General features: G+C 59.8%; 86 protein-coding genes, 1 tRNA gene, 9 pseudogenes and 1 riboswitch. Of the genes and pseudogenes, 26 read left to right on the forward strand and 70 right to left on the reverse strand.

Features of this window, described 5'->3' with window-relative positions:
* Positions 1 to 504: 504 nt before the first annotated feature.
* On the forward strand, positions 505 to 735 hold the full coding sequence (locus IVB50_RS30435; protein WP_247299003.1) for a hypothetical protein: 231 nt from the start codon (positions 505 to 507) through the stop codon (positions 733 to 735).
* Between the two features lie 142 nt (positions 736 to 877).
* On the opposite strand, the gene IVB50_RS30440 is transcribed toward IVB50_RS30435, so the two are convergent.
* The 4 genes from IVB50_RS30440 to IVB50_RS30455 form a co-directional block, all read right to left on the reverse strand.
* On the reverse strand, positions 878 to 1,234 hold the full coding sequence (locus IVB50_RS30440) for a hypothetical protein (protein WP_247299005.1): 357 nt from the start codon (positions 1,232 to 1,234) through the stop codon (positions 878 to 880).
* 1,075 nt (positions 1,235 to 2,309) lie between these two features.
* The gene (locus IVB50_RS30445) at positions 2,310 to 3,731 is read right to left on the reverse strand and encodes a hypothetical protein (protein ID WP_247299007.1); all 1,422 of its coding nucleotides are present in this window, start codon (positions 3,729 to 3,731) and stop codon (positions 2,310 to 2,312) included.
* 3 nt (positions 3,732 to 3,734) lie between these two features.
* Complete coding sequence (locus IVB50_RS30450) at positions 3,735 to 5,360, reverse strand: tyrosine-type recombinase/integrase (protein WP_247299009.1); 1,626 nt, start codon at positions 5,358 to 5,360, stop codon at positions 3,735 to 3,737.
* Between the two features lie 84 nt (positions 5,361 to 5,444).
* Positions 5,445 to 5,512, reverse strand: a tRNA-OTHER gene (locus IVB50_RS30455).
* Positions 5,513 to 7,242: 1,730 nt separating this feature from the next.
* Between IVB50_RS30455 and IVB50_RS30460 the strand changes: the two genes are divergently transcribed.
* Together IVB50_RS30460 and sugE are read left to right on the forward strand one after the other, a co-directional pair.
* Positions 7,243 to 7,950: an SPASM domain-containing protein gene (locus tag IVB50_RS30460; protein ID WP_247299012.1), complete on the forward strand. Its 708-nt coding sequence runs from the start codon at positions 7,243 to 7,245 to the stop codon at positions 7,948 to 7,950.
* Between the two features lie 115 nt (positions 7,951 to 8,065).
* The gene (sugE, locus tag IVB50_RS30465) at positions 8,066 to 8,380 is read left to right on the forward strand and encodes a quaternary ammonium compound efflux SMR transporter SugE (protein ID WP_018458212.1); all 315 of its coding nucleotides are present in this window, start codon (positions 8,066 to 8,068) and stop codon (positions 8,378 to 8,380) included.
* Positions 8,381 to 10,280: 1,900 nt separating this feature from the next.
* Here sugE and IVB50_RS30470 read toward each other — a convergent pair.
* Both IVB50_RS30470 and IVB50_RS30475 read right to left on the reverse strand, forming a co-directional pair.
* Positions 10,281 to 10,802 (reverse strand): thermonuclease family protein, encoded by a 522-nt coding sequence (locus IVB50_RS30470; protein WP_247299015.1) that lies wholly within the window; start codon positions 10,800 to 10,802, stop codon positions 10,281 to 10,283.
* Between the two features lie 447 nt (positions 10,803 to 11,249).
* Entirely contained in the window at positions 11,250 to 11,996 is a 747-nt protein-coding gene (locus IVB50_RS30475) for an energy-coupling factor ABC transporter permease (RefSeq protein ID WP_247299017.1), read from the reverse strand.
* A gap of 720 nt (positions 11,997 to 12,716) precedes the next feature.
* On the opposite strand from IVB50_RS30475, the gene IVB50_RS30480 reads away from it, so the two are divergent.
* Positions 12,717 to 13,550, forward strand: coding sequence for an RMD1 family protein (locus IVB50_RS30480; RefSeq protein WP_247299143.1), 834 nt, complete (start codon positions 12,717 to 12,719; stop codon positions 13,548 to 13,550).
* A gap of 101 nt (positions 13,551 to 13,651) precedes the next feature.
* On the opposite strand, the gene IVB50_RS30485 is transcribed toward IVB50_RS30480, so the two are convergent.
* The 9 genes and pseudogenes from IVB50_RS30485 to nifH form a co-directional block, all read right to left on the reverse strand.
* On the reverse strand, positions 13,652 to 14,326 hold the full coding sequence (locus IVB50_RS30485; RefSeq protein WP_247299019.1) for a hypothetical protein: 675 nt from the start codon (positions 14,324 to 14,326) through the stop codon (positions 13,652 to 13,654).
* Positions 14,327 to 14,469: 143 nt separating this feature from the next.
* Positions 14,470 to 14,769 carry a hypothetical protein gene (locus IVB50_RS30490; RefSeq protein WP_247299021.1) on the reverse strand — a complete coding sequence of 100 codons (300 nt, stop codon included), beginning with the start codon at positions 14,767 to 14,769 and terminating at the stop codon, positions 14,470 to 14,472.
* A 387-nt stretch (positions 14,770 to 15,156) separates the two neighbouring features.
* Complete coding sequence (locus IVB50_RS30495; protein WP_083926516.1) at positions 15,157 to 15,453, reverse strand: ferredoxin family protein; 297 nt, start codon at positions 15,451 to 15,453, stop codon at positions 15,157 to 15,159.
* 41 nt (positions 15,454 to 15,494) lie between these two features.
* Positions 15,495 to 16,802, reverse strand: coding sequence for an FAD-binding protein (locus tag IVB50_RS30500; protein WP_247299024.1), 1,308 nt, complete (start codon positions 16,800 to 16,802; stop codon positions 15,495 to 15,497).
* A gap of 11 nt (positions 16,803 to 16,813) precedes the next feature.
* The gene (locus tag IVB50_RS30505; protein ID WP_247299025.1) at positions 16,814 to 17,926 is read right to left on the reverse strand and encodes an electron transfer flavoprotein subunit alpha/FixB family protein; all 1,113 of its coding nucleotides are present in this window, start codon (positions 17,924 to 17,926) and stop codon (positions 16,814 to 16,816) included.
* Between the two features lie 1,173 nt (positions 17,927 to 19,099).
* Positions 19,100 to 19,432 carry a nitrogenase stabilizing/protective protein NifW gene (nifW, locus tag IVB50_RS30510; RefSeq protein WP_018458226.1) on the reverse strand — a complete coding sequence of 111 codons (333 nt, stop codon included), beginning with the start codon at positions 19,430 to 19,432 and terminating at the stop codon, positions 19,100 to 19,102.
* Between the two features lie 119 nt (positions 19,433 to 19,551).
* Positions 19,552 to 20,167 (reverse strand): annotated as a pseudogene (locus IVB50_RS30515) (hypothetical protein); the annotation flags it as partial.
* A gap of 637 nt (positions 20,168 to 20,804) precedes the next feature.
* Positions 20,805 to 21,533, reverse strand: a complete 729-nt coding sequence (locus IVB50_RS30520) for a nitrogen fixation protein NifQ (RefSeq protein WP_247299027.1) — start codon at positions 21,531 to 21,533, stop codon at positions 20,805 to 20,807.
* 58 nt (positions 21,534 to 21,591) lie between these two features.
* Complete coding sequence (gene nifH, locus IVB50_RS30525) at positions 21,592 to 22,482, reverse strand: nitrogenase iron protein (RefSeq protein WP_026233535.1); 891 nt, start codon at positions 22,480 to 22,482, stop codon at positions 21,592 to 21,594.
* A gap of 522 nt (positions 22,483 to 23,004) precedes the next feature.
* Here nifH and IVB50_RS30530 point away from each other — a divergent pair.
* Complete coding sequence (locus tag IVB50_RS30530) at positions 23,005 to 23,559, forward strand: peroxiredoxin (protein ID WP_247299029.1); 555 nt, start codon at positions 23,005 to 23,007, stop codon at positions 23,557 to 23,559.
* 322 nt (positions 23,560 to 23,881) lie between these two features.
* Here IVB50_RS30530 and IVB50_RS30535 read toward each other — a convergent pair whose 3' ends face one another.
* The 12 genes from IVB50_RS30535 to IVB50_RS30590 form a co-directional block, all read right to left on the reverse strand.
* Positions 23,882 to 24,031 carry a hypothetical protein gene (locus IVB50_RS30535; protein ID WP_247299031.1) on the reverse strand — a complete coding sequence of 50 codons (150 nt, stop codon included), beginning with the start codon at positions 24,029 to 24,031 and terminating at the stop codon, positions 23,882 to 23,884.
* A gap of 420 nt (positions 24,032 to 24,451) precedes the next feature.
* Positions 24,452 to 24,787 carry a hypothetical protein gene (locus tag IVB50_RS30540; RefSeq protein ID WP_247299032.1) on the reverse strand — a complete coding sequence of 112 codons (336 nt, stop codon included), beginning with the start codon at positions 24,785 to 24,787 and terminating at the stop codon, positions 24,452 to 24,454.
* Between the two features lie 865 nt (positions 24,788 to 25,652).
* Positions 25,653 to 26,012 (reverse strand): hypothetical protein, encoded by a 360-nt coding sequence (locus tag IVB50_RS30545; RefSeq protein WP_247299034.1) that lies wholly within the window; start codon positions 26,010 to 26,012, stop codon positions 25,653 to 25,655.
* Positions 26,013 to 26,023: 11 nt separating this feature from the next.
* Complete coding sequence (locus IVB50_RS30550) at positions 26,024 to 26,263, reverse strand: nitrogen fixation protein NifZ (protein WP_018457702.1); 240 nt, start codon at positions 26,261 to 26,263, stop codon at positions 26,024 to 26,026.
* Positions 26,260 to 26,580 carry a nitrogen fixation protein NifZ gene (locus tag IVB50_RS30555; RefSeq protein WP_247299036.1) on the reverse strand — a complete coding sequence of 107 codons (321 nt, stop codon included), beginning with the start codon at positions 26,578 to 26,580 and terminating at the stop codon, positions 26,260 to 26,262. The genes IVB50_RS30550 and IVB50_RS30555 overlap by 4 nt, the downstream gene beginning before the upstream one ends.
* Before the next feature lie 1,108 nt (positions 26,581 to 27,688).
* Positions 27,689 to 27,910, reverse strand: coding sequence for a 4Fe-4S binding protein (locus IVB50_RS30560; protein ID WP_247299039.1), 222 nt, complete (start codon positions 27,908 to 27,910; stop codon positions 27,689 to 27,691).
* 15 nt (positions 27,911 to 27,925) lie between these two features.
* Complete coding sequence (gene nifB / locus IVB50_RS30565; RefSeq protein ID WP_247299144.1) at positions 27,926 to 29,482, reverse strand: nitrogenase cofactor biosynthesis protein NifB; 1,557 nt, start codon at positions 29,480 to 29,482, stop codon at positions 27,926 to 27,928.
* Between the two features lie 627 nt (positions 29,483 to 30,109).
* Positions 30,110 to 32,227, reverse strand: coding sequence for a prolyl oligopeptidase family serine peptidase (locus IVB50_RS30570; RefSeq protein ID WP_247299041.1), 2,118 nt, complete (start codon positions 32,225 to 32,227; stop codon positions 30,110 to 30,112).
* A gap of 473 nt (positions 32,228 to 32,700) precedes the next feature.
* Positions 32,701 to 32,922 (reverse strand): putative nitrogen fixation protein NifT, encoded by a 222-nt coding sequence (gene nifT, locus IVB50_RS30575; protein WP_247299043.1) that lies wholly within the window; start codon positions 32,920 to 32,922, stop codon positions 32,701 to 32,703.
* Positions 32,919 to 34,112: a cysteine desulfurase NifS gene (nifS, locus tag IVB50_RS30580; RefSeq protein WP_247299045.1), complete on the reverse strand. Its 1,194-nt coding sequence runs from the start codon at positions 34,110 to 34,112 to the stop codon at positions 32,919 to 32,921. Before nifS ends, nifT begins: the two co-directional genes overlap by 4 nt.
* Positions 34,113 to 34,130: 18 nt before the next feature.
* The gene (locus IVB50_RS30585) at positions 34,131 to 34,424 is read right to left on the reverse strand and encodes a NifU family protein (RefSeq protein WP_247299047.1); all 294 of its coding nucleotides are present in this window, start codon (positions 34,422 to 34,424) and stop codon (positions 34,131 to 34,133) included.
* Positions 34,425 to 34,463: 39 nt separating this feature from the next.
* A complete protein-coding gene (locus IVB50_RS30590; RefSeq protein ID WP_247299146.1) occupies positions 34,464 to 34,784 on the reverse strand; it encodes an iron-sulfur cluster assembly accessory protein in 321 nt (106 codons plus the stop codon).
* Between the two features lie 328 nt (positions 34,785 to 35,112).
* On the opposite strand from IVB50_RS30590, the gene IVB50_RS30595 reads away from it, so the two are divergent.
* A complete protein-coding gene (locus IVB50_RS30595; protein ID WP_247299049.1) occupies positions 35,113 to 35,703 on the forward strand; it encodes a hypothetical protein in 591 nt (196 codons plus the stop codon).
* Between the two features lie 723 nt (positions 35,704 to 36,426).
* Here IVB50_RS30595 and IVB50_RS30600 read toward each other — a convergent pair.
* From IVB50_RS30600 to IVB50_RS30690, 19 genes and pseudogenes are all read right to left on the reverse strand, one after another.
* Positions 36,427 to 36,636, reverse strand: coding sequence for a hypothetical protein (locus IVB50_RS30600; protein ID WP_247299051.1), 210 nt, complete (start codon positions 36,634 to 36,636; stop codon positions 36,427 to 36,429).
* Between the two features lie 1,146 nt (positions 36,637 to 37,782).
* Positions 37,783 to 38,832, reverse strand: coding sequence for a type 2 isopentenyl-diphosphate Delta-isomerase (fni, locus tag IVB50_RS30605; protein ID WP_247299054.1), 1,050 nt, complete (start codon positions 38,830 to 38,832; stop codon positions 37,783 to 37,785).
* Positions 38,833 to 38,917: 85 nt separating this feature from the next.
* A pseudogene (locus IVB50_RS30610) lies at positions 38,918 to 39,819 on the reverse strand (hypothetical protein).
* A complete protein-coding gene (locus tag IVB50_RS30615) occupies positions 39,816 to 41,366 on the reverse strand; it encodes a hypothetical protein (protein ID WP_247299056.1) in 1,551 nt (516 codons plus the stop codon). Before IVB50_RS30615 ends, IVB50_RS30610 begins: the two are co-directional and overlap by 4 nt.
* Positions 41,367 to 41,647: 281 nt before the next feature.
* The gene (locus IVB50_RS30620; protein WP_247299148.1) at positions 41,648 to 42,646 is read right to left on the reverse strand and encodes a polyprenyl synthetase family protein; all 999 of its coding nucleotides are present in this window, start codon (positions 42,644 to 42,646) and stop codon (positions 41,648 to 41,650) included.
* 148 nt (positions 42,647 to 42,794) lie between these two features.
* Positions 42,795 to 44,132: a cytochrome P450 gene (locus IVB50_RS30625; protein ID WP_247299058.1), complete on the reverse strand. Its 1,338-nt coding sequence runs from the start codon at positions 44,130 to 44,132 to the stop codon at positions 42,795 to 42,797.
* A gap of 5 nt (positions 44,133 to 44,137) precedes the next feature.
* A pseudogene (locus tag IVB50_RS30630) lies at positions 44,138 to 44,973 on the reverse strand (SDR family oxidoreductase).
* Entirely contained in the window at positions 44,960 to 45,268 is a 309-nt protein-coding gene (locus IVB50_RS30635; RefSeq protein WP_247299060.1) for a ferredoxin, read from the reverse strand. The pseudogene IVB50_RS30630 and the gene IVB50_RS30635 overlap by 14 nt, the downstream one beginning before the upstream one ends.
* Before the next feature lies 1 nt (position 45,269).
* Positions 45,270 to 46,559 carry a cytochrome P450 gene (locus IVB50_RS30640; RefSeq protein ID WP_247299150.1) on the reverse strand — a complete coding sequence of 430 codons (1,290 nt, stop codon included), beginning with the start codon at positions 46,557 to 46,559 and terminating at the stop codon, positions 45,270 to 45,272.
* Positions 46,560 to 47,391: 832 nt separating this feature from the next.
* Positions 47,392 to 47,655, reverse strand: coding sequence for a hypothetical protein (locus tag IVB50_RS30645; RefSeq protein WP_247299061.1), 264 nt, complete (start codon positions 47,653 to 47,655; stop codon positions 47,392 to 47,394).
* A gap of 81 nt (positions 47,656 to 47,736) precedes the next feature.
* Positions 47,737 to 48,021 (reverse strand): ferredoxin III, nif-specific, encoded by a 285-nt coding sequence (gene fdxB / locus IVB50_RS30650; RefSeq protein ID WP_018457679.1) that lies wholly within the window; start codon positions 48,019 to 48,021, stop codon positions 47,737 to 47,739.
* 13 nt (positions 48,022 to 48,034) lie between these two features.
* A complete protein-coding gene (locus IVB50_RS30655) occupies positions 48,035 to 48,235 on the reverse strand; it encodes a CCE_0567 family metalloprotein (RefSeq protein ID WP_018457678.1) in 201 nt (66 codons plus the stop codon).
* A 7-nt stretch (positions 48,236 to 48,242) separates the two neighbouring features.
* Positions 48,243 to 48,713 (reverse strand): NifX-associated nitrogen fixation protein, encoded by a 471-nt coding sequence (locus IVB50_RS30660; protein ID WP_247299062.1) that lies wholly within the window; start codon positions 48,711 to 48,713, stop codon positions 48,243 to 48,245.
* Positions 48,714 to 48,723: 10 nt separating this feature from the next.
* Positions 48,724 to 49,119, reverse strand: coding sequence for a nitrogen fixation protein NifX (gene nifX, locus IVB50_RS30665; RefSeq protein ID WP_247299065.1), 396 nt, complete (start codon positions 49,117 to 49,119; stop codon positions 48,724 to 48,726).
* A 22-nt stretch (positions 49,120 to 49,141) separates the two neighbouring features.
* Complete coding sequence (gene nifN, locus IVB50_RS30670) at positions 49,142 to 50,524, reverse strand: nitrogenase iron-molybdenum cofactor biosynthesis protein NifN (protein ID WP_247299067.1); 1,383 nt, start codon at positions 50,522 to 50,524, stop codon at positions 49,142 to 49,144.
* Positions 50,525 to 50,533: 9 nt separating this feature from the next.
* Positions 50,534 to 52,168, reverse strand: coding sequence for a nitrogenase iron-molybdenum cofactor biosynthesis protein NifE (gene nifE / locus IVB50_RS30675; protein WP_247299151.1), 1,635 nt, complete (start codon positions 52,166 to 52,168; stop codon positions 50,534 to 50,536).
* Positions 52,169 to 52,287: 119 nt separating this feature from the next.
* Positions 52,288 to 53,847 (reverse strand): nitrogenase molybdenum-iron protein subunit beta, encoded by a 1,560-nt coding sequence (gene nifK, locus IVB50_RS30680; protein WP_247299153.1) that lies wholly within the window; start codon positions 53,845 to 53,847, stop codon positions 52,288 to 52,290.
* Between the two features lie 80 nt (positions 53,848 to 53,927).
* Entirely contained in the window at positions 53,928 to 55,430 is a 1,503-nt protein-coding gene (gene nifD, locus IVB50_RS30685; protein ID WP_247299069.1) for a nitrogenase molybdenum-iron protein alpha chain, read from the reverse strand.
* 2,072 nt (positions 55,431 to 57,502) lie between these two features.
* Positions 57,503 to 57,796 (reverse strand): hypothetical protein, encoded by a 294-nt coding sequence (locus tag IVB50_RS30690; protein ID WP_247299071.1) that lies wholly within the window; start codon positions 57,794 to 57,796, stop codon positions 57,503 to 57,505.
* Positions 57,797 to 59,810: 2,014 nt separating this feature from the next.
* Between IVB50_RS30690 and IVB50_RS30695 the strand changes: the two genes are divergently transcribed.
* The 6 genes and pseudogenes from IVB50_RS30695 (at position 59,811) to IVB50_RS30720 (ending at position 77,851) form a co-directional block, all read left to right on the forward strand.
* Positions 59,811 to 60,878: a cytochrome-c peroxidase gene (locus tag IVB50_RS30695; protein WP_247299073.1), complete on the forward strand. Its 1,068-nt coding sequence runs from the start codon at positions 59,811 to 59,813 to the stop codon at positions 60,876 to 60,878.
* A 682-nt stretch (positions 60,879 to 61,560) separates the two neighbouring features.
* Entirely contained in the window at positions 61,561 to 61,881 is a 321-nt protein-coding gene (locus IVB50_RS30700; RefSeq protein ID WP_247299075.1) for a hypothetical protein, read from the forward strand.
* A gap of 794 nt (positions 61,882 to 62,675) precedes the next feature.
* On the forward strand, positions 62,676 to 63,812 hold the full coding sequence (locus IVB50_RS30705) for a hypothetical protein (protein WP_247299077.1): 1,137 nt from the start codon (positions 62,676 to 62,678) through the stop codon (positions 63,810 to 63,812).
* A gap of 362 nt (positions 63,813 to 64,174) precedes the next feature.
* The gene (locus IVB50_RS30710; RefSeq protein WP_247299079.1) at positions 64,175 to 71,485 is read left to right on the forward strand and encodes a hypothetical protein; all 7,311 of its coding nucleotides are present in this window, start codon (positions 64,175 to 64,177) and stop codon (positions 71,483 to 71,485) included.
* A gap of 705 nt (positions 71,486 to 72,190) precedes the next feature.
* Complete coding sequence (locus IVB50_RS30715) at positions 72,191 to 76,735, forward strand: hypothetical protein (protein WP_247299081.1); 4,545 nt, start codon at positions 72,191 to 72,193, stop codon at positions 76,733 to 76,735.
* A gap of 100 nt (positions 76,736 to 76,835) precedes the next feature.
* A pseudogene (locus tag IVB50_RS30720) lies at positions 76,836 to 77,851 on the forward strand (IS110 family transposase).
* 422 nt (positions 77,852 to 78,273) lie between these two features.
* On the opposite strand, the gene IVB50_RS30725 reads toward IVB50_RS30720, so the two are convergent.
* The 4 genes and pseudogenes from IVB50_RS30725 to IVB50_RS30740 form a co-directional block, all read right to left on the reverse strand.
* Positions 78,274 to 79,188, reverse strand: a complete 915-nt coding sequence (locus IVB50_RS30725) for an MBL fold metallo-hydrolase (RefSeq protein WP_247299083.1) — start codon at positions 79,186 to 79,188, stop codon at positions 78,274 to 78,276.
* Positions 79,189 to 79,309: 121 nt separating this feature from the next.
* Positions 79,310 to 80,384: pseudogene (gene dinB, locus IVB50_RS30730) on the reverse strand (DNA polymerase IV); the annotation flags it as partial.
* 38 nt (positions 80,385 to 80,422) lie between these two features.
* Positions 80,423 to 80,696: pseudogene (locus IVB50_RS30735) on the reverse strand (hypothetical protein).
* Positions 80,697 to 80,866: 170 nt separating this feature from the next.
* Complete coding sequence (locus IVB50_RS30740; RefSeq protein WP_247299085.1) at positions 80,867 to 81,505, reverse strand: SOS response-associated peptidase family protein; 639 nt, start codon at positions 81,503 to 81,505, stop codon at positions 80,867 to 80,869.
* A gap of 17 nt (positions 81,506 to 81,522) precedes the next feature.
* Between IVB50_RS30740 and IVB50_RS30745 the strand changes: the two genes are divergently transcribed.
* Both IVB50_RS30745 and IVB50_RS30750 read left to right on the forward strand, forming a co-directional pair.
* The gene (locus IVB50_RS30745) at positions 81,523 to 82,152 is read left to right on the forward strand and encodes a hypothetical protein (RefSeq protein WP_247299087.1); all 630 of its coding nucleotides are present in this window, start codon (positions 81,523 to 81,525) and stop codon (positions 82,150 to 82,152) included.
* 69 nt (positions 82,153 to 82,221) lie between these two features.
* Entirely contained in the window at positions 82,222 to 82,608 is a 387-nt protein-coding gene (locus IVB50_RS30750; protein ID WP_247299089.1) for a hypothetical protein, read from the forward strand.
* 315 nt (positions 82,609 to 82,923) lie between these two features.
* Here IVB50_RS30750 and IVB50_RS30755 read toward each other — a convergent pair whose 3' ends face one another.
* From IVB50_RS30755 to IVB50_RS30780, 6 genes are all read right to left on the reverse strand, one after another.
* Entirely contained in the window at positions 82,924 to 83,748 is an 825-nt protein-coding gene (locus IVB50_RS30755) for a ThiF family adenylyltransferase (RefSeq protein ID WP_247299091.1), read from the reverse strand.
* Positions 83,745 to 84,350 (reverse strand): hypothetical protein, encoded by a 606-nt coding sequence (locus tag IVB50_RS30760; protein ID WP_247299093.1) that lies wholly within the window; start codon positions 84,348 to 84,350, stop codon positions 83,745 to 83,747. Before IVB50_RS30760 ends, IVB50_RS30755 begins: the two co-directional genes overlap by 4 nt.
* 1 nt (position 84,351) lies before the next feature.
* Positions 84,352 to 84,726 carry a hypothetical protein gene (locus tag IVB50_RS30765; protein ID WP_247299095.1) on the reverse strand — a complete coding sequence of 125 codons (375 nt, stop codon included), beginning with the start codon at positions 84,724 to 84,726 and terminating at the stop codon, positions 84,352 to 84,354.
* On the reverse strand, positions 84,723 to 85,007 hold the full coding sequence (locus tag IVB50_RS30770) for a hypothetical protein (RefSeq protein WP_247299097.1): 285 nt from the start codon (positions 85,005 to 85,007) through the stop codon (positions 84,723 to 84,725). The genes IVB50_RS30765 and IVB50_RS30770 overlap by 4 nt, the downstream gene beginning before the upstream one ends.
* A gap of 119 nt (positions 85,008 to 85,126) precedes the next feature.
* Positions 85,127 to 85,759 (reverse strand): ImmA/IrrE family metallo-endopeptidase, encoded by a 633-nt coding sequence (locus tag IVB50_RS30775; RefSeq protein ID WP_247299099.1) that lies wholly within the window; start codon positions 85,757 to 85,759, stop codon positions 85,127 to 85,129.
* A gap of 68 nt (positions 85,760 to 85,827) precedes the next feature.
* Positions 85,828 to 86,163: a helix-turn-helix transcriptional regulator gene (locus IVB50_RS30780; protein WP_247299101.1), complete on the reverse strand. Its 336-nt coding sequence runs from the start codon at positions 86,161 to 86,163 to the stop codon at positions 85,828 to 85,830.
* Positions 86,164 to 87,141: 978 nt separating this feature from the next.
* Here IVB50_RS30780 and IVB50_RS30785 point away from each other — a divergent pair.
* The 4 genes and pseudogenes from IVB50_RS30785 to IVB50_RS30800 form a co-directional block, all read left to right on the forward strand.
* A complete protein-coding gene (locus tag IVB50_RS30785) occupies positions 87,142 to 87,723 on the forward strand; it encodes a recombinase family protein (RefSeq protein WP_247299103.1) in 582 nt (193 codons plus the stop codon).
* A 148-nt stretch (positions 87,724 to 87,871) separates the two neighbouring features.
* Complete coding sequence (locus IVB50_RS30790) at positions 87,872 to 88,324, forward strand: transposase (protein WP_247299106.1); 453 nt, start codon at positions 87,872 to 87,874, stop codon at positions 88,322 to 88,324.
* Between the two features lie 26 nt (positions 88,325 to 88,350).
* Positions 88,351 to 88,554 carry an IS66 family insertion sequence element accessory protein TnpB gene (gene tnpB / locus IVB50_RS30795; protein ID WP_247299155.1) on the forward strand — a complete coding sequence of 68 codons (204 nt, stop codon included), beginning with the start codon at positions 88,351 to 88,353 and terminating at the stop codon, positions 88,552 to 88,554.
* Positions 88,548 to 88,646: pseudogene (locus tag IVB50_RS30800) on the forward strand (transposase); the annotation flags it as partial. The gene tnpB and the pseudogene IVB50_RS30800, both read left to right, overlap by 7 nt.
* 923 nt (positions 88,647 to 89,569) lie before the next feature.
* Here IVB50_RS30800 and IVB50_RS30805 read toward each other — a convergent pair.
* The 4 genes from IVB50_RS30805 to IVB50_RS30820 all read right to left on the reverse strand — a co-directional run bounded on the left by IVB50_RS30805 (position 89,570) and on the right by IVB50_RS30820 (position 92,845).
* Positions 89,570 to 89,818, reverse strand: a complete 249-nt coding sequence (locus IVB50_RS30805) for a hypothetical protein (RefSeq protein ID WP_247299108.1) — start codon at positions 89,816 to 89,818, stop codon at positions 89,570 to 89,572.
* A gap of 103 nt (positions 89,819 to 89,921) precedes the next feature.
* Entirely contained in the window at positions 89,922 to 90,386 is a 465-nt protein-coding gene (locus IVB50_RS30810) for a hypothetical protein (protein WP_247299110.1), read from the reverse strand.
* 38 nt (positions 90,387 to 90,424) lie between these two features.
* Positions 90,425 to 91,534 carry a hypothetical protein gene (locus IVB50_RS30815; RefSeq protein WP_247299112.1) on the reverse strand — a complete coding sequence of 370 codons (1,110 nt, stop codon included), beginning with the start codon at positions 91,532 to 91,534 and terminating at the stop codon, positions 90,425 to 90,427.
* 228 nt (positions 91,535 to 91,762) lie between these two features.
* The gene (locus IVB50_RS30820) at positions 91,763 to 92,845 is read right to left on the reverse strand and encodes a M12 family metallopeptidase (RefSeq protein ID WP_247299114.1); all 1,083 of its coding nucleotides are present in this window, start codon (positions 92,843 to 92,845) and stop codon (positions 91,763 to 91,765) included.
* Here IVB50_RS30820 and IVB50_RS30825 point away from each other — a divergent pair.
* Both IVB50_RS30825 and IVB50_RS30830 read left to right on the forward strand, forming a co-directional pair.
* The gene (locus tag IVB50_RS30825; RefSeq protein ID WP_247299116.1) at positions 92,844 to 95,150 is read left to right on the forward strand and encodes a caspase family protein; all 2,307 of its coding nucleotides are present in this window, start codon (positions 92,844 to 92,846) and stop codon (positions 95,148 to 95,150) included. The two genes, IVB50_RS30820 and IVB50_RS30825, sit on opposite strands and share 2 nt — an antisense overlap.
* Positions 95,151 to 95,189: 39 nt before the next feature.
* Positions 95,190 to 96,191, forward strand: a complete 1,002-nt coding sequence (locus tag IVB50_RS30830; RefSeq protein WP_247299118.1) for a GH25 family lysozyme — start codon at positions 95,190 to 95,192, stop codon at positions 96,189 to 96,191.
* A gap of 104 nt (positions 96,192 to 96,295) precedes the next feature.
* On the opposite strand, the pseudogene IVB50_RS30835 reads toward IVB50_RS30830, so the two are convergent.
* Both IVB50_RS30835 and metE read right to left on the reverse strand, forming a co-directional pair.
* Positions 96,296 to 97,261 (reverse strand): annotated as a pseudogene (locus IVB50_RS30835) (IS481 family transposase).
* Positions 97,262 to 97,655: 394 nt separating this feature from the next.
* Positions 97,656 to 99,971 (reverse strand): 5-methyltetrahydropteroyltriglutamate--homocysteine S-methyltransferase, encoded by a 2,316-nt coding sequence (metE, locus tag IVB50_RS30840; RefSeq protein WP_247299119.1) that lies wholly within the window; start codon positions 99,969 to 99,971, stop codon positions 97,656 to 97,658.
* A gap of 99 nt (positions 99,972 to 100,070) precedes the next feature.
* Positions 100,071 to 100,270: riboswitch (cobalamin riboswitch) on the reverse strand.
* 372 nt (positions 100,271 to 100,642) lie between these two features.
* On the opposite strand from metE, the gene IVB50_RS30845 reads away from it, so the two are divergent.
* A complete protein-coding gene (locus tag IVB50_RS30845; RefSeq protein WP_247299121.1) occupies positions 100,643 to 100,804 on the forward strand; it encodes a hypothetical protein in 162 nt (53 codons plus the stop codon).
* A 272-nt stretch (positions 100,805 to 101,076) separates the two neighbouring features.
* Complete coding sequence (locus IVB50_RS30850) at positions 101,077 to 101,343, forward strand: hypothetical protein (protein ID WP_247299124.1); 267 nt, start codon at positions 101,077 to 101,079, stop codon at positions 101,341 to 101,343.
* A 21-nt stretch (positions 101,344 to 101,364) separates the two neighbouring features.
* Here the strand turns inward: IVB50_RS30850 and IVB50_RS30855 are convergent, their stop codons facing one another.
* Positions 101,365 to 101,568, reverse strand: coding sequence for a 4Fe-4S binding protein (locus IVB50_RS30855; protein WP_083926370.1), 204 nt, complete (start codon positions 101,566 to 101,568; stop codon positions 101,365 to 101,367).
* A 620-nt stretch (positions 101,569 to 102,188) separates the two neighbouring features.
* Complete coding sequence (locus tag IVB50_RS30860; protein ID WP_247284010.1) at positions 102,189 to 103,403, reverse strand: EAL domain-containing response regulator; 1,215 nt, start codon at positions 103,401 to 103,403, stop codon at positions 102,189 to 102,191.
* 669 nt (positions 103,404 to 104,072) lie between these two features.
* On the opposite strand from IVB50_RS30860, the gene IVB50_RS42815 reads away from it, so the two are divergent.
* Entirely contained in the window at positions 104,073 to 104,813 is a 741-nt protein-coding gene (locus IVB50_RS42815; RefSeq protein ID WP_346771314.1) for a GNAT family N-acetyltransferase, read from the forward strand.
* A 283-nt stretch (positions 104,814 to 105,096) separates the two neighbouring features.
* Here IVB50_RS42815 and IVB50_RS30865 read toward each other — a convergent pair.
* The 6 genes and pseudogenes from IVB50_RS30865 to IVB50_RS30890 form a co-directional block, all read right to left on the reverse strand.
* A pseudogene (locus tag IVB50_RS30865) lies at positions 105,097 to 105,977 on the reverse strand (SMP-30/gluconolactonase/LRE family protein); the annotation flags it as partial.
* Complete coding sequence (locus tag IVB50_RS30870; RefSeq protein ID WP_247299125.1) at positions 105,943 to 106,800, reverse strand: citryl-CoA lyase; 858 nt, start codon at positions 106,798 to 106,800, stop codon at positions 105,943 to 105,945. The pseudogene IVB50_RS30865 and the gene IVB50_RS30870, both read right to left, overlap by 35 nt.
* A gap of 55 nt (positions 106,801 to 106,855) precedes the next feature.
* On the reverse strand, positions 106,856 to 108,121 hold the full coding sequence (locus tag IVB50_RS30875; protein ID WP_247299127.1) for a CoA transferase: 1,266 nt from the start codon (positions 108,119 to 108,121) through the stop codon (positions 106,856 to 106,858).
* Between the two features lie 54 nt (positions 108,122 to 108,175).
* Positions 108,176 to 109,198: an ABC transporter substrate-binding protein gene (locus IVB50_RS30880; protein ID WP_247299129.1), complete on the reverse strand. Its 1,023-nt coding sequence runs from the start codon at positions 109,196 to 109,198 to the stop codon at positions 108,176 to 108,178.
* A 33-nt stretch (positions 109,199 to 109,231) separates the two neighbouring features.
* A complete protein-coding gene (locus tag IVB50_RS30885; RefSeq protein WP_247299131.1) occupies positions 109,232 to 110,005 on the reverse strand; it encodes an ABC transporter permease in 774 nt (257 codons plus the stop codon).
* Complete coding sequence (locus IVB50_RS30890; protein ID WP_247299133.1) at positions 109,989 to 110,777, reverse strand: ABC transporter ATP-binding protein; 789 nt, start codon at positions 110,775 to 110,777, stop codon at positions 109,989 to 109,991. Before IVB50_RS30890 ends, IVB50_RS30885 begins: the two co-directional genes overlap by 17 nt.
* 106 nt (positions 110,778 to 110,883) lie before the next feature.
* Here IVB50_RS30890 and IVB50_RS30895 point away from each other — a divergent pair, with 106 nt between their 5' ends.
* The 3 genes from IVB50_RS30895 (at position 110,884) to IVB50_RS30905 (ending at position 115,080) form a co-directional block, all read left to right on the forward strand.
* Positions 110,884 to 111,630 (forward strand): IclR family transcriptional regulator, encoded by a 747-nt coding sequence (locus tag IVB50_RS30895; protein ID WP_247299157.1) that lies wholly within the window; start codon positions 110,884 to 110,886, stop codon positions 111,628 to 111,630.
* Positions 111,631 to 112,550: 920 nt separating this feature from the next.
* Complete coding sequence (locus IVB50_RS30900; protein WP_247299135.1) at positions 112,551 to 112,763, forward strand: hypothetical protein; 213 nt, start codon at positions 112,551 to 112,553, stop codon at positions 112,761 to 112,763.
* 610 nt (positions 112,764 to 113,373) lie between these two features.
* Positions 113,374 to 115,080 carry an outer membrane beta-barrel protein gene (locus IVB50_RS30905; protein ID WP_247299137.1) on the forward strand — a complete coding sequence of 569 codons (1,707 nt, stop codon included), beginning with the start codon at positions 113,374 to 113,376 and terminating at the stop codon, positions 115,078 to 115,080.
* The last annotated feature ends 263 nt before the right edge of the window (positions 115,081 to 115,343 follow it).

Consider the following 115,343-nt stretch of genomic DNA (forward strand, 5'->3'; position numbering starts at 1 on the left):
ATCGACCGCGCCAATCAGCGCCATCAGGATCGACACCTCATGACCGCGCATCGGCCATTCCGCAAAGCTGTTCGTCATGCCCGCCGCTCATCGACCGGCCACGGCGCAGCGCACCCGAACGCTCATCGGTCGTCGCCCATCCGTCGATCATTGATCGCGTTCGACAACGTCCACCGCCCATTCCATGATAGCGACAGCGTCGTGCCGCGCGCTGCACCGGTTCGAACTCCATCACCAAACTCGCCTGCAGCGCTCAAATCCCCATAGAGCCTGCCGCATCAGTCCTGCCCACCATGCGCGGTTTCCTCCCTTGGAGGCTTTCGGACGCCGGCCGCCCGAATGTGCCGCGCCGTCAATCATGCGGCCGGCATCCGAAACCCTTCACATCAACTGACCCTCGGTCCCCTCTGAGCCATTTCCGTTCAGCCCTCAATAACGGACATTCGCCACCTTGGTCATTGGGGCGTCACCACTTAGCTTAGTCCACATAGTGGGGAGGACACGATGACCAGAAGACTCTCGCCTGAAGGTGAAGTTATCGCAGCATACGGTGCCGCTATGGTCGCGGCGTTCCAGGTGCTTATCAACTGCCTCGAAGAGAGCGACGCGCTCCTCCCGGGACAGTTTCCTGAGGCGCTCGGCGTCTACATGGAAATGGTGAAGAGCCGAAAGGGTGACGTAAGCGACATGACCCTTTCGGTGCTCCACGACATTCGGACGGCTACACAGGATTAGGCATTCCCGAGCGCGAGAAGAGCTAACGGGGCCCCTTTCGCCACTGGGGTCCAAACAGAACGAGTTGGCGGGCTGACTTCAAGTTCCTTGAGATAAAGCCGCCGCCGCGCCCGACTGACAGCAGCAGTAACTCGCACGGGAGTCAGGGGGCCTCATCGGGCGGCGGAAAAAGCACGATAGCTGGTACCCCAAACTTCTCGGGACAGTTCGCGCCCTGTATGGAAATATAGGGACTGCGCCCCTTGAGCAACCTATCGACCTCCACCTCACCGTAATTCAGTCGGGCCATGTAGGTGTTGAGGCTCTTCCCAGAGGCATCCGCACGGGCCAACAGTTGTTCGATGATGTCTCTATCGGGGTGGCGCTGCTCCCAATCCACAGCCAAGTCGATGTCACCCACTTCGGGGGCTTCACTCGCATATGAGCCAAACGCACGCACCCGCTTGACCCGGAAGACAAGCTCGTCTCGCGCGTTGATTTCAGCAACACGCTCCAGCATCTGTGTGACTAGGTCGTCCGCCCTTGCCCGCGTAATCCTCTTTACGAAGCGGGCCACGCATAGCCGGGAGCCGAGTTTCGTAACCGAGTAGCCTGACTTCGATGCTGATCATCTTGTTCTGCTCTTGGCTCGGCAAATCCCGCGTCGACCATGGCTCGTGTGACCAACTCGGCTTGAGTTCTAGGGACACCAAGCTCAGTCTCCACCTCGGCAACGGTGAAGCTTGCGCCGTTCCGATAGTGGCGAAGGAAATTGCGGATTCCGATCAGCGGAATTCCCGCTACCGTATCAAGTTTGTTGACTCCACAGCCTTAGTTACCCCTTTCAACTCCACCGCCAGGATCAGCAGCGGGTTCGGTTTTTAGAGTCGTAGCCATGCATGGTCAAAAGAGCCAAGAGGTTCGGACCGTCCATCAAGGTTAGCAGCTTGTTTGCCGCTTATTCATATGCAAGCCGCTGCCGCCAACCGCCCAATCCCCGCGAAAACCGAAGGTCCTTAACGAGACCGAGTTGCGACCACAGGCCGCCTCCCGATGCTCGCAAGAGACTTTACGAGAGTCACTCGTGCGATTGCTCGCACGCGGGTGGACCTGCTCGGGCTGGGTCAAACAAGTCCCTCGGGCTTCCTATGGGCCGCCACGGGGTAAGAGAGACGCACGCCGGCTGAATACCCCCATCGCTTTGTTACGCTCGCCCCAGTCACATTAATGCCACATCGGGAACCTGTGTCGCCGTTTCCGCGAAATCTGCGGTGTCGTGGCTCTACAGGACTCTGAGGAGTCCGCTGGTGGCCGTTTGGGGCGCCGCCACCCAAGTCGCCGCATGCCTCCACAAGCGATTCCTTAGTCACCGTTGGGCCCTACAGGTCGATCCAGCACAAGGCCGGACGACCTCGACTGCTCAAGGGGCCGTGCGGAGGCCTCTCTGAGCCGAGAGCCCGCCAGCCTCAACATTTGTTCTACGTTATGGTCTGGTGTCCCTTGGATAGACCCTCATTATAAACCTCCACTGACATACACCCCTCCTCTCCTCCCACCCTCCTGTCTTCTGACGGGTACTTTAGGGACACAGGACGTCACCAGTCCTCTGGATCCTCCTCAGGGTCCAGTCTTGGCACTGCTCCGGTCTGCTTGCGGAAGTGATGGATGAGAGCTTCCTTGGCCACTTTGAACTTCGATGCCGGGATGATGAGGCTGTCGTGTACAGGCAAGCTTGGCACCTCATAATCTCGCATCAACGTCAGCATGGTGCCGATAATTACCTCGCTCTCAACGAACATGAGGTCGCCATAGTCCCGCTGCCGGCCGCTGATCTCGCCGCCCCATCGCGCGAGGAGAGGATGGCGTTCAAGAACCTTCTCTTTGATGGTCTTCATCGGATAGCGCTTTTGGTCGAAACCTGAGAGCCCTTTCTTGATGAGCTGCTTTTCCAGGCTTTTAACCAAGTCGTTGCTCCACTTCCCAAGCAGCTTGCTGTTGCCGAAGGAGGCGTTAATCCAGAACTTCGCGACATGTCTATCGAGTGCGGTCGGCCCAAGGATGCCCGCGAAAGCATCTTCAGTGCTGTCGAGCTGTTGATCACAGAGCGCGTAGAAGATGGTGAGGTTCGAAGATGAAATGTCGATTTCGACAACACGCTCGCCATTGATGCGCATCTGCAGCCGTGTCAGTTCACCGGAATCAGACGAAGTCTCTGGCAGGTTCTGGTAGGCCTGTCCCTGAGGCTGGGAATAGAGGCGACCGCCCTTATTCCATTGGTAACCCTTGGTGTACCCGTGAAACATTCGTATCCACCCGAGGTGCTTAATCGTCGGAGGTGTAAGCGTCTGCTTAGCGAAGAACGCGTTCAGTTCGGCGACATCACTCCGCAGCTTTGCGACTCTCGGTGTGTTCGGTGTCGGCATGGAAGGCTGGGTCAGCCTGATCAGCTCGGAAGGCATCACGAACTCGAACTTGAAGTTTTCGAGCACATTGGCTGGAGTGATGCCGTGCCCCGCAGCAATCTCCAAGAGCTTCGTCGTGGCCCGATAGCGCGTCAGCTTGCCCGCGGTTGGACCCGGGTTGCCGAACGCCAGCCTGCCCGGATAACCCGGCTTATGCTCAATCAGGTCCGCCTCAAGCCACACCGTCCGAACACCATCGAACATGCGCCATGTGACGTATTGGCCGCTGTAGTCCCCCTTGTTGTGTGAGCACATGAGCCAGCCCTCGCTCCGATCACGTTCGACTGCAGCAAGCAGATCGGCGATGAATGCGCCTACGGCGTTCGCATAGTCGACCAGCGTCTTGCGACGCGCGTACGCCTTGCCTTTCGCCGCTTGGGGCCTCGGATAGCGCTCGGCCAAATCGCCCATGAGCATGAAGGCCTCTCGCGTTCCCGGCGTTGCACGCAGGGTCGCTAAGGGCGCGTTGTCGAGCGCTTCGCGTTCCTCCCGTGGCGTCTTCGGTTGCCAAGGCAGGCGTTCATGCGGCTCCCAGTCGTCGGAATTATCAGTCACTTTTCAAGCCAGCTCGTAGCGCGGAAAGTTCTTGAGCGCCTTAGCCATGGCCTCCACGCTCGGCGCGCCGTACTTCCTGCCCTCGGTAGCTTGCGTGTGCCCCGTTATGGCGTCGTTCATCTTTTCTGGCATTCCAATGTCGTCCGCAATGCGCTTGAACGTGTGTCGCCAAGAATGGTTTGGGCTGAGTTCGGGATCATCAACACCCAACCCGCGAACCCACTCACCAAGGTGAGCCCGGGCTGTATTCGCTCTACTACGCGCTGGTCTGAGCGGATCGGTGCTTACCCGTTGCGGAGCGGTGTCATTGTAAAACAGAGCGCCCTTCCCAACCCGCCGTACCATCTCGATGAAGCCTTGGGCAATAATATGCTCGTGAAGGGGCACAACGCGTGTCTTACGGCTCTTCATGGTGCCCGCCTCGGGCGTCAGCTTCATTACGTACAAGCCGTTTCGGTCTTCAACATCGATGCCACGCAACTGCGTAATCTCCCCCGGTCTCGCCCCTGAGTAGGCGCAGAGCCACGGCACCCATCGACGCGCCCTCTCGGTCGGTGTGGCAGGATTCGCAAACGAAAGGCTGGCCTTTAAAATCATGCTGGCCTCAGCGCTGGTGAAGTTGCGTCCATCTTCTCTCGTCTGCATCTTGCGAGGCACGTCCACCTTCACTTCCCTGAAGGGGTTCTGTCGGATGCGTTTGTGCTCGCGCGCCCAGCCAAACACGCGCCGTGAAGCCGAGAGCCAAATCTCCCGAACGGTGATTGCCGTTCGCTTTTCAGTGATCAATCCATGTACCCACTTGCGGGCAGCGTCGTCAGTAATTCCATCAGCTCCTACCTCGGCGAACTCGCGCTGCATTTCGAGAAATACAGCTCGCCAGCGGCCCACCGTCTGGGGCGCCGGTTTGGTCACAATGACGAAGGCCTCAAACAAGTCCCAGCAGCTTACACCCGACGCCCGTACGTATCCGTCTGTAAACGGTGGGAAGGCGTCCGGGTTGTCATCGCGTGAATAGTCACCGTTCGCGCGCCTCTCCAGCAGCCGGATAACAAGCAAGAGATTGTCGCTCACTGCATCGACAAAAAGCGCGTATGCAGCGGGGTTCAAAGCTTTACCTTCGCCGGCGAGGAAGGTTGCCACGCGTGCCAACTCAGCGACTTGCGGCCTTACCGCTTCACGCGCGTCCGGCTCCTTGGCCCAGTCCCAATTTGGATCGGCCTTGGGGTTCTCATGATAGCTCTCGGGCGCCTCGGGATAGATCACGTTCCAAACGAGGTGATCGCCGAACTCCCGCCAGTATTTCGCAGGCCCGGGGTTGGCCTCGTGCTGTTTCACGAACCAGACGTACCAGCGACCAGCAAGAGCGATGGCATTAAGTCGAGTGAGCGGCTGACCTTCGCCGTTCCGTTGGGCTCGAAGCGCGGCGATGCGCGTTTCAATCTCAGCCAACCACTCGCCTTGCTGCGACTTTGCAAAGGGGACTGGCGTCCCGCTCGGTATGCGAAGCTGAGATTCCCACCGGACGCCGTACAAGCGCTCGTAGTCGTCGCGCACATCGGCCGGGATGCCTTTTCGAGCAATGAAACCGCCACCCTTCGCTCGAACTAACTCAACCATCCGCAATGCCATTTGTAGCGCCTTTTGTATTTTAGGCGGCGCAAATACATCAGGTCTATCAGTAAGTTGCTGGGAAAGCGGAGTTATCCGCAACGGTGGTACAGTTGGGTGGGCTCGAACCACCGACCTCCTGTTCCACAGACTAAAGGTCGAAATTCAACCGCACCAATATCGCACCAGAAACGGCGTGAACGCACCGCAAAGAAAGCGATCGAGCTCGAACGAAACTGCAGCAAAATCAACCAATCCGATCGATAGTCTGCCGCTCATAATGGTCTGGTGAGGTTCGAGTTACTCGCTCCACTAGGAATCAGAAACCTATATAGCGCAAGCCAAAGAGCGCCGCCACAGTGATCGCGTCGAGGCGATAGCTGCTGTCGAGCGGATCATCCGAGCAGCATTTGTTGTAGAGAGCCCCTCCTCCCGTGCGATTTACGTTCGGGCCGCTATCGCTGAACAATGCCGCGGAGATCGCCGTGCAACAGCCTGGAAAGAAAAACCCGACGGACTCGGAACTTGTGCATAGGTTGTGGTCAGGCTGTATGAGGAGATTGTCATCGCGATCACGATATTACCGCGGCCTGAGGGCAAACATATACCAGGCAGGTGCCGATGATGAATCGAAGAGTTGTTCCCGGCTCGTGTAAACTCTCGATCGCAAGACTCGACGGGTGGCTCGCGACGTGCGGAGCTCACATCTGTGAGCTTGCTGAAGAGAGGACTTCCCGGTCATATCGGCGCTCGTCGGCAGATAGGCCCAATCCGTTGTGGTGCTTTCTGTGTGCGACTTTGTACCGTGCCGCCACCGCCCTGTTTTGCCGTGCTCGTCTTGATATAGATTTCAAGGCGATGTTTGTCAGCAAGAAGTCAGCACCTGCCGTCGCTGCGATCGATCGACCAGCCTCACGCGACGTCCTCTCGAGTGTTGGCTTGCGCGTCATAGATTCTCACTCGCAGCATGAGAAACCGCTTCTTCAGCTCGCGTGCGCCTGTTTTGGCCCCGTCTCTCGTCGCAAATTCAGTGTTGTGTCGCCCATCGATTTCGAGTGCGTAATCTGAACCGGCATTCACAGGCGTGAGGGACCATTTTTTTCCTTGACAGTAAGAAGACGCGGTCGACCACTTAGCGGAGCCGCGCAAATCGCGCCAGCTCACTCCTATGTTGAGTAACGTTTTTAACCGCTGAAGTTCGCGATTTGCTGCACGAAGGTGAACCTTTGCAATCTCGACCGGAGCCAAGGGCATTCGCAATCGGAACTTCGCGGGTCGATGCCAACCATCATGATGACGTGGTGCTCGGGGCAGGCTACACCGTCAAGATTCATAAGAAAGCTGTCATTCAGCTCATTTTCGAGAGAGCTTGAATCGTACGTAGCGTCATATTGTACTCTATCGATTGCGTAGAGTTTCACCTCGGTCGCGCATTTGGGAGGACATTCATCGCGGACGTGTCGAGTTAAGGACAGTACCGCCAATGGCATGAGAGATGCTTCTTGAAATAAGCGAGACGTTAGACGAGCCCCATCGACGGATGTGCATTCGGCAGCCGTCCAATCCTGCTGGACTGGGGTGTTATGGGAGAGAGCCGTGGCGCATTCTTCATCTGCCGCGATCGCGCTTGCGACCATGCCGAGTCGCGCTGGTGGACGACAAATCGAGAACTGAAGCATGAGCGAACCGGCATGAGATGCAAATCGACGGTCCCCTCAATATCTCTTTGTTCCAAACGCGGAGCGCGGAAGTGGACAATATAGAATCGATGACTCCACAGGAGCTGCGCTCTGCAATCAGTGGCGGCAGGGTCTTGGAGATAACTACGACAACTGGCTGTGTCGTCGGATGTTCTTATTGTCCGCAAGACAAGTTTGCCGAACGGCAAAGAGCGATATCCGACGTGAAGCATCTTTCTCTCCAAGATTTCAAGCGATGTCTGGCGCGCGTACCAGCAGCCGTCGACATTAGCTTTTCCGGATATTCGGAGCCTTGGCTCAATCCAGCTTGCACCGAAATGGTTGAGCATGCCTATGCGTGTGGCCATGGAATCCGAATTTTCACAACCCTGGTAGGAATGAACGGGCGGGATCTAAGACGTTTGCGTGCGCTGCAGTTCCGCGTTTTCCTAGTGCATGTTTTGGATGACGGCACGCACATGGATAATGGTCTCGTCAAGCGCAACTATGTCGATTTGATGCGCCAACTTGTCGATGCCGACTTTTCATCGTTGCTCTTCATAGTCATGGGCGAGGTGCATCCCGACCTTGTCGGCATAATTCCTGACGAAGCGCTGGTTCGTTCGCGTCCGCCGCGCAGCAGGGCTGGCAACGGCGAGAAGATGGTTGGAGCGCGGCAGCCAATCGTTGGAGCACTGACATGTCCTGACGAACGGCAATATCGTAATGTTCTTCTCCCAAACGGCGACGTTACTTTCTGCTGCATGGATTTTGAGCGACGACACGTTTTGGGCAACCTCCTCCGCGACAGGTACAAGGATCTCTTTGAGGGGGCAGCATTTTGCAACATTGCCGATCGCATGAACGGAACGGATGGCTTTCTGCTTTGTCGATCGTGTGAATTCGCCGAACCAATAACGTCGGAATGCTGATCTTTGAGAGAAGTTGACCTCTGCTCGAAGCGAATCGCGAGCCCTGGCAAGGATGGCGCTGCGCTCATCACCACATCAGCCGCGGGGACGACCCTGCCATGAACGGAGGGCCGCCATGGCCTGGAGCATTTTGTTGGCCGCCGGCCTGCTGGAGGTCGCCTGGGCAATCGGCCTCAAATACACGGAGGGCTTTACCAAGCCCGTTCCGTCCGTGCTCACGCTCGCGGCCATGGCCGGCAGCGTGATCCTGCTCGGCCTTGCTCTAAAGACGCTGCCCATTGGAACTGCTTATGCGGTCTGGACCGGCATCGGTGCGGTTGGCACCGCAGCGCTCGGGATCATCCTGTTCGGAGAACCGGCCGCCGCGTTTCGCCTTGCCAGCATCGGGTTGATCGTCGCCGGCATTGTCGGGCTGAAGCTCGTGTCCTAACGAAAACACCGAAAGCATTGACCCCACCAGGTCAGCGCCGCAACGATCGCCGAGGCCGGCACGCTAATTCTCCTGGCATGGACGATCGAGCTGGCCACGTTCCAGCGCACCGCCGAGCGGCGCGGCGCCGACAGTGGCACGGAAGTCGCCAAGAACAACGAGCGGATGCAAGGCCTCTGGGCCGAGACCATCTGGCCGCGACTTGGTCGTCACGCGAAAGCCCTAGTGCGGACGATACGCCAGCTGCCCATCAGGGTCCCACCTGCATCGGTCTGGCACAATAGCACCACCTAGAACGGCACGAACAATTTCGCTTCCGAGATCGCCGTGCGAATAGAACAGCAATGAAACCCAGCTATGGGGCTGATCTCGGGGAGACGGTCAAGAAAGGTCGCTTGCCGGAGTTATACGATGCCTGATCTCCGGAGCAGCAGGGGAGAAGATGCAGATCGGCAGATCGTGTTCGTTTGTTTCGGACCGCTTCCGGCCATGCCGCGTCGGCATCATCAGGAACTGCCGACCCAGTTCAATTCCTAGACCGCAGAGGTGAGCTTGCGGTCTTTGACTGAGCTCAGCACTGCGCCTCGAATTAAGGTGCGACTTCATTGTGTGGTTGCAAAGAAGGTCGATCACCTAATCTCTTTCGCAGGAGCGTTCACTGAAATCAGCGAGCCGGCGGTGCCGGCGCCCGGCATTCGATTCGTGTTCGACCTCAAACCCGGGGCTTGTTTGAGCAATGACTGCTATTGTCGGGTTGGCGACATCGCGATCGAAAAAGGCCAGGCGCTTGCATCGTGCCCGTCGGCACAGAGTCTGCACACCACTAGGTTATGGGAGCGACGCTGCGAGTTCAGTGGCTCACGTTTCGTTCTGGAAGGCGCGCACTTCGTGTTCGGTAGGTGATATGCGATCTGACGTTCTTGTTGGGGCTGCCGCAGCAGTTGCGCTCCTCGCATGCGGTTTTGCTCATTCAGCGGATCTCCGGCCAGTCGTCAGCGAGCCGTGCTGTTTCCAACCGAACGAGCAGCTGCATTGTCTTCTGAGGCATTCTTGTGATCGGCGCCTGCAAGGCAGGTCCACACGTCTTTGTCGCCGAAACCGCACGTGTGGTGTTCAGCTTGTTACGCGCCCGGCCAAATTCTGGCGTGAATCGGAGCAGCCGTGGCTTGAAAAGGCAATCGCCGCCGATACCGCCAACAGCAGCGAAAGTCCGGGAAGGGACCTATGCGGCGTTCCCGCGCGGCAAAGGGCCCAATTCGATTATCGTCCTTTCGATAAGCCCCGCGGAGCCGGGCGTTGAGCAAGCGCTCACACCGGCTTGCTGCATCAGATTTGAGTGCGAGTGTACGAGTTTTGGTGGGACGGCATCTGGCGACCTCTGGGAATCAGGCTGCGAGCCCTGGGAATCAGGCTGCGAGCCCTGGGCTTGTCAAACCTGAAAGTTTGGGTCGAATGGAGTGGAGGTAGGCTGCATCCAAGCCTCAATCGCGTTGCCTACCTCGCCCAATGGTGCCTTGAACGCCACTGGCCTTCTTTCTTTCGCTCAACCCGTACCCGGCGGAACTGATTGTTGTTCCGTGCCACGCCTTTGTTTTGGGAGAGCCCCCCATTCTTCCGAGTAAATGCGGCTCTCTCTCGAACTCAAAAGGCGCCGCCTTGGCATGACCGCGAGTCCATGATTCCGAAGAGTTAGGGCGAGAACCATGGCGTTCCTGTGGAGCTCGCGATTTTCTGTCTTGCGACTTTCGCGCTTACGAGAGCTTGAGACCATCTTACCCCTTTTGAGCATGGTGGCGCGGCAGTGGTAAGCTTGCTCACTCGCGGCCCGACGCCAGCTCGCCCGTGACGGTCACTTTGTGCGGAACGACTCTGGCATATATTCTGGTGTGAGGAATACCGGTCAAGGGTGAGCATTCGCGTCGTCAGAACAGCTGGCTGGTCCACCACCTAACCGAATGCACGCTCGATATAGCCAAGGTACGGCAAAGCTGCCCGCCCACAAGCCCAGTCCGGCACGATCGGCCGCGCGTTGCGCAGCGCGGTATCGGCCCCTGGAGTATCGCTCCCAATCGAGCACGAGACCGTTGCGCACCAACCATTCTCCGAGATCGATGCCATCAGCTGAACAGATCGCCAATGTCCGTCCACACTCATCCTCCAGGACTGACAGACAACTGACTTCGCGCTCTGCAATGAAGGCTTCAAGATCGCTCGCGGCCATGAGGCCACATCGATAAGGATTGAGGTTGATATCTCGGCACATTTGGGACTTGTCCGGCGCGTCGATGCCTAAGAGCCTAACGCGTGTCCCGTGAATTTCAAGGGTGTCGGTGCTGATGACCTTTGCCGGCCCGGTCAATTCGCCGGCACACACGATGCTGCACAGTGCGAGCGTGGTCAACACCACGATCAATCCATACATGGCGATCTTCTTTGTCGAACTGCGAACATTCCGGCCGAGTGCAGCAGAGCATGGGAAGCCGCCGAACGGCGGTCCATCGCGGCTGTGCTGAGGAGGCTGCCAATGTTGCATGGATAAGCTCGTTCGACGGATGACTCCCAGTGTATCAGCAGCGCAAGACGCCCTCGTGTCCAACCTCGTCCCAGATGCTCTGCGACCAGGCTGCTGCCCTGAGCGCTTCCCGCCATTCCTCCACGTCATGGCGGCAGTTCGCCTTCGCCACATCACGCACCGGCAGGTCGAAATCGGTAGTGCGCGTCCGATCACCAGCGACCGGGCCGGCGCAGACGGCCGGCCGCAATTCGGCGAGAAATGATTTCCTGGTCGCCTTGTGCGGAATGAGCCTAAAGTCGGCCCCCTCGCGGATAACAGCGAGTGCGCGTCGCCCGGGATCGCTGCAGCCGGCTGCTATCGGGGAAAGCGTACGTATCGCTTGAGCAAAGCGGCCGAGATGGCGGCCATCGTTGCTTTCGACCGCAACATGCCTTCTGCGAGCGGTAGGCGACAGATCCCCTCACACTCACGCCGCCCAATTTGTTTCCCGAGCGCCAGCGCAGCCAGATCAGCCAGCGGCTCGACCAAGGCCACAACTGCATAGTAAACCGCGAGCGATGCGACTTTGCCGAGGTTGGCGGCGCCGAAGCCCGCGCGATAGAGCGCCAAAGACGCGATCCAGACAGCGATACCGGATTGATACGCAGTCGAGAGCGAAAGCGCCTTGCTGTACTGCAGATCGCGATAGGCAGCCTTGGATGGAATGAGGCGCTTGGCGAGCGCCTTGATCGCAAACAGCGGTATTAGAGGCGTCGTGACATTCATCCGATATTGCGGCAGGTCGGTCGGAACAAAGAGGACGCTTTGCAGCAAGAGGCCGAGCGCAAGACCTAAGGCCGCCGGCGCCGCGCCAAACAAGAGGAACAGCGTGGAGCCCAGGACGAGGTGCACTTCCGAGGCCCAAACCGCAAAGTGCGGCAGGAATTCGAATAACGTGAACACAAGGCCCGTCGCCGCGATGGCTTGCACAGCAAATGACAGAGCGCGCCGCTCGTGTATGGCCTCGACAACAAGCTTGGCCACGACGCAGCCCATCGCAATGCCTGTCGCGCAGCTCAATACGAACTTGGCGCCTGTTACTATTCCCGGTTCGATATGCACGGTCTCTAGTCCTTTCTGCCGTTGTACTCGGGCCTTGGCTCAAGAATTTGCCGCGACGTTCGTGTGGCTGACGGTTGGAAACGGCACTTCACCTTCCCCATCCTCGGTCCACGGGCAACGTGCTGTTTTCGCCCGATCGGACCAGGTCTGCACTCAGCCTTCGCTCGGTCTTTGCGACATTTCATAGCAACAGCTATGCCAGCGCCGCTGCCGCGGTTAAGGCTCTGATTGCGCTTTGAACGCTTGTGCGGCGCCCAATATTCGCCGTGTTCTGTAGCCGACATGCTCTGGAGGAAATTGAACACACATCGCGACCAGCTTTTTGATCAACCTGCGCCGTTCCAATCGATCATTTTCGCTCGCCCATTGAAGCGGAAATCCTGACGCCGCTGGCGCGAAGACACCGGTTCGGCATCAATCTTGCTCGACGTTGTTCGAGGAAGGCGCCTGCGGCGCAGCCAAATGTTTGGCGGCCGGGGATCGTCGAATTCCTCGAAGAGCTTTGCTGGGCGTTCGATTGAGCTTGCGGGCAAGCATGCACGAACATGAAGTAGAGACCACCCATCCAAACTCTGGAGCCGGCATTTGCTGGATCTCAGCGTCATCTCTCAGCAACGCGCCCGGCAAATTCCGCTGCACCATCTGCGACGAAGTTCTGGACGTGTTTCTGGGGGAACGCTATCGCGTCGCAGTGGCGCCAAACCGGATGCTAAAGTGAACATGGATCAACTTACGCCCGGTAAGCCTGTGGTCTCCGGACAGACGGCGGCCGCCTCGGTGCTGCGCATTCGGGCAGTCATGCTCGGGGATCGTATCAACCCGTCGGCTCTGGAAATCGGAACGCTGGTGTCCTCGACGCCGGTCGCTTTCCGCATTCATGCGGGCCTTGTCGTGGTCTTCCGCTATGGCGTTGTAGTGCTCATCGGGCTGTCGCCCTCCGAAGAAACCGCTCTGATCGAAACCCTGATACCGCGCGTCATCGGTGAACTCACCTCCTGTGAGGAGGACAGCGCGCAGGCGCAGCTCTGCAACGAGCAGAGCGCTGAGGTCATCCTGCCGGGCGGGCGGATTTGTCTTAGAAATTTTAGTGACGATCGGCTGCTGCTGATCGCCGATACGCTAGCCAAGAGCACGGCGCTGGAGCGAGATGAGCGCCGTGTCGCCGCGGTGTTCGACGTGATCGAACCCTTTGCACGCGAACTGGCCGAGCGCGGCCGGACGCCGCGGGGCCGCAAGGGCATTCTCCAACTGATCGGCAATGCGCTCCTGGTCGAGCAGCGCGTCGCGGGCCGCATCGCGATTGCCGAAAAGCCCGACGCACTCTGGGAGAAGCCGGAACTCGAGCGGCTCTATGCGCGTCTGAAAGACGAATACGAACTGAAGGAGCGTCTTGAGATGCTTGAGCGCAAGCTGTCGGCCATCTCCGGAACGGCTAACGCACTGACGGACATTATCGACACACGGCGCTCGCTGCGTCTTGAGTGGGTTATAGTCGTGCTGATCGTGATGGAAGTTGCGATCGGATGCTTTCAGATTATTGCAGCAGGTCACTGACGTGCGGCTGGCCGCAGCGCGTGAGGCGCTTTCGTGGGGTTTGAGCAGGCCTGCTGACCGACCTGGCCGGCATTGATGTGGGACGCGCCGTTCGGCCGTACTCAGCTGCGGATTTCGGCTGAGTCTTCGGCGTGCTCGTGGACACGACGTTCGGCGAAAGCCGGTGCGGCTCGCGAAGACAGCGAATAGCCGACGCGAGTTCGGCGTATTTCCCGGCCTCGAGCAAGGATAGGGGGTTTATGGCAGACGCTCGGCGGAGCGTTCATGTCGACGATGCAGCGCCACCCAAGAAGGCCCTTTCGCCCAATTTGCAGCGGGCCGCCACTCAGCTTTTCTGCTATTCTCGACTTGCTCGCGGAATACTTGCCAGGGCCGCGGCCCCCAGGGCACAGCCAGCGACTACCGAAACAAGGGCTGTCGATTTCACCAGGACGCCTCAACGAGTTGAGCGACCGCCTTTCGCCGCTTTGGCACATCGCCGCGGCTCGGTCGACGTGTCCTGCCGTGATTTCCCTTGCATGGCTGTTAGCGAACGGTTCCATGATCCGCCAGCGGGCAAACGCGCGCTGCAACTGAACATGAAAGCTCAGAATGCGGATCTCGTCCTCGCTAACGCGAAGGTCGCCGATCTTGACGCAGCCGGGGACTGCGACCGGACGTGCATAGCGGCTCCGCGCCAGCGATAAACGGGAAACGGATGACAAAGGAGCTACGCCGCGAATTTCGAGGCGCTTTTGACCTCGCAAGCAGGCGCCGAGATTTTCTGACGTCCCCATCCGCTCTGGACATTCCATCTTGCAGGACTGTCCCTCAAAGCGCCCTGGACACTCACGCACGCTCGGCAGCTCCTCTGAAATCCGCTTCCGAACCGACCCCGGCATGGCGATCCTTCGCTGGCTGGTTCAGGAGCCCGGCGAGCCTAGAGGCCTTCAAGGACTCCTTCGAGCCGCTGTTCGCGAATGATTGCGGCTAGCAGCGAAACGGCCTCCTTCCGATCGACGGTGAAGCAGACGTCAGGCGCTCGCTCAACCAACAGGTCCAGCAAGGCCGGAAGGTCAGCAACGTGGTGGCGTAAGGTCGAGACCACATCATTTGCGAGATAGGTCGCGAAATCAGCGTTCGGCGGCGGATCAAAGTCCAAGTTGACCTCGGCACGCCTCTCGATCGCATGTCGTATCAACTCGCCCTGCCGTCTTGCATTCATCGGGAGCATGAACACCGCACAGCGAGCTTCTCGCGCGGCAAGCTTCTCAGTTCGGCTATGCGAGCCTGGATGTCGGAGGTGATAGGCAGCGTTGCGAGGCAGTGGCGGCAGGCGGATCGCCGCGAACTCCAAGAAGGACGAAACCGGGCAGATTTTGGGGAAGAGAACCAGGATCGGTCGGATCCGAGATGGACGACCTATTCCCGCCAATGCGTTGCGCCCTGTTTCGGATCCGGCTCGCTTTGGGTATCTCCGGGCATATTGTAGCGGAACCTGGGAAGGGCCTGCCCGGTAGATGGAAAGATCGGGACTCGATTGAATCAGGCGAAATCTCAAACTCGCGCGTGATCTCGTTGTACCGCCACAACGCCGCAGCCTGCCAATCAGCCCTACCCCGAAGCTTTAACCAAATTTGAATAGCACACCGTAACCGCCACGTGGGTAGCTCCACTCGATATCACCACTTTCTTCGCAGATCACCCGGCAGGTGCCGCACTCGACACACCCGTCGACTGTCACCTCAACATGACCTTTATCGCTGAGCTCGTAGCACCGTGCAGGGCAGGCCTTCAGCATCGATAAGAGCCGCGACGAAGGTGTGGTGTGCGGCCGCACCTTGATATGGGCGCGGCCGGAATCAACGAGATAGCGGTTGTAGAATAGTTTGTCTTCGACACGTCGGGATGGCTCGCTCGGCATTGTTTCTGGCTCCGTCGTTCGTCGTTGTCTTTGGTTTATGATCACCGCCAGGCCCGGGCAATGCGCAGGGCATCGCTGAACAATCCACTCCACGACCGCGCCTTGATGAACGAGCTCAGCATCAGCTTCTCTTTCTCAAGCTTTGGTGTGCCGTCGACGCGCACGTAATCCTGCATCGCCTTGGAGAAGAGCTGCGGATATGTGAGAAAGAAGTTCTGCGAGTGGGTGTGCATCAGTGCCGGCATATCCTTGTACTTCTTCAGATCCTTGATCACGAAGGATTCATTCAGGAGTTTTTTGTAAAGCGAAAGATTTTTGGCCGTCATCGGATCATTTCGCGATTTGATAAGACAGATCGCTTCCGCGGCGATACGGCCCGACGTCATCGCCAGATTGGACCCCTCGCGATGGATGGCGTTGTTGAGCTGGGCGGCGTCTCCGACAACGACCCAGCCCTCACCACAAAGCTGCGGGATCGCTCTGTATCCACCTTCGGGGATCAAATGCGCGGAATATTCCTTTACTTCCGAACCCTCGATCAACGGCGCGACGGACGGGTGACGCTTGAAGCCCTCGATGAGGCCGTAAGGCGTCTCGCCAGTACGCTGGAAATCGGCAACAAGACAGCCGATACCGAGCGATATGCATTCCTTGTTGGAATAGATGAAGCCCATACCGGTCATGCCGCGGGAGATGGTTCCGGCGGCTTCGATGACGAGCCCCTCGTCGCCTTTGAGATTGAAGCGAGCATCGATTGTCTCGCGCGACAGGAAATGCATCTCCTTGACCGCGAGTGCGACCTTGTCCGGTTTCGGCCGCCCTCTTAAGCCCGCACCCGTCCCGAGCACTCCGTTTACCCCCTCGGCCAGCACGACGACATCTGCATGGATTTCACCCCCATCTCGGTCTGTGCGCACCCCGACGACCCTCCCATGGGAATCCTGGAGGAGCTCGGTCACCGTGGTCTCGCACAGCACCGTGGCGCCGGCCTCGCGGACCTTCTGCGAGAACCATTTGTCGAACTGCGCGCGGATGATGGTGTAGCGATTCGGCTTCTCCTCGTTGAAATCATCGGAGCGATAGTGAATCCCCGTGTGCGAACGCTCGTCCACGATCCAGAAGCGTTGCTCGACGAGATGCCGCTCAAGCGGTGCATCTTCTCGGAAATTCGGGATCAGCTTCTCCAGCATGTCGGCATAGAGGATGGCGCCTTGCACGTTCTTCGACCCCGAATACTCGCCGCGCTCCAGTTGCAGCACTTTTAGGCCCCGCTCGGCCATGGTAAGCGCTGCCGCATTCCCGCCCATCCCAGCACCGACGACGATCGCGTCGAATCTTTCCTCGATCATAACAAGCTCCCCTAGCCAGCGATGCGGTCGTGCGAGTGCGGCGACAGCTGCGCGCGGAATGCAGAGGTCAACGCGGGCAACAGTCGAATGGCGTCGGTGACGATGCCGATATGGGCGAAGTCGAAGATCGGAGCGTGCTTGTCGGTGTTGATGGCAACGATGAGGTCGCCCCCCTCCACGCCAACGCGATGCTGGATCGCGCCGGAAATACCGGCCGCGATATAAAGCTTTGGCCGAATGGTTTTCCCGGTCTGGCCGATTTGTCGGTCCGCGGTGACCCAGCCCTTCTGGACCAGCGGCCGCGAGCAGCCATATTCGGCGCCAAGCACGTCCGCGAGCTGCTGTACCAGTTGGAAGTTCTCAGGCGATCCCAGACCGAGCCCTCCAGCGACGACCACGTCGGCATAGGCAAGGTTGGACTTTGTAGAATCGCGGTCCGGGAGGAACGACAGCACTTTTGTGACGATATCTTCCTCTACAAGCCCGAGCGGATGCGAGATGACGCGCCAGACGGCACCGGTCACGCGCTCGGGCATCGGCATCACGCGCGGACGGACGGTTGCCATCTGTGGACGATAGTTCAGTGTGTAGATCGTGCACAATAGTGAGCCGCCAAACGTCGGCCGGGTCGCTGCAAGCGAGCCGTCGGCATCGACATCGAGCTCGGTGCAGTCGGCAGTTAGACCGGTGAGCAGTGTGGTGGCCACTGAGCCGGCGAGGTCGCGGCCCAGTGTAGTTGCCCCTAGGAGTAGGATTTCCGGCTTGTACGTATTGACCAGCTCTGACAGGGCCTTGGTGTAGGATTCATTGCGATAATCGGCCAAGAGATCATCCGCGACGATATAGGCAAGATCGGCGCCGTAGCAGAAGGATTCGGCGACCGCCTGCTGCGTTGTCTCCCCGACCGGGCCGATGACAACCGCGGCGAGGTCAACGTTGAGCTTGTCGGCGAGCCGGCGGCCGGCACCCATCAGCTCCCAGGAGACGGGGTGCACTATCCCGCGTTCCTGCTCGATGAAGACCCAGACGTGCCTATAAGCCTTGAATCGTTCGGGCAGCTCCCTCTTGGTCGCCGCGCGACCACCACCCGGGGCCGGAGCTGCGCTTTTGGGTGCGGTGCTCATCATCTGTACTCCCATCCGTGTTCAGTAGCGGCTCGCCAGCGAAGCGTGCTCCGCCTCCAGCTTTGAATTCGCGGGTGAAGATTGCTTCAGTTAAAGTTCGGCCGCGTGCCCGCCGCCATTTTTTCAACACTGCCTGGCAGCAGCGCGGGGCCCAGACACCCGTTGCTGGACCTTGATCGACGAGCCAGGAAGCACGCGCTTGGGCGTTCTTTCCCGGTTCGGCATTCTGGGTCACCGTTTGGCAATGGAACTAGTGAGGCACGCAACCGCGCGGTCACTCGATCCGATCGATTGGTCCCCCTCATCTTCGAGATGCAACCGAGCTTGAACAGACCGAGGACCTGCCAGAGGCTCGGCTGGTCCCCTTGCCGGCCGCGAGCTTGCCGGTGAAAACGCGATCCATTACTCCGAATGCCCTCGCAATATTCCCGATTGCAGCGACACGCCCGCAACTCTTGGCGAGGGCACGAGGGCCGGCGGTGAAGCCGCCCGTCAACGGCGCCGCGCGACCAGCGCCGGAGAGCAAGGGCGCCGCCCGGAAAACCTCGGCCATAGATCGGCCAGCGGGAGTGATTTCGTCGACGAATCTTTGGCGCGGATCACGCGCAGCTTTCAGCTCAGCCGGGTCGGAATATGCAACCATCGCTTTGGCGTCGCGACGTATCATGGTGTCGACAGGCAGCGCGCGCGAAACTGCGCGGCGTCAAAAACAAACTCGATGCGGACCAAGATGTGCATTCGTTTCTCCAGACTAGCTGAGTAAATGTCAGCAATTGTCGTACCAATTGGGCAGACGATGAAAATTGACCGCCAATACAGAATCTTACTGAAGGAAATCGGATTGGCAGCCTCTCATGAGGATCGGAACATTCGACACGGTGCTGGACCTATGTCCAGAATGCGACAGAAGACAGTCATCCGCATCTTGGTGCTCTTACCTCGCCAAATATGTGCTCCCCGCTGCCGGCGTACAATTGCAGGAGATAGGTGCACCATGGGCACCAGCTTGAAACGACGGAAATATCAGCGCTGAGCCGTGATTGGCTCTTAGGGAGCCGAGTGTCCAAGCTGCGGACCCGCGGCCGTAACTGCAACTTGCGTTTGAATTCGGCGCCCTGGGTGGTTGGCAGGTTCTCTGAACCTTCACGCTCCAGAGCACGATATAAACTGAATTCACTCCAAAGAACCGAGCTGCACCAATTCTGGATGCTTGTTCGATTGTGGTGCGGCCGCATCCTTCAAGACCTTGAACACGCGCTGTTCGATCGGGGAGGACGTGACGAAATCGGCATAGGCGCGCTCGAGCGTGGCCTTGCAACGCAAGGCGATGTCGGGATCGGATGCACCGGTAAACTCCTCGCCCGCGAGATATTCACCCATGCGACGCAGAATATGAAGCCGCGCCACGTCGATGATTTTCGCATCGTACTCGACGCCGAGCAGTGCAAAAAACTCCTCTGCCGCGGAGGCCTTGTTCAATTGCGAAAGGATCCCGTCCGTCGTCATTCTCAACCTCCATCTAGATCCGCGACCAGAAGCCGTCCTGGCCCGAATGTTCCAACCTGATCGCGCGAAGCGCATGGCTGACCACCTGATCGCCCTCCGTTGAGGAGCGATCTCTCATGAATGTCGCGCCACATCGCCACCACCGTTTCCTCGGAAACCGGGCCTTTGTGCTCGACGGCATGCTTGCGAACGCGCGCGAGAATGGTTTGGGTTTCGTCGGCGGTGACCGAAAGCTGCAAGTCGGACAACAGCGAAGTGATAGCGGCAAGCTCTGAATGCTCGCCGATCACAATGCGGTGGGTCGATCAGGAAGTTGACATCGGCACGCGAGGAGTCTTCGCCACCTAGCGCGACACCCAGTCCCTTGTCGCGAGCGTGGGCCACGACGCGCTTCACCCGCTCCAGCACGGCCAAACGGCGCCACCGAGTTTCGCCGCAATCTGCGCGTCCGACGATGGAATCGATAGGATTACCACCGAAACACCGGCCTCGATCTCCGCATCGACATCCGCGGGTTTTATCTGGCACCAGCCGATGATCGTGGCCGCGAGGCCAGCTTCGGCGACCGCTCGGATCGCGGCAATCTCTTCCTGACCCATCGCCGGCGTGCCGGCCTCGATCTCCGTGACTCCGGCCGCGGCCAGCGACACGCGCCATCGAGACATTTTCCGGTGTCGCGAAGGCCACGCCCGGTGTCTGTTCGCCGTCGCGCAAGGTGGTGTCATTAAGGACTATGACCTCGACTGATCTTTGTCGGGCGCGGTGATTGCGGCAGCTAACGCCATCAGCGGCTCCGTAGGTTTATGCCGGAAGCTGTACAGCAACTGCTGTGCCAAACCGCTCGAATTCCCGAGAACTTGTGAATGACGTCGAATTTCAGATTAGTCCGGTGTGTCGCAAATCCGCCAGGGTGGAAACGGCGGAGCGCCAGGTCCGGTGCGCTTGCGACCGAGCTGAAGGCAGGCGCCGAGCTTGGAAGCTTGGCAGCCGGGCAACGGTTCGGGCCTGACCTCAAGCTGCAACACTTCAGGGAAAGGCGCGTGCATCCCGGCGCTGATCGAAGAGGATTCTTGAGCCATCCGGTCGTCCAACCACAAGTCGTCGTTCGTAAAAAGTCAGCGGGCGCGATCGAGAGGGCGGATGTTGGCCTCGATCGCGCGTCAACATAGAACATTTGGGCGGTAAATGTGACGGTCGCATCCACCAGTTATCAAGCCCGATGATCAGGCGCCGCCGCGTCCTGCTTAGGCTGCCTGCGCGAAGTTGTTTACCCGGTGTCTTTTCAAACCCTCAGTCCGGTCATGTGACCGTTGGCCGAAAGCTGGTCCGATACACCGGGACTCGCGCCGAGGAGCGGGCATCCAATATGAGCTCAGCCCTGCGAACTTCGGATGGCTTGGACGGAGTCATCGAGACGACGCAGATGATCCCGCCGGCGTCCGGCCATCCGGCTCTCCCCGCTCTCCTCGCCGAAGCAAAGATCAAAATCATTGCATTCCGTGCAGAACGGCGTGGTACACATCACCAGACCGTCATCTTCGCATAGCGTGCGATAGAAGAAGCGCTTCCACCGCATGTTCTTGGTGTTGCGAGCCGCCAGCGGCCCGAAATGGCGCATCAGGAGGCGGGACAATTCGTCCCGCTCCCGCAGACCGAGATCTTCCCACAGGTGATTAGGCTCCATGGCGCGCCGCGCGATCATCGTCGCGAGCCAGCCGCCGACCTCTCCATGAGTGGAACGTTGCGCAAGCAGGAGGTCTCGCACCATAATCGTCTCGTCAGGAGCCGGTAACGCGGACTGTTCGCGCCAGGTACAACTCCTGATCGGCGTCGATGGAAAGTATTGCACCAACAGCGCATCGAGCTCCTGGTTAGTCAAGCCGGCCCGTTCGGGAAGTTGGCCGCCATCCATAGCGGATGCGGCGAGAACGCAAGCGAGCACATGGCGATCGAAATCGTTATCGTCGCTGATGTCGACTTCTGTTGGATGGCGCCCGGTCAGAAGCCCGTAGAGCTCACTCGCATCGCGCTGCTCGGCGACGTGAGCTGCTGATACAGGAGATGACACTGTATTGGCAAATTCGCTTTGTGTGCCAATCATAAAGGTCCCGCAGTGGACGATGTCGGCCTTCCCCGGTCGAGAAGGCCGACAAGATGAACTACGCCGAAACAGCGGCGAGCTCGGCGGCGGTCTTGCCGACCAGGCTCTCGTCGACAGGCTTGATGATGCCGTGCTCCATGAGCATATCCTCGAGCTCGTCCATGCTGATTGGCGTCGGGATGGCGCCTTGTCCCGCATTATTGTGGATCTTGGTCGCGAGATTGCGATAGTGATCCGCCTGCTTGGACTCTGGCGCGTATTCCAGCACAGTCATGCGGCGCAGCTCCGCGTGCTGCACGACATTGTCGCGTGGCACGAAGTAGATCAGCCGGCTGCCGAGCTTCTTGGCAAGAGCATCTGCCAGCTCCAGCTCCTTGTCGGTCTGGCGCTCGTTGCAGATCAGGCCGCCGAGGCGCACGCCGCCGGAATTCGCATACTTCAGAATACCCTTGGAGATGTTGTTGGCGGCATACATGGCCATCATCTCGCCGGACATCACGATGTAGATTTCCTGTGCCTTATTCTCGCGGATAGGCATCGCGAAGCCGCCGCAGACGACGTCGCCCAGCACGTCGTAAGAGACGTAGTCGATGTCCTCATAGGCGCCATTCTCCTCCAGAAAGTTGATCGAAGTGATCACGCCTCTTCCGGCGCACCCGACCCCCGGCTCTGGACCGCCGGACTCGACACATCGAATGTCCTTGTAGCCGAGCTTGATGACGTCCTCAATTTCGAGGTCCTCAACGCTGCCGGCATTCGCCGCCAGACTCAGAATGGTGTCCTGCGCTTTGGCGTGCAGGATGAGGCGAGTCGAGTCCGCTTTGGGATCACAGCCGACGATGAGAATCCTTTGGCCCAGCTCAGCAAGAGCCGCCAGCGTATTTTGCGACGTTGTCGATTTGCCGATGCCACCCTTGCCATAAAACGCGATTTGTCTCAGCGAAGACATGTTGCTCTCCATCAACCGATTGCCAATTTTGCGCGCCGAACGCGCGAGGCTGTTTCTCTCTCAGAAACGTGGGCACACGGGTTTCGGGAAGGAGGCCATCGCTCGCCATCGGCGTCGGCGTGCCCTCAGCCCTCACTCCTTGTTGCTGCATTCAGTTAGCAACTGGCGTGCCATTCGTTCGCACGCGCGTTAAGCATCTGATTAGGCTTGACTAATAGCGCAGCGCCCGAGACCGGAAGCTGTGGTGGACCCGACAGCGGCAAGGGCTCTGACAGAAAACCGACAAAGCGGGGCGCGTGGATTCCCCTGCGAGAGGCGGGCGAAGGAGCGCGCAACGGGAATGCCGGGCCCAGTCAATTGAGGAGACCACACGGTGCAGATAGGGTCCGAGGACACCGCCATCATCAAAGGCGAATGTTCCACGACCGGCATGATGGGACTTGCCATCAGCGGGGTGGCATATCGCTTGCTTTGCCAGTCGCGGAACGCTGTTTCCGTGTGACGCGATGCTGTGAGGACAATATGCCTGGAATTGGAAGTAAGTTGCCGCCGTTCGACATCACAGGCGTGAAGCCCGGGTTTCACCTGCCAGAGGAGAACGGGCAGAGCGCCTTCGAGACGCTGACTGAGAGGAGTTTCCCCGGAAAATGGAAAGTCATCTTCTTTTACCCGAAGGATTTCACATTCGTCTGCCCAACCGAAATCGCTGAGTTTGCTCGCCTGTCCAAGCATTTCGCCGATCGCGATGCAATCGTGCTTGGTGGCTCGACCGATAACGAGTTTTGCAAGCTCGCTTGGCGGCGTGAGCACAAGGATCTGCACCGTCTATCGATCTGGCAGTTTGCGGACACCAAGGGCGCACTGGTCGATGGCCTTGGAGTGCGATCGCGTGATGGCATCGCGCATCGCTACACGTTCATCGTCGATCCTGAGAACACGGTCCAGCATGTCTATGCGACAAGCCTCAATGTCGGCCGCAGCCCGACGGACACGTTACGCGTTCTGGATGCGATACAGACGGATGAGCTCTGCCCTTGCAACCGCGAAATCGGCGGCGACACGCTTAAAATTGCCTGAGGCAATATATCGAAAGTGCAGCAAGGAGCAGCTCCCGAATTAAGGACGTCGGATTCAATCGTTTCTGGATACGGACGATCTTACCGCAAATGCGGCCTGCTGCTAGCGAGTGCGGCACGCAATTCAAATCTCATTGCCACCATCGAGTCTACCGCGGCCGCCGCGCTGTCCGTGCGCGGCAGTCGTGGCGGCCAATCGACGGTCTCGATGATGACGATGAACAAGGTTCACCGCTCTTGCCCACCTCATAACAAATCCCGCATACAAGAGGATGCCGAGGCGGCTACGCATGAACATACAAAATACTTGTACGCTTCTGCGCCTACTCGACGCACATCTCCTGCCGGAGTTCCTTTATGTTGTCGCCATAGGCCGGACCGCGGCTATTCCCTTCTTTCTGCGCCTTGCCGGCCCGCAGCATCATCGGAGCGATCTGCGTCAGCCGCAGGCCGCTAATGCTGTAGGCCGACATGCCGGCACCCACGGACTCGGGCCAAGCTCCCTCTTCGGGGCAACTAGGGTTCCAGTAGTCGCGCCTCGATAAGGATGGAGGGAGAGGGAGATAGCTCAGCGCCGAATGACGTCTACCGGCCGGGATGATGATCCGCCGGCACGCTCGCGGACCGTATTTCCGGGCTCGATAAATCTATATTGACCGATGTAAGCCGCACTATGAGACGAACGAGTCGGGCTTATCAGTCCCTGATTAAAACCATGACTCGACGAGTTTTAGGCCAAGTGAGCCGGTCTATCAGGAAATCGGTCAGCTCGTTCATGGCGCGAGCTGACCCTTGGGCGCAGGCACCTGAAGCGATCGGGTGGCCTGGCGGTCGTAAGCCGCCTTGCCGTCTCGATCATTACGCCGGTCAATTTCCGAACATTAAGGCGGATATCAGCGCTGGTGACCCAAGCCAATCCCCAAGGTACGTGCTTTCTGTCTTAGAGAGCCCTCGGATCGCTTCATAAGCTTTGAAACCCTAGCTACAGGGGTGCGGGCCTTTGAGTGCGCCTTGAGCAGCTTGACGTCATCCTTACTATACTCTTTGCGCTTGGTGCTTTTTGCCACGTGTTCTCCGATTTCGCTTTGCACATCTGCCTGGAGCGTCTTGTTTTTGGCGAAGACGCAACTGCTTCCCATTACCATATCAATGGTCATCGACAACCATTCAAGCGGATTTTTCTCTTTGAGATAAGAACCGGAACTACACGCGAATTTGTCCTCTGTCATCTGGATCTTTATTCGCGTGACAAACCTGATTTTCCACGTGCACGTCAGCGCCTTCAACATGGAAGCAAGCGATAGAGATGGGACACTCGATGCGTCTTCGAAACAACAACTCGAAAAGCGCTTCTGCTTGAACGCGCCGACTTCACTCAGTAGTTTGTAGTATGATATTTCCAAGCCCGAATACTAATGATGGAGTAGAGCGGATAGGCCGGGACAGTCGCACTGCCTCACTTGCGCGCGCATCACCAGCCGGCGTTCACGGCGAGTGCACGGCGGTGGACCTAAGGGCGAGTACTCACAAAGGCACATCTTACAAAGCCTGAGCGTTATTCCTCGTCAGCAGATCGAGCACGGCTCGCTGATCCAAACTTCATCTACCGCAGTATCCTTGGTTTAATAAGCCACGTTGACGTTCCCAGGCGATTCCGTCCTCAGCGAACAGTTCTGGGAGACCATCGCCTGTCCCCGTCTTATGGACCCGATGGACGAGCGAGCGACCTGATCCTGATATTCCCGGGCCGGGCACTACGGCATGGCAAGCAACCCGCGGGCCTAGCCGTCCTGTGTGAGCTTGGCACCGGCAGGCGATTGCTTGATCGATTTGCCAGAGCGCTTGGCCAGCACAATGCCGGCGCGCTGCGGATCATTCGTGATCTGTAACAGTGACCTTCGCTGTCGAGTAGATGCAGGTCGAACCTCCAACCCGGCGGAACGGATTCTGCGTCATCTCGGACGCCTCGCAACAAATCCAGGCAAGATGTGGAGCTTTCTGCCGGAGCGTCAGGCAGGGCTCAGAGGCTGTATGAATAGCGGCGAGCGTCTACTCGATCTCCGTCAAGGCGCCTTCGAGCACCATCTCCACGATCTATTGCCAGAACAAACGTTCAGGGTCGGCGTTCAGAACCGCTGTCGCCAGGCCAAGCCGTTGATGGGTTGAATGCCACTCCCAAAGGCCCCTGCGGTGATCTTTGCGGAGCAGCTGCCATGCCGCCGCAGTCCTATCGTGGTGCAGCAGCGCGACGTCGACGAGGCCGCCCTCCGCATTGATATTGCCTGAGCAGCACGGGCTCTCGACCAGATAGCCACCAGCAACCGCTGTCACCTTTGGCGAGACATATCGGTAGTGCTCGCGCTTCTTCAGCGCGCGCACGATCCGCCACCGGTCGAGCTCGTTGGGATGCGCAGGCAATCCGGAATGATGTCGTCTGATGATTGCTGCGTTCATTGCGCGATATCCTAGACTGCAGAGATTTCTGCCTCGAGGCAGCCAACCACCAACTGCTTGCCGAAGTCGACCATATAAATGGGTAGGTTCGCTCCCGTATGGCGACCGACCTGGACGATCTGACCAATATACCCGACGCTGACCAGACACTCTTCGGCCGACGCGCCGGGAAAGGAACCGTCGTTGAGCAGATCGATTGCCGCCTTGACACGTTGGCCTGACCGGTATTTTGGCGATCTTGGTTCGATCATCGGGGTGCCGCTCCTGGCAAGAACGGCTCCTCGGCTTCGTGGCTTGGCGAGACTAGATCGAGCTCCTTGCATTTCATGCCGACGCGATTGCCGGAGCCGAGGAATTCGACTCCATAAATATAAAATTGTTGCAGGAACGTGCCGATCGAGACGACATAGCCAAGCTCGCCTTTCTTGACCAGAACCTCACCGATCTCCTTGCCCACATAGGTGCCGTCGTTGCGGATGGTGCGGTTGGCCCGCACGTTGTCACCATAATCAAAGAAGGGGGCGTCCGTCAGCTCGACGATGTCACTATCACGGGCGATGTTGCTCATGCTGCCGTCCCCGCTCCATGGTTCAACTGTACCGCGCCTCGCGAGCGCCCGGGCTTACGAACCGCCCTATCATGATGCTCGATGGACCCCCTCCATTCCCGCACGGCGGCGCTTGGGGTCGCGGATTGCATGAGCCTGTCGGGATCCCGGTGCAGCAACATCAATGCCCGCAGCCTAAAATCGAGACGATCGAGACAACTATCCGTGAGCCCATCGTTGATGTTGAAGAAGCCATCGACGCGGCACGCGCGTCTGTCATCGAGCCGGGCGTGCTTGAGCCGGCCGCGAGCCGCGTGCTTCAGCGCGGGATGCGCACAGCTGACAGAGTCGACCTGATTACCCCGCCAACCGAGGGCATTGTGGACGTGATCACTCACGGTCCCGCCCATACGCTCGCCCAACAACACCTTGGCGCTAGCATCGTCCGCCGGACAAAGCCCCAGCAGCCTCCGACAGTTGCCGTCCTTCGCCGGGTTGCCCGAGACGCACCTGCAAGTCGGCAATAGGCGTTGAGCGAGAACAGGAAGACCCGCACGAGGTGCTCTCATAGCAGCCGAATTCCAACTTGGTGGCGCCGACCGCACCGGTGGCAGGAAATTCGTTTCCGCATCACGTGATCGGGTCCGAACGCCATCCCGCGGCGCAGGTGTATTTCTGCACCTTCATCGAGGTGATAGGATAGCCCTGTCGCCCTGTGATGATGCTTAGCCGGCTCGATACCGTGCGACCAAGACACGGCTCGGTGAGGACGCCCTCTCTCGGATGACCAACTGAAGAAGGCCTCGGGCATGAATATCGCCTGTTCAATGATGGCCGCACGTGACTGGATTGATATCGTGGAAGACGGGTCAGCCCTTTGTGGGTCCATCGGCGAAATTGATCCTTGACACCCAAGACAGCGGCCTCGGGTCGACAGGAATAGCTCGAGCGCTCCCGCCCACGTGCGCGTTGCCAGAATATGGGTCGACAACTGGCGAAAAGGTTAGCGACCAGCGAGAGCCGTCCACCCGGTCTGAGAAGGGGAAAGTCGTGGCCGGCACCTCGTGAAGGCGGAGCATCATCCGCCCGAGTTTCTGAACGAGTGTCGTAGTGACATCCATCGTGGCCCTCAAGCAGCCTGGTGACGCGGCAGCGCCGTATCAAGCACGCATGTATTGTCAACCGGGCAAACTGCCACGCATTGGGGCTCATCAAAGTAGGCGGCGCACTCGGTGCATTTCTCAGGATCGATCAGGAAAACGCCGGCTCGCTCGGAAATAGCGAAGTTCGGGCACTGCGTTTCGCACGCCGAACAGCCCGTGCATTGCGAGGCGATGATCTTGAACGGCATTGTCTGAACCCATCCTCAGGCGGCGGAAATCAGCGCATTGCGGCGGGCCGCCGGATCGACCCGCTCAATGTGCTTGATCTTCCCCTCATTGACTTTATGGAGATAGAGTTTGAACCAGGCGATCGCCGAGCCATCAATGAACTCCCAGGCGTACTGATCGACCGGTTCGATTCCGGCCTTGATCAATTCGGCCTTCGGGCAGCCGCCGATTTTTGACACGAGCACGGCATGGCAGTCATTGATGGCATCGATGGCGATTTCGAGCTTGCTGTCCTCGCCATCGCCGCCCTGGCAATAGGAATGAATAGGACGATGGCCAACGAATTTTGCGCCCGAAGTTGAGAGCTCGTAGATCTGGAACTCCTTGGCATGACCGAAGTGCTGGTTGATCAATCCCGAGCCCTTGGTTGCAACCGCCACCAGCACCTTGATTTCGCTGGACGCGCTGGCAAGCCCAGCAAGCTGCTCCTGCTTGGCCGCAAGCTTTGCAATGCGCGCCTTCTCGACTTTGGCCTGATACTCCTTTCGGGCCTGTTCATCATATTTGATGTCCATGGCCATGATCTTTTCCATGGTGAACTCGGCGCCGCGGTCCTCCCCGAGCAGTCCGACGGCGTCGGCGCGGCACTGGCGACAGTGACGCATCATGTTCATCTCGCTTTCGCAGCTATCCTGCAATGCTGTCACTTCCTGTGCGGTCGGGCCGCGTTGCCCGCTGAGACCGAACACGGTGCCGTGCTCGGGTGACGAAATCAGCGGCATCACGTTATGCAGGAAGGCGCCGCGCGACTTCACGGCCTTGTTAACCTCAACCAGATGCTGATCGTTAATCCCGGGAATCATCACCGAGTTGACTTTGCACAGGATGCCGCGCGCGGTGAGCATCTCCAGGCCCTGGAGCTGCCGATTGCTGAGGATGCTTGCAGCTTCAATGCCGGTGTAGCGCTTGTGGCGGTAAAAGATCCAGGGATAGATTTTTGCGCCAATATCGGGATCGATCATGTTGATCGTGATCGTCACGTGATCGACCTTAAGTCTTGCAATCGTGTCGACATGATCAGCTAGCGCCAGACCGTTGGTCGAGAGGCACAGCTTGATATCTGGCGCGAGTTTATTGACGAGCTCGAAGGTCTTGAATGTCTTGTCCGGATTCGCCAGGGGGTCGCCAGGGCCAGCAACGCCGACCACGCTCATCTGAGGGATGGCGGAAGCGACCGCCAGCACCTTCTTGGCGGCCTGCTCCGGCGTCAACTTCTCGCTGACAATGCCGGGGCGCGATTCGTTTGCGCAATCGTATTTACGATTGCAGTAATTGCACTGGATATTGCAGGCGGGTGCGACGGCGACATGCATCCGGGCATAATGATGGTGCGCCTCCTCGCTGTAGCAGGGATGGTTCTTCACCTTTTCCCAGACCTCATTTGGCACATTGCCGATGCCGGCCTGAGATCGGCACCTGGCCTTGCCGCTCCCACCGACCGTACCGCAGCTGTTGTGCTTAGCCATGACTTGCATGGTCTCGCTGATCTCGCCGCCGCCGCAGGCTACCTGGTGTTGCGCTGAAGTACTCATTTTTCCAATTCTCTTCGCAAGCCGAATCCTTCCAGCAAGCATCCCCAGAGTCGTTTCTGAAAAGCCAAGAGCAACTGGCGTGCCATACCTGCCACAAACGTGTTTTGTGTTTCGCTCCAAGCAGTTAGGCACCGTCCGTTCGAATGTCCGTTATATCAACTCATGTTCGAAAGCTGACAGAATTGCGATCACAAGAGCGCCCGGCAGCGCTATTACGAGGGCGGTACGCTGGTTCATCTAAGCCCTTGGGCAAAGAGCAGGGCGGCTGGTGTCGTTGAAAGTTGATCTTGTCGCCGAAATGTGACGCGTATGCAAAGCACAATCCGCAAAAGACGTTCCGGACGCGCTTTGAAGGGCAACTTGAACCGGCGATGCTTCCTAGATGCAGACAAGAAACCCGTTACCGACCTATGTCGTGAAGATCACGCGGGCCCCTTCCTGACACTCCGGACGCATTGTCGGGCAGGTGAAGAGAAACGCCTGGTGCCCAGGGTCCCGACGGCCACGAATTGGACCGTGCGTCCAAACGTTGGTAGGCATCTCGAATAGGTGGTGCGGGTGTGGACACCTCAGATTCGTAAAGCTGCAGCCGCCTCGGTCGACATCGCACGAACTGCCGTCCAACAACTACACTACGTCGCTGACGTCCTCGGTATCCAGCCAGCCGATCCTGCTCTTCAGGAAACGCAGACCCAGCACCAACAAGCCGGCGTGCTCCCTGTTGTCCTTGCCATAGCCGTGGCCGCCGGCGGCATGCTCGTAGAAATAAGCCTCATAGCCCATCGCCTGCAGCTTCGCTGCCATTTTGCGCGCATGTCCGGGATGGACGCGATCGTCCCGCCGGCTGGTGGCCATCAGGATCGGTGGATAGGACTGCCCGGGTCTTGCAGCATGATAGGCAGAATAGGTCTTCAGCCACTCCCACTCCTCAGCGTTGTCGGGATCGCCATATTCGGCGAGCCAGTTCGCCCCGGCGAGCAGTTTGGTGTAGCGGCGCATGTCGATCAGCGGGACGGTGCAGAACAGTGCGCCAAAGAGCCCAGGATATCGCGTTAGCATGTTGGTAATGAGGATGCCGCCGTTCGATCCACTCTCGGCCCCGATCCGCTTGGCCTGTGTCACGCCGCGCTTAACGAGATCGGCGGCGACGGCTGCGAAATCGTCATGCGACAATCTCTTGCCGGCCAGCCGGCCGGCGTCGTGCCAGCGCGTGCCGAACTCACCGCCGCCGCGCAAATTTGCCTGAACCGTGGTGCCGCCGCAGTCAAGCCAAAGCTTACCGAGCGCGGAATTGTAATACGGTTTCACGGAGATTCCAAACCCGCCATATCCGCTCAGATGGACCGGCGCGTTGCCGGTCTGTCTGACCGGGCCGGTCTGTAGGTAGGGAATTCGCTCACCGTCGATCGAGACGGCCTCGTGCCGCGTGACCACGCAGTGCTCCGCGGCAAACGTCTTCGGCGCCTGCTTCAGCACGCCGGGACTGCCCACGCCCCGCTCCAGCAGGATGAGAGACGGCGGGGTGAGCGGATCCTCGACGTGAGCCAGCAAGTCGCCATTGCTCTCGGACGGATTGCGATCGAGAGACCAGATGTCAACGACGCCAAGATCAGGAAGCCCGCCCAATTGCTCGCGGTTCCAGCGATGATCGGATGGAGTGCAGATCTCGAACACTGGGCGGAGTTCGTCGAGAATACAAAGCGCAAGCTTGCCCGCACTCCAAAAGAAGCTCTGCAGCGCGCGGCGCGGGCCCGGCTCGAAGAGAATCTCGAACTGGCGGCTGCCCGCCAGGAATGCCGGCAGCGCGATGACGAGCACCGTATCCGCGGCATAGGTGTGCCCTGCCACAGACCAGGATTCGCGCGGCTTCAGGGCAAGCCAGTTGCGATGCGACCGCATCCAGATGTTACTTGGCAAATCGAGCCTCGTCTTGGCTCCCGTTTCATCGCCCAGCCAGACCACGCAATTGGAGACGTCTGTCGCATCGAGGAACCAGATCCTGGGCGGCACGACAGTGTCGTCAACACTGCAACCGACTGACACATGAGCGGCCTTGGTCTCAAAGATCACTGCCGCGTTGTCAACATGCGTACCACGCCGCCACAGCCTCACCGTGCGCGCATAGCCGGTGGTCGCGGCCATGCCGTCACCATGAGAGCTTAACAACACCAGTGTATCAAAATCGAGCCATACGCCGCTGCCTTTGGCTTCCGGCAAGACAAAGCCATCGTGGATGAAGAGCTTCGTGTCTGAGTCGAATTCACGCAAGGTGACGGCATCGCTTCCGCCGCGCGATAGACTCAAGATCCATCGCGAGTGATCTCCAGGCGGTGCGGCCGTGGCGTTCAGAAGCCAGTCTTTGCCTTCGCTGACCGCAAGTTGATCGAGGTCGAGCAGGATGTCCCATGATGGCTTCAGCCTGCGATACTCTTCCAGAGTGGTTCGCCGCCAGAGGCCGCGTGGATTATTGGCGTCCCTCCAGAGATTGTAGAGATACTCGCCGCGCCGGCTGACATAGGGGATATTGTCAGGTCGGTCGTAAATCGCTGTCAGCGCATCTCTGTCTCGTTCGGCTGCGGGTCCGCCAAACACCTCCAGGGTTCTGCTATTCTGCCGTTCGACGAAGTTCAGCGCCCGCGCGCCTTCTATTTGTTCCAACCACAGATAGGGATCATCGTCAGGAGCGGAGGGCGTTGGCCTTCCAGTTCGCGAGTCGTCGACGCTCCTTGTATGACGATGCGTCATTTACAACCTTAGTCTTCGCGCAATTCGACTGATTCAAGGATTTGCATCGCGAACGTTGCATCACGATTGCAAGCTACGAATTGGCCCGGTGCGAGATCCAATCCTCTCGAAACTGTATCTTGCGGAGTTGCAGCGATTGGCCTGACGCTGTGAAGATGTGCGGAATGTAACGACCGGGCTGGCGATGTCAGCACAATGGGCCCTCGCGAGGCCTCCCCGGCAACGCCATCTCGCTGGCCCAACAGTGCAGGCCTAGGCCGAGTATTGCGTTTGACACCATGCGTCGGCGCCATCTTGGGTCCCAAGGACGGTTCGACCGCTTCCGGAGTCATCGGCAGGTTCGGCTGGAACCTTCGACCACGCCAAGCCAAAGCCAGGGATTGATGGCTTTCCTCGCAAAGGCCGGACCGCTGCGCCAAGAACAGCTTCCGCATCCGCTGGTTTGGCGAGGTTCTGTGGAGTCGCAGCATTCATCATTCGGTTGCTTCGCCGCCGCGCTTCCTGGCATTGATCGTAATTGGAAGGATGGTGTCACTCGCCATCGCGGGTAGGTCGAGCACCCACCCGTTCGCGATTCTAATCCAACCACCCCACAGCGTCTCGTGCTCACATTCGACAATCGACTCCTCAAGATCCTTCTTGGGCACATAAATCGAAAGCCCCGCCTCGGGCGAACGGCGAATCATGACCTTCATAGGAGCTCCGCAACTTGTGAGCTCTCGCCCGCGCGCTCCTGACACGCACGCCACAAGGCTCTCTGTTTGGCATTGATGTCCGCCAGGACTTGCAGGACACGATCGATCTCATCCGGCGCCGTCTCGCGCGACAGCGAGAAGCGAACCGCACCGCGCAAAAAGGCCGGTGGTACTCTCATCGCGCGCAGGACATGGGACGGCTCCATCGAGCCGGACGCGCAGGCTGAACCGAGCGAAGCGGCAATTCCGTTGCGGTTCAGGTGGTCGACGATGGCCTCTGCTTCGAGATGCTCGAATGCGATGTTGGACGTATTTGGCAAGCGGTTCTTGATATCACCAAGCACGATGCAACAGCCGAGAGCGAGTATGCCTTGCTCCAGCCGGTCGCGAAGCATGCCAATCTGCGTCTGCTCTTGTATGAGGTGTGCCGCAGCGAGTTCCGCCGCCTTGCCCAGCCCAATAATGCCCGGAACGTTTTGGGTGCCAGCGCGGCGATGCCGCTCCTGTGCGCCGCCGAAGATCAGCGGTCGGAACCTGGTGTCCTTGCGCACATACAGCGCGCCGATCCCCTTCGGACCATGGAGCTTATGGCCGGAGAGCGACAGCATGTCGACGTCCGTAGTCTTCAGGTCAATCGGAATCCGCCCGACCGCCTGGACCGCATCGGTGTGAAAGAGCGCGCCGACTGAGCGCGCCATCTTGGCGAGGGATTTCACCGGAAAGATCGTACCGGTCTCATTATTGGCCCACATGACCGAGGCGATTGACGTCCGCCTCGACAATGCGTTGCGATAAGCCTCGATGTTCAATCGGCCTCTTGCATCGACCGGAATGACATGGGTCTTGATTCCGCGTCGGCCCAGCTCCTCGGCAAGGGACAGCACGGCTGGATGCTCAACGGCCGTAGTGACGATCTCGTCGCGTCCCTCCTGCACGGCGAGCGCGGACAGGATCGCGGTGTTGTCGGATTCAGTCGCGCCCGAGGTGAAGACGATCTCGTGATCGAATGCCGCGCCAACGAGGGCCTGCACCTTCCGGCGCGCTTGTTTCAATGCGGGCGCAACCTCAATGCCGAATGCATGCCCGGACGACGCATTGCCGAATTGCCCAGAGAAGAACGGCAGCATTGACGCGACTACCGATGGATGTGCACGGGTCGTCGCGTTGTTATCCAGGTAGATCGGCTGCACGGACTGTCCGCTCTGCACTTAAGGCCCCTCTTTGGCAGCTGCGGGGAGCGGGATCAGGCGGACGAACTCGCCGAGCCGCTCGATCAGGCGCGCCTGAATGGCCGCGAGCGTCGTTCCCGCAAGCTTGCATAACATGCAGGCGCCGGTGAGCCTGACCATGATCTTGTTGCCTTCGATTTCGACGAGCTCACAATCCCCACGATCACGCCTGAGGCTTGGCCGAATCTCATCGAGCACGGCACGGACAATCCGCTCGCGATCGGAAGCCTCTGCACTCGAAGACTGCTTCGTTCGTTCAGCCTTCAGGCCCATGTTCGATGCTCCTTCCATTGCGAATGGTCCGAAGGCGACTCAGCTGAACGATTTGCCGCAGGAGCAGCTCGATTTGGCATTTGGGTTATCGAAGCGGAACCCTGATCCTTCGAGCGACACCACGAAATCGATCGTGGTGCCGTTGAGATGCGCCCGGCTCGCCTTGTCGACGAAGACTTTGATCCCGTCTTGCTCAAACACGGGCTCATCGGAGACCGGCTCATGAGCAAGACCCATTTTGTACGTGAACCCTTGGCAACCGCCGCCTTCGACCATGACCCGCAAACCGCTTGCCGGCTGGGCCGTCGAGGAGATTGCGGCCTTCAGTGCGTTGACGGCGCTATCCGTTAGGCTGATCATTTCTGGCTCGCTCTCAGTTTCTGTCGGAGGCACAATTCGCAAATCCCATGCCAATCGAGATGCAGCCGAAGTCCATTGGTTTTGAAGGCGGCGACCATTCGATTTGCGACCTGTCTGATTTGCGACAGGCGGTTTTCGGGCGTCCCGGCCTTATCCGGCCGAGACCTCGTGATGGTGCCAGCACGTATTATCCCTGCACATTGCGCCAATCCGCCGCTTACCGTGTGCGTCGCTGCAGACATGGGCGCACGGCAAACAACTTGCATAAGGTCAGCGGACACGCCGCATTGGCGATGCATGTACACGACAGATTGATGAGGAGCCTTCCATGACGTCGATCGACAACACCGCTCTTGGCCAGTTGGACAAGGAGGGGCGGTTGCTGAATGCGGTGCTTAAGACCGAGACAACGAAGCCGGGGCGATTTGGATTTCGGGGCGACATCGCGCTGAAGTTCCAAGCCCAGCTCGCCGACGAAAAGCGACCGCCGGACTATTCCATTGAACAAGTTCTTGCAATCGCGGAGGAAGGCGAACCGACCATCCCAGTCCTTGCCGGATATCTGCATTCGTTCGCGTATCTACCTGAGGCTGCAACGGTTCTGGATGGCAGGCTGAGCCCCAAAGGCAGCTATTTCATTTTCTGCAACAACATTGATCTGCTGGCGAAGTACCGCACCAAGATAGGCGACATCACCTTCCGCATTCTGCCTTGCGACGAATCAACTGTCTGGAAGGAGATGATGGACCTCGCCGGCGTCGACAAGAATGACATCAAGAAGCTCGGTACGGCCGGTAGGCTCGACTACCTGCTCGACGCGGCCAAGGACATCGGTGGATCATACAGGGAGGTTTCATACGAGGACGGCCTGGCCAAAATGGAGCCGGTGAAAAACAGAAGCGAAAACCGCCCCGTCTGAGGCAGACCTCTCTCTCGCCAGCTCGACGAATATGCCGCGGAGAGAGTCACTGCGCCCGCTTCACCGGGACTGGCTCTGACAAACCCTGGTGATGGACTACCGGCCTCCCTTTCGGGAGATCACACCGCCACTCTGCTAGTCGTGTGTCGGCCAAGAGCACTGTCGTCAACTGCACTGAGGGGCGGCTGGCCACGACCGTCCGCCTGACTGCATCCATGGGGATCCGGACAATCCAATGCTGATCGGATGATGGTCGCGGTCACATTTCAGAGGGCGGATCGCCGATGTATGGTTCGGCTTTGGCGCTGTGCTCCAGGCCTTTGCCAGCCTGCGTAGCGCAGAGATGTCGCGCGTTCGATGCTCGCCAGCCGAAATTATCGGCGAGCTGCGCCCATGAATGATGGAGACCGAGGGGGACTAAGTAACGCGCACGTTTGCATCGAGAACCCACGGAGCCAGTGTCAAGCGGTTTGCCTCGTACATGCAATTCCGCAGAGCCGTAAAAACGCGACGGCGGGGTGCCGGTTCGAGCCAGGCCAAGCGATGCTTGAGCAGACTTTGCCGCACGTCTTCAATGTTGTGAGAACGAAGCGAAGCTATGCAGCATGCCGCAACTGAATCTGCCCTGGGAAGTTGCTCCAGGTCGCGGATCGCGCGACCGACCCGCCCATGCCAGAGACGCCACTTCACAGTTCTGACGTCCCTGCCGATGGCTGGAAGCACTCAAAAAGGGCCTGATCGGAATCGTACGATGCGATCGGCGATCTGCTGTATGGGCTGGATCTCCATGGCAATATGAAACCAGTCGATGATGTGGGTCGTTGGTTTCGGCATGGCGCGGGGCAGCCGCTTTAAGATTTCGGCCCCGTCCGAGGTCACCGTCACATCCCCAAAGCCGCGATATTCCGACTTCCTAGAGAGGGCGAAGAGCACGATCGCGGATTGCCTGATGGTCGGTGCTGCCGGTTAAGAAATAGCAACCGCCCCTTTCTCCCCGTCCCCCGCGGGCGCATCTGGCCACGACGAGCTCGAAAATTCGCGCCGAATGTTGATCAGGCGCTACGAACGTACGCCGTATCGATGCTGATGACGAACTCTTTGCGCCGAGCTCCGGGAAGCTGCATCTCAAGGTGCCATCGGTCATCCGTTTGGGACCTCGCACGCCAGTTTCCTGCATGACCTGGTCGTCGAGCCGCTTGCCGATCCTGATCGTACCTTGCGCACGATCGCATGCGTCTCGGTTGGTTCAGTGGGCAGGAATCGGCCAGCACCTTTGGCGCCTGCCGGTAGGGCAGCATGCTTCCTAGCCGCGCCATCAGTTCCATCAGCTCCGGTGTCGTTCGATCGGCCCTGGATGGCATTCCCGGCACAGCATCCATCGGGGATTGCGAACCTCAATGTTGCCGCAGACGGTTCGGATCCGGCGTGTCGTCTAGTCGCTGACCGGTGGGAGTGTATGGCAGTCCGGCCAAAACCGGCGAGAAGGGCATATGTCTCCGCCTCATGATTCACGACCGCGCTCTGCAGCGCTGCCATGATCTTCTTGGTATGGCGCATCGACAAGCAAGATGTCGACGTCGAACAGGCTCTCCCAGCTCTTTGTCTATGCGGACCTCCTCCGGCATGTGTCGTCAAATTCGTTCCGGCCCTCGATCGTAACCTTCATTCCACCGCCACCGCTTTGTCTCAAAACGATGCTGACGGACTGCTTGAGCCTAACAACCTTTGTTTGACACCACAGAAAGTCTCCTCACGACGGATCGCCCATGACTCGGGGTCGATCGCTACTCCTTCATTGCAATGGACTTGCACCATCTACTCCTTGCCGGTCTCCCGGCGCACCTTGTTCCGGCCCCGTCAGGGGCTCAGCTCGTTCGGCGTGGCCGATCACCCCGATCAAAGCATCGACATAGGCGCCGAATGCGGCTTCACTCTCGGCTGTCCAGTCGGGCATGGCGGGGCGCTTCCCTGGCACGAAGCAGCACCCGAGCAAATCCGCCACCACCGCGAATCCCCGCATCCGCGACTTTCTGGCTGAGTAAGACTAGGCGCCCGCCGCAAGTGCGGACGACGCCGCCATCAACCGGCGGGCAGATGCGCCGATGGCAACAAGCGCGCGTGACGCAACGCCGCCAGATCAGCCGAGCCGGTGCAGAAGCAGGCGACGGCCAACTGGCGGATGACGATCTCGAAATGCGCGACAACCGCCTCGGTGGATACCGTAGCCGCGCGCAGCACGCCGGCCGCCTGCCCGGCGATGTCCGCGCCCAGGCGAATGGCCTTGGCCACGTCGACGCCGTCGCGGATTCCGCCCGACGCGATCAGCTTCACCGTTGGCAGCGCCTCACGTACCGCCTGCAGGCTGGCTGGGGTCGGAATCCCCCAATCGGCGAACGCCATTGCCACTGTACGGTCGGCGGCATCGCGGGCGCGCTCGCCCTCCACCGCGGCCCAACTGGTGCCGCCGGCGCCGGCGACATCGATCACCGCCACGCCCGCCGCAACGAGCGCACAGGCCACCGAGGCGGACAGGCCCGACCCCACTTCCTTGGCCACGATCGGCACGCCCACGCTGCGCGCGGCGCGAGCGATCTGCGCCAGGACGGCGCGCCAGTCGCGGTCGCCCTCCGGCTGTAGCGCTTCCTGCAGCGGATTGAGATGGACGATGAGTCCATCGGCCTCCAGCGCATCTACCGCCCGGCGCGCCAGGTCCAGGCCGTCGGCCTCGCGCAGTTGCGCGGCGCCGATATTGGCCAGCAAGGGAATGTCTGGGGCTAGGCGGCGCAGCGCGCGCGTCAGCCCCTGGGAGTTGCGGGATTGCAGGCTCACGCGCTGCGAACCGACGCACATGGCAATCCCCAAGGCTTGCGCTGCCTCGCTCAGATGCCGGTTGATGGCCTCGGCGCGTGACATGCCGCCGGTCATGGAGCTGATCAGCAGCGGGGCGCGCATGGTCTTGCCCAGCAGCGAGGCGCGCAGGTCGATCTGCGTCAGGTCCAAATCGGGCAATGCGCAGTGTTCGAAACGGACGTACTCCCAGCCGGGGGCGATCGTGGCCGGCGCCGTTCGTCGGTCCAGCACGATGTCCAGATGGTCGTCCTTGCGCCGGCTCAGGGCGGTGTCGCTCATGCTCGCTCCGTCCGTCGCATCGGGCGACGGCGTTGCGTCGGATCGGACCGACGGGAACGCGCGCACGCCGCCGCCTCCCGCGCGTTCAGGCCGGCGCACGCTGGCCTCCCCCGCAGCGTCGCTGCGGTAGCGGCTGCTCGAGGTCTGGTAGTACTGCGCGCGGATGGCCGCCATGGCCTCGATCAACGGTTCCCACGGCGCGGGAAAGCGTTCTTCCGCCATCACCCGGTGCAGCATGCGCGTATGGCCGGCCAGCTCGTCGTTGAGGAACTCCACCGCAGGCATAGGCGGATAGCGCTGCAGCAGCAGGATCGCCGCGTTGTCGGCCTCGCCGGCCGACCTGTCCTTGTCGCGTCCATGCAGATCGTTGTGCAGGCGCCCTATCGCGCAGATGAGCCGCAGGACCTCGCGAAACGCCGGACGCGCGCGCAAGGTCGCCATGTCCAGCCCCCACAGCAACGACAGGCAACAGAACACGTTCGTGTAGGCGATCGAATCGATGCCGTTGTGCAGGTACTCGGCGTAGGACCAGCGTTCCGCCCCTACCGCCTGCGCGTGTCCGCCGCGCAGCGCCGCGCAGTAGCACCGGGTATCGTCAAGAAGCTGAACATAGTCGCGACGATCGTAGGCGAGCGCGGCCAGCGAAGCGCGCAGCACAGCGCAGCCCTCGAATCCGGGCAGCGCGCACGGCACGCCCTGCCCCAGCGCCTGCTCCACGGCAGCGAGCTGCTCCGGCGCGATCAGGCCAAGGTCGTTGCAATCGTCGAGCCAGAACAGCAGCGCCAGTTCGCGATAGAACGCCACGATCAGCGTTTCGTCGTGCGGATCGCGGCCGGTGCGGGCGCTGGTGTCGCGCAGGCTCGCCTGGATGCGCTGCAGGATGTACTGGCCGCCCCTGACCGCTTCCACGGCATGCTCGTCGGCGAACCCGGTCAGGGAACGCCCCCACTCCAGCACCTGCTGCAGCGCGCGTTCGGTCTGGATCATGGCGCCGCTCCTGCTCCCTCGGCCGCGACGCGCCGCCCCCAACCAAGCGCCAGCCACAACCCGGCGAGTTCGGCCACGCGCACGACCCGGGTGGGGCAATACAGTTCCTTACCGATCCACAGCGGCGTCTGCGGCAATGCATGCGCCGCATGGCGGGCGAGCATCCACTCGAGCGCACGCGCCACCGCCTGCGCGATGCGCCGGCGCCCTGTCGGCTCTTCGCTCCGGTCCATTGCGTACAACGCGAACAGCGCATAGGCGGTTTCCTCGAATGTGGACGCGCGACCGGCGCCCCAGCCGCCGTCGTCGCGCTGCGCCTGCAGCAGCGCCGCCAGCGCGCGCTCGTCGCGCCACTGGGGCTTGCCTTGCGCCAGCGCAGCGACCGCATGCGCGGTGGGATACAGCCACGAAACGTGCCATTTTTCGTTGTCCCATACACCATGCGGGTTGCGATTGGCCTCGACGTGGGCACTGGTCCCGGCGGCGGGCTTTCCCAACAGTCGCAACGCATGCAGGGCATGAATGTTGGTCGACACCGAGGCATTGCGCTCGCCGGGGAAGGTGACGAACAGCTCGCCGACTTCGAAATGGCGTAACACATCGACCGCCGGGTCGCGGCCTGCGAGGCGCAGGACGCACAGCGCAACGGCGGTGTCGTCCGCATCGGCCGCGAAGTGCAAGGCCGGGCCCAGACCGCGCACGCCAAGGCGCGCGTCGAGCTGCGCGACGATCACGCGCACCGCCTCGGCGAGCGCGGGATGCGCGAACAGCCCGGCCAGATGCAGGGTGTACAGCGACCAGCATGGCTCGAACACATTGATCGGCCAGACGTTGGGAACGACACCTTCGATGCCGCTGCGCGTCGCGCGCGATGCCGCCAGCAGATACGCGTCGGCGCGCCCGACCTGCAGCGTGCTCCCCTGTGTCACGGCGTGCGCACGACACGCGGCGGTGGCCGCCGGACTGATGCCAATGCTGCCGTCGTCATCCGGGCATGCGGTGGTCAGCGAGGTTCCCCAGGCTTCCCAGGAGTGCAGCAACGGATGGCCGCTCGGCAACGTCGCTACCGCCCCCAGCTTGACCAGGCACGCTTGCCGCAACGGCAACAGCGCCGGGTGGCGCGGAAACGCCACGCCGCCCAGTAAGGATGCGGCCTCGCCGCACAACTGCGGCAGGATCAGCTCCGCGGCGATCGGCGCGTCTTCCGGCACCGTATGCGCGTAGGGATCGGGCTCGCGCTCGAGGAACCGTGTTGCAGCCTGGACTGCGTCGGCAGCGCCGGGAAGAGGATCGGCACGCTGCAATGCCAGCAACGCCGCCCAAGTGGGCGCATGGCGGAACAGCGGGAAGTCCGCGCTTCCCCATCCGCCATCGGCCTGTTGCTGCGCGATAAGCCATGCGTATGCGTCCTGCCGACCGGTGACGTTGCCGCGGAACTGTAGAGCTCGCGCCGTGTCATAGACCGACGGGCCGACGCTGCCGCCGTCGCTCATCTCGCTCAGCAGGTGGCGCAATTCGGAAAGGATCTGTTCGGAAAGCGCGTTCACTCGGGATGTTCCTTCTGCAGACGGTCCGGGCAGACGCCGCGCACGTCGCCGCGGGCCCGTCGCGGCCCCGCGCATGGGCAGCGCCGGACGGTCGCCCTGCTCCGGTGCGGCGACGCGCCGATGCTGGCGCCGGTCCGCCGCATAGGCTTGCGCGCAGCGCGCCGCGGCCGTGCTGGGCAACCGCTGCGATTGGCGCCGCGGACTCGGACAGAGTGCAGCATGCACCGCTGCCGCCGGCCGATCGCAGCGGCACAGGGGCGACTCCACGAAGACGGGCGCGCTCATGCGCATGGCGCGTGCTTGAACAGATACGCGTTGGCCCGCTGCAGCATCTGCGCCAACCGTTCCGCACGCGGCCCCAGTGGGGCGATGGCCTCCCCGGCGTCGCGCAACAAATCCAGCGCGAACTGGCGCGCTGCCTGCAGCCCCATGATCGACGCGCAGGTCGGCTTCTGCGCCGCGGCGTCCTTGCCGGGGGTCTTGCCCAGCGTCGCGGTATCAGCTGTCGCGTCGAGAATGTCGTCGACCACCTGCAACGCCAGGCCGAAACAGGCCGTGTAGCGATCGAGCGCATAGTAGAGCGCAGCGTGCGCGGCATCCTCGGCGATGGTGCATAGCGCGCCCATGCGAACGGACGCGCGCACTAGCGCTCCGCTCTTCATCCGGTGCATCGCCACGATCCTGTCCAGCTCGACGTGCTTTCCGACCAGCGAGAGATCCATGGCCTGCCCGCCTGCGGCACCCTCGACGGAGACCGCCTGCGCCAGTTCGCGCACGAGCGCGATACGGTTGTCGCCCGGCACATCCAGGCTCGCCAGGGTCAGGAAGGCGTGCGCCTGCAGCGCATCGCCGACCAGGATCGCAGTGGCTTCGCCGAACTTGACGTGCACGGTCGGAAGGCCGCGGCGAAGCACGTCGTCGTCCATCGCGGGCAGGTCGTCGTGGACCAGGGTACAGGCATGGATCATCTCGATGGCGGCGCCGATGTCGTCGAGCATGTGCGCCGGCGTGTCGGCCAGTGCGCCGGCAGCCAGACAGAGCAAGGCGCGGGTGCGCTTCCCACCATTCAAGGTGGCGTAGCGCATCGCCGCCATCAGCTCGGCCTCACCATCGTCTTCGGCGCAGAGAAGACGCGCCAACGCCTGTTCGACCCGGTTTGCGCCGTCCTGCATCCAGATCTCCGGCAGCAGCCTGCCGGATGCGCCGCGCACCTGCGCGCCCAATCCGCCGAGCGCGGAAACGCCAGTTCGGTCGTCGTGTAGCGTAGAACCGGTCTGCATGTTGTTCATGTCCTTGTACCTGACACGGCCACGGCGAGCGCCGAGCCGCCGCGGTGTTGCCGGCGTCGCACCGAGCGCACGCGCCCAGTGCAGTAATGCCGCCCGTCGCCGGCGCCGCTGCCTCGCCACACGGGGATGCGATGCCAGCTCATGAGAAGCCGATGCGGATTGTCATGGACGGATGTGCGGTTGGGTAATAGCGCCGGCCTTTTTCGACGCCGCTCAGCAACCGTGGCCGCACCCCGGCCTTGTGCATGGTGAGCGCCAAGGCGATGCAGAACTGCACTAGTTCCAGCCATACCAAGTGGTAGCCGATGCAGACGTGTGGGCCGGTACCGAACTGCAGCATGTCCACCGGCTGGATCGGCTCCGTGCGTTGCAGCCACCGCGCCGGGCGGAACTGATCAGGCGCCTCGTGCAGCAGCGCCGAGGTCGAGAAATGGAGCAGCGGGATGCACAGATGGGTGCCCGCGGGAATGCGCCGTTGGCCGAGTTGCAATTCCTGCAGCGCGCGACGCGGCAGGAGCGTGGCCGTCGGATGCACGCGCAGCGTCTCGCGGAACAGCGCCTCGGCGACCGGACACTGCGCCAGGTCCGCGTGCCGGGTCGGCACCGCGCCCACGCGTTGCGCCTCCTCGACCAGGGCGTCCCACAGCACAGGCTGCCGCGCCAGCTCGATCACCATCCAGGCCATCGTCGAGGCAGTGGTGTCGTGACCGGCAAGCAGCAGCAAGCGGATGTTGGCGACCAGGACGTCATCGGACATCCCATCATCGCTGCGATCGAAGGCGCTCACCAGGCCGCTGATCAACCCGGTGCGCGCGGCATGCGCGCGCACGTCGCGGACGAATTGGCGCAACTGCGCGTCGATCCAGTCGCGGGCGGCGCGGCCGCGCCGCAGGGGCAGTCCGGGCAGGTCGACCGGGGGCGCGACGATCAACTGCACCAGTTGCCGGTACTTGCGATGCCATTCCGGCAGGTCATGCGCGGGGATTCCCATGAGGCTGAAGATCAGCTTGAGCATCAGGTCGCCGGTTTCGCGCAGGATAGTTACGTCGCCGCGGTCGCGCCACGCCTGCACCCGCGCTCGGATGACGGGCACGAACAGGTCGCCGATGCCGGCCTGGGTCAGCCCCTTGGGCAGGAACGCCGCCTTGATCGCATCGCGCGCCTGCCGGTGCGCGCCGCCGTCCTGGGTAACCAACGTTCCGCCAAGCAATTCGGGCGCGATCTCTTCGATCAGCGCCGAGGACACGTCCTTGTGCCGGAGCAGTGCGAACGCATCCGGATCCACGCATGTCATCATGTGTCCGGCAGGGCCGAAATCCAGCCAGAAGTGGCTGCCCAGCATCCCTTCCGCGCGCCGCAGCAGGCGCGGCAGGTCGCAGACGATGGCGGGAAGATGCCCCACCAGGGGGAAAGCGCCGGGCACGACCGGGATGTCGTGCCGCAGCCGGTGCCGACGGTCCAGCGGGTTGAGCAGCATGTCCGTCAGCAGCGCGGCGCCGCGGCCGCTTCGGCGGTGTGCCGGCAGGCCGCGCGGCGCGGCTGTTGCCACGCTCGGCGTACGTCGGCACATGCGCCAGCATGCCGAAGTCGATGCACACGACCCGGCCGGTGATGAACGCAGCATCGTCGTAGAGCAGGAATGCCACCAGCGCGGCCACGTCCCTCGGCGCAGCCGACGCGCGGCAGGAGCTGGTGCCGCCGCAGATGCCGTTGCATGCACTCGTCCAGCTTGGCGAGGAGACGCTCGGTCATGACGAGACCCGGCGCAATCGCGTTCCAGCGGATCTGCGCATGACGGTACTGAGTGGCGAGCGAGGCCCACAGCATTTTCATCGCCGCCTTCGACGCGGCGTAGGACGTCTGCGCGGGGTCAGCGCTGAGCCCCTGCCACGACCACATGTTGACGATCGCGCCACCGCCGCGAGCGATATGGCCTGCGGGCAGCAGAGCAGCGTGCCGCGCAGATTGGTCGCCATGGTCTCATCCGAGACGGTCAGGGCCAGGTCGAGGATCGCGCAGTGGCGCGGGGTCAGATGCATGTCGCTCGCGTTGTTCACCAGTAGGTCAACCCCACCGAAGTGCCGCTCCGCCGTTTCGAGCAGCGCTGCCACCGACTGCGCGTCCGCGATGTCCATGGCCACGGCCAGCCGCGTGGCCCGCTTCGGCCGCGATCTGCGCGGTGCAGGCGATGCCCGCGGAGCCATCAATGTGGGCCACCACCACTCTGCCGCCCTCGCGCGCGATGGCGAGGGCGCTGCCTTGCCGATGCCGGCGCCAGCGCCGGTCACCACGGCCACCTTGCCTTCAAACCGCGCCATCGTGTCCTCCTGGATTGCGTTGTTCTTTCGCGGCATGCCGCTCGGCCTCTCCCGGAGAAGGCGCAGGGTCGGCGCTGGCGCGCTCGTCATCGCCAACGTCGCTTTCGATGACCCGAATGGCGGCGACTGGGCATTGGCTGGCCGCGAGCCGCACGGCGGCGTGTAGCGCCCGCGGGACCGTCGCCACGCACACTTCGGCCACGCCGTCCGGTTCGCGCTGGCGAAAGGCGCCCGGCAGCGTCAGCACGCACTGCCCGGTGGTTGCGCACAGATCCTGGTCGACCACGACGCGCATCTCAGCCCCCCTGCCCACGCAGCCGCACCGGCAGCGCGCGGAACGTCCTAAGGAACTCGGAGGGCTCCCGGGTCGGCGGCTCGGCCAATGCCAGCGTGGGGAAGCGCGCCTGGATCCGCGGCAGGCTCTCGGCCAACTGCACCCTGGCCAGTTGCGCACCGACGCAGAAGCGGATGCCGTGGCCGAAGCTCAGCATGATCTTTCCGTCCGTCGACATGCCGGGACTGGTGCCGTAGAACCGCGCGGGATCAAAGCGGTCGGGATCGGCGAAGGCGTCCGGGTCGCGATTGCCGGCCGCGATCAGCACGCGCACGTCCGCGTTCTTCGGGATCACCACGCCGCCCAATTCGATGTCGCGCTGGGCGATCCGCATAGTGGTGCTGAACATGACGGGCGAATCGCGGCGCAGGACTTCTTCGACGAATGCCTGCACCCCCACGGCGTCTCCCTGAAGCCAGTGCCGCTGTTCGGGATACGCTAGCATCGCCAACACCGCATGGTCGATGGTCGCAGCAGTGGTTGAGAAGCCGCCCAGCAGCATGCCCCAAAGCATGCTGATCAACTCCGCATCCGACAGCGTGTCGGCATCGTCGTCGTGTGCGCCGACCAGCATCGACACGACGTCGTGGCGGGGATCGGTGCGCTTACGCTGTATGAGGTCCCCGAAGTAGGCCTGCACCCTGGCGCTGGCCGCGTCCGCCGCGGCGAGCTGGGGGTCGCTGGCGTGCGGGCCCAGGCCTTTCAGAATGGGGTCGATGACGGCGGCGAGCCCGAACATGTCGTCCTGGGGCATGCCGAACAGTTCGGCCAAGACCAGCATGGGCAAGGCCAGCGCGAATTCCCGATGCAGGTCCACCGGCTCCCCGCGCTCCAGCGCGGGCGCCATGCCGTCCAGGCGCGCTGCGACGATGCGCGCGATGCTCGGCCGCAGGTTTTCGATCTGGCGCATGGTGAAATCGCGCGAGATCAGCCGGCGCAGACGCGTATGCGCCGGTGGGTCCTTCATCGCTATTGTAGACGCCAGCAGATTGAGTGACCGGCTGGTCGCCGCACGCGGAAAATAGCGCGCCAGTTCGCCCGGCGCTGGTGCCCGAAACGCATCGCCCGTGGCCTTGAGCGCCCAGTAAATATCGGCGTGGCGGCTCAATAGAAAGAGGCCCGACGCCGCGCGATGCACCGGATCGTGCTCGCGCAACCACCGCATAAACGGATATGGGTCGTGGGTGCGCGCTGGCGACGCCAGTTCGGCGAAGGCGTCCCGGCATGCTGCCGTGGTTTCTTGCACGTCCATCTTCCTTACCTGTTGGCTGGCTGATCCGACCGGCGCGCGCCAGGCGCTCGGGCAAACTGCTGAGAACATCGGGGCGATTTCGCCGAGGCCCCCTTCCCATAGAATGCTGTCTGATGCGGATTTGACATTTTGCTTTTCTTTCTTCGTTCCATCGATCGCGGTGTCATTCACGAAATGAAGGTCGGTCGGCGGCTCCCGGCTCGCAACGAAGGAGCTTCAAAACTCGTGCCAATTTGGCCGACCCAGCAGAAGGAAAAGATTGTGATTGCTTTCAGCGGATTAGCCTGAGGCCAGACAAGAGCTCGCGAACTAGGCCAGTGTCGCGGACCAACAAAGGCGACAGAACAGTGTCGGATAGTCGTCAGACGCCAGACTGGCGACACCTTCTTTATCAGTTCTCCTGAATGACGATTCCAGTTGCTGGAATATATGCGGCCTCTCGCAAGTGGACTGCTGTTGCAGGCAGGCCATAATGAGATCCGCGCACACGCGTTCCCAATGAAGGTTTGGGGCACGAAGCCCGCTTTTTTGCACAGGGCTTACGGTATGCTGATCCACTGTTTCGTCATCACTATCGCGAACCTTGCAATCGAGCCAGAAGCGTCAGGCAAAGGCGGGATCTCTGCCTTCGTCGCCACGCATCTGCTCGAAGCGCTAACAAAGACAGTGCTCCAGATCGACTTCAGGTCCGTCGCGATGTCCGGGACTGTTAGCATTCTTGCTCTTCGGGGGAGCGCTCCACGTCGATCTCGCAACCTTGGTAAGCCGCGCCGTGCCCCCAATCGAGCTTGCCACCTTCGCCACGATCACGTCGACGTTTATCCTTGGCTTTCTATTTTGGCAGCACGCTGGTCTCCTTGGTTAGTCGCTGCCGCTGTCTTTGGCGCTCGTGTCTGGCGGCCTCATCAGCCTGACCGATCCGGTGGCGGTCATGGGTACGCTCAAAATGTAAAGGCACCTGAAGTCTCGAGGTCGAGATGCAGGGCGAGTCACTCTTCAACGAGGTGTCGGCATTGTCGTTTTCACGATCCTGCTGGCCTTCGCCGCCGGCGGTCCATGCGAGGTCGCGGCCCGATTCGGCAAGTGCCGGCTTCACGCCAGAACAGGTCGGATCTGGGAGTTCCCTACCAGCTTGTATCTGACAACTCACTCGTCGATCTCGACGGAGAAAGCTGAATCAACCAGGTGGTGTGTGGGTCTGACAGTTTGTTGGGCACACCCGGGCGCAGGCGCTGCAGCCGATGCAAGCGCCTTCGTCCTTCAGCACCATGACCTTCTTTTCGAGCTCATCGTCGTCCTCATCGAGATCGATGATCTCGCCACCCTCGCTTAGCCCCTTCAGCGTCATGACCTCACGGCCGCAGATCTTGTAGCAGCGGCCGCAGCCGATACACTTGTTGGGATCGATAGAAACCAGGTAGTCCGGCCTCCAATTGCGACCGTCGCGGGTCCTGAATGACATGGCTAACCGTCCGCTATGTTTTGTCCAGCGCCTCGAGATATTGGCGCTTGCTTTCGAGCTCGCTGAAGGCAGCGTGGGCCTTCTGGGCCACGCTCAGGATCGACGACCAGTTGACCGGCAGCTCCTCGGAGAGGTCGTGGAGGTCCATCTTGGCCTGGGTCGCCTTGGCCGACAGCTTCTTTATTTCCGCTTTCAGAGTTTCGATATCGCTCACACTTGCCTCAACAACTCGCCACTTCCGGGAACTTACGGATCATCTCAACGCCACTGTTGACGAATTTGTCGCCTTGATTGGCGAGATCAGAGAGATGGTCGAAACCAAAGCGATGCACGTCGCGCAGCTGCTTGCTCACGACAACGAGCCGGCCGCCGATCAGCACGATCCGACCGAACCCTTCGTGATGCATCTTCAGCATTGGCGAGATCATCACACCGGTTGCCTTCTCGATAGAGAGCGCAACGGCGTCGAAGAACAGCTCCAGCCGCCATGTCGTGTCCGGGTCGGGATTGCCGACGATCGGCAGCGCACGGCGCTTGCGCTTGTCGAGAACGTAGGGTTCGAGCAGTTCAAGATCCTTTTTGCCCTCCCAGGCGCCGTGGGTGTCGTGGGCGCGCCAGATCTTGATGAGCTCTTTCAGAAATGGCCATTCCGCGGCGGCGGCGGCTGGAGTGACTTCAGACGGATCGGCCATCTTTATTCCTTCAGGCTTCGAAATCCACCGTACGTTCCCGGCTTTTGGTGAGCAGCTTCCGCAGCCAGGGCGGCGGCGACCCCTTCAGCACGGTTTCGAGTTTGACGCAAAGGTCGTGGATGGGCTCTGGCTGCAGCACCTTCATCGGATGGATGTTCCTGGCGACGACTCGCGCAGCACCCGAGCCGCCAATCGCCGCAACATAGAGGATTGCGCACTCCCTGATCGCCTCGATCTTCGGCGCGAGCTTATCCTCATTGCCGTCTTCGGTGAGGTCACCGTCGAATTGGATCGCCTCGATAAACCGATGCCCGTCCGGGCCGACCTCGTAGATCACGATGTTCTTGGCCCAGCCGAAGTGGGCATCGACGTGCTTCAAGTCCTGAGTGGCGAATGCAACTTTCATCCGGGTTGTTTTCTCTCCCTGCTCAATGCAACTGGGGTGGATGGACCTGTGGGCCGCCGCAGCTTGATCGCCAGGTGTCGGGCGTCGGCCCATGGTTCGCTTCGCGGTCGGTGATGATCAGATTGGCGATGTCAAAGATCAGATCGCGCGTGCCGCGATAGCCAACCATCGTGAGGTGCGCAGCGCCAAGGCGATCGAACATCGGAAAGCCTACCCGGAAGAACGGGACATTGAGTCGCGAAGCGGCCTGGCGACCATGTGAATGCGACATCAAGAGGTCGCAGTCACGCGACCTGGCAAGCTCTTCAAGGTCCTCCAGATCGCCGATCAGGACGTCCTCGGTCCTGACCCGCTGGAGCACCGGTGAGTTCGTCGTCGTCACCGCAGCACTTACCTGTGCGCCCATCTCGTGGAGCAAGCTGGAGAGATCGAATAATAAGTCCGGCTCGGCGCCGATCGCGAGCTTGCGGCCGCCGATATGGAAATGTGCATCCAGCATGGCGTCTGCCAGCTGTCCACGCTGCCGGCGATATTTCCAGGGCACCGACCGGCCGCTGATCTGGCTCAGAAAGGCGATGAATTCGTCATTTGGGATAAGGCCACAGAGCCGCTCGAACAGGCGGAACGGCGCGCCTGTCCGCACCTGCATGGCCTCGGCCGCACGGCGCATCTGCGCGCCGATCGCGATCGTCCAGGCCGCCTGCCCCATGGTCGCAATCTCGTCCACTCCAATGCCCCCGATCGTGGTGGGCGTGAATTCGTCGGGGATGTGACCGTCCAGCGAACCGGCGACGTCCGGCAGGAACGAGGGCTTGAGCCCAAAATCCTCAAAAATCGTGCGCAGCTCGTCGAGATCGCCGGGCGTGAGGTGGCATCCAGGTAGCACGTTGACGCGGGAGATATCGCGCGGTCTCGCCGTCTCGACGGGAGCCACAAGCATCTCGATCATCCGCGCCACTGTCTTGCCCCAGCCATCCTGAAAGGCATCCTTGAAATCCGGGGTCGAGACGTAGACGAGGGGGAGCTTTTCGAGCTTCGGATGCTTCTGTCGGATCAACCGGATGAAGGCTTCGACGTCATCGCCGTTGGTCTCGGTGACGCCAGTCGAATTGATACCAATGATCTCAGGCTCGAGCCGATTGTAGATGTTGAGGATCGCCTGTTCGAGATTCTCGTGGCCACCGAGCACGGTGGCAACCTCGCTCATGGCCGTCGTCTGCATCGGCACGCCTTCATTGAAATGGCGCACGAACAGCGTTAGCCCGAAGGAGGTGCAACCTTGCGGACCGTGCAAAAGCGGCATCGCGCCGCGCAGTCCCAGGAAGGCAAATGAGCCGCCGATCGGCTGGCTCATTTTGAGCGGATTGACCGAACAGGCTTTCTTCGAGGTAGTGACGATCGCCATGCCGTTCCCCTACTCCGCCGCCTGCAGCGCAGGGGGCTGCAAATCGGAACGAATGTCCTTACAAGCAACGCACCGTGCGGTGGAATTGGTGCATGGCTTGGCGAGGTTCAGGCCATGCGCCGCAATCGCGCTCTTGCCACCGCTGGCCTCATTTTCATTGGAGAGACTTATCGTATTGACGCCGTTCTTGCTCGCGTCTCGAACTGGATCAGCGGCTTGCGCATACATCTGCGCAAACGTCCTTGCCTGACGCATTCGGTCGAACTCATCCCATGGCGCGGCTTGGCGGAGCTGATCCCATATCGGATTGTAGAGCGCTTTCTCGATCTCCTCCATGAGTTTGACAATGCCGATATAGCCCATATAGGCGTGGCAGCGCTCCTGGTTGATATCGAGCCACGGCATCGCCGCCTTTAGTGCGACGAATTGCGACTTGCCGCCCGAGAGCATGATGTCGGCTTTTGCGTCCTTTAGCATCTTGTAGATCTCGCGAGGTGACATGTCCTCGATCATGTGGGCGTGCTGGCCCATTAACTCCTTGATACGTTCCTTGTCCTTCTTGGTCGATTTCTTCACGGACGTGCCGACGATCTCGAGCCCGGCCTCTTGCAAAGCGGACACCATCGACCAGGATTTCACGCCACCGGTGATGAGAACAACCCTCTTTGCGGCAAAGCGTGGCTTGAAACGTTCAATCGCAGCCCAGGCTTTGGTCTCTTCGCGTGCGATCAGGGCTTGCGTGCGTTCCATCAGCTCGGCCGGCGCGCCGCGTTCGATCAGCATGCGCGCGATCTGGCGTAGTGAATCGCTGGAATCCTCAATACCGTAGAATGAGCCTTCAAAAAACGGGATGCCGTAGCGCTGCCTCATCTTGCGTGCGACGTTGATCATTGCCTTTGAGCAGACCATCATCGCGGCTTTGGCTCGGTGCGAATAAGCCACCTCGCGATACTTGCCGTCCCCCGAGATGCACGACAGGATCCGGATTCCGAGCTCATCGAGCAGCGGCTTGACCTGCCAGAGCTCGCCGGACAGGTTGTATTCGCCGATGATGTTGATGTCATAAGCAGTGGTGTAATCGGGCTCTCTAGTACCAATGACGTGCTCCAGCAGTGCTTCGCCTGCGAGCTTGTTGCCAAGGTTCTTCGACCCCACAAATCCCGGTGCATTGATGGGAATGACCGGTTTGCCAAGTTTGGCGGACGCTGCCTTGCAGACCGCATCGATGTCGTCACCGATCATTGCGGGCACGCATGTCTGGTAGACGAAGATGGCCTGCGGGTCGTATTTCTCTGTGATCTCCTTGACTGCCCTGTACAGCCGCTTCTCGCCGCCGAACACGATGTCGGTCTCGCTCATGTCCGTGGTGAAGCTTCTGCGCCACAGATCGGAGCCGGAGGAGGCGGAACCGCGATTGTCCCAAGAATTGCCCTCACAGGCGATTGGACCATGCACAAGATGGGCGACGTCGGTGAAGGGCTGCAGTGCGACTTTGGCGCCATCGAAGGCACACCCACCGGCGACGCCGCCCGGCTTCAGCTGCTTGGTGCATCCATTCTTGCGCTCGACGTTCGACTTGCTCGCATTCCTGGCGCAGCCCGGTTCGTTAAAGACGTCCTGTATGGTCGTGGGAAGCGAAGTCATGGTGTCTCTTTCGGGGATGTCAAGACATTCGCACAGACCAAGAGGATGGCCCGGCGGAAAACCCGGGATCCCCGCCACAGCGCCGCTGTTCCTGCGGACGATGAGGCGGGGCGCTCGCCTCAACGTATGATGTCGAAGCTGTAGTCTGTCTTGCCAACCGAGCTGGTTTTTCTATCGATCTCATCAAAGATCTTGTCGAGAATCTTGACCAGCACATTCATGCTACCCTGATAGCCCCACACTGGATAACGATGGTGATGATGGCGATCGAAGATGGGAAACCCGATGCGGATTAGCGGCGTTCCAGTGTCACGCTCGAGATACTTGCCGTAGGTGTTACCGATCAGGAAATCGACTGGTTCTGTGAACAGGAGCGAACGCATGTGCCAGAGATCCTTGCCCGGGAAGGCGCGGCAGTTTCTACCGAACGGCGAGCTCGCGAACAGCGCCTGCATCTTCTGCTCCCAGCCCTTACTTCCGTTGGTCGAAAGCACGTGCGTCGGCTCAGCGCCAAGCTCCAGCAAGAATGCGGCAAGGCCATAGCAGAGGTCGGGATCGCCGTAGATCGCGAACTTCTTGCCGTGAACATGCGCGCTAGAGTCAGCCATTGCGTCTACCAGACGCCCGCGCTCCCGCTCCAGCGCATTGGGAATTGCCTTGTTGGTGATACGCGACAGCGTCATCAGGAAATCGTCCGTGGCGCTGACACCCAGAGGGTGATTGAAGGAGACGACCTCCTGGTCGTGCCCCTTGATGAAGGGCAACGTCTTCTCCGTACAATATTGCTGCATGGAAATGGTTGCCTTCGCATGGACTGCGTTCGCGGCATCCTTTAGTGTCGTGCCGCCATCATACATGCGGAACTCGCCGTCGGTGGGGGTATCGAACACATCACTGTTATCCGCGAGGATCGTGTAGCCGATCCCCATCAGCTCGAAGATGCGCTTTATCTCACGGATGTTTCCGACAGTGTAGCCGTCGAAGCCACCGATGAAGTTGATCCAGTTGTTCGCCTTGCGCTGGAGTTTAGGCGCCGTGCCGGCTTTGCCATCCCAGAAATGCTCGAGGATGCCCTTGAGCGCGTTGTCGTAGCCCGTAATGTGACTACCGACGAATGCAGGAGTGTGAGCGAATGGTACGTCGTAGTCCGCGGGGACTGAACCTTTTTCCTTTGATGTTTTGATGAAGGCGTTGAGGTCGTCGCCAATGACTTCCGCCATGCAGGTCGTGGCGACCGCGATCATCTTCGGCTTGTACATGTTGTAGCTGTTGGCAAGCCCGTCGGTCAGGTTGTTGAGCCCCCCGAACACAGCCGCGTCTTCCGTCATAGACGAGGAGACGCACGAAGTCGGCTCCTTGAAGTGCCGCGACAAATGGCTGCGATAATACGCGACGCAACCCTGGGAGCCGTGGACGAACGGCAGTGTGCGCTCGAACCCGAGCGCGGCGAAAACCGCACCTAGCGGCTGGCAAGCCTTCGCCGGATTGACGGTTAGCGCCTCGCGGGCGAAGTTCTTCTCGCGGTATTCGGGCGTCTTGGACCACTCTCCGATACGGTCGACTTCGGCGGGATCGTGCGGATTCTCAAATAGCGCCTTCTTATTGGCCAGCATCTGCTGGTATTCGTCTCCCCGGAAAAGCTCAGAGTGGTCGAGGATGTGTTCGGCGTTCTGTGTCATCATGGCACTCTTCAGGTTCTTGTGTTCGTTCTCCTGCCCTTCCCTCCTCTGCGGAAGAAAGGGCCCGAGCGTCGGCTTTCCTATTCCGCCGCCATGAGGCTCGGCCGCGGAGCGTCCTTCCAAGGTGCGGTGGTCTTCCCCCAGATCGGGGAGTTGATTGCCATGTCCATGTCTCGGGCGAAGATCGCGAAGCCGTCATAACCGTGGTAAGGACCCGAGTAGTCCCAGGAATGCATTTGGCGGAACGGCACGCCCATCTTTTGGAAGACGTATTTTTCCTTGATACCGGAGCCGACGAGGTCGGGCCGGATCTTTTCGACGAAGCGCTCGAATTCGTAGCCGGTGACATCGTCGTAGATCAGCGTGCCGTCCTTGACGTAGTGCTGGGCGGTGCGCTGATAGTCGTCGTTGTGACCGAACTCATAGCCTGTGCCGACAACATCCATGCCGAGGTCCTCATACGCGCCGATGACGTGGCGAGGACGTAGGCCGCCCACGAACAGCATTACAGTCTTGCCATCGAGCCGCGGCCGGTACTTCGCGGTCACCGCATCGACCAGCGGCTGATATTTCGCGATGACGCGCTCGGCGCCCTCCTTGATCTTATCATCGAAGAAGCTTGCAATTTTGCGCAGCGACTCCGCGATTTTGGAAGGCCCGAAGAAGTTGTACTCGCACCAGGGAATCCCGAATTTTTCCTCCATGTGCCGTGAGATGTAGTTCATCGAGCGATAGCAATGCAATATGTTGAGCTTCGCTTTCGGCGTCGCCTCCAATTCAGCGAGAGATCCATCCCCGGACCACTGGGCGATGACGCGCAGACCCATTTCTTCGAGCAGGATCCGTGACGACCAGGCGTCGCCGCCGATGTTGTAGTCACCGATGATGGCGACGTCATATGCGGTCGGCTGAAATTTAGAGCTGGCTTCTGGGGCGCTCTTGTCGAAGATCCAATCTCGAATGGCGTCGTTCGCGATGTGATGGCCGAGCGATTGTGACACGCCACGAAAACCCTCGCACCGCACAGGCACGATGGTTTTGCCGCCATATTCCTTTGACTTTTCTCTGGAGACTGCCTCGATATCGTCACCGATCAAACCAATCGGACATTCGGACTGAATGGTAATGCCCCTGCTGAGAGGAAACAGCTCCTGTAGCTCGTCGATGAGTTTGGTGACCTTTTTATCTCCGCCGAACACGATATCCTTTTCCTGGAAATCGGAAGTGAACTGCAGTGTCACGAACGTGTCGATGCCGGTCGTGCCGACGTAGTAGTTGCGCCGCGAGCCCCATGAGTACTGACCACAGCCGACCGGACCGTGGCTAATGTGGATCATGTCCTTGATCGGCCCCCAGACCACGCCCTTGGAGCCCGCGTAGGCGCAGCCGCGGATGGTCATTACGCCCGGAATGGACTTGATATTCGACTTGACGCCACAATCGGACTTCCCCGCCTCGTGAACACTCAGATGCTTGGCGCGCCTTTTGGCGGTCTTCTCTGGGTAGACCTTCAACACCTCATCGATTAGCTGCTTGTTGCGCGCCTTGATCTCTGCGACGCTCTCGGTAGTTGCTCGGCTCATACAAATTTCCTTTCGATTGTCGTCTCAAATGAAGAAGCGGCGCTTTTCCGGTAGACCGACGGATTTCCGATCCGGCGTTGAGGTGTAAAGCGTGCAATCTCGCTGGCCGGTCCTACCGGACGCAACTCCGCGGGGTTCTGGATCATGCCGCAGCGATCGATCAGAATGTTGCAGCTCATCTCCGCTAAGCGCTTGCGAGCGCCATGTGTGACGCTGTTGATTTGTCGACGGAATCGCTGACCAAGACGCGTCTCGGTGATGTCATGCCTGCCCTCCAGCCTTGGTCATATCGGCTTCTTTACTCGCTCGCGTGCCATCAGGGGCGGCCTGCCCCTCTGCATGTCGATGCAAAGGGCTAACAGCCGCCTGTTGCGCAGGGGTTTGCAACGAGTGTGCCAGCGCTGGTTGAACACGAAAAACCCACGTCTGTAGAGCTAGATAGCTGGCAGGATGCGGATGTTATAAACCCGACCCTACGTGGCACCGACAGGCGTGCCCGCTAACGCTCTGTCTGAAACAAAACAATCACTTGCGCTCTCCGCCAGCGAGATAGGTAGAGTCTTCCCGCGCGCCGGCGTCACTCCGGTGCGCAGCTTTGCTTGGCGCCCCATCGAGCGATCGATCGCAAACACGATCGGCTCGAGAGAGTTCAGCGCACGTAGATGCGCCCATGGTGTTTGCGATCGATACTGAGCAAGTGATGTTGAGCGTTGCAGCACCTCTTCTGGATGACTAAGAGAACTCAGTTGTCAGCAGAAGGCGTTGTTTCACTTACAGGCGATCTTTCGCTTCGCTCGTCATTCCAGTTGATCTCTCGTGGAGACGCGCTCTAAGTGGCGACACCCGATCTCGTGGAGAGCATTGGGGCTGATCGATTCTCAACCCGCGATAGCCTTAAAGGCGCAAGCTCCTGGCCCTTGCTCATTCGGGGTAAAGAGGTCGTCGTTCTGCGTCATTCGGCAGCCCAGTTGCAGCTCGCTTCAGCATCTCGGGAAGGCACGCCCCGACGCAATTCGGCGCTTGGATCGCTCGCCCGTCGACTTTTTTCTAACGCCGCTTGCGGGAGCGTGACGCGGTGAGCCGACGCCGGCACGCGGCACCGAGTGCAGCGACAACGAGGCCTGTCTGATGATGAGCGCGAGGCGCTGCTCCCACTACAGACGGACACCACTAGAGCGGCTCGATCAGCGCGGGCTGCCCTCAAATTCGCGTTGAGCGTTCATCCTCCGTCAATGAAGCTTCGCATATTCTCCGTTCGGCAAATAGGGCCCGTGGATAGCCTACTTTTATCTACTTCCCGGCGCGACATTGATGCTTTCCAGCCTTAGGGCCAACGGCATGGGGCAAAACAAACCCGCCGGCTGGACGGCGGGGGCCTGAAGCGAGCATGATGGGTCCGAGATCTACGGAGCGGCTCGGCTGCTCATCGTCCGGCCGATGTTGCGGAGGTTGAGATTACACCGAGGGCGAGCCAGCGCTGCATTCCGGCGTCATCCTTCTACCAGCATCGATTGAAGCCGTTTCGCCGCTTAACCACGCTGATGCGTCCAGCGCGTGCGCCATTCTTGGCATCGCGGAACCAGCGCTTCTTCTGTTCGCGCTTGCGCTCAGGGCTTTTGCTCGGTCGATTGGGGATGCATACCCCCCAATGCTCTCGCAGCGGCCTCGTTCTGGCAGAGTAGAATCCGGCGTCAGTCGCCACCAGCCGCGGCACGCCCCCTGGTAGGTGCGATGGCCGTGATCAACAGATCGCCATTGCGCCGCCGGACATAGAGTTAGTCGACAATCTTGCAGCTTGATCATTTTGCCGAACTCATTGGGCTTGCCGGCTTGTCCTTACGGATGATCTCGGGCCGGCGGCTCGAACACGCTGAGAACCTTATCTTCCACATGAGTGTCGCCGTGGAAGATGCGCGCCCAGGCTCTCGACGGATCACCCGCAGCACCAGCGGCAACATCCGATCGAGCTCCGCGCGGAGTCCCCTCCAGTGCGATCTGCTGCAGAATGTCCGTCGCCCTCTTCACTCCTTTGGATATTTCTGCGCTTGCGGAAATAAAGCGTAAGACACGAGTCACTTCCAAAAAAGAGATTCTGGCCAATCTATGAACTCCAATTCGAAGCTACGTAGGCCAGTAAGTTTGGTGGTGAATTTAAGGGTCTTCCCTGAAAGGGCTGCTAATGAGCCAGATGCGAACTTGAATACTGTCGTGCCGGAAGTTGCGACCGCAATGCCTTGCTCCCCTTCCATGCTAGAGAAGCCGGTCGCCTCGGAGAGTTGCCCAATTGCAACTCCCTCCAGCGCGCGGTGAAATTCCAGAGACGCTAGGTACGTTCCTTTATCAGCAGCCCACTCGCTGACCGACACTGCTGTAATCCCCGCGTCACGCGAGAGACCATCCGCGATCTGGCAGCCATATTGAACCGTGAGAATGACCCGCTCGCTCCGAACTCCGACCGGCTCTCGATCGGCGGCAGTGATCGTGCACGCGTACCGCCTTGTGTCCGCAACCGCGCTCGCGCTTAGCCCGAGCAGCTCGAGAGCGGAACATAATGCAAAAGCGATAGCGGCTCTTCTCATTCGGCTACACCTAGTCTGGAGTATCGTTCGCCTGCTCTGTACAATCTGACGCTACGGCCGATTCAAGCTTCTTCGATCGCTCTGTCGGATGAAAGCTACTCATGGTGACCGCGGTTTCGCAGAAACGGCGCAATCGGTGTCCCCCAGCCGTGGTCCTGGATGGCGGGCCCGAACGGTTTCATTATCGGCGCTCACCGCGGGCCAGCACATCGGTGAAAAGGCTGAGGACCGACGCATTTCAGCTCGGCGGCGGCCATGATGGCGCGGCGGTCCGCGGCGACGGAGCCTACGTTTCTGACGCAGGCGCATGCGTTCTATGAGCCGACGCCATTTTGCGCGCCAATGACCTGCGGCTCCCGAATTTTGCTTGACAGTGTCAATGTAAAAGGAAACGTGGTCGCTAGGAGCCGTTCAAAGGCAGATTGCCGCTCAAGCAGGCGATCTTCGAGAACCTTACGCTCGAGATCACTCAGCTCGCTTTTAAGCCTTCTTCGACAGCGCCAAATGTCATTCCGCACGTGTCGGATCTCATTCAATCGATCGTCAATCGAAGCCATCGCCGACGCCATATCTAACTTGAACCAGCCATGGACAACTGGTCAATCACGTCCTCAGTAAGACGCGGATGAGATCTCACGACTTGGCCATCTGCGGACAGGATGTAAAGATCTCCTACCAACATGTCCTCTTGTACGGAAGTCTTTCAACGCAAGAGCACGAAGTGACCATTGCTTCTGCAGAAGTTCAGCGATTTTTGCGACCAGCGCGCAGGATTTCAAAAGCTGCCACTCGGCCGTGAGTGGGTCGAAATGGTTATCTTATCCCAACCCACACGCGGCCCGATCAGGTGTCAGGCCGGCACTTCAGCTGGTGTCGAATGGGAATATCCGAGTAAATCGGACGGTCGTACCGTCAAACTCTAGTCTAGGTAACAGATTTGAGATGGGCAATTGCTCTGCCAGCGAACCCCAGGTGGGATTCAAGACAAGCCATGTTCAGGCTTCGGGGCTCGTCTGTTACAAACGAGCGCGATTTCGGAGGCGGCGCGCAAAGAGCCGACCCGGATATGAGTCGGCGAGCCTTCGGTCGGCAGGGCGAGGCGAAATCGTGAGCGATGCGCACCGCCGGGCGCCTCGGCTCAGTGTCTCGCCGTAGGCCAGCGTTGATCTTTGTACCGCCGTGCCACGTGTGGCCGGCAAACCTGGCAATCGGATCTCATCCCAAACTTTCTGTGCGATGATGTCTAGCCGGGACTGGCGCTTGTCGCATCTGTGACACTGTATGTATTCATCATAGCAGGACATCCGACGTTGTTCGGCAGCCCGGACTCGTTTTGTAACTAAATCAGCAGCTTGCATGTCAGATGCAAGACTGGCATGGGGGTTGCTATTGTCCAGCGGCACCGTGAGCGCTGAGCGCGACCAGCGGTGCAACATGGATAGATCAACCTCGCTGGAGCGTATTGGCCACCCAATCGCTCAATGGAGAACCGATGCGGCCACCGGACAGATTATCCTTTTTCGGCACGCTTATTGTTGTCAGATCGGCCATCATTCCGAAGGTTGAGGCGCTAGTCTGATCTACCAAGGTCGTGATCTAAGCTCAAAGCGAATTCGCGAATCAAATAACGGCTTAAAGCCTCTTGGGCGAACGCCGGCAGCGAGCACCTCGAAATCGAACATTTGATGCAGCCTCGCTTCACAGGATCCGGTGCATGCTGCGCCGGCCCGTTGAGGGAACAGAGTGTGGCATCGCTTTCGACTGTTTCCTTGATATCAATCAGAACTGATGAGGCGGGTGTATGAACAAATCGATCCGGGAGCTTCGGCTTGCGGCTGAAGCATCTGTTTTGGCGATTGGCCTGTTGATGTCGTCAGGAGCTAGCGCGGACGATGATCTGATGAGAGCCGCCAGGCAGATCTTCCATCCGATCCCCTCAGTCATCCCTGCGGTAAAGGACAATCCAGTCACGCATGAAAAGGTCGAGCTTGGCAAAATTCTGTTCTTCGATCCGCGGCTATCGGCAAGCGAGATCATTAGCTGCAATACGTGCCACAATCTCGGCAGCGGCGGAGTCGATGCCGGTCCGACCTCAGTCGGTCACGGCTGGAAGGTCGGCCTACGTCGGGCCCCAACCGTCTACAACGCGGTGTTCAATTCGGCGCAATTCTGGGACGGACGCGCCGCGGACCTCAAGGCGCAAGCAACTGGCCCTGTCCAGGCGAGTGCCGAAATGAATGCGACTCCGGATCATGTGCTCGACACCTTGAACTCAATGGCCAGTTATGTCGTCTTGTTCAAAAATGCTTTCCCGAACGAGGCGAGACCGGTCAGCTTTGAAAACTTTGCGAAGGCAATCGAGGCTTTTGAAGCCACTCTCATCACACCTGCGGCCCCGTTCGATCAGTATTTGGAGGGCAATACACATGCTCTCGATGATCAGCAGAAGTCAGGGTTGGCGCTGTTTATGGAGAAGGGATGCTCCTCTTGCCACAATGGAATCAATGTCGGTGGACAGGCCTACTTCCAGTTCGGCGTGATGAAGAAGCCGGACGCAACCCTGCTTCCGCAAGCCGATAAGGGCCGATTCGCGGTCACCAAGGCGGTCGGCGACGAATATGTCTTCCGCGCTGCGCCGTTGCGGAACGTTGCTTTGCGAGCCCCTTACTTCCATTCGGGCCAGGTTTGGAGCCTGAAGCAAGCTGTTGCCTTGATGAGTGAAATCCAGCTCGGCGCCAAGCTTAGCGATGGGGAAGAAAACGACATTGTCGCGTTCCTGAATTCGCTTACCGGGCGGCTACCTAAGATCGAGTATCCGATACTACCCACTCGGACGAACACGACGCCAAAGCCTTCAATAGACAGATAGGATTAACAGCACCGGCCTCATATCTTGCCGAATGATAACAGATGCGACGCAAGAACCCGGCGTCCCGCAATGACGTTAAAATCAATGATCCCGTGCTGTCACTCATAACCAAGCGATCGGGTAGGAGGAAGCCTCGCGGCTTCCCCCTCCCACACCACCCTACGTACGGACCCGTAAACCGCGGTTAGTCAAGCCCGATTGAGATGGCGGTGCAGTCCAATGAGGAACGACAGACCGAGGTGCACGAAAAAGGCGGCGCGATAAGCGTCGTTCATGTGGCTGGCCCCAGCATTCCACCAGGCCGCGGCCGTTGAAGGCCGACTGCCATGGCCGCTCCGGATCGAGCCCACGTTGCATCAAGCGCTTGGCAGGTGTCCGTGGTCGCTTCCACGGGCGCCAGAGACCCGCCTTGGGGTCGGACGAATAGTCTCGGCCAGCGTTGCGGTGCCGGCTTGCGAACGCGTCCCTCAGCGCTATCAAAAGCCGGTGATCAAGAGAGCGCGCGATTCGCTGTCCACGCCGCGGATGCCCTTGGTCACTAAGACGCGGTCCACGATGGGCCCGAGCAGCTTCTCTATTTTTTTGGCAGACCCTCTCCCACATCTCCGTTACGGCCGCCCAGTGAGCTTCCTGCTCCTCGTGACTCTCAGTGTCCGGCGTCCCGCCAGCCGACACCCGGCGCATGAACTATGGCGACACTCGGGGCGCGGCTCTCGCTATCCGCCCAGACGCGATGGAGTTCGCCTGCCAAGGCCGTTGCCTGGCGGTGGGTCGGATGCACGGGAGCGTCATTGCGGACGGCCTGCCAAACACCCTCGAGATAGGCCACGGCGACTCCATGCGCGACTTCGCTTCGCTGGGCTCTGTGGGTGCGGAGGGAAAATCGAACGGCCTGAGCGCTCTCGCTAGGCGTCACAAAAACGAAATCATCACCGAGCGGAATAGCCAGCTCGATGCCCGCAGCCTTGGCGCGGACGTCCGCTGGAATGCGCCGCACGAATGAAGGAAAGCAAGACCCGTCCGGCGCATCGGCCGAGCAACCCTGAACAGCAATGTTACACCCCATTGTTACACAGTAGGAGCCAGCGCAACACTTTGAAAGAGCATAACTTCTCGAATTGCTGCACATCAAGAAGTTGATGGTGCCCAGGAAAGGATTGGGGTTCGATCCGTCAAGCCATAGCAAAAACAGATACTTACCTCTGCGCCAAGTCCAGCGTTTGTACCACTGGACTGTGCTCGTGTCGACCTGCTCTGATCGCGGAACCATACGCTCTGCTCGCGCGGCGAGACTACGCCTGGAAGAGCGGCTTGGGACAGTCTGGGATGACGAACCCTCGGCTCACTTCGTCCGAACGGCCCTCGCGCCCGCACCTTTCAGGGTCCCAACGATCCTCGCTGACGCGAGGGGAATGCCTCACTGCGACAGGCCCGCGGAAGCTAGCCGAACCTGCTCGGGTCTAAGCGCCGGCTCGCGTCGCGTCTGCGCTGAGGATGCAGCGTTGCTATCGGCATTAACCTCTGACGTCGCGTCACCACTCTTCCGATCGCACGCGAAGCTCGGTCGATAACGCGATGCCCAATCGCTCCCGGGCGCGGTTGGCCTCGAACTCAATGATCGAGAACGACTACGCTCGGTGTTGCCCATTGCGTTCGAAGCCTCCTCCGCCTTCGGCTTGGCGGACGCCGGCCGCCAGGCCGCGTCGCTTCTACCTTGAATGCATCAATCGAAACGTGCGATAGATAAGCCTACAACTTCCTTCAGACGGGTTGCGGGTTTCCATACGGGAGCAGTCCATGAAGCGCGAACTGATTTCGTCCGATCAGGCCGACGGTGCGAATGCCCGCCCGAAGACGAAATGGAGCGTGTCGGGCGCGATCGTCATGGCTCTGGCGATTGCATCGATGAACGTCGCTAAAGCGCAGACGATCGCCGAGACGTCGAACTTCGCGCAGAACGGTGACAAGATACCGACCGGCGCGACCACTAGGTTCTTCGTGCCCGTCTGGACCAGCGGGGACGCAACCAATACTGCTCACCACGAGCTTTTGCATGCCATTGGATTCTCGATCTCCTACGACAAGTTCAAGACGCATGTAGATGGCAGTCGCAATTTTCGGGAGGCGGTAGGTGCTACCGGGACGATCTTGGCTAAACTGACGCCGGCAAATCAGGGGACCCATATCGATCCCGGTGCGGGGACGGTCAACGGCTACGACCAGTCGGAGAGCGTCATGCAACCCAACCGAGTCACCGGACAACGGATGGGCGCTCAAGAGAAATTAGTTGAGGATGCCGCGTTCGACTGGTCTTCTAAGAATATAAACATAACTGTTTCGTATTCGGGCTCATGGACAGCAACGCAGAAGAGTCACATTGAGAATGCCGTCGCTGCGGCGAAGACACTTTTCGGCAGTAACGGTTCCGGCTCGAGGTTTACGTGGACCGTAGAGATCGCGAATTCGATCGTTGCGATGGAGAGACAGAATTTGTCCTCGCTCAAGATCAGTGATCTTGCCAACCAGTTGGGCTCGGGCGCGGCTTCCCAACGTGTCCAAGCGACGGCGGCAATACTTAGCAAAGGCGTCTCTGCGGTCGACGAACTTCTCGCCGCCGGAGCGCAACCGATGTCAGGTCTTAGCCCGCGCCGAATTGACATCCTCTACTCTATTCTGAGTGGGCATCGCGAGGGCCGCTATCGGACCAACAGTTTCGGACTGCATGTCGAACCGGGAACGACGAGGGAGCAGATCGTCTCGATGGGAGAGCGTTACGGTTTCATTCTTCCGAACGACCGTCCGATCGAAACCGCCGACGCGCCGTGCTGCTATGTGACGATCCGCGAGGGAGCCGAGTTGTGGGATGTGGTGGCGCGCGTGTTGGCGAATGAGCCGAGCGTGACTACTGTCAACCTGAACTACATCGAGCCTTAGCCCGTGTCGCGACGCGAAGTAGTCAAGCTCAGATCGAGCCTACTGCGGAAGCGACGATATCAGATTCGGCGCCGCCGACGTTCTCACAGGTGGCGGCCTTGAGGCCGGATGGAACGCTCAAGTGACGTCCAGGTCCAAAGCGCGTTTAGGCGGCGTTGAGTGCGCAAAGCGCCCGAACTTCATTCGCCCGGCACGCGCCCTTGCAGACGATCGCGCGGAGGCGGCTCGCTCATTGCCCACCTGATCTTCCGAGATAGCCGAAGTCGGAGAAAGTCCATCGGCGATCGCCAAGAGCTCACGCTCGCGACGGTTGCAATCCCCGGCAGGCCGTGTCAGCTTTCTAGGGTTCAGAGGCTGACCTCATGCAGCATGGGATATTCCGCTTTTCGGAAGCCGCTGCCTGGCTCGATCGTTTCCGCCGCAGCGACGCGGCGGACAATAGGCTGCGCCTTCCAGTAGCGTCGCTTACCCGTCGCCAGGTCCTGATCGGATCGGCCGCCGGCTCGGCGGGGTTGTTGCTGCGGCGCAGTTCACCGACCGACGTGCAGGTTTCGCAAACCGCCGAAGGCGTCGTCGTCCGCCTGGGGGACCTCTCATGGAGCGTGCTGCGCAGCGCGTTCGGCCAAGATGCGGACATCCGCTACCGGGCGCGATCTGGCGAGCACTGGATCCGGGTGCAACGATCCGGAAGTGCCCAAATCGGAGTGCCGACGGACTTCACCGCCCGGCTTCGGATGACCGCTTCAGGATGGGGCTTGACGCTCCGGCTCGAATGTCTCGAAGCCTCCTTCGAGGTCCCGTTCGAAGAATGGCTGCAGGGCTCGCACCCTGCCGTCGCGCGGACGACGGGCGCGACCGGCCCCCGGCCCCGCAATGGCTTCGTCCGGCCGGATTTCCGCCAATGCGATGCGACCTTGACGCTCCATCCCGATTGGCGCTTGCAATGGAAGGGCGAAGAGCCCGTCGTTTCCGTAGTTATGAACGGATTCGCGGTCTCGGCCCGGGAAGCGCAGCTCAGTCTCGGTCGACGCCATGCGCAAGATGTGCTGGATATCCTTGACGACGCCCTAGGAGATGGAGGCGCGACGTTCGAGCTTCTGAACCCGAAGATCGAGCACGCATCCGCCCAGCCCGGGACGGTAGGCTCCGAACAATTCGCGCTCGATTTCGACAGCATTAAGAAGGCGCAGATTGGAATCATCGAGACCACTCGTCACAAGGTGGTGCGTGTGTTCGGGGTCGTCGGGGAAGCCGAAGTGTCGCTCTCGGGAGGCGCGTCGACGCCTACCCTGGTCGGGCTGCGTTTCGCGCCGGTCGCTCTGGTGCATTCGCAAAGCGACGGGGCGTCCCAGTGTCTGCTGACGGCCAGGGTGGCCCGCGCGGCACATTCGATCGAAGCAGGTAATCTCATCTTGTCGATCGCCGCTGCTGACGATGAGGGAATCATCGCGGTCTTCCGCGACGGCGTTGCGCCGCCGTTTGCCGTCGCGGCCGAATTGCACGAGGCCCACGTGCCCGTTCGTGGAGCCGACGTCGGCGCGTTCAACTTCGTACCTGTGCCGCTGAGCATCGCCGTGGGCGGCAATGCCGCTCCGGAGCCCGACTACGACGAAGATCCATGGGTCGCCGCAAGACGGGGCCCGGAGTTCGCGCCATTGCCGGTGCAGGCAATTCGGCCGGAGAGCCCCTCGGCGAAAGCTGCCGTACCCGAGGCGGAAAAGCGCGAACTCGCTGCCGCGCAAAGCGGCGGTCTGTTGATCACGAAGAGCGGCCAACAACCGGTCTTCATCGCGCCGCTCGAGAAAAGCCGACTGCAGATCTTGCGCAGCCGGGATCTTCTCAGCCTCAGCTTCGGGTTCCGAAATTTCTCGCTCGACGTTCGCCAAGGCCATGCGCGACTCGTACCCAGGCGCCTCGAGCCAAAGGATGGAGGCGGGGATTCAGACCGCGACGCCATCTCGCACAAGCTCATCGTCGAGTTTCCCCCTCAGCACGTCGCCGAACACGCCAAAAAGACCCAGTTGGGATTGGGAAAGAATCCTGTGGATATCGAGCAGCGCGAGCGGCTGAAGAAACCGGGAGCAAAGAAGAGCGCCGCGCCGAACGGCGATGAGAAGTTCGAGCCTGTAGTCAGGGCGCGTCTCAGCGGGCCGACCCGACTCGTATTCGCGATCAAGGATGCCAAGGACGCCGTTCCGAAGGAACTGTCCGTCAAGACGCTGACGGAATGGTCGCAGCTTGCGCAGGTGGTTTCGGAGCGCGCCCTCCCGGTCGATACGCCGCTCGTCGAGCAGATGAAGCTGGTCGGAATAGACCAAACGACCAACCGCGGCGAAGCGCTCGCGAAGATCATTCAGTCGATACGCCCGCCTCTCGGCGAGGAGACCGCCATCGAGTTTCCGTATCGCCTGATTCTGTCGCCCGATCGGAACGCCAGATGGATAACGCCTCCGCACGAGTTGGGGGCGACGGACCAGCCCATACCTTTGTGGAACGCTCGCATCGATCCATCCCGCGGCGGCAGCAGCGTGCGGGCGATCTGGGCCCGCGACATCCTGCTCGATTTTCTGCGCGGCAACCCACCGGCCGATCGGCAACCGAACAACCGACCCGAGTCCCGCGAGCCGGCGACAGGCCCCGGCAATCCGCCGAAACCGCTGACCCTGCCGCTCAGTCGCAGCGACAGGCGGGAATTGGTTACCCTGAGTTCGGTCTATGGCCTGCCCGCGCTCAGGCGAGTCGTTCTCGACAAGGACCAGGCGCTGAAGCCTGGCAACCCGGGAATCAATCCGCACGACACCGACGCAGCCGGGACCGTGGTGCCGTTTCCCGACCGCATCGGTCTTTGGGACCGGCGCGACCCCTTGAACCCGCGCTCCGTCCCCGACGAGGGCGTGTATGTGCCGAAGCCGCTGGCATCGGCCGATCTGCTGCTCACCGCGATGGGGGGCACCTTCGTCGGCGAGGGCCAGTGGGAGCCCCCTTCCCCGATCGTCTACGACGAGAAGGACTCGCAGCTAAAGTGCGATGCCGATCTGAAGTGTGATCCGGATCTGAAGGACAATTGGCGACCTAGCCTGCGCCTGGAGCGCTGGCGTCATCGTGCGGTGCTCGGGCGCGATATCTTCGTCGACGTCGCCTACAAGGGGTTTCTTTTTCCGATCGGCCACCGGGCAAGTCTGCTGAAGATCAGCGAGCGTCGCTTTTTTCCGCATCCCGTCAATAATCGGCCGACCGCATATCTGATCCAGCGGCTCTTCATCGTCATAGGGAAGCGCGAGAAGCGCTTTCCCGCTGTCGGCCAGGCCTATGACGGCCGGCTCTGGCCGGCGCATGCCATCACGATGGTGACGACGCGAACGCCGGACCTGGTGGATCCCGAAGATCCGGATCTTGAACAGGCCAGGAAGAACGGCCGCATCGCGCTCGCGATTGAGAAGGATCATACGACGGAGCTTGCGGAGGGCCTGATCTTCTGGCCCAAGACCGGCAGCGGCGATGACCAGGAATTCGAATTTCAGTTCCGCAAGGACGAAGATGCGGAGCCGATTCGCGCCCGCCTGGTGTTCGTCGATAACGTCGCGGCACATGTGCCGGACACCGTCGAAGCACTGGTCAAATATTATCGAGCCCTTCCGCAGTCGCCGTGGCGGCGCGCGCGGCACGGCAGCGTGCGCCGCCGGTACGCGCCTTCCCAGAAGGACGGCGAAACGGACTTCGACACGCAGAGCTGGGAATTGAGCGCGACAGGTCGCTTCATCACTCGGCTGTTCGAGAAAGGCCGCGAACCGAAGCGTGACGAACCCGACGAGCCGCGCTTCGTCGAATCGTTCCGTATGGACGGCATCATGGAGGGCGCTGATCAGCCGCCCTACTACCCCGTGATGCGCAGCGCGAACGTCACGGTACAGACCATAGACCGACTGGTCGGCAGGCCAGCCGGCGCGATGACCGTGGCGTTCAATGAACTTTATGTGCGCCACGGATTCGCGCCGGATCAGAATCCGTCCGAGTTGTTCCTGGACGTGCTGAGCCCCGCGATTCAACTCGATCTTTCCGGCAGCGGCGACGCCGTCGGCGGATTCGCGAAGCCGAGCACGCGGTTGGTGGCGCTCTCGCGGAAGTTCGGACCGGTGGGGGGGCGCGGTCCCGCACCGCAGCCTCCGGGCCGTGCGCTCGTTCGTTCGGCGGCCAACGCTGGATCGGCGCCCGTCGGCGGGCTCGAAGGACTGCCTCCGGCCGGCGACTACAAGTCGTTCGCCGAAGGTGTATTCGACCCAAAAGAGTTTTTTGGAGGAGCGGACAAGCTGCCGAAGTTGCTCGGCATCTTCTCGCTCGCCGCAGTGTTGAAGACCGTTGCTTTCGCCGATGGCGACGGCACGAAGGAACGGAAGGTTCCCAAACTGCAGGAGAAGTCGCTGTTTGGTGGCGGCGGCCTGATCGGCGAGCAACTGCAGAAGGCCAAGGAGGTGATCGGCGACGTCGTCGAGACGCTGATCGGCGGAGACGGCGGCGCCGGTGGCGGCTTGATCGGCCAGGCACTCGCCGAGATCGACCGGGCCGCGCGTACGCGCTTCGGCAAAGACTTCGCCTGGCAGACCCTATACCCCCGGCTGGGCGCTGCTTTCGACGTGCTTTTGACGAAGGCGGGAGAAGCGCGCGATGCGCTCCGCGGTTCGGACATCAATGTGCTGTTCGCGGCCGCTTCCGCTCTCGTGGCGGCGGGCAAAACGCTAGTCGCGGAAACCGAGTCGGTCCGCGACAATCCGATGCCGCCGCTCGTCGGCGAGTTCATCGCGGACGCCATCAAGCAGTGGGAGACGTTGCGCCAGCTCGCGAAGCTGAAGATCGACAACGCGGAGAAGGAACTCCGCGGCATCGTCGACGATCTGAGGAACGCGATCTCGACCGAGCTCAACGGGTTCTGCGCATCGCTCCTGCAAGCCGATCCGAAGCTTTCCGAACTACTATTTGGTGATCCGTCCGCGACGCCGAGTTGTCCCGACTTTCTGGCCGTCGATCCCGCGGAGGTCTACCGCCGCTTCGCCGACGCCTTGCTGTACGAGATCGCCGGCGAGCCGCTGATGCGCGCGCAATCAGCGGCCCTGAACTTGGCGCGGGATATTGCCGAGATCATGCGGGACACGTCCCGGGAGGCCGCGTCGAAACTGCTCGCGGTCAACGCCAAGATCTTTGATGCGGCCTTGGCTCTGGCGCGCGTCGCCGAAACGTCGGGTGCCGCGAAATCGATTCTGAACTGGTGCGACGAGGCGGTCGCCTTCGGCCTTTCCGTCTCGGACAAGGCACTATCGGTCGGCGGCCGTCTCGGCGAGCAGATCGAGCGTGTGGGCAAGCAACTCGACGGACTAAAACTGCCGGCGCAGACGCCGCAACCGGTTCGCGCGCGGTTCAACGAAGCGCGCGCCGCGCTCGCCCAAGCGCATGAGCGTGTAGCTTCCGTGGTGACCAACCTGCAGACCTTCCGCGACCGATTGAAGTCGTTGAAGGGCTCGTGTGGGGAAAAGGTCTCCGCGGTCCTTGCGCTGTCGGGCAGGATCCTGGCGCTCCGGCGGGATGCCGTGGCGGCCATTCAGGACATCGTCCTGCAGGTACGGCTCGTTGCCAACGCCATCGACGAGGCCTCGGGCGAGGCCGGGCGGAATTCGCTTCTGCGCAAGGCCGTCGCGGCGAACGTTCTCGCGGGCGATCTCGACGAGGCCAGAGCGGCCGTCCGCGAGATCGTCAGTGCGGTGTCGGAACTGCTGCTCGGGATCACCTCCATCGGAGGGATCTCGGCCGGGGGCGACCCTTTCAAGCAGGCGGATCTTCTCGTCAGTGAACTGAGCAAGAATCCCACTCTGAAGCGGCACGCCGAGGAGATCGGCCAAGCGAAGATTGCCCTCATGGGAGCGGCCCGCGCGCTCTCCGATCGGCTGGCGAAGGTGCGCGATGTCGATATCGGCGAGTGGGTCGCCGGGCGGAAGCCGTTTCCGCCCGACCTCGCGGCGCTCGGCGGCGAGATCCTGACCTACGCGACCCAGCACGACCGGGGATTGGCGGCGCTGGTGCTACAGGCCGCTCCGACCTTCGAAAAGGCCCGAACGGCCCTCGAGAGCGTCGCGGCGTCGATGCTCAAGCTCGTGGCGAAGCCCGTCATCGCCGTGCACGACGTCGCTCTCGCAGCGCTGGCGGAGATCAAGAAGATCTTCGATTCCTCCCAAGGAAGCCGCGAGCACAGACGCACGGCCGAATTCCTGGTCCTGATCATAAGCCGGGAGGTCGTCGATGCGCTCGTCAATACACTACCCATCGAGGACGAGCGCGCCGAGTTGATCGCGATCCAGACTGAAGCGCAGGACGTTAACACGCGCGCGCAGGCGTTTCAGAAGGCGGACGAACTCAGGAAGCGGTGGGGGAGCCAGGAGCCGGCGCTCGTGCGCAGCGTCAGAGAGATCGCGCGCGTGTTGGAGAGCCTGGCGCACGGCCAGCTCTCGGGAATAATCGACCTCGCGCGCGTGCGCGAACTGCTCGAGGCCGAGTTGAAGAAGGCGTTGCTGGCCTTCGTGCCGACGCGGTTCGAAGTGAGCTACGATTGGCAGACCGACGTTCAGGAGGTCCCTCCGGTCTTCAAGATGAAAGACCGACCTTCCGACGACGACCTAGTCCTCACGGGCCGGATCAGCATCGATGTCCTCAATCCGGGCGCACGCAGTTCCGTGGTCGAGGGTAGACTCAAGCCGTTCGTCGTCAACATCCTCAGCAAGCCTCAAGACAACTATCTGACGCTTACCTTCAGGAAAGCGACGTTCTCGTCGATCAACGGTGGCCGCCCCGACTTCAGCGCCACGCTGGACGACGTGCAGATTGGCACCAAGCTGCAGTTCGTGAAGCTTCTCCAGAACTTTCTCTCGTACAGCAGCGGCGGATTTTACGTCCGTCCGACTATCTTTCCGCTCGGGATCGAGGCAGGCTTCGAATTCTCGGAGGACATCGTCCCCCTCGGCGGACTGATCCTCTACAATGTCGGCTTTTCTGTCTCCTGCAAGCTGCCGTTCGAAGACCGCGACGCCCGTTTTCGCTTCGCGCTGGCCTCGGCCGATGCGCCGCTGATCATCTCCTATCCGCCGTATGGAGGCGGCGGGTTCGTCGCGTTGACCGCCAACGGCCGCGAGTTCGTTGAGGTCGAGTGCGCGTTCGAATTTGGTGCGATCGTCGGTATCAACTTCGGAATTCTGAACGCCGTCGGACGTGTGATGGCGGGCATCTACTTCCGTCAGGCGCAGGGAGGCGGCGCGTACATCAAGGGATTCGTCCACGCCGTCGGCGAGGGCAGCATCGCCTGCTTCAGCATCTGCGTGAACATCGAAGTCGCCATCGAGCACGAGCCTACCGGTCAGGTACGAGGGACCTCTTCCTATCGCTTCACGTTCAAGGTCGCATTCGCGGAAGTCTCGTACGGCTTCACCGCGAGCTACGCCATTTCCGGCGGTGAAGGCGGTTCTAATCAGCCGTCCGCCCACCTTCTCGCCATCGCCGACAAGACAAAACGGCTGCTCGCTGCCGGCTGCAAACCGGACGAGTTGCACTACAAACTCATCGAGCGGGTGCCGCCCAAGACGCGCCGCTGGAAGGACTATCGCGGCAATTTCGATCTCGAGTTGTTGCGGGGGTAGCGCATGGCGGACGAAGTGCAAATCATCGCGCGGGTCGTTCCCGACGGCGTGCGGAGCGAGGACGGCAAGCGGCTGCTTCGCGTCAGTCTGGCGCTGGTGCCCGATCTCCGCGGAATCGCTGGCGGCGCCCCGATTGATATCGAGAATTGGCCCGCGAAATTGTTTGAACTGCGGACCAAGCTGAAGTTGTTCGCCGCAAAGCAGCCGAGCCAGAGACCGACGGAACTGATCTGGCTCACCAGGGACGGCAAACAGGGCGCTCAGGACGGTCCGCAGGCGCAGGAATTTAACAAGCAGAGAGCCGACGCCGCAAACGTCCTTTGGCGGCGCATCTTCCTAGCGCATTGCGGAGCCGAGAAGCAATTCACCGCCTTAAAGGAAGCGCTTAAGGAGCCGAAGTCCGACACCGAATTGATGAAGGTGGACAAGGGCGCGGCCAAGGCGGTCGTGGGAGACCCGTTCGCTTATCCGGTCGCGCCGCTTGCGCGGGGCGTAGAAGCGCTCTATGGCGCCCAACTCGTCGCCAGCCTGGTCGCCGTCGCAGGTGCGCATCCCATCGATGGCAAGCGCGAGCCTTGGGATGCGGCTCGTCCGATCATATCGCCTCGCTTCTTCGATGCACTCAACAACAACTTCGGAATATTCGCGCCTGACACGCACACGAACCGCCTCGTGACGGGCGCAAAGCTCGACTATCGCTGGAACGTGGCGTCGAGCGACAACAGGGCAAAGGTCAAGGCGATTGGACAAGCGCTGGAGGCCGCCGGCCGACCGAAGCTGGGAGACAAGGGATTGCCGGAAGCGCCGGAGGCGAAGAAAAACTACGTATCGCCGGACTTCATAAGGTCCCTCGACCTTCATCTGTCCGCGGAGTTGTCCTTCAACCTGCGTACGGCGCAACATGCTCTCGACGTTTCGACGTCGATCGGTCTTGCGGTCGGCGGCGGAGCCAAAATAAATGTGTCGGCCGCGCCGCACAAGCCGGCATTTCCGTACGCCGGACTAGACGTCCATTTCGGCCGGATGGCGATCGATCCCACACAGTGGATGCGGGGATACTTCGGCCCGAGACCCCAAGATGCGACGCTCAGCCCTCTAGAACGGCAGGAGGCACGTTCCGCAGAGGACGAGCTACGCCGTGCCGTCGCCGCCTATCACGCGTCGTGGCGGCCGGACGTTGAGGGAGGCGTCGTCGGCCCGCAAACGACCGAGCAGACTCGGATCGAAGCTGCGCGCCGGAAGTTCCTCGCAATTCTAATGCGCCCGTCCCTGGCGAAGTTCCTGGGCCTCATCATCGACATCGAGATCATGGACGACGACGCCCTGCGGACGCTGGGCGACCGCTTCTGTATGTTTGCCGACTTTGGGGACGGCCAGCCAGACGCACGGCGGGTGTGGACGGCGACCATGCTCGTGCGGAAGAGCGGCATCCCGCATTTCTTCGGTCCTTGCCCGCAGCCGGACTTCGCGAATTTTGTCGGCGTCAAGACCGTCGACGGCGAGGGATTGCGGCTTTCGTACCAACAGGGTGTACTCGACCTCGCGGCGACGGGCAGCGACGGTGACCCTCGCTTCGCGTTGATCGACTTCGACGTCGACGCGGCCGTCCAGGCGCTGGAGAACACCGGGCATTCGCGGACCACGGCCCGGCAGAAGGGAGCGCTCGACGAGGACATAAGGGGCGTGCTGCCGAACCTGCGCACGCGGGGTATCGCGCTGATCGATCGCGACCGCACCAAACAGATCGTGGAAGAGATCGCGAACGCCTCGGTGACGAGGCAGGCGACGGCCAAGGTCCTCTACGCCGAGGATCTCGTTGTCGGGTACCGGATCGACGTCGGGCTATGTGCCGGCGACGACCCCGGCGTTCCTCCGAAGGAACGCTGGCGCAGCATCACGGACCGGCTGGTGCAGTACGATCTGAATGACGTACCGAAGAAGTACGATGCCTGGCTGGGCGCTGACGCGGATAGGGAGAATGGCTTCGTGAAGCCGCTGACCCGCGTAGTGAAGGATGCCGACCGCACCGAACGGTTCTGCGCTCAGGAGACGCTCGCGGTCTGGACCGGCGGCAGCCTCGCGGTCGGCACCGGTGACCGTCCACCGTCGATTGCCGAGCGGCGCAAAGATGAGCACGGTAAGATGGAGAGCGAGGAGGAGTTGGCGCGGCGAGTGTGGCAAAATCCCGCCGAGCGGCTTTTCCCGGTGACGGAAGTCGACGGCTATGACGAATTGGGGATGAATCTCGGGTTCGCGTTGCCGAAGACGGCGCCGGGCGCTGGCCTGCCGCCGCTTCGCTTCTGTCGCAGATACTGGATGGGAGCGCGCCTCGTATACGTCAACGGAGGCGGCATCTCGCTAGATAGCGCGGCGGGAAATCAATATAGCCGCAAAGGCGGTGACGGAAAGCCCGGCACGACGGCGGTCGGCGGGCGACAGAGCGGCAGTGGTCTCCTTTTCAAGCGTGGCGAGCGTGCCGGCGCACCGGTACTGCTGCTGGCGACCGACGATCCGCTTGTCACGACGAAGCCGAGCGAATTGCGCGGGGAGCGCGTCGAAACCGCGGTGCTGCGAGGGGCCAGCGCCCAACGTCAGCGCCAAGTCGTGCCTCCGCGAACCACCTTCGACGTCGCCGAAGCGCACGGCGAATTCGATGGGACGCAGTTTCAAAGGCCTCCGGGCGCATTCAACCGTTATGCGCGCGACCCGGCTTCCGGCGAATTCCCCAACGTGCGCAAGAGCACGCCAAGCAACAGCAATCCGGGACAAGTCCTGCGGACGGGAAGTTCGAGCGACGCGATGCCATACTATCCCGACCCGTTGGCACGCGAATGCCGACTGCGCGTCCTGCAGCATGAAACTGGCACTGGCTTCGACAAGGTAGAAACGCTGCATTTCTACGCCAGCGAGGACGACGGGATAATAAACGCCCGACCGGTCACCCTGGAATTCCACGCGTTCACGCCGAAGCAGGGCGACCCGCTTCACAACGTCGTCAGCCCGACCGGAAGGCACCCCTCCACGATTCGCATCTATCTCGGTGAGGCGGCGGACCTCGATTTGCTCCTGTGGTCCGCGACCAGCAACTCAACGTGTCTCGAAGCCCACGGGCCCATTGCCTACGGCTGGGATGTGCTGACAAGAGTGGCGCCCCTGCTCAAGGCGCGGATGGATCCCGCCGCGCCGGCTGGTCATGAGTCCGAAACGGCCGTCGCTGTAGCGGCCGTCATCGATTTGCTTTCGGATCCCAAGAAGAAGAATGACTCAGTCGACAAACAGGCGGCTTCCTTGATGGCCGGCTTGTTGAGCGCGCTGCAGGGACCCGCCCCTACGGTCAATGACCAGCGCCGCCTGCGCGTGGTGCGTCCGGTCCGCAAACCCCTGCAAGCTCCCCGGATCGCGAAAGTGGATGTGGTCTGCCGGCGGCCGGACGGTCAAACGGTTACGCGGAAGAGGGTCAATGCTCTCGTCCCCGTGCGGGTTCTCCCGCCGAGACTTCCAGACGGCACTGGCGAACAGCCAAGCGGCGGCTGGGTGGACTACGTGGCGGACCAGGAGGAGATCCACGATACGGTCACGGATCCTAATCAACAATTGTGCTTCGAGAGCCAGGCCGGCGCCAGCCAGACTTTTTTCGTCGGGACGGCGCGCGTGCATCGCGCCTCGACCGGAAAGGTCCGGTTCGAAGCGGTCTGGACCGAGTTTCCGGATGCGGTGGTTCTGAAGGACGACGGTTTCCATCATCAACCCTCCCGCGGGGGTCCTGCCGTCTTCGCCGTCGAGAAGTTCTCCCGCGACGACGGACGCGGCCTTTCGGATCTCGACCTGCTGCGCGACGAGGCGGGCGCCTTGCGTGGGCTCAAGATCGATTTTCCCGACACGAAGGCGCGCCGGCTGACCTTCCGGCTGTACGGCGTCTCCCGTTTCACCGAATTCTACCCGCCGCCGACGGCGTCGCCGAAGAGAGGCGATCCGCGAGCCGAAGACTTCGAGCTAACGGATTCCAAATACGACCTCGAACTGTGGGTGCCTTCCACGGCACGGCCGGCTCCGCCGGTAGTCGATCGCATTCTTCCCGTGTTCCGCTGGGACACCGACCGCTCCAAGGACAGGATTGTGGTCACCCGCGAGGTCGACCTTCGCATCTATCTCAAGAGGCCTTGGCATAGCTCGGGAGAAGGCGAGAGCCTGGGCGTAATTTGCTGGCCACCGAATCTGTTCGGCGACGGCACCGCCGACGACGTCGCCCGCTGCACGCTGCTCGATCGCGATGCGCCGAATGTCATAAATCCGAAGGAGGAATTCTTGACTCGGTGGGGGGCGGATCCCGTTCACCTGTCCGGTGATCTGAGCGATCTCATTCCGGCCGATCAGTTCAAGTCGGCCGACCGCCAGGATGGAGATCTTCTGCTCTCCCTGCCTCATCGTGACAATGACCTGCCTGGCGGCACGCCCAAGCTCGACATCGATAAAGGTTGTCCCAACGATCCGCCCGATCCTCGGCGCGCTCGCAGGGGTCGGGCCAGCGGCGACGAGGGCGTCAGGGTCGCGATCGCCTCTTACGTGCCCACGCTAGATCGCCAGCGCGGTGATGCCTGGTACTGCGACGTGCCCATCAGGCCCGGCGAATCTTATTTTCCCTTTGTCCGGCTCGGCCTCGCGCGCTATCAGCCGCATTCCCTTAAGGACTTCGAATTGTCGTATCCGGTCGCCGAGTGGGCGCAGATACCGCCCCGGCGCGAGGCGGTGATCGAATTCATCGACAAGCGCACAATCCTGGTCGTCGTGAAGGGCATCGGCTATCATCAAAGTCAAGGCGACGAGATACCCGAGCAGCGGGACTTCATCGACCGTCCGAGACTTCGCATCCGCGTCTGCCGCGCAGTGTCGGATAGCGGCATCCCGCATCAAGGAGACGAAATCAACTACGTACCGGTCATCGTCGCTGGCAAGCCGCTCGACTTCCGCCGGCTGGTTCCAGACCTCAACGGAAACACGGTGACGTGGATGCAGAAGATCATGTTGCCCCGGACGAATGCGGAGATGCGCTATGCCGTCATCCTCGAGGAATTCGAGGTGATGGTCGCCGACGGAACGGACGAGGAGCACCCCGGCCGCGAGGTCTTGACCGCGGAGCGGGGACCGATGTTTGCGTGCACTATTCCGTTCCTGGCCCCGCACGTTCCAGGTACTGTGCCGAAGGGCGGCGCGAGCGGTGCCGAGGACAAGGAGTTGGCTTCCTCGACCTAGACTGTATGTCCCCTCCATAAAATGAGGCGACTCACCCTCGATGTTGCGACGAGGGTTGCCTGGATGGACCGGGCAGAGCCTCAAACAAGGAGGGCGAGTCGTGGGTCATCATACCGAGGTCTTTGTCGGAATCGATACGTCAAAATCGCGCAATGCAATAGCCATTGCCGATGGCGGCCGTGGCGGCGAGGTACGATATCTCGGGGAGTTTTCTGCCACGGAGGCAGCGATCCGAAAAGTGCCTGGTGGTGGCCCCCTCGCTCGTTCCGAAGAAGGCCGGCGATCGAGTGAAGACGAACCGGCGCGATGCGGGTAAGCCTCGCCAAGCTGTTGCGCGCGGGCGAGCTCACCGCGGTGTGGGTACCGGACGAGCGCCATGAGGCCATGCGCGATCTCTCGCGGGCCCGTCAGGCAGTGAAGAAGGACCTCCAGGGCAAGCGTCAACAGATCTCGTCATTGATGCTGCGGCTGGGACGCATCTATCCGGGCAAGACAACGTGGGGGCCAGCCCACATGACATGGCTGATGTCGCAGAAGCTCGAGCATCGCGAGCAGCGCATCGCATTCGAAGAGCTACTTGAGGGGATACGCCAGGAAAGTGAGCGGATGGAGCGTTTGGAAGATGCCATCCGCGAGGTAGTACCCGAGTGGTCGCTTGCCGAGGTTGTCGCGGCCCTGCAGGCGATGCGGGGGATTGATCTCATTGCGGCTGTGGGGGTGCTGGCCGAGATCGGTGATCTCTCCCGCTTTCAAAATCCGCGCGAGCTGATGGGCTATCTGGGTTTGGTGCCCACGGAAAACTCGACTGGCGACAAAGTCAGGCGAGGCGGCATCACCAAAGCCGGTAATGGGCGGGCGCGACGTATTCTTGTGGAGGCGGCCTGGAGCTATCGATATCCGCCGCGCGTGAGCCGAGACAAGCAGCCAAAGGTGGAGGCGGCACCGAGACGCGCGCGCGAGATGGCGTGGAAAGCGCAAACCAGATTGTGCGGATGCTTCCGCTCACTTGAGCGGAAGGGCAAGCGGCGAACCGTAATCGTCACGGCGATTGCCCGAGAGCTATCCGCCTTCATTTGGGCAATCAATCGCGAGCTCATGCCACCTCGACAGGCGTAGCGTCGTTGCGGGCTGTGGACCGCTCGAGTCGTGAGGTGCGCTCGACCGGCCCACAGCCCCCTTTATTGCAATCAGGATCAGGGGTAGTCGCAGACATCAATCGTGCAGAGGTGAAGGTGGGACCACGGCAGGGGAAATCCTGAAACCCATTATGTGGCCGATCATCCGATCGACGCCCGACGCTAGACCAGGGACAGCCCCAGACGAAAAAACGGAAATGCGGTATCCAACCCGCGCATCAGAGCCTGTTCACCGACGTCTTTGGGTTCCGCCTTCTCCTCTGCACGATCTATCGGTGCAAGAACTTCACGATAAGCCTCGTGGAGATGGGAATCCGTGCGTTGTGTGCTTGACTGGGGACATCAGAGTGGGATGTCCTTTCCATCGCTTCCAGACGCCGGGAAACATGCGGAAGCGGCGCCTCACGGCCCCCTGCGAACAGCCGAGGTGCTCCAGTAGTAGCAATATCGCTCGACATTCTTGGGCAGGCCGCTCTGGTAGTTCACCCATTTTTCGTAGTCAGGTAGCTTGATGTCCTTCGCGGCAAATTCCCAGCACTCGTCGACCCTTTTCTGAACTTCAGTCGACACGGCCTTCAGATATTTCTGGAGGTCTTCGACGTCGCTCTTCTTACCGCGATCCTTGTTGCCGTAGCGCCGGCCCGGCACCAGCGTGTCCCAATCGGGCAAGCCGTCTAGGCTGTCGTGCAGGGTGTCGAGAGACTTTTCCCATCCCGGCAGCCAGCCGGGCGACATATCGGGAACGGTCTGGAAGGGGACGAAGTCGACGGCGAACAGCACCTTTTCCTGCGGTACCGACACGACCAGCATGTCATTAGAATAATTTCGACCCACGGAACGCACGACGACCTTCACGCCGCCCAATTCGATCTCCCTGGGGGTGTCCTCCGCTACCATTTCGTCCGGCGGAACGATCCCGTCCGGCTGCCTATCAATCTTCTTCTTTGCGTTCGCATGCGCTATGAAGATCGCGCCTTCGACGTCCTTGAACTCTCCGCCTCCACTGGCGCGGTCCGGGCTGCTGTGACTGTAGACTACGTACTTGATCGGCACCGCGGTGATTTTCCTGATTTCACTGATGTACCGGCTCGCGATGCCCGCATCCCCATAGCTGATTGGATCCGTCGCTATGACACCTCCGCTAGTGATGACGAACATGGCCTGTCGGTCCTTGTACCGGAAGGTGTACGCACCACCCTTGACCTGCTTTACCTCGTAATCCGCGGCATTGTTGGATTGGGACCACACTGGCTTCGTAAAGCTGAATGTCGACACGGCCATGGTCAACGCAACCAGCATTCTGATGCATTCGGACATCTTCGCCTCCGATTGCGCCACCGCCGAGGCGGCGGCTCTCGTTAGGGCACTTCGCTCGTAGTGTACGTTGCATCGGACCGAACGGGCAACTGACTATAGTTGACTTACTTCCTCGATGCTTCAGGTCCAGTTGCGGCTCCGCACCATTTCCGACTTGCAAGGAAGACAGTGACACCCCCAAAAGCCGAACCGGCTTCGGAAAAGGCATGCTGTCCTGCAGCAGGCCGATGGCCACTTCGGCGAGGCCGTCGCGGTCGGCCACAGCCGAAGAGGCGGATCGGCCGCGCGTGATGATCTCGAAGTCGGCAAACTTCACTTTGAGCGTCACCGTTCGCCACGCGTGTCGGCCGATTCGCAATGTCGCCAGACCTTGTCGATCAGCGGTTCAAGCTGGGCGATCATGGCCTCGGCTTCGGTAAGGTCGGTCGAGAACGTATTCTCCGCGCCGACGGATTTCCGGGTGCGGTTGGCTCGAACAGGCCGTTCGTCGACGCCGCGCGAAATCCAGTAGGCGCCCGACTTGCCGAAGTTCGCGTTCGTGAACTGCAGCGTCTGGTTGCGCATGTCGAGACCGGTGAATATGCCCAGGGCGTTCATCTTAGCGCTCGTTGCGGGGACCTATCCCGTGGAATTTGCCTACAGGAAGCGACTCCACAAGGGCGGCCCCATCTCAGGCAAGATGACGAACTGACGATTGGGCTTACGGTGATCGGAAGCGAGCTTCGCCAGAAATTTGTTATAGGAGATGCCGGCCGAGGCGTTGAGGCCCGTCTCCGCCTTGATCTTCTCGCGGATGCGCAATGCGATGTCCCTGGCGAGTGGGATGTCTTGAAGATTTTCGGTGACGTCCAGTAGGCCTCCTCGAGCGACAGAGGCTCGATGATCGTTGTGTGCTCGGCGAAGATCTCGCGGATTTGCCGGCTGATCGCCTTGTAGACCTCGAAGCGTGGCCTGACGAAGATCAGGTCGGGGCATACGCTTCGCGGTCACCGAGGGCATGCAGAGCGAACCCCAATTTGCGGCTTCGTAGCTCGCGGCCGCCACGACACCGCGCTCTGCCGAGCCGCCCACAGCGACCGGCTTTCCGCGCAGGTCCGGATTATCCCCACCGACGCATAGAACGCATCCATGTCGATATGGATGATCTTGCGGTGGGGCGCCTTCAAGTCGCCTTGCTCTGAATCGGACCGGACCATCCCTAGATCATAGACGTTCGCCGTCCAGCCGTCGCAGCCTAGACCAAGTCATTGGGTGGACACTCGGGGCAGGTATCGCCGACGGAATCCAAAAGCTCTGTGATCGCATCTGTGGCTTCGTCGGGAGAAACGTCTGCCGGCGGATCCCGACGAGCGATATCATTAGGCCCGATAGCGGGCGTGCGGGTCGGCGCGATCCTGCATCCAACCGTGCTCTTCGCATTCGCGGATAGCGCCGGATTCCTGCAGCACGGAGGTTGCCCAGCCGTGCAGCGTTCGGATCGCCGGTCTTCTCTGTCTCGTCATCAGCATCGAGATCGCTCCCGCCGGGACGAATCCTTGCGCCGCCCGCGTCGTTCCCGGCGGTTAGCACAGGGCAGGGATTCGAAATGCTGGAGCCGCCGCTTGTCCACCTGTTCCGCCGTGCTGTGCACAGCCGCGAACTCCAATGTGACAGCAGCTTGCTACCAAATTGCCTCCGCTCACGAGGCCAGTGCCGGGTCTTCCTTCTCGCCTGTGGCGACGATCCGCAGTGCGCCGTCCGGTAGGGGCCGCTGCAGCGACTTCGCCTCGTCCCAAGGGGCGCGGAGCCAGACCTCGTACTCCTCCGCCGTCGCTAGGATCACCGGCATCGCCTTGGGGTGGACGGGCTTGACCTCCGCGTTCGGCTCGCAGGTGAGGAATCCGAAGACGTCGGTGGTGATCTCGCCTTCCTTCGCCTTGCGCACACTGGTCCAATTGGTCCACAGCCCGGCAAATGCGATCAGAGGTCGCGTCTCGTCCAGAGCGAACCAGACCGGCACTTTCTTTCCGTCGATCGTGTCGTACTCGGAAAACGACGTGAACGGCACCAGGCAGCGATGCTCCGGTCCGAGCCATCGCTTCCAGTGAGCGCTGCTGACCTTCCTGATGTTTGTCGTGCCGCCGTCCGGCTCGATCCGCAGCAATTCCTTGAAATCGACGGTCTTACCCTTGGCCTGCAATTTCTCCGCGCGCTTCTTCGTCGCGTCCATCAGGGCCCGCTGCGAGCTCGGCATACCCCAGCGCGCCATGACGATCTCGCGGCCACCGGCTGCATCCCGCACGATCGGCGCGGGGTAAGCCTCAGGATAGGCAGGCAATCCAGCATGAGCTGCTGGTGCTGTTCATCAGGAACATCCGGAAGCGGCCGGCGACAGAATTCGGAAACGTTTATTCTGAACTTACGAAAGAGATGGATCAGCTTGTCTCGAAGGTTGCGGGCGGGGGGCAGTCACAGAAGGCTACGTCCGATGATAACTCGGATGGTCAAGACCTTGTCGAAGGTACCTGTGTGATCGACAGCAATACTCTGCGCGGGAAGGTGGTTTTGCCACCATTCGAGCGCACACCCCGGATCACGCTTTGGAGCGAGATCTCGCAGGCAGCCGAACCGGAGGTAGAGATGAAGGGGCCGGATCAGTTCACACTGAGGGCGGCGCACGCCGACCTCGCCGGCAAGTGGCACTGGAGAGCACGCGGGAAACTTCAACGCTACAGGGAGCCAGACTACGAGCCTCAACCGCAGCGGCAGCACCCTTTGATGATGGCTGCGGGAGTTGCAGTTCTACTGTTGGCAGTCGTGCCGGCCGGTGTGTTGTACATCCGTTCAGCGCTCGCTCCGGCACCGGTTGCAGTGGTGGAGGCCGTGCCTTCGGTGTCCAAGGTCCGGTTGTTTGACGAAAACCAGGGGATGATTATCCCCGGTTCGGATGTGAATGGATCGCGTCCCCAGCATACTCTCAAATAACTGGTCGAGAGGAGTGGCAACTATTTTGAGGTGAAGAGCGCGGAATCTTTCTTTCTTCCAATAGGTTTCGTGCTGAACAACATCAAATCGCGACCAGATGGCAGTATCGACGTGAAGTTTACTGTTGAAGGACTTTCGAACGATAACGGTCCCGCCGCTTGGACGGAACAGGTGCCAATGCACTCGAAGGACAGATGGACAAAGTTCGATGTTGCAAAGACGGTCGGGCCAGAGGCGGTGCTCAAGGAGTTCGGAATGAAGGAGGGGGACGGCATTCCGATTGTCGCGATCGTTGAATGTCTGGACTGGGATGGCCTCCGTCGCTGGTCGGGCGATATCCAGATCAGGATAGAGGACTATAACGGCGACAGGATCAGCCACGAACTGGCGCAACCGTTCAAGGTCAAGCTCGGGAAACCCCGGTTCGCCCAGCTTCCGGGGACTAGCTGCAAATAACCATGACGGATCATGTACTTGCTCGGCCTTGTTTTCGGCTGGAATGTTCCTAGGTTTATTATCGGTGTATTGGAGAATTGCCAATGGCCTCTGTGACCAGCTGCCTGCACTAGGACGCCGTGTGCTCAACCCTTACACCGGAGGACCGCATGGCTAATGCGACAAGCTGCCTGCACTAAGCCAAACTGCCAGAGATGCGGGGGGCGCCGTGAAAACCGCGCCCCTTCTCTTTTTCATCTGCAAAGCCGACGGGAGCACGGGTCAGGTTTGCGTGCAGCTGCGCGTACGTGTACTGGCTGTGCAAGCTGTCCTCCCTCAGGATCGACGAATATCGTATCCAAATTCGCCGAGCCCGTTAGTCCCGCCATGATGTGGGCATACTGGTACCCGCGGGAAGTAGTCTGGCTGTTCGCTTCGCGAGACGGTTTGAGCATTACCGTCCAACTCCAGCCACGTATAGCTTTCTTCTGCGGAAAACCACGGCGTAAAGAGTTTTGCGAATGCGCCGACGGCAAGCGAGGCTAGCATACCGTTCGTCCAGACCACCTGCGGGTTGATGCCCACGTCGCCATAGCGATTCTCCTCCTGGGCCAACTTGTCGGGGGTCAGGAAGCCAAGGCAGCGCATGCAGGGATTGCCCGGTACGGTCATGATCATCTGCCCTGCCACCGCAAAGCTGGCATCATGCAGTCTGGTCACATCCATTCCGATGTCGATGTATGGCAGACAAAAGCGTCGTGAGGCGGTCTCCAAATAGTCGCGTTGCTGATAACCGTCGACGCATCCGAACAGGACGTGCGCATCACGGATCAGGTCGTCCGCCTCCTGCCACTTCGCCTTCCTAGAGATAACTTTCGCCCAGGGTCGGATGCCAAGAATCGTACGGGTAGCGATCTCCACTTTGGAACGCTTATGATCGACATCATCCTGGGTGCCGCCAACCAGACGGTTTAGGTTACTTGCTTCGATCTTATCAGGGTCAATTAACCGGAAGTGTCCCACACCAAGGTGGGCGAGCTGCTGCGCGATGTGAGAGCCACCTCCGCCGAGCCCGATGATGGCCACGCGCAAATTCGCGAACAGCTCTTCGGAATTTACACCGAGGAAGCTCTGACGGCTAAAATCGCGGTCGTTTGTCATGCGAAGAAATCAGTGCTGCCATCGGACGCGGCGCGCTTCACAGTTGAGCGCGTGCCAACAATGTTGAATTCATCGATATTCTTCACCTGGGTGGGGGCAGTCCATATGCGTCCGGCGATAGCCTTATCGTTGAGAACGACCGCGCCATGCGGCATCTGCGGGCAAACTTTAAAGAAGTCGGGTACGAAGTTGGCTTGCTCGCGCAGATCGGTAGAGCTGAACCACAAGCGCGCCGAGGGGAAGTGCATATGCGCATGGAAAACGCCGATACGTTGTAAGAGCGCCAGCTCCAGCGCCTTTCGGAGCGCTTCCTGGGCGATCATCGCGCCAACAGTATTGTCGCGCACATACTCGTCGTCGGCCACCGGATAATACTTTTCCGCAAGCAGAACAAGGCCATCCGCACCTGACGCGGCGCGCACGGTAATGAAGCCGACCCGCTCAAGGGCGAATGCATGGGGCCGGGATAGATCGCGCCGTACCTCCTGAATGAACGCGCTCGTGGCCCGAAATGTAGTGAAAGCAGTATTTCCAATCAGCCTTTGGTCTGGAGGCGACGATGGGGATGAACGACCGAATAGCTCTGATAGCAGCCGCCACATGCTAGGCCGCCTTTCCCTTGTTCAGCCCTGAGAGGTGCGAGGCAAGGATATCCATATATGGCTGGTCGGCCGGCACATCTTTGTAGGAAAAGGTTGGCCAGTTGCGACCGAGCAAGTACGCCTGCTCGTTCCAGTTCACGCCTTCGCCGCCCACATTCTCCGCCAGATAAAGCTTCGTGGGGTAGGTGGGGTTTTCGTGGTTGAGGCAGAGGATTGCATCCATGACGTGACTGCTTGAACCGACCCTGAAGCGAAGCTTCTCCATAAAGATCAGCTTTCGCCATCCCTCGGTCTGGAAAGACACCTTCCCATCGCACAGTTGCGCGATGGGCCGGAGATTTTCGTCGAGACCGTCATCTATCGACCCGGTGCTCATGATGAACCGCCCTTACGCGCATGGCTCATGAAGCGCAGGCCTTCCTTAACGTCGATGTGAGCCTGGTCGTCGAGATCGACGAGCCCTGTCGGAGTGATCTCCGCCAGCACCTTGGCGGGGTCGACGCCAACTTTCTCCTTGAGGTCGCTGACGAGCCAATCGCCCGCGCGGACCGACTTGTTGTGCCCATCAACGTCGATATGGACGTTGGGGCTGCCGTGACCCGGGTTTCCTCCGCCGCCGGGATTGCGGCCGGAATTATCATTTTCGTTGCTGCTCATGATTGATTCTCCATCCAGTTGATCCGTCCCGCGTTGTCCGTCGCGTAATCAGCAGATATGCTGATTGACGTATTTTAGAGCCGACGAACAGGAGAGTCAACGGGTAGCTAAGACATTGATCAGGTGAACAGATTGCCGATCGCCTGTTCCCGACCGAGGTAGCCGAGGATCTTCAGGCGTACCGTTGCCGCCTCCCGAGAGACGGCGAACCCACTCACGACAGCCGAAATCAGCGCTTCACCATTAGCACTGCCAGGCTCGCAAGGGCCGTATATGTTGCGTGCGTGCTGAATCTCGGCAACAAGTTTCTGGAGGTAGGTTTTCGGCATCAGCGCTGCCCCGGAAACGTATCCTGCCTGCCATTCCATCCAGTCAGTCTTGCTCGCGGAAATCATTGTGTCCCGCTTGCAATAAATGGCGTTGGGCTTCCGATTGCCGTCCACGGCTAGCTGGCGCTGCTCCAGCGCAAACAGGTAGGAGTGCAGGATCACGTGCCCGTATTCGTGGGTTAGGGTGGTGCGCAGCCGGTTCTCGAACCTATGGACGTCATTGGAGATCGAGACCCTTGGCTTTCCGGCGCGGGCAAACTCGGTGACGCCTTCGACGCCGGTGCCATACATGGTCAGGTCAGCATATTGGTCCAGATCCGTAACGTCCCGCTCGATCAAGGTCGTGATATCGTCAGTCGAAATAGGAAACTCCACCTTGCCGTGCTTGCTCCGCAGGTGGTCCCCCACGAGCTTCTCGAACATTGAATCAAGTTCGGCAGGCTCGTAGTGAGGCCTCTCCCGAAAACCATGCATCGTGTCGCGGACGTACCTCAAGCGCTATCTTTCAAGCGTCTCCGAAACGCAACGAACGCCTGGTTGACTTGGTCAGGAGTGGATTTTCTTATTAGCTTTCTGTCCTGCTCCGGTAGCATTCCGATCACTCCATATAAAGCCAGCGGGTCTATCTTTAGGACCTTTGCAAACTCGCTCACCAAATGGTCTGAGGACGGGCTTCTGCGATCGTGCTCGATGTCGTTCAGGTATTGCGGCGTTATTGCCTCGCCGTCCTCCTTCACGATCTTAGTGGCGAGTTCCTTTTGGCTCATGCCCTTCTCCTTGCGCGCGGAAGAAATTGCACGTCCAAAGGACGACATATCCAGACCCATACCGTAGAACCTCTCCTATTTTCTAGAAGCTTATCAGCTAATTAGCTGATTGTCATTATGAAATACCGTTGAACGCCCCAAATGCTATAGCTTCGTCGGCCTTAGCTCGCCGGTGTATGCCCACGCATTCCCGTCCGCGGGCCGAAATATTGTAAACACTGGAACGAACCCGAGTTGGGCTTAGTGCGAATCTCCCTAGAGCAGCGATTAGGGGTACCGGCACGTGAAGGGCTTTGGAAACGTGACGTAGCCTGATGACTCGCAAGGTGCGAAGCTCAAAGAGCCCCCCGAAAGGGGCTCTTTTCTTGAACACATTGAACCTGCGTGCGAGGGTCACCTCTTCGTCGTCATGACTACGAGGACAATACCGGCAACGATAACGAGAGCCAGGAAGATCTTGCGCCGAAGAGCTCTTTGCGCGTCTAACTGCTGAGCGCAGGACGGGCACAGTGATCGCAGTCCAAAGTAGCTTCTGGTCGATGGTACCTTAATCCCAAGCAACGCAGCAACGGTGAAAAGAAGGAAAGAAGGAGGCAAAGGGGATAATCCCGCCACGCTTGTCCCCGTTCGGACGTTTCTGCGAACGCCCTGCCCTTTTGCTAGTGCCGTTCCACAACGATAGCAGCCCGCCATGTCTCAATCTCATTATCTACATCGATAGTATGTTGCATTTCCCTTAGCGCTCGACCAAGACAACGCGATCCCGGAAACGCCGAAGCTAATTGTCGCTGGCCATCTATCTGCACCAACCTGACAATGGCCTCGCACCGCCCAGCCTGATCGACTAGGAAGGAAAGCGTCGAATGTGCAGACGCCCCCTTCCGTTCTGGCCTCTTGGACGGAGATCGTAAGCTGAACACCTTGCGTACATGCGGCATCGGTCGCCCATCCGCCAACAAATGAGCGAGTGCGCGCAATTGCCTGAGGCGATTGCAACGCTTGGGTGGTCATTGCATCCAACCGACTGTCGGCCGGAAAATGATTGACAATTTGAACTCCCGCAAGCCATTGAGCGCGGTGACGGTCCATGACGGCTCAATCGACGCGGTGAAGCCTAAGTCCTTCAGGCGACCGATCGAGGGATCAGGCGAGGCAGCGATTGGAGGTGATTGGACAACGCTAGTGTTTCTGGAGCGACTGCTAGAGGCCGGGGTGGACGTGCGCTTCGCTGACCTTCCCTCCATTGAGGGACCAACGGGGCGCTTCATGCTGCAACAGATGGCGGCAGTGGCGGAACTGGAGACGGGGATGATCTCGGCACGCACGAAGGCCGCGCTTGCTGCTGCGAACGCACGGGCGCAACGGCTTGGAGGACACCGAGGAGGCACCCTCTCTGGCGATGTACAGGCACGGGGGCGACACGAGCAATCCAGGCTTGCTGACAAGCGAGCAGCCGACATAGCACCCCTGCTCAAGACACTCCGGGCGAAGGGCATCAACACCCCCACCGATATCGCGCGGGAACTGACTGCACAGGGAATCCCTACGGCGAGGGGTGGGTCCAAGTGGTCTGCACCACAAGTCACGTTGATCGAAGCACGCCTCGCACGGATGAGCTAAGGCCCATCTCCCAGTTGCGGCGAGAGTCCCCCAAGTCTTCTTATTGTAGCCGCTCGATGATGAAGCCAAAGGTAAGCGCTGTTTCGGTCCCACCTTCCATTGAAGGCGTCGAGCGAGGAATGATCGATCTCGGATTGGAGATCGGCTTGTGTCTAAGCTTGACCATATGCTTGAGCCTAGGGCCTCGGTTCGTCGGGTCGAGGTCATCACGGAGAGCGGCCGACGCCGGCAGTTCTCGGCCGACGACAAGGCGCGGTTCGTCGAGGAGACGCTGGCCCCGGGAGCCGTGGTATCGGAGGTCGCGCGGCGGCACGGATTGTCGCCGCAACAGCTGTTTACGTGGCGCCGGCAAATGCGACAGCCGGTTGCGATCCCTGTGGGACCCGAGCCGCAGACGTTCGTGCCCGCTGTCGTTACGCCATCGTGCACGCCGCCGGAGCGCTCACCGCGGCAGCGCCGACGCCTTCGGAAGACGCCCGAGGGAGCGGAGAACAGCGGCATCATCGAGCTCGAGATCAACGGCGTCGCGGTCCGGGTCGGCCGCGGCGCGGATGCCGCGACGGTCGCGGCGGTGATCCATGCGCTGAAGACTTGCACGTGATCGGTCCGACGGGCGCGGTGCGGGTGATGGTGGCGACCAGGCCGGTCGACTTCCGCAAGGGTGCCGAAGGGCTCGCGGCCCTGGTGCGTGAGAGCATCCAGGCCGATCCGTTCTCCGGCGCCGTGTATGTGTTCCGTGCCAAGCGCGCCGACCGGGTGAAGCTGATCTATTGGGACGGCACGGGTGTGTGCCTGTTCGCCAAGCGGCTTGAGACCGGTTCGTTCTGCTGAAGCAGTCGACAAAACTGTTTGCCGACGAGACCACCGCCCCAGTGCTCGATCCCGGACGCGGCCGCACCAAGACCGGCCAGCTCTGGGCCTATGAGATAGTTCGGCAAATCCAGGATGTGCTCTTCAAGATAATCCGTATTCACCCGGTCCAGGAACAATCGGAGATTGTCGATGTCTCTCGACCTCTTGATTTTTTCAGGGGGAATTTCCTGTAATTCTCGTGGGCGCTTTGGATCGTCTGCGACTATCTGGGCGATAGCAGCATGAGCGAGCTTCCGAAGATTGTCAGCGTGGCGCTTATGTTGGTTGTCATCGGCAGGAAACTCAAACTTCGAAATGCGATGGCGATCAAAATCAAATGGAAGATCGTCCAGCGCTGCGAGTGCTGAATTGAACAGCATGATGATTCTGCTCCAACCAAGTTCAGCAGCGGCGATTCCAAGCTCAAACGTAACGTTCGGATTTGGAAAACTCTTGCCGCTCTGGCCCTCGCGCCGGATTACCGTGGTTATGTCGCCTACGAAGAGATCGGCTTTACTAATCTTATCAGCGATCGCATACGGAATGTAAGGCGAGCCGGAAACGTTTCTCGTGGCCTCATCTAGCACAATGTCTACAGGATGATCCTTTTCGACGTCCGTCATAGCGGCACGCAGTGCTGATCGAATTGCGCGCGTTGTAACTTCCGGGTTCAAATCACTTTGCCAAGAAAAGAAGAGCCGGATAGTTCTGCGGGCGCCTGTCATGAACGAAGCTTTATCCGAGATCAATGAACGTAAACTTCGCAGTGGCGTTGGCTTTCGCCTATGGTCACGTCTCCATAACCCCCCTGAGACGTTACGCGGCGCATGCCCCTGGAGGGCGTCCAGCACGCGCATCTCGACGGCCTGATCGATGCCAACAGTCTTGAAACGATGCCGCCAGCCATGGCTAGGATCAACGTTCTTGTCCTTCACCACCTCGCGCACGAATGCGTTGATCTTATTGCGGGCCGTCTTCACGGCGTTGCGCACCCCTAGCTCACCGGCCTTGGGGTCAATGAACAGATAGCCGCCCTTCGACTATCCAAAGAAAGCCAAGAAGCTTTCCTCGATGACTTGCCGATGCAGAACAACATGACGCGCTTCATCCGTCTTCGCAGGTCCGGCTCCGGCGTCACATGCAGCACAAGGTTGCCCTTTGCTGCTATTTTCTGACCCGAAAGTCGCTCCATGAGGCTCGTCGGGATATCGAATTGTCGGCGGTCATCACGCAATTCAGCCATGGAAGCCTCCTCTGAAACATCTAGGCATTCGTTCGCCATTCACATAGTTCGGGCAGTCAGTCTTTAGCGCTTCCATGGAGACCCCGGGGCGAAAAGCTGAGTTCTATGCGATAGTGAACTCTAGCGCCCGCGTTCCGACGCGTCCTAAGCTGTCTGCAATTTGGAGAGTAACCATATAGTGGCCCGCGGGAATCTCAGCATTGTCAGCCGACACACCGGCTGCGTCGATCTTAGCGTGGCCTATCAGCCGGCCCGTTATGTCAAGGCCCAGCCATCCGTATTTTGCCCGAAAAGTCGCGGGATCGATCGTCGCACCCTGCTGGGCGCGGAAACGAATGCGGATATTGACGGGCGCTTTGATCGGACGACTTGAATCCGGCTCTAAAACTTCGATTACTGGCGCGCCAACAGGCGCGGCAAGTGCCGGCTCCTCTTTCGGAGGCTGGGCCTTGGTTTCTTCCGAGACTTCCTCTGTGGTGAGAAGAGTCCAAGCAAAACCGCGACGCGTTTCTGCGCAGATAAACGCGAACGCTCCAGATACAGTGAGCATCAATTTGCGCCGATGCATAGCATCCCTCCCCAGCTTCGCTCTCGATGGTCACTGCACTACGGCGACTTTGTAAGCCCGTCGACAGCAGCATGAATTTTATCTCGACTTTCCTTTGACAGAGCCGTTTCGACTGCTTTCGCTAGATTGATTAAGCTCATGACATCACCCCAAAATAGATTCGGATGTGTAATCGCGTTTTCTCTAATTGCACTCAGGTCTTGGGTGATTTGGTCGAACAGTTTTAGGCTGGCCCTAGTGTCTCCGGCATCCGCCAGCTGATCGTAGTCGGTTGCGGTCTTCAGAAGGGAGCTCACGGCTGGTTCTAGTTCGTTCCAGACGGAGCGCCAGCAAGCGACGAACTTTGGATTGGGCGCGTCGTCAACGCGGGAAAGATGGTCACTGTCATTCGAGCAATGGAGTTTACTCAAATCGACAGTTGTGGACCGTAGATTTGTGAGTCCATCTACGAAGGCCCCGGCCAGTTTTCGTCGTTCAGATAGCGCTCGCGAGGAAACCGATAAAGCAAGCGCATGTCCCGCCTTCTTAATGGCGTCTTGATTCTTTTGGTCAGTTAGAAAGGTTCGTATTGCCTGTTCGCGCTTTGCTTGATCAACAAGACCAGCGATCTCTTCGATGACTGGCGTAATAACCCCAACCAAAGTGTCGATCAAAATACCCACCGGCCCGAGAAAGCTTAACGACGGCAAAGCGCCGGCCGCCTCGGGTTCTTCCTTACCCTTCTTCCAGTAATCTCGGATCTCGAAACCATAATAATCGCTGTCATAGCCCTTCAGATCTTGCTTGCACCTGCTTCTGCCCTCGGCCTTCAATTTCTCTAGATCTGCATCAGATATAGTTGCTCCGGGTTCGGCAACGTACTTCCGCGACAGAAGTGTCAAGGCCGAAATCAAATCAGATGGCGGGGTTGGCTTTGCAAGATCCTTAATCCGAGACACGACGGAGGACAAGTAACCATACTGTGCTGCGAGCTCTAGGTGCTTTTCACGTGGCATGCAGAGCAAGCCGGAGCTGCTTAGGTCAGGATACTTGATATCGGGATAGTCTTTTGTGTCGGGCATGATTTTTGGCGGACCTTGCAGCGACATGGCGCCATGGAAGTCTGCCTGGAGTAAGTGCAAGGTCAACGCGGATCGAACCATAGCCAACCTGATCCTCGTCCGTTCGGTTGGAATTAACTCCTTGCCAGAACTGGCAATCGCGTCAGCTCCGGCTACGAGCGACTTATATGCAGGCGGTAATTGTAGCTCTTTAGCGTCATCAGCACTCGATGATGGGCTACAACTTACGACCAAAACTAAAAGACTGAGTAATGGGCGGGAAGTCAGTCTACTCGCTCGAACAAACACGGCCATCTCCCCCAAGTATCAACTCAATTAAGGTGTCATTTTTCGAAGCTCTCGCGCAAGAGCTTTGGCACGCTCCGAAGCGCCTGAAGCAGCAATCGCATCGAAAGCAGATCGAGTTTGCTCAGCTGAGATCGGCGGGCGATTGGCTGGATAAGCCAAACGTAGCCCCTCGTAATCTCGCTTGGACGGAAGCAGGTTGTCTTTGGAGAAGCATTTGCTCTCGTCGCCGTCGACCAAGTAACTCGAGTCGAAGTAATATTTCATAATTGAAGAGGGATCGTAAGACGACCAAAGGTAGCTTCTGCTGCTCTGCTCCAGCTGCTTCATATTGGTGTTATAGTCTTTATCTTTCCAGCCATAGGCAGCCAGTATTTCTTCCTTTTTGAATTTGCACGGCGCGCTGGGAGATTGATGTTCGTGATTCAACCCGAGCCCGTGCATGAATTCGTGCATTACAGTTTGCACTGCGATCTCTGGTGAGTATTTCGTTATGCCTTGTAGCTTGATCGAAGGCCGATTTTTTAATTCTGCAGCAAGTGACGTTCGGCCTATGAATGCAGAGCAACATCCGTTTGCAAAGCTAACGCGCAACTCTTCGGATCCGCTACAGGACTGAAAATCAGGCGCCGTCCCGAATTCAATTTCAATATTGACACCCTTTCCATCGAGCAGTTTCTTGACCGCCGCTGTGACCAATAATTTCTCCTCTGATGTCCCTTCGTAAAAACATGCTCGAAGCCGCTGTCCAGGCGCCCAAAGCAATAAGCGCGAAAGCACGTAGCGGACACCGGGATCGGGCTGCTGATTAGCCAGTTTTGTGAGGGCCGAAACATTAAGTTCGTTGGCCAACGTGATCGAACGGTCAGAGAGACCGCGGAGATCGTGCCCGGTTCCAGGAGAGGCAATGAGAACAAAGACAAGTGCTAAAACGAACCCTCTAATCATTTCGGTCCGCCCGTTGTAATTATTGGTTGCAAGCGTATAATTCTTCCCGCCTCGAGCCAAGGGGATTTTTATGGCCGTCAGGTTTTTATTTGCGGGACTCTGCCTTCTTTGCGCATTTCCTGCGTTAGCGACGAAGCTTCCATACCCTGGCGAGCGCGACGCCATGTTGCCGCCCAGACTTGCGCTCGTTATCGGCGTCGAGAATTATGGTGACGTGGGCGGTGAGATCGCCCTCCCCTCCTTGCCTGATGCTACCACAGACGCAGTCAACTTAGCGAAGGTGCTACCTGATCTGGGCTTCAGCGACGTGAAATTGCTGGTTCGAACGGATGAACGACCCCTTCTCGATAAGCAAACGATTCAGGCAGAGATCAAAGACTTTAAAGATAGGGCCAAGCAGGCGAAGCAAGATACTGGCCGCTCCCCTGTTTTGTTGTTTTACTTTGCAGGGCATGGGTTTTCGGCAGACGGAGGGAGTTACCTAATCCCTTCGAATTTTTTTGCAGATGATCTGTATTCCTTTGAAACCAATTCGATCTCATTACTGCACGATGTGGTGCAAAAATTAGAGCTCGACTTTGATCCAGCTCTGCAAATCATCATTACTGACTCTTGCCGCACCGCCAAACCAATAAATATTCCAACGATCTCCGGTCAAAGGGTAGGAAGTCCCGGGACCGCAGATCCAAACAAGGGGCGAATAAGGCCAGTAGCTTCAACCCCGGGCAAAAATCGATCCGTTTTCTTCTTTTCCACCTTAGACGGTGACCCCTCTTACGGCGAGAGTGGCGTAGGTGGGCGTTTCACCACCGCGCTAGTAACTGCGTTGAATGAAGCGGTAAACGCGGCCAAGCCGCCGCCCTCTCCACCAGTAACACTGGATGCAATCTACTATGCCGCCAGCCAAGATCTTGAGGCAGAACCATCAAGAAAATGGCAAAAGCCTGCGTACGATCCAAACTGGGGGGCAGCCTTTCATTTGTTGCCGTTCGAAGAGACCTTCAGTCTAGAGAAGCAGAATTACGAAGCTCTAGCTTTGTCTAGTTCCGATCCTAAGGCTGCGCTATGTGCATACTCGTATTCCCTGCGGCAGATGCTAAAGACATTCTCGGAGTTCTCCTATTTTTCGCAGCGGATCATTGAAGGGCTTGGCTCGCTTCCGCCTTGTCAAAGACTCCCACCTTTAGGTGGCGGGTTGGCAGCTCCTCCGACAAAGGCCGGACAAAAATGGAATTTCCCAAGCCTCAACCCTCCAAGCCCGAGTGCCCCCCCTCCCCAGACTATCGAGCAGCCGGACATTCGAGGGCTTCTTCGACACGGTTCGGAGTGGGCTGATAAGGGCGCCAAGTTGTTGGAGGCATTCGCACAAGCGGACGCGGCTCGGCCTGCAGTGCCGCTGGACGAAAAGCCGAATTTTGGAGAGGTGCGATCCGCGCTTGAGCAGCAGGGATCTTCGCAGGATACCAAGTCGCTGCCTCCCTCAACCGTTACCCTCGATCAAGCTGTAGTCGCTAAAACCGACCTTTTCCTAAGAAAAGCCCCTGGCGTTCAATCAGCCGTCTCTACATCGATCGCGGGCGGAGAACTCCTTCAAGTGATCGGCACAAGTCCAGGCAAGACCTGGCTGCAGGTTAAGCACCCAAAAGGCTCTGGCTATGTGTCCGGTGATTTGGTCGAACCGGCATTACTGACCTTCGAAAAGTCAATTCCGTTTGATGATCAGCAATACGAACTTCCTGAAGCAACCAAGCAAGATCTCGTCGCCACATTTTCTTTACTGGGTGGCGTCGCCATAGTGGATGGCTATGTAGAGTATTCCGATCCAACAAGCATCGTTGGTCTAACGCGAGCATCTCTTACGGCCAAATACCTTTCCCAGTTAGCGACCCAGGCAGATGCGTCGAAGCAAAGCCGAGTGTACATTTCAGTGCGCCCCCGTAGCGACGCTTCTGAGCCTCTGAAGCAGAATACCGTGCGATTGGTTCTACTTGGATTTCCCTTAGATTCACAGACACGAGCCCGCCTTGTTAAATCTGGCTCTAATGTTGCGCTTGAAGCTGTCTCTCTAGGAGAGACCAAGCAGCCGGTCCCGACCAGCGACCCGACATGCTGTGGTTCGGGCAACGAGGTCCCGAGCGCCAACCAAGTGCAGAAGGTCCTGCAATTGAAATATTGCCTCGACGTCGGGAGTGCGGGTGAAAGCAACTGCTACGTGTCAAATGCGTCGCCAGAGACTGGGCAGTTAATCGAAAAGGCCGCAAGAGATACCGGGCATTCGGTTGACAAGGCCGTACACGACACGGGCAAAGCACTGGAAAAGGCAGCAAACGATATCAGCAAGGTGAACGAAAAGGCGGCCAAAGATGTAGGAAGGGAGATCGATAAATTCACGACGATTCAAATTCAAAAGAATTTAGCAAATCCGTTGGGAGGGCCGAACAGTGTGGTGAGAAAGCTGTTCAAGTTCTAGTCTCTTCTAGGCATTTTAAAGTCAGATTGGAGCAGAGCGATGTCGATCGTGCGGGAAACGGCCACACTTATTACATTTGCGGTGTTTTTCTTGGCGCCCCACTGCCAGGTTCTTGCCGGTGAATCGAATGGCCAGGAATCACTGGCAAGCTGGAAAGTCCTTAAGGGAGAGCCTTCCAGGGCGGACTTATTCAAACGAATAATCGAAGCTCGACGGGAGGAAGATGCAAAGCTGTCCGACGGAAGCTCGAAGACACTCGGATTGAAGGGGCCGTTTACCTTTCCAAAGGATGTGGGTTTCGACGATGTTCTCGGTAAGCCGCGGACCAATTCTATTTTTGGTATCGATATAAGCCATCATACAAAGGATGGACTGAAGATCGGCTTGCTCAGGCAGCAAGGCGTTCGATTTGTATACGCTAAAGCTACACAAGGAGTAGGTTTCAAAGACGGCAAGTTCGCGGGATATTGGAAGGAGTTGGCTGATTTGCCGGAAAGTAAGCACGTCTTCAGAGGTGCGTACCATTTCCTTTCATCCAGTTCACCCGGAGCGGCCCAAGCAGACAGCTTCGTTAGGTTTATGAAAGCGAACGGCGGATTCCGGCCAACTGACCTGCCACCTGTCGTCGACTTGGAGTGGGACATCACCGACAAGTCCGGACGCGACCGTTGGTCTGATTCCCAGCCCGATGACATTCTTCGAAATGTGCTTGATTGGGTCCAAGCGGTCGAGTCGGCTAGTCAGAAGAAACCTATAATTTATACCGCAAGGAGCTGGTGGAGAGAAAGAATTGGTTCGGACGAAAAATTCGCCAAGCTGAATGGATATAAAATCTGGATCGCTGATTATTCTCGCTCCGCTAGAGCGATCGAAGAACCCGGAGTGCCAGGCAATAGTAAGTATCATCTTTGGCAATTCACGGATGGTTCAAAACTACCCAGCGTATATCCCTCCTCTCTGGATGCAAACATTTACAAAGGCAGCGAGACGGAATTCGCCACAGACTTTCAGCTCAAGGAAACTGCAAAACGTAATGATTGATCAGCTAAACTCGCCGATGCGTGTTGAACTCCCATTCAGAGAGACTCGACTTGCAGACGCAGCATGATGAGAGTCAGATTCTCGAAACTTCGTGAGAGGCCGCTCTAGGTGTTTAGTCCCGGCATTTTGTGGAGCGGATTGAGTTTGAATCGTTCTGGCTGGGAAGTCCAGCATTTGCAGATGTATTCGTAAGGCGTGAGGCCCTTCAAGGTTTTCAGCCGCCGAGCGTAGTTGTAGGCGTTGATGAAGTCGTCAAGGTGAGCTTCGAGCTGATCGTGTCGATCGTAATGGTAGCGTTTGACGGTCGCTTCCTTGATCGTGCGGTTCATGCGTTCGACCTGGCCATTGGTCCAGGGATGCTTGATCTTGGTCAGCCGATGTTCGATGCCATTCTCGTGGCAGCGCATATCGAACATGTGTGTCACGTATCTTGCCGTGGGGCCGTCCGCGTAGCGCGGGGGGAAAGTGAACTGGATCCCATTGTCGGTGAGAACCGTGTGGATCTTGTAGGGGACAGCCGCGATCAGAGCTTCGAGGAAGGTCTAGGCCGAGGTCCTTCCCGTCTTCCTGACCAGTTGCACGAAGGCGACTTTGCTGGTGCGATCGATAGCGACATAGAGGTAGAGCTTGCCTTCAGCGGTCTGGAGCTCAGCAATGTCGATGTGGAAATAGCCGATCGGATAAGCCTCTAATTTTTTCTTCGGAGGCTTGCTGCCTCCGACCTCCGGCAATCGGCTGATCCCGTGGCGCTGGAGACAGCGATGCAGGGATGATCGCGTCAGATGCGGGATGGTCGGCTGGAGCGCATAGAGGCAATCGTCGAGCGGCAATAGCGTATGCCGCCGGAAAGCGACGATGATCGCCTCCTCCTCGATGGAAAGCACGGTCGATTTGGCTTCTTTGGGGCCTGTCGGGAGATCGGCGACGGTCTCGCGCTCCCTCCACTTCGCGACAGTCTTCTGGTTGATCCCGTAGCGCTTGGCGAGCACTCTCAGGCTCTCTTGACTATTTTGTATTGCTCGACGGACCGCCTCCGTCGTCGTGGCGCAGCCGTGTAAAACTTGTCCCATAGCGCATCCTTCGAATCGTGCGATAAGAATGCACCACCAAAGCTTGGGACTAAACACCTAGAACGACAATCAGGGTGCAGGGCCGGCCTCCATGAGGCTGATGTTGGGAAACTTTGAGATCGCGTGCGCCTTTGCTTTAATCGTAACGTCTCCGTAGGGCTGTGCTTCGCGTCGAGCGTTAATGACGTCGCAATAGGACCTGATCGGACCTCGCCGGCATGCTGTCGGCCGTCGGGTCGAGAATCGAGCTTGTCGCCGGCTGTATGCGACCGCCTCCGCCTACTCTCGCCGGCATTCCGCGGCGCTGGGAACTTTGAAAGCTCGCAAGGACATCGTAAGCCCCCAAAGCGCTTGCATCTTGTTGACAAACGCGCTGGCGAAACGCTCCGCACCATCATGGCTCGGCCCGCAACTCGCGTGCGGCGGCCACCATATTAACGAGCGCGGGACGCACCTCCTCCCACCTTCGCGTTTTCAGTCCGCAGTCGGGATTGATCCAGAGCTGCCGATCGGAAACTCGCTGCCGCGCCAACACAATCAGCTGCTTGATTTCCGCCGCTGCGGGAATGCGCGGTGAATGAATGTCATAGACGCCGGGCCCGATCTCATTGGGATATTTGTAGCTCTTGAAGGCCTCGAGCAATTCCATCTTAGAACGCGACGTCTCGATTGAAATGACGTCGGCATCCATTGCTGCGATCGCATCGATGATTTCGTTGAACTCGGAATAACACATGTGAGTATGGATCTGAGTTCCGTCGGCGACCGGGGAGGAGCAAAGGCGGAAGCTGTCCACCGCCCAATCGAGATAGTTCTTCCACTGCGATTTGCGTAGCGGCAATCCCTCCCGCAACGCAGCCTCGTCGATTTGGATCATGGTCGCTCCAGCCGCCTCAAGGTCAATGACCTCATCTCGGATCGCGAGAGCGATCTGTCGGCATGTCTCGCGCAGCGAGATGTCGTCACGGACAAACGACCAGTTCAGGATCGTCACCGGTCCGGTCAGCATAGCCTTGACGGGTTTTTTGGTCAGAGACTGCGCATAGCGCCACCATTCGACGGTCATGGGCTTCGGCCGGGAGACATCTCCGAACAGGATAGGCGGACGAACGTACCGCGAGCCATAAGACTGAACCCAGCCATGCTTGGTGAAAGCGAAGCCCAACAGCTGCTCGGCAAAGTATTGAACCATGTCATTGCGCTCGAACTCACCGTGTACGAGCACGTCCAGGCCGATATCTTCCTGCCACTTCACGGTACGGGCTGTCTCCGCTTTCAGAAGCTGCTCGTACTGCGTGTCATTCAACGTTCCCCGCGCATGAGCCGCGCGCGCATTCCGGACATCGGCCGTTTGCGGGAAGGATCCGATGGTTGTCGTTGGAAACATCGGCAATGCGAACGCGACGCGCTGGACGTCGGCACGCTGGGTGAACGCACTGCGACGGCGAAGCATGCTATCGTCGATCGCGGCGATTCGTCCGGCGACATTCGCATTGTGGATCTCGGGCGATATTTCGCGGGTGACGGCTGCCCCCTCCGAAAGCGCAAGTTCATCGGCCACCTCGGCAGCATGGCCGGCCAGCGCTTTGCCCAATATCGAAAGTTCCTTGATCTTCTGAACTGAGAACGCCAGCCATGTCTTCAGATTGGGATCGAGATCGGTCTCTAGCTCAATGTCGATCGGAACATGAAGCAGCGAGCAGGAAGGAGCAATCTGAACACGGTGCCTGCCCAATTTTTGGACCATAGGAGCAAGTTGGTCGAGCAGCGCCGGAAGATTGGAGCGCCACACGTTCCGACCATCAACGACGCCTAGTGAGACCACGAGATCTCTACGGGTTGTGGCGACAATTGCGTCCAACTGGTCAGGTGCCCGAACCAGATCCACATGAAGCCCGGCAACGGGCAAGGCCATAGTTGTTTCAAGATTGTCGCCGATAGCTCCGAAATATGTGGCCAGCATTATTTTAAGGGCCGGCACAACCTTTGCGAAATGAGCATAGGCCCGGCGGACAGCCGCCCGCGATGCTTCGTCGACGTCCATCACTAGGCATGGCTCGTCCAGCTGAACCCATTCAGCACCGCGCGAGGATAGTTCGCGGAGAACATCGACATAGACTGGGAGGAGCCGATCGAGCAGCGACAGCGGATTGAATGCGGGATTTGCGCTTTTGCCGAGCTTCAGGAAAGTGACTGGGCCAACTAGGACGGGGCGCGTTTGGTAGCCGAGGCTTTTTGCCTCCTCATATTCCTCGATCGGCTTTCGAGAGGAATACTTAAAGATCTGATCCCGGTGAAATTCCGGCACCATGTAGTGGTAGTTGGTATCGAACCACTTCGTCATTTCCTGAGCGGCTACGCCAGGCCCATGCTGAGCGTGACCACCGTCCTGAGCGCCACGCGCCATGGTGAAGTAGGTCTTGAGCGACACAGGACCTTCGGTCCAGCCGTAGACGTCGGGAATGGCGCCAACCATTAGGCTGGTATCGAGCACATGGTCGTAAAACGAGAAGTCATTCGAAGGAATGACGGTCGCACCGCGGGATTTCTGCCGTGCCCAATTAGCGGCACGAAGTCCACTCCCCGCCTCGAGGAGCTCGGCTTCGCTGGAGTTTCCCGCCCAGTAGCTCTCGAGCGCGACTTTGAGTTCGCGTCGTGGGCCGATGCGTGACGTCCCCAGTGTGGCAACGGGAAGCGAAAGAAAAGACATAGCTCAGACCCCATGATTGGGGCAAAGGCCATGGCGGACGCATGCAGCGAATATCGCGTGAGCGACAGCTGCTTGGCGCACACCGGGACACCCCGCCCGTGGACGATATATTGTCGAGGCAGGTCTCCTGGCTCGCGGGTCGTCGCTGCTGTCCGGCCTTCCCGAAGCCGCATGGCTTCAGTGACTTCGTTGGACAGCGGCTCGCCGCTTACAGTTGCGGGGGCAGCGCCGGCATTGCACCGGCTTCCCTCTTAGCTCCGGATCAAACGAATCCGAAGACCACGACGGCTGGCATTAGGCGCACGAGGATCGATCCGTCAACCTACTAAGTGTCGCCGCGATATTGCCCAAGCGATTGCGAGCTGTACCAGCTAGGGCACAACGGTCTTACTCCCGGCCTGGTAAAAACGCCTAGATCTGTGGAGCCTCCGCTTGTGAATGCGTCCGTCAACACCCGCTTGGCGTACTCGGATGAGCCAACGCGAGCAGAACGAACGCGGTGGGCGCTTCGACATCTGCGTGATCGCGACAAATCCGGTCTTTTCCGTCAGCAGCTTCTCGAACTCGCCCGCGAGGACGTTTGCGATCATCCTCGGCCGGCATCCGCTTGATCACAGCGCCATGAGGCTCCTTAGGAATTGTCAAGGCCGGATTGCTCCAGGATCAAACGGATGATCAGGCCGGACTGCCTGTGTTCGGCGGACCCCGCGACGAGCCGTGAGCTCGATCGCTCCGTGGCGTTCGTCAAGATGATCTCCTTCGGTGTGCCAAGCACTTACGTGCTGAGCGACTTTGGCCGCGCCTTCGTTGTTTCCGTCGCCGCTGGCGAGTAGTGCAGCCTGGACGTTGGCCTGCGCGGCATCGCAGGAACAGTTCCGGACGTCAGGATGCACGCTGACTTGCGGAACGGGAGTAAGCGGCGAGAGCGCGGGCGGCGGGGATCCTGTTAGGACCCTAGCTCCATGCACTCGTGCATGGTGACCGTGGGCAAGCGGATGCCCAGCTTCTCGTACGTCTTCAGGATCTCCGGACCGATCTGGTCGCGCGTGGAGACCGTCTCTTCGGCTTCGAAGTGACGTAGCGTTAGATATCCTGCAAGCTGATCTTGGGATATTCGACGCCCGTCCACCTCGCCTCGGCTCGTCAGCCAACGACGATAAGCCTCAACGCGGCGACCTGGAGCATCGAGGCGGCCTTGTCATTATTCGAGACAAATTTGACGGTCTCCTCTGACAGAGCCCTTCGAGGGTTTCTCGGAGTCGATCAGCGCCTTAAGCTCATAACGATGTTGATCGACCTCGATGCGCCGCACGCGGAAGGCGGCCTCCACAAGCTCGACATCTACTCCTTCGTGCGCGAAATCGAGCGGTGAAGCCTTCTGGACGCGGGCTGCTTATGTTGTCTTAGACGGGACACAGGTGTCAGGCACCGGACAGACCACAGCGCATTGCGGCGTGTCGGAATGGCCCTCGCACTCCGTACACTTTTTTGCATCGATAACGTAAATGTCGCGCTTGAGGCTGATCGCCGCGTTGGGACACTCGAACTCACATGCCCCACAAACGGTACATTGCGAAGCGACGATCTTGTAAGCCATGCCTTCCGACTCCTTAGGCGAGCGATGCCATTGGCGATCCCTTTCAAATGCCGTGCCAAGGACAGGCGCGCTCAATGATGGGCAACTTGCCCAATGGTGCTGTGCGGGGTCTGAGACCATGTTGCATCTGCGACAGCATGGGCCGCTTCAATATCAAGCCGTGCGAGCCCTCGGGCCCCTACTCCGATAGCCAGTCGCGACTCGACTGCTGCGAGCTTCCGTCGGTTTGTCTGGCATCGCAGCGCGGGGCCAAGCGACGCTCGACGATTCCCGAAACCGGCGGCGCGAGTAGAAGCCGCGAGCCGACGCACGTCTACGCCGGATGTCGGCAAACCTCCGGTCACACGCCCTGACCGGAGATTTTGTCCAAGCCGCGCTCACGCCTGCAACGTTAACTCCGCGGATTGACTGGCTGGAGCCTTGCCAAAAGGGCTTTGTGCTACAATAACCTTCGGCATCGCTTCGGAGGGAAATGAAGTTCGGCCGGGAGAAGCGATACTGGGTTTGCAAAGTGGCCGATTTAATTGCTGTCAGCCGCATGCCTGGTGCCGAGTAGGCATGGCCGCGCGGGCCAGCGCTGGTACGCTTTGCCTGGCTGTGCTCAGTCACTCCTCATGCAACTATTTTGGACGAAGTGGAACAGGGCTGAAAGATGACTGTGCAAATTGCTTCAGCGGCATGGCCTTTCCGAACAGATGGCCCTGCGCAAGGTCGAAGCCGAGTTCGGTCACAGCGATCAGGTCGGCGTGGCTCTCCACGCCTGCGGCGACGGTGCGCACACTGTACTCTTTGGCTAGATCGACGATATGGCGGCACACCGTTCGCTTCAGGGGCCCATTTCCGCAACCGGCGACGTACTGCCGGTCCACTTTTAATTTCATGAACGGGAATTTTTCGAGCCCCATCAGCTGCGGCCAATTGGCGCCGATATTGTCGATTGCAAGGCCAATGTTGTGAAAGCGAACCTCACGCGCGACCTCGATCAGGAGATCTAGGTTCTGGATCGCTTCCTCGCTCTCGATTTCGATCGTCAAGCCGCCGAAAGCGGGGTGCGACGGCATGCGCTGACAGAGATCGCGTACCGCCTGCGGGTCAATCAGGAATGCTGCCGGGAGATTGATGGAGAGATCGGTCGAAGTTTGCTGCTCCAGAAGATACTTCCAATCCTTGATCGCGCGGTCGATCACGAACTGCGACAAGTCCCTAAAATGCGGATCGTGAGCCTCCGGGATGAAATACGCTGGTGGAACAACGCCCCAGGTCGGATGCCGCATTCGCACAAGCGCCTCGGCGCCGCGGCGGCTGAGGGTACACGGGTCAAAGTTCGGCTCATACCAGAGCTCAAGCCAGCCAGCGTGTAAGGCTTCTCCGACATGGACTGCGGGACGGGGCGCCGGCTCTCTGGGCAAGAGCATGGCGACCCGATCGCGCAGCGTCTCGGCTGCAAACGGCGTCCTCAGCGGCGGCAGCATATCAAGTCCATATTCGCCCCCGACCTGCTGCACTGCCGTCATGACGATCGACTCGCGGGCGCCGAACGCCAGCACTCTGCCTGCAAATTCTTCGCGTACGAGTATCTCGAGCAATCGTCCAGGCTCGATGCGATCCGAGCCAATGCCGAGCAGGATCAGATCAGGGAAGTCCGTGCAGAGTACGCGCGGCAGCTCGTCAGCAGTCCCGCATTCGCTGATCACAAACCCCATATCCTCTAGCACATCGCGTAGAAAGGCGCGCAGATGCCGCTTGCCCACGGCCACGCACGCTCGCGGCCGCACCTTACGCTGCCCGAAGATTACAGGTTTCCCTCCGACCAGTTCGGCCTGCCCATGCTCCATCGCAACCACTCCCCTTCCGTGAAGGTCCCTTAAACGAGGAGCGAAGGTCCAAACAAGCAGTGCTTGCCATTATCTTTCGATTCTTCGAGGTAAGCTTAAGATAGTGCATTAGCGTGCAAAATCTTTTCGCGATGTTGTTCGGACGATTTTGTCGGGCGCACGCGTATGATACCTGTCCCGGCTCGCGCAACTTTGTACGAGTGACGCACACGAGTGTGGGGAATCTCACCTTCGGACGCGCCGAGCTGATGCGCCCTATGCCACGGCGATGATCATGCTGCAAGATGTACTGAATCGAGTCTCGTGAGTGATGATCAGCAATCTCTCCTACGAAATGTTTGATCGGCATGGCCGGCCTGCCCACGCGCGAATGTGCCGTCTCGTGGATTCCCTATCTAGTCGAAGGAGATCCAACTGAGTTCGCAGCGGATCAAGCCGCGGTCGATTCTGAGAACGGCAACAGCTTGCACTTACCTCACCTCTGTTGGTTATAGCGAGTGCGGACGTCCTATTCCCTATCGAGCTTGATAGTTTCTCTCAGTTGCGTTCTCTGTATCCTTCTGAACATGGATATCCTCAAGAGGGACTGGAGGGACTAACGTGACGGGTGTTCGTGTTGGCGCTGAAGCGCAAGGCTTGCCCCACGGGGGCACGGCTTTGCGCAAAGGCGTGCCAGGAGATGAGAACGCGATCGTAGAAGCCGTCGGAAAGCTACTTTCTGAATTAGGTGGTCCCGGACCAGAGTTCAGCCTTGAAGGCGCAAAGCAGACTGCTTTGCGCCTGATTCAGGATCCCGAAGAGGGCTTCATTTTTGTCATCGAGGAACAAGCCACCGGGCAGATTGTAGGGATCGCTGCCATCTCCGCCGTCCTGGCCGTGAGAGCAGCTGGAGCGTACGGCGTGCTTCAGGAGCTATGGATTTCTCGGGACTTCCGAAGCTCTGACCGCGGTGGGCATCTGCTCGAGGCGGTACGTTCGGAGGCGAAGCGCCGAGGCTGGCAGATGATTGAGGTTGCGTTGCCCCCTGATGGCTATCCGGCCTTAGAACGGGTACGCCGTTTCACGAGGAGAGGGGATATCGGGTTGGAGGATTGCGCGCGCGCAAGAGGCTATGACAGTACTGCGACCTCTGCTCCACACTTAAAAGCGCTCCTGGTCCTGTCACTAAAGACTTTCAAGGCAGAAAATCCTGCTGCTTGTTGCTTCTCAAAACGAACGCTCCAACGCGTGCATCGCGGCCGAGGACAATCGAGAACCTCGGCGCTGATGCGGTGCTTACTCCCACTGCGAGCGGGTTACCTCTTCGACTTTTTTGGCGGGTATCAACCATCAAATCGTTCTTCATGGTGCGGAGCGATACGATGGTCTTCTCAAGGCTCGTGGACCGCGAGCGGAAACCTGCCCGGCTAGAAGGCGCGGAGCCAGGTCCTCGGCGGCCCGTTGCGGGCGAAGCCCGACCTAGCCTTACAAACGATAGCCGAGTCGTTCTTTCGTGCTTCCCACACAATGCCGCCAGTTTGGGATCACCGTACACAAATGCGATCCATTCGTCGCCAAGTCCAATGCCTCGGCAACTGGCAAGCCAATCATCTATGGGGCTTCTTCCTGCAACTTGATTCGGTGGACCGTCGCGTAAAGGGATTCGGTACCACGCTGTCGCTCCTGCTGGCGAACGTTCAAGGAAGGTGACGAAATCAGCCATCAACACTGATTCGGTAGAGGATTCCGTAATGAGCAATGTGCCGTTTGCCGCCTCCAATACGAGGTTCGTGCAGGTCGCCCCAGCGCAGGACTTGATGCGGGCGATCGTTTCGCCGTTCGGCGCCATGACGAAGACGTGGCCGAGGGAGGCGAGCGCGACAAAGAGCCGCCCGTTTTGATCCATCGTCAGCCCGTCAGGACCGCTGGTCCCGAAGGACAAGCTGAACCGTCCCACCTTCGCAGCCCCGCCGTCACGCATCAGCGGCACGCGCCAGCTGCTGTTGTCGCGCGTCATTGCAACGAACAACACGGCCTCGTCGGCGCTGAGCACCAGCCCGCTCGGGCTTGGCCAGTTCGAAATCAGGCAATCGAGCCGGCCGGCAGGACACAGCCGGCCACCCAGCCGGTCGGATCGTGCACTCCAGTTCGCCCCTGATCGGTGAAATAGATGTCGCCGTTAGTCGCGGTATGCAGGTCGTTGCAGCCTCTGAAGGACTCGCAATTGCGGTTGCCCCAGAAGCGGGCTGATAGTATCCCGCTGCGGATCGAGCTCCATGAGGCCGTTCATGTAGTCGGCCACCAGCGCCCGGCCATCAGGTGCGATCTTCAGACCAATCGGCCAGCCGTCATATTCGATTATCAGAGACCAGATCCCGTCGCGCGAAATCCGGAAAATGCGGCCGAAGGGGATATCGACGACGTAGAGATCCCCGGACTTGTCGAACGACGGCCCCTCGATGAAACAATCCACCGATGGCCTCCGCGGTTGGCATCCGGCCCATTTCGAGGAAACACCACGGCGACGATATTCCGCGGCATCGACGAGAACACGCGAGTCTCAGCCAGCTGAGGCGGCTTGTCGAGATACATCATGACGGGCCTCCAGCGTGCGGCGCGGCTGTCCCTCATATTTGTAGCCAAACTGCTTGGGCATCGGTCCCTTGTTACGATCCTTGCGCCTGGTCTGTTCCCAGGCGTGGGCCAGGATTCCGACCGCTCGCGACAGGCAGAAGACGCCGCGCGCCAGCGGTGGCGCGAATCCGAGCTCGCCGTAAATGACCGCGGTCGCGCCATCAATGTTCATTGGGATGAGTTTGCCCTTGCGCTGCTGCATCACCCGCTCGATCGCGCGGGCGGCCTTGGCATAGTCGCCGCTGACACTGCCCTCAGCACTTGCGTCATCCACCAGCGCCAATAGCGGTGCGGCGCGGGGGTCGACCGAATGAAACCGGTGGCCGAAGCCGGGCAGATATTTGCCGCACCTTGCAGTGAAATGGTCAATTGCGGCGGCCGCTGCCTCGCCGATCTCTAGGCCATCGCGCCTCCGCAGCACATCTTCGTAGAGTTCGACCGCCTGCTCCCCTGCTCCGCCGTGCACCTCATCGAGTGTATTGATGGCGGACGCCATCGCACCATTCAGGGGCAGCCCACAGCTCACCGCCATCTGCGCAATTGCGATGGAGGGCGCGTGCGGACCGTGGTCAACGGACGCGACCAGCGCAGCTTGCAGCAGCCGCTCCTGCGCTGGCGTCGGCAGATCGCCGCGCAACATCAGCCAGATCATGGCGGGAAAGGAAATCCGGCCGATCAAATCTTCGATTGGATAACCCCGATAGGCGATGCGACCGGGCGCGATGTCGCAGATGGAGGTTCGCCACCAACGGGCCGCTTGCTGCCGCAATTCTTCTTCGTTCATTTCCGGTTCCGCCCCTTCAACCCTGCCATTGCCGATCGCCGCAAGCCGTCGAATATCATGATATTGGTCCGTCCGCGGCTACGCGGACGGGCAGGAAATCAGCCGCCCGTTGCTTTGGCGTCCCGACGGCCCGGGTTGAGACCAGCTGCTCGACCTCCGCATACGAATAGCCGAGCCGCTGCAGCCATCGCTCGGTGTCTGCTCCGAGCGTCGCAGGTGGTGAAGGCACCGAAAACTCCTCATCCAGCCGGAAGCCCGGCCGCATGATTCGTAACGGCTGCGCACCATCTTGGTCTGGGGCCAAAGTCTCGACGAATCCGCGCTCGAGGAGCTGTGGCTGCTGCAAGATTTGGGAGACCGTCAGCACGCAGCCTGCGGGGACTCCAGCCAGATTCATTTGGGCCTCCCATTCTTCAGCGGGCTTGCAACTCAACGCCTGGTTCAACTCCGTGTTCAGCGCTGCGCGATGGACCTTGCGCATCTCGCGCTCAGCAAAGCGTGGATCCGTCTTCAGGTCCGGTCGGCCAATCAGGTCGCATAGGGCTTGGTACTGCTTCTGCTCGTTGGCGGAAATGTTCAGCGGGCCTGTTGCGGTGCGGAACGTGCCGGAGGGAGCCGCGGTGAAGTTCTCGTTGCCGATGGGCTGCGGCTCGACACCAGCGTTCAGGTGGTTGGAGACGACCCATCCCATCGCTGCAACGGTGGCTTCGAGCAGGGACACGTCAATGAACCGACCGCGGCCGCTATGCCGCTGTTCGACCAGAGCCGCGGCTATGGCAAAGGCAGCAGTCAGTCCCGCAATCGTATCCGAGATCGGAAAGCCGGTGCGCAGGGGAGCCGAGGCCGTATCGCCAGTGACGCTCATGGCACCAGACAGACCCTGAACGATCTGGTCATAGGCCGGACGGGCGGACCATGGCCCGCTCTGCCCAAAGCCGGAGATCGCGCAGTAGACGAGACGCGGGTTGTGCCTGCTGAGCACATTAAAGCCTAGGCTAAGCCGTTCCATCACCTTCGGCCGGAAGCTTTCGAGCACCACATCGGCTTCCTTGACGAGTCGCAAGAATACCTCGCGGCCCGATTCCGACTTCAAGTCCAGCGCCACGGATTGCTTGCCGGCGTTCACCGCGACAAAAGAGAGGCCCTGCAAGCGCTCTGCCCTTTGCGGATCGGCGCCGAGGCGCCGCGCAAGGTCGCCGCCGTTCGGATTTTCGACTTTGATGACCTCCGCGCCAAGACGCGCGAGATGATAACCGCAGAACGGACCGGCCAACACGTTCGACAGGTCCAGGACGCGGATGCCGGTGAGCGGCAGAGACATCTGAAGACGCCTTCCTTTAGGTGATCCGATGGTGGGGGCTTGGCCCGCTGGCAGCTATTTCAGTTGTTGTGCGGCGCGTTCCGCGAAACGATTGGTGAAGGTTTTGTTCAAGTCGATCTTTGCGGCAGCAATTTTTGGATCAAAGTCGCTTAGGACAGCCAGCGGGACCTTGGCCGCCTCGATGTCCATCTGTCCGGTTGGCGAGAAGAGCGCTTTCGATGCGTTCATGATTTCGATATTCACCTCGCGATTGTCAGTCTTGTAACCAGGAGGAATCGTATCGACGAGCTGCTCTGTCGGCGTTGCGTTGATCCAGCGGTGAGTTTTGAGCAAGGCGTTGACCAGGCGCTGGACCGTTTCGGGATTTTTGTCGATGAAAGTCTGCTGAAGGTAGAGACACGCGGTCGGATAGGACCCGCCGAAGGCCTGCTTTGAGCCTTCGATCGTGCGCGCATCGAACAGCGCTGTCGCGTTCTTTTTGCGCGCGAGAAGCGTCGCGATGGGATCGAAATAGACCAGGGCATCGACGTTCATGGCCTCAAGCGCCACCATGCCCGGTGCGCCGCTGCCGAAGGCAATGATGTTGACATCGCGTGAACCCAATCCTGACTTCTTGATGTAGTAGCGCGCCATACTCTCCGTCGATGACCCCGGCGCCGTGATCCCGAGCCTGAGCCCCTTCAGGTCGGCGCCGGTTCTGACCTTGTCGGCGAGGTCGCTGCGGACACCGAGCAGGACGCCGGGAATGTCATTCAACAGGAACACGCAGGAAATTTGCTTACCCAGCACCTGCATCTGAATGGTATGATCGTAAAAGCCGATAGTCCCGTCGACAGAGCCGCCGATCAGGGCCTGCAGAGCCTTTGAGCCACCGGCCTGGAAGTTCTCGACGGTAACGTCAAGGCCTTCTTCCTTAAAGGAGCCAAGCTTCACTCCAAGTTCGACAGGCATATAGTTGAGGATTTTTGACCCCACCGCGATCTTCAATTTTGTTTTCTCGGGCGCGGTGGCATGCGCCAAAATGACCGAGAATGCGGCCAGCGCCACCACCGGCATCAATCTTATGGAAACGTGCATGCGAACCTCCATAATTGATGGGAGAGCGTACGATCAGCTTTCGTGCGCAGGCGCCGGCCGCCAGACCAGGAGCCGCTTTTCCGCGCAGTCGACGATGGCATCGAGGGCAACGACGAAGGCGGAGAGAACGATAATTCCTGCGAACACTCCGGTCGCATCGAGGACGCCTTCGGCCTGCGCAATTAAGTGCCCCAATCCTGCGGACGAGCCGAGATATTCCGCGACCACGGCTCCCATCACAGCCATGCCGACGGACACCCGCAGGCTCGACAGAATCCAGGTCGTGGCGGACGGCAGGTAGACGTGCCGTAGCAGGGACGACTTCGAAGCACGCAGCAGGCGGGCATTCGCCAGCACGACCGGATTGACCTCGCGGACGCCTTGGAACGTATTGAAGAATGCGACGAATAGAACCAGCGTGACGCCGAGCGCAACCTTGGAGGTGAGGCCCAATCCGAACCAGATGACGAAAATGGGTCCAAGCAAGATCCGCGGGATTGCATTGAACATCTTGATAAAGGGCTGAACGACTTCGGCAGCAAATGGGCTTAAGCCCAGCCAGATCCCAAGTGCTGTGCCGATCCCGATGCCAGCCAGGAACGACAGGACCGTCTCCAGCAATGTTATGCCAATATCGCCCCAAAAGTCCGCCGTCGACATCCACTCCCCGATCCTTACGACAAGTGTCGACGGCGCCGGAAAGAAGAAGGGATCAATCAGTCCGGCCCAGACGCCCAATTCCCAGATCAGGATCATGCCAAGCAGGATGGCGAACTGCGTGAGAGCGACCCTACCCCTGCGTGACATAGCTTTTCTCCACTTCGGCGCCGAGCAGCGACCAAATTTCACGATAGAGCGCGACGAATTCGTCGGTGGTCTGCAGCGCAGAAACATCGCGCGGACGAGGGAGCGTGATCCTGACGTCGGCAACCATGCGGCTGGCGGGACCGGCAGACATCACAACGACGCGGTCCGCCAGCGTGATCGCCTCATCGAGATCATGGGTGATGAAGATGAGCGAGCGCCGGTCCGCCTGCCAGAGGTCGAGCAGGATGCGGTGCATGAGTCGGCGTGTGTGAACGTCCAGCGCGGAGAACGGCTCATCCATGAGAACGATTTTGGGCTCCATGATCAGGGTTTGTGCCATCGCAACGCGCTTGCGTTGGCCGCCGGACAATTGATGCAGATAGCGCTCCTCGAATCCCTTCAATCCGACCTTGGCGAGCCAGGGCCGTGCCTGCTCGCGCGCTTTCGCGACCGACCTGCCCTGAAAGACGAGCCCGAGGCCGACATTGTCCTGGGCGGTCTTCCAGGGCAGCAGCCCTTCCTGTTGAAGCATGTAGCCGGACTGACCGTTCAGGCCCGTAAGAGACTTGCCGAAAATGCGAACGTCGCCGGCGGCGGGCTTCAGCAGTCCGGTGACAGTGTTGAGAATGGTCGATTTTCCGCAGCCGGTCGGCCCCACCACTGCAACGAATTCCGTCTCGGCCACCTGGAGGTTCATGCTTTTGACTGCCGTGAAGTCGCCGAAGCGAATCATGACGTCGTGCAAGTCCACGGCAAGTCCCGGCCGCCCCATTGTTTCGCTCCATAGAACTCGTGCTGAAACCTGGAACCGAGTAGCTCGCGTTCTCACGAGGAGTCAATCGTATTCTGACGTGCAGGATTGTGCTCGCGCTAGCTTGGTGGACTCCTGGCGTCAGTTTGACTATTGGTTCTGCACAGCAGAACCAGAGGTATCGATGGTAAGAACAGGCGTTGATGCGGTCACGCGGGCACTGGCAATCCTTAAGGCGTTCGACCCGGAGCGCGCCGCGATGACGCTGACGCAGATTGCGGATGCGACTGACCTCTACAAGAGCACAGTCCTTCGCCTTGCCGCATCTCTGGAGGCGGGTGGGTTCCTGGTGCGGGGTACGAACCGGCTATTTCGACCCGGACCGGAGCTATGGCGCCTTGGGGCGCTCTATCAGCGCGGGCTCGACCTTGGTGACCTGATCAGACCCTCGCTCCATCGTCTGGTCGAGGCTACCGGAGAGACCGCATCCTTCTACATCGCGGAGGGCGACGAGCGCATCTGCCTTTATCGCGTCAATTCTCCGCGTTCGGTCCGGCATCACCTCGAAGAGGGTCACCGATTGCCGATTGACCGCGGCGCTGCCGGCCGTGTTCTTACCGCCTACCGCGATTCTGCATCAACCGATGGAAAGAAGGTCAGAGATCGTGGCTTCTACGTCTCGATCGGCGAGCGGGATCCTGAGGTCGCGGCTGCAGCTGTGCCTGTGATCGACGTTCATGGCCAATTGCGCGGCGCTCTCTCGGTGTCCGCCATTCGGAGGCGCTTTGATGCAGATGCTCGGAAGGCTGCGATTCTAGTTCTGAAGTCCGAGGCTAAAGCGCTGATCGGTCTGCTGCCCGCAAGCGAGCGCTGAGCTACAATGGCAGCGTTCCGTTTATGACGCACAGCTCAGCGGGTGCCGCAAGGGCCTCTCCTGAGCGCAGCGTGCATTTTTTACATTGTTGAGGAGCATCGGGACGCGAATCGGCGAGGCGTTCTTTTGCGACAAGAATTTGGTGGTGGAAGGAATGCCCTGACAAACGACAGAGCGTCGTGCAGTGGTGACGCCCCTGAAGCCGTTCCTGGAGTCGTTCCAAGTGACCCCGCCGCAGATCATCCTCGAGCTCGACGCCACCTACCTGTACACGGGCATAACGAGGGAGGCTTCTTCAAAGGCTACGCTGCTGGATATATGTGCTGGGCGCGCTGACATCGATGCAAGCGCGGCCAGAACGTTGCGCAGTTGTGCGGCCGTTCGACCCATTTGGTCCCCATCTTCGGCGTGGTGGTGTTGAACTGGCGCGCGGCGGCGTGCATTGCTCAGTGCCGTTTCCACACACCGCACCATGGCCTCTCGACCTTTCGGCGCTCCTTGAGAGCTTCTGGCAGGCTCGACATCCGCCTGATACGCCGCCTATCTCAGTCCGTCATCACCCAGCTTATTCAGAGATCGAAGTGATCGATGATGATCTCGGTCGTTCAGCCGCCGGCGGCTTACACACGCCGGCTTCGAGCGAATGGTAGCGGAGGTTTGCCTTGGTAGGGTTGGTGCGGTTTGCGCCCGCGACGTCTCGCGCTTCGCTCGCAACAGTCGGGATTGGCAGCAACTCATCGAGATGTGCCGCGTGGCCGATACCGGTTCTGGTCGATCAGGAGACCATCTAAGCGCTGAGGCATGGCAACGACCGCCTGCTGCTCGGGGTAAGGGGCAGCCTCAACGAGTACGAACCGGATCTGTTGCGCCAGCGCTCGCTCTCGGCACGCTGTGAGAAGGCGCTCCGGGGCGAGTTGGTTATGGCAGCGCCCGTCGGCTTCATGAAGGCCGTTATGAGAAAGACCCGGATCGGCGCGTCCAGGATCAAGATGGTGTTCGACCAGGTCGAGGAACTGGGCGGATCGCGACAGGCGCGTTGCTGGCGCCACGGGTCCAATCTCGATCCCGGTGAAGCAGACCAACGGGGACACGGCCCGGCGGCGACCACACTACTCCGCCATCGGCAGGCTTAAACACCGGGATATGGTAGTTCGAGCGCATTGATGTGACGCGCTCGGGGTACGCGATTGCCGTTGCCGGTCTTGAGGCCATTGCGATTGAGGGGGCGGCAATGAGATCGTCGCTGGCGATCAGCACCAGTCGGCGCGCGGTTGGATGGTGTCGGCGGAGAGCATCACGCAACTGATGCCGCCGTTCTTTAGCTCTCTTGCCGGCCGCGGTTGCAGCGGCGATCGCCCCGGGGACCGACGACACCAAGCCGCGCTTCCTCGATCACCGCGCTGAACGATGCGGAGTTGCATGCCCTACACCGGCGTATTGAGGGCGATGGGACAACTGTTCGAAGCGCGACGCCCTGTCGGACGATAGCAGCGCAGACTGTCAGTCTCGAGACAAATGTCAGCAACTTGACGCTACACACCTCACGGAGTGCCTGCAGAGCTTCGAACTCTCTTCGGCACGAGGTTTGCTTTACTCAGTCATCATCATCACCACGCAGTGCGATGGTCTTCGGGACGGGCTCGGCGCATCGCCGTTAGCGTCTGGTCCGCCCGACGTTTTGCTGCGGCGATAACTTAAGGGCGCTCGGTTGTCGACCGAGAAAATGCAGGGAAGGAAGTATTGGTGCGATCTGGAGTTTTTCTTTCGGGAGCCACAACAATTGCGCTCATCGCAACCGGTGCAGCCAATGCGGCGGACCTTGAGCCAGAAGTGAAACTGCCACCAGCGGTGTGGAGCTGGTCCGGACGCTATATTGGCGGGCACGTCGGCGGTGGGTACGGCCGAACCTCCTTCGGTAATCCCTACGGTCCGTCAATCTATGGCGGCGTCGTCGATACCCCAGTGTTCCTCGCAGGAGGCCAGATCGGCTACAATTGGCAGAAGAACGGCTGGGTCTTTGGCGTCGAACTAGATGCCAGCGGCGCTGTCTCCGATGGCACAAATACTTGTCTCGCCGCCTCCGGCTTTGTTGTGAGCGCAAACTGCACGGCTGGTCCAAACCTCTTTACCACCGGGACCGGTCGCGTCGGTTACGTGTTGGACGCTCTCGGCCATACGCTGGCCTATCTCAAGGGAGGTGTGGCTTGGCAATACAATCAGGGCAACGTCCTCAATAACTACGAATTCAATGACCTCGGGCTACAGAAGAAAACTCATTTCGACTATGGTCAGGTCGGTGGCGTCATCGGGCTGGGCGTCGAACAAGCGCTTACGCCTGCATGGTCGGTCAACGTAGAGTATGACTATCTGCATTTCGGTGGGCCAAGCGTCGCAACGCCTACGACGGTGCAGCTTCCGCCGTTCGCAATTCTTCCGGCGAACACAACGAGCCTGTCCAGCAGCTATCACATCGGAAAGATCGGGTTGAACTACCATTTTGGCGCCGACCCATGGGCGGCGCAATGGGCCGATGCGCCGCTGTATGCGAAAGCACCTGCCGGCGCGCCGCCGATTGCTTACACGGCCGGTTGGTCGTTCGAAGGCGGATCGCGGCTCTGGCTCAGCCGGGGACGATTCCAATGGGACGCCAGCGCTGTTCCCCATGGGATCCCTACTGGAGATCCTAACATTCTTGTATCAAGGCTCACCTACCACGGCCTCGACGGACTTTCCGGCGAATTATTTGGCCGTCTTGACAGCCCGTGGGGAGTGTTCCTGAAGAGCAACGTCGGCATCGGGCGCTTCGATAAAGGAAAGATGAACGATGAAGATTGGAGCCTCCCTCGCGGGGTCTCTTATAGCAACACGATATCGGGCCAGGCAAACGGAAGGTTCACCTATTATACGGTCGACGCGGGTTACGATTTTTTGCGCGGCGTCAACTACAAGCTCGGCGGATTTATCGGCTGGGCCTATTACGCCCAGAACTCCGATACGATGGGATGCATGCAGATTGCCAACCCCATGACACTATGCCCGGCGTCGGCTGATCAAATCATTGGCAGCCAGGATACGCAGTGGAATGCACCTCGCGTCGGCCTGAGCGCCGAAACCATGCTTACCGAGCGTTGGCGTTTAAGCACGGATGTCGCTTACCTGCCTTGGACCGATTTCGCTGGTCGCGACCACCATCTGTTGCGCCCGAGGACTACCTTTATTGATCATCGCGGGAATGGAGGCGGGGGTGTACAGGTCGAAGGCGTGTTGTCCTACTTCATCACCGATAATCTCAGCCTCGGCGTCGGCGGGCGCTATTGGGCAATGTGGACCCAAAAGGACAGCGAAGCGATATGCACAGGCTGTTATCCGGGAACCACTGCGGCTCAGTTTTCAAAGTTCAGCATGGAGCGCTGGGGTACGTTCTTTCAGGCCTCTTACAAGGTCAATTGAAAAGGCCCCACCTTAGTCAGCTCCAGACACCAGCCCTGCTGGACGAGCATCCTGAAGCCGTACGCGTTTCCCTGGCAGAAGTATCTTGAACCGTCCTAGGCGTTTTCGAAGCTGGAAGTCATTACCGGCGTGGCCCGCCCGGATTTACGTTGGATTCCGCCGCCAAATAATAGTGAGATACTGTCGAGCAGCTGATGGAAACGTGGAAGCGGCGCCAGGCTGAAATCGGTAACTTCAACAAGCTCCGCATTTGCCTTTGTAGG

It is taken from the genome of Bradyrhizobium sp. 87, assembly GCF_023073015.1.
In the GTDB taxonomy this organism is placed as follows: domain Bacteria; phylum Pseudomonadota; class Alphaproteobacteria; order Rhizobiales; family Xanthobacteraceae; genus Bradyrhizobium; species Bradyrhizobium canariense_D.

What these genes read in the sequence shown, in the direction of transcription:
- nifH (WP_026233535.1), bottom strand. Translation starts at nt 22,482, where the DNA reads ATGTCTTCGCTGAGACAAATCGCGTTTTATGGCAAGGGTGGCATCGGC.
- IVB50_RS30590 (WP_247299146.1), bottom strand. Translation starts at nt 34,784, where the DNA reads ATGATCAGCCTAACGGATAGCGCCGTCAACGCACTGAAGGCCGCAATC.
- IVB50_RS30620 (WP_247299148.1), bottom strand. Translation starts at nt 42,646, where the DNA reads ATGCAGACCGGTTCTACGCTACACGACGACCGAACTGGCGTTTCCGCG.
- IVB50_RS30500 (WP_247299024.1), bottom strand. Translation starts at nt 16,802, where the DNA reads ATGATCGAGGAAAGATTCGACGCGATCGTCGTCGGTGCTGGGATGGGC.
- IVB50_RS30540 (WP_247299032.1), bottom strand. Translation starts at nt 24,787, where the DNA reads ATGACAGAGGACAAATTCGCGTGTAGTTCCGGTTCTTATCTCAAAGAG.
- IVB50_RS30570 (WP_247299041.1), bottom strand. Translation starts at nt 32,227, where the DNA reads ATGACGCATCGTCATACAAGGAGCGTCGACGACTCGCGAACTGGAAGG.
- IVB50_RS30660 (WP_247299062.1), bottom strand. Translation starts at nt 48,713, where the DNA reads ATGGCCGATCCGTCTGAAGTCACTCCAGCCGCCGCCGCCGCGGAATGG.
- IVB50_RS30880 (WP_247299129.1), bottom strand. Translation starts at nt 109,198, where the DNA reads ATGCACGTTTCCATAAGATTGATGCCGGTGGTGGCGCTGGCCGCATTC.
- IVB50_RS30640 (WP_247299150.1), bottom strand. Translation starts at nt 46,559, where the DNA reads ATGGACGTGCAAGAAACCACGGCAGCATGCCGGGACGCCTTCGCCGAA.
- nifT (WP_247299043.1), bottom strand. Translation starts at nt 32,922, where the DNA reads ATGAAGGTCATGATTCGCCGTTCGCCCGAGGCGGGGCTTTCGATTTAT.
- IVB50_RS30595 (WP_247299049.1), top strand. Translation starts at nt 35,113, where the DNA reads ATGACGTCGATCGACAACACCGCTCTTGGCCAGTTGGACAAGGAGGGG.
- IVB50_RS30530 (WP_247299029.1), top strand. Translation starts at nt 23,005, where the DNA reads ATGCCTGGAATTGGAAGTAAGTTGCCGCCGTTCGACATCACAGGCGTG.
- IVB50_RS30785 (WP_247299103.1), top strand. Translation starts at nt 87,142, where the DNA reads ATGATTGACAATTTGAACTCCCGCAAGCCATTGAGCGCGGTGACGGTC.
- IVB50_RS30435 (WP_247299003.1), top strand. Translation starts at nt 505, where the DNA reads ATGACCAGAAGACTCTCGCCTGAAGGTGAAGTTATCGCAGCATACGGT.
- nifX (WP_247299065.1), bottom strand. Translation starts at nt 49,119, where the DNA reads ATGAAAGTTGCATTCGCCACTCAGGACTTGAAGCACGTCGATGCCCAC.
- nifW (WP_018458226.1), bottom strand. Translation starts at nt 19,432, where the DNA reads ATGACGACGGACGGGATCCTTTCGCAATTGAACAAGGCCTCCGCGGCA.
- IVB50_RS30845 (WP_247299121.1), top strand. Translation starts at nt 100,643, where the DNA reads ATGATCAGGCCGGACTGCCTGTGTTCGGCGGACCCCGCGACGAGCCGT.
- IVB50_RS30705 (WP_247299077.1), top strand. Translation starts at nt 62,676, where the DNA reads ATGAAGCGCGAACTGATTTCGTCCGATCAGGCCGACGGTGCGAATGCC.
- IVB50_RS30560 (WP_247299039.1), bottom strand. Translation starts at nt 27,910, where the DNA reads ATGCCGTTCAAGATCATCGCCTCGCAATGCACGGGCTGTTCGGCGTGC.
- IVB50_RS30875 (WP_247299127.1), bottom strand. Translation starts at nt 108,121, where the DNA reads ATGTCTCTGCCGCTCACCGGCATCCGCGTCCTGGACCTGTCGAACGTG.
- IVB50_RS30440 (WP_247299005.1), bottom strand. Translation starts at nt 1,234, where the DNA reads ATGCTGGAGCGTGTTGCTGAAATCAACGCGCGAGACGAGCTTGTCTTC.
- IVB50_RS30505 (WP_247299025.1), bottom strand. Translation starts at nt 17,926, where the DNA reads ATGAGCACCGCACCCAAAAGCGCAGCTCCGGCCCCGGGTGGTGGTCGC.
- IVB50_RS30780 (WP_247299101.1), bottom strand. Translation starts at nt 86,163, where the DNA reads ATGGGTCTGGATATGTCGTCCTTTGGACGTGCAATTTCTTCCGCGCGC.
- IVB50_RS30775 (WP_247299099.1), bottom strand. Translation starts at nt 85,759, where the DNA reads ATGTTCGAGAAGCTCGTGGGGGACCACCTGCGGAGCAAGCACGGCAAG.
- IVB50_RS30585 (WP_247299047.1), bottom strand. Translation starts at nt 34,424, where the DNA reads ATGGGCCTGAAGGCTGAACGAACGAAGCAGTCTTCGAGTGCAGAGGCT.
- IVB50_RS30535 (WP_247299031.1), bottom strand. Translation starts at nt 24,031, where the DNA reads ATGTCGGCCTACAGCATTAGCGGCCTGCGGCTGACGCAGATCGCTCCG.
- IVB50_RS30700 (WP_247299075.1), top strand. Translation starts at nt 61,561, where the DNA reads ATGAACTATGGCGACACTCGGGGCGCGGCTCTCGCTATCCGCCCAGAC.
- IVB50_RS30520 (WP_247299027.1), bottom strand. Translation starts at nt 21,533, where the DNA reads ATGATTGGCACACAAAGCGAATTTGCCAATACAGTGTCATCTCCTGTA.
- IVB50_RS30765 (WP_247299095.1), bottom strand. Translation starts at nt 84,726, where the DNA reads ATGAGCACCGGGTCGATAGATGACGGTCTCGACGAAAATCTCCGGCCC.
- IVB50_RS30805 (WP_247299108.1), bottom strand. Translation starts at nt 89,818, where the DNA reads ATGGCTGAATTGCGTGATGACCGCCGACAATTCGATATCCCGACGAGC.
- IVB50_RS30625 (WP_247299058.1), bottom strand. Translation starts at nt 44,132, where the DNA reads ATGCTGCTCAACCCGCTGGACCGTCGGCACCGGCTGCGGCACGACATC.
- IVB50_RS30860 (WP_247284010.1), bottom strand. Translation starts at nt 103,403, where the DNA reads ATGGAGCATGGGCAGGCCGAACTGGTCGGAGGGAAACCTGTAATCTTC.
- nifE (WP_247299151.1), bottom strand. Translation starts at nt 52,168, where the DNA reads ATGACTTCGCTTCCCACGACCATACAGGACGTCTTTAACGAACCGGGC.
- IVB50_RS30695 (WP_247299073.1), top strand. Translation starts at nt 59,811, where the DNA reads ATGAACAAATCGATCCGGGAGCTTCGGCTTGCGGCTGAAGCATCTGTT.
- sugE (WP_018458212.1), top strand. Translation starts at nt 8,066, where the DNA reads ATGGCCTGGAGCATTTTGTTGGCCGCCGGCCTGCTGGAGGTCGCCTGG.
- IVB50_RS30825 (WP_247299116.1), top strand. Translation starts at nt 92,844, where the DNA reads ATGTTGCCGCCCAGACTTGCGCTCGTTATCGGCGTCGAGAATTATGGT.
- IVB50_RS30470 (WP_247299015.1), bottom strand. Translation starts at nt 10,802, where the DNA reads ATGTATGGATTGATCGTGGTGTTGACCACGCTCGCACTGTGCAGCATC.
- tnpB (WP_247299155.1), top strand. Translation starts at nt 88,351, where the DNA reads ATGGTGGCGACCAGGCCGGTCGACTTCCGCAAGGGTGCCGAAGGGCTC.
- IVB50_RS30760 (WP_247299093.1), bottom strand. Translation starts at nt 84,350, where the DNA reads ATGTGGCGGCTGCTATCAGAGCTATTCGGTCGTTCATCCCCATCGTCG.
- IVB50_RS30810 (WP_247299110.1), bottom strand. Translation starts at nt 90,386, where the DNA reads ATGCATCGGCGCAAATTGATGCTCACTGTATCTGGAGCGTTCGCGTTT.
- nifB (WP_247299144.1), bottom strand. Translation starts at nt 29,482, where the DNA reads ATGAGTACTTCAGCGCAACACCAGGTAGCCTGCGGCGGCGGCGAGATC.
- IVB50_RS30830 (WP_247299118.1), top strand. Translation starts at nt 95,190, where the DNA reads ATGTCGATCGTGCGGGAAACGGCCACACTTATTACATTTGCGGTGTTT.
- IVB50_RS30890 (WP_247299133.1), bottom strand. Translation starts at nt 110,777, where the DNA reads ATGGGGCGGCCGGGACTTGCCGTGGACTTGCACGACGTCATGATTCGC.
- IVB50_RS30725 (WP_247299083.1), bottom strand. Translation starts at nt 79,188, where the DNA reads ATGTCCGAATGCATCAGAATGCTGGTTGCGTTGACCATGGCCGTGTCG.
- IVB50_RS30550 (WP_018457702.1), bottom strand. Translation starts at nt 26,263, where the DNA reads ATGATCGAACCAAGATCGCCAAAATACCGGTCAGGCCAACGTGTCAAG.
- IVB50_RS30450 (WP_247299009.1), bottom strand. Translation starts at nt 5,360, where the DNA reads ATGGCATTGCGGATGGTTGAGTTAGTTCGAGCGAAGGGTGGCGGTTTC.
- IVB50_RS30855 (WP_083926370.1), bottom strand. Translation starts at nt 101,568, where the DNA reads ATGGCTTACAAGATCGTCGCTTCGCAATGTACCGTTTGTGGGGCATGT.
- IVB50_RS30635 (WP_247299060.1), bottom strand. Translation starts at nt 45,268, where the DNA reads ATGCGCGTCGTGGTCGACCAGGATCTGTGCGCAACCACCGGGCAGTGC.
- IVB50_RS30870 (WP_247299125.1), bottom strand. Translation starts at nt 106,800, where the DNA reads ATGAACGAAGAAGAATTGCGGCAGCAAGCGGCCCGTTGGTGGCGAACC.
- IVB50_RS30755 (WP_247299091.1), bottom strand. Translation starts at nt 83,748, where the DNA reads ATGACAAACGACCGCGATTTTAGCCGTCAGAGCTTCCTCGGTGTAAAT.
- IVB50_RS30820 (WP_247299114.1), bottom strand. Translation starts at nt 92,845, where the DNA reads ATGGCGTCGCGCTCGCCAGGGTATGGAAGCTTCGTCGCTAACGCAGGA.
- metE (WP_247299119.1), bottom strand. Translation starts at nt 99,971, where the DNA reads ATGTCTTTTCTTTCGCTTCCCGTTGCCACACTGGGGACGTCACGCATC.
- IVB50_RS30485 (WP_247299019.1), bottom strand. Translation starts at nt 14,326, where the DNA reads ATGGGGACGTCAGAAAATCTCGGCGCCTGCTTGCGAGGTCAAAAGCGC.
- fdxB (WP_018457679.1), bottom strand. Translation starts at nt 48,021, where the DNA reads ATGTCATTCAGGACCCGCGACGGTCGCAATTGGAGGCCGGACTACCTG.
- nifK (WP_247299153.1), bottom strand. Translation starts at nt 53,847, where the DNA reads ATGACACAGAACGCCGAACACATCCTCGACCACTCTGAGCTTTTCCGG.
- IVB50_RS30545 (WP_247299034.1), bottom strand. Translation starts at nt 26,012, where the DNA reads ATGAACGCAGCAATCATCAGACGACATCATTCCGGATTGCCTGCGCAT.
- IVB50_RS30770 (WP_247299097.1), bottom strand. Translation starts at nt 85,007, where the DNA reads ATGAGCAGCAACGAAAATGATAATTCCGGCCGCAATCCCGGCGGCGGA.
- nifN (WP_247299067.1), bottom strand. Translation starts at nt 50,524, where the DNA reads ATGGCGATCGTCACTACCTCGAAGAAAGCCTGTTCGGTCAATCCGCTC.
- IVB50_RS30900 (WP_247299135.1), top strand. Translation starts at nt 112,551, where the DNA reads ATGGCAGCGCCCGTCGGCTTCATGAAGGCCGTTATGAGAAAGACCCGG.
- IVB50_RS30480 (WP_247299143.1), top strand. Translation starts at nt 12,717, where the DNA reads ATGGATCAACTTACGCCCGGTAAGCCTGTGGTCTCCGGACAGACGGCG.
- nifD (WP_247299069.1), bottom strand. Translation starts at nt 55,430, where the DNA reads ATGAGCCGAGCAACTACCGAGAGCGTCGCAGAGATCAAGGCGCGCAAC.
- fni (WP_247299054.1), bottom strand. Translation starts at nt 38,832, where the DNA reads ATGAGCGACACCGCCCTGAGCCGGCGCAAGGACGACCATCTGGACATC.
- IVB50_RS30555 (WP_247299036.1), bottom strand. Translation starts at nt 26,580, where the DNA reads ATGAGCAACATCGCCCGTGATAGTGACATCGTCGAGCTGACGGACGCC.
- IVB50_RS30885 (WP_247299131.1), bottom strand. Translation starts at nt 110,005, where the DNA reads ATGTCACGCAGGGGTAGGGTCGCTCTCACGCAGTTCGCCATCCTGCTT.
- IVB50_RS30710 (WP_247299079.1), top strand. Translation starts at nt 64,175, where the DNA reads ATGCAGCATGGGATATTCCGCTTTTCGGAAGCCGCTGCCTGGCTCGAT.
- IVB50_RS30495 (WP_083926516.1), bottom strand. Translation starts at nt 15,453, where the DNA reads ATGCCGAGCGAGCCATCCCGACGTGTCGAAGACAAACTATTCTACAAC.